At 72.0% G+C, this 110,897-nt stretch carries 111 protein-coding genes and 2 pseudogenes (2 of these 113 cut by a window edge); 63 read left to right on the plus strand and 50 right to left on the minus strand.

What is annotated here, in order from left to right:
- A protein-coding gene (locus ACLBYB_RS15280) for an isovaleryl-CoA dehydrogenase (protein ID WP_447699275.1) crosses the window boundary here: on the minus strand, positions 1-230 show its beginning. 940 nt of this gene lie to the left of the window's left edge; the window shows 230 of its 1,170 coding nt (coding positions 1-230); the start codon lies at positions 228-230; its stop codon lies beyond the left edge, outside the window.
- A gap of 172 nt (positions 231-402) precedes the next feature.
- On the opposite strand from ACLBYB_RS15280, the gene ACLBYB_RS15285 reads away from it, so the two are divergent.
- A complete protein-coding gene (locus ACLBYB_RS15285; RefSeq protein WP_020094829.1) occupies positions 403-1,005 on the plus strand; it encodes a TetR/AcrR family transcriptional regulator in 603 nt (200 codons plus the stop codon).
- A 30-nt stretch (positions 1,006-1,035) separates the two neighbouring features.
- Here the strand turns inward: ACLBYB_RS15285 and ACLBYB_RS15290 are convergent, their stop codons facing one another.
- Positions 1,036-1,233 (minus strand): hypothetical protein, encoded by a 198-nt coding sequence (locus tag ACLBYB_RS15290; protein ID WP_056530425.1) that lies wholly within the window; start codon positions 1,231-1,233, stop codon positions 1,036-1,038.
- Positions 1,234-1,503: 270 nt separating this feature from the next.
- Between ACLBYB_RS15290 and ACLBYB_RS15295 the strand changes: the two genes are divergently transcribed.
- A complete protein-coding gene (locus tag ACLBYB_RS15295; protein ID WP_427510237.1) occupies positions 1,504-1,722 on the plus strand; it encodes a DUF6894 family protein in 219 nt (72 codons plus the stop codon).
- A 636-nt stretch (positions 1,723-2,358) separates the two neighbouring features.
- Positions 2,359-2,727, plus strand: a complete 369-nt coding sequence (locus tag ACLBYB_RS15300; RefSeq protein WP_447699276.1) for a response regulator — start codon at positions 2,359-2,361, stop codon at positions 2,725-2,727.
- 118 nt (positions 2,728-2,845) lie between these two features.
- Here the strand turns inward: ACLBYB_RS15300 and ACLBYB_RS15305 are convergent, their stop codons facing one another.
- Together ACLBYB_RS15305 and ACLBYB_RS15310 are read right to left on the minus strand one after the other, a co-directional pair.
- Positions 2,846-3,052: a hypothetical protein gene (locus ACLBYB_RS15305; protein ID WP_020094825.1), complete on the minus strand. Its 207-nt coding sequence runs from the start codon at positions 3,050-3,052 to the stop codon at positions 2,846-2,848.
- Between the two features lie 158 nt (positions 3,053-3,210).
- A complete protein-coding gene (locus tag ACLBYB_RS15310; protein ID WP_331298161.1) occupies positions 3,211-3,762 on the minus strand; it encodes a PAS domain-containing protein in 552 nt (183 codons plus the stop codon).
- Between the two features lie 477 nt (positions 3,763-4,239).
- On the opposite strand from ACLBYB_RS15310, the gene ACLBYB_RS15315 reads away from it, so the two are divergent.
- Together ACLBYB_RS15315 and ACLBYB_RS15320 are read left to right on the plus strand one after the other, a co-directional pair.
- Positions 4,240-6,114, plus strand: a complete 1,875-nt coding sequence (locus ACLBYB_RS15315) for a hypothetical protein (protein WP_447699277.1) — start codon at positions 4,240-4,242, stop codon at positions 6,112-6,114.
- An 18-nt stretch (positions 6,115-6,132) separates the two neighbouring features.
- Complete coding sequence (locus tag ACLBYB_RS15320) at positions 6,133-7,092, plus strand: UDP-glucuronic acid decarboxylase family protein (RefSeq protein WP_020094822.1); 960 nt, start codon at positions 6,133-6,135, stop codon at positions 7,090-7,092.
- Between the two features lie 99 nt (positions 7,093-7,191).
- On the opposite strand, the gene ACLBYB_RS15325 is transcribed toward ACLBYB_RS15320, so the two are convergent.
- Positions 7,192-7,548: an ArsR/SmtB family transcription factor gene (locus tag ACLBYB_RS15325; protein ID WP_020094821.1), complete on the minus strand. Its 357-nt coding sequence runs from the start codon at positions 7,546-7,548 to the stop codon at positions 7,192-7,194.
- A gap of 106 nt (positions 7,549-7,654) precedes the next feature.
- On the opposite strand from ACLBYB_RS15325, the gene ACLBYB_RS15330 reads away from it, so the two are divergent.
- Together ACLBYB_RS15330 and ACLBYB_RS15335 are read left to right on the plus strand one after the other, a co-directional pair.
- Positions 7,655-8,401 (plus strand): glucose 1-dehydrogenase, encoded by a 747-nt coding sequence (locus ACLBYB_RS15330; RefSeq protein WP_020094820.1) that lies wholly within the window; start codon positions 7,655-7,657, stop codon positions 8,399-8,401.
- 173 nt (positions 8,402-8,574) lie between these two features.
- Entirely contained in the window at positions 8,575-9,084 is a 510-nt protein-coding gene (locus ACLBYB_RS15335) for a lipocalin-like domain-containing protein (protein ID WP_042675022.1), read from the plus strand.
- 158 nt (positions 9,085-9,242) lie between these two features.
- On the opposite strand, the gene ACLBYB_RS15340 is transcribed toward ACLBYB_RS15335, so the two are convergent.
- On the minus strand, positions 9,243-9,983 hold the full coding sequence (locus tag ACLBYB_RS15340) for a glucose 1-dehydrogenase (RefSeq protein WP_020094818.1): 741 nt from the start codon (positions 9,981-9,983) through the stop codon (positions 9,243-9,245).
- A gap of 81 nt (positions 9,984-10,064) precedes the next feature.
- On the opposite strand from ACLBYB_RS15340, the gene ACLBYB_RS15345 reads away from it, so the two are divergent.
- Positions 10,065-10,766, plus strand: coding sequence for a TetR/AcrR family transcriptional regulator (locus ACLBYB_RS15345; protein WP_447699278.1), 702 nt, complete (start codon positions 10,065-10,067; stop codon positions 10,764-10,766).
- Positions 10,767-10,978: 212 nt separating this feature from the next.
- Here the strand turns inward: ACLBYB_RS15345 and ACLBYB_RS15350 are convergent, their stop codons facing one another.
- Positions 10,979-11,392 carry a hypothetical protein gene (locus ACLBYB_RS15350; RefSeq protein WP_447699279.1) on the minus strand — a complete coding sequence of 138 codons (414 nt, stop codon included), beginning with the start codon at positions 11,390-11,392 and terminating at the stop codon, positions 10,979-10,981.
- An 891-nt stretch (positions 11,393-12,283) separates the two neighbouring features.
- Between ACLBYB_RS15350 and ACLBYB_RS15355 the strand changes: the two genes are divergently transcribed.
- Together ACLBYB_RS15355 and ACLBYB_RS15360 are read left to right on the plus strand one after the other, a co-directional pair.
- A complete protein-coding gene (locus ACLBYB_RS15355; RefSeq protein WP_447699280.1) occupies positions 12,284-14,203 on the plus strand; it encodes a hypothetical protein in 1,920 nt (639 codons plus the stop codon).
- Between the two features lie 104 nt (positions 14,204-14,307).
- Positions 14,308-14,547, plus strand: coding sequence for a hypothetical protein (locus ACLBYB_RS15360; protein ID WP_042674370.1), 240 nt, complete (start codon positions 14,308-14,310; stop codon positions 14,545-14,547).
- Between the two features lie 126 nt (positions 14,548-14,673).
- On the opposite strand, the gene ACLBYB_RS15365 is transcribed toward ACLBYB_RS15360, so the two are convergent.
- Together ACLBYB_RS15365 and ACLBYB_RS15370 are read right to left on the minus strand one after the other, a co-directional pair.
- Positions 14,674-14,976, minus strand: coding sequence for a hypothetical protein (locus tag ACLBYB_RS15365; RefSeq protein WP_447699281.1), 303 nt, complete (start codon positions 14,974-14,976; stop codon positions 14,674-14,676).
- 130 nt (positions 14,977-15,106) lie between these two features.
- Complete coding sequence (locus ACLBYB_RS15370; RefSeq protein ID WP_447699282.1) at positions 15,107-16,804, minus strand: methyl-accepting chemotaxis protein; 1,698 nt, start codon at positions 16,802-16,804, stop codon at positions 15,107-15,109.
- 687 nt (positions 16,805-17,491) lie between these two features.
- Here ACLBYB_RS15370 and ACLBYB_RS15375 point away from each other — a divergent pair.
- The 3 genes from ACLBYB_RS15375 (at position 17,492) to ACLBYB_RS15385 (ending at position 20,268) form a co-directional block, all read left to right on the plus strand.
- The gene (locus tag ACLBYB_RS15375) at positions 17,492-18,427 is read left to right on the plus strand and encodes a site-specific integrase (RefSeq protein ID WP_447682300.1); all 936 of its coding nucleotides are present in this window, start codon (positions 17,492-17,494) and stop codon (positions 18,425-18,427) included.
- Positions 18,428-18,716: 289 nt separating this feature from the next.
- Complete coding sequence (locus ACLBYB_RS15380; RefSeq protein ID WP_447699283.1) at positions 18,717-19,682, plus strand: alpha/beta fold hydrolase; 966 nt, start codon at positions 18,717-18,719, stop codon at positions 19,680-19,682.
- A gap of 166 nt (positions 19,683-19,848) precedes the next feature.
- Positions 19,849-20,268, plus strand: a complete 420-nt coding sequence (locus tag ACLBYB_RS15385; RefSeq protein WP_026605155.1) for a RidA family protein — start codon at positions 19,849-19,851, stop codon at positions 20,266-20,268.
- Between the two features lie 41 nt (positions 20,269-20,309).
- Here the strand turns inward: ACLBYB_RS15385 and ACLBYB_RS15390 are convergent, their stop codons facing one another.
- Positions 20,310-21,104 carry an ABC transporter permease gene (locus ACLBYB_RS15390; protein WP_020094533.1) on the minus strand — a complete coding sequence of 265 codons (795 nt, stop codon included), beginning with the start codon at positions 21,102-21,104 and terminating at the stop codon, positions 20,310-20,312.
- Positions 21,105-21,212: 108 nt separating this feature from the next.
- Positions 21,213-21,794, minus strand: a complete 582-nt coding sequence (locus tag ACLBYB_RS15395; protein ID WP_447699284.1) for a DUF308 domain-containing protein — start codon at positions 21,792-21,794, stop codon at positions 21,213-21,215.
- 165 nt (positions 21,795-21,959) lie between these two features.
- On the opposite strand from ACLBYB_RS15395, the gene ACLBYB_RS15400 reads away from it, so the two are divergent.
- Complete coding sequence (locus ACLBYB_RS15400) at positions 21,960-22,859, plus strand: AraC family transcriptional regulator (protein ID WP_447699285.1); 900 nt, start codon at positions 21,960-21,962, stop codon at positions 22,857-22,859.
- 51 nt (positions 22,860-22,910) lie between these two features.
- On the opposite strand, the gene uraH (ACLBYB_RS15405) is transcribed toward ACLBYB_RS15400, so the two are convergent.
- A complete protein-coding gene (gene uraH, locus ACLBYB_RS15405; RefSeq protein ID WP_447699286.1) occupies positions 22,911-23,264 on the minus strand; it encodes a hydroxyisourate hydrolase in 354 nt (117 codons plus the stop codon).
- Positions 23,265-23,540: 276 nt separating this feature from the next.
- On the opposite strand from uraH (ACLBYB_RS15405), the gene ACLBYB_RS15410 reads away from it, so the two are divergent.
- Genes ACLBYB_RS15410 through uraD (ACLBYB_RS15420) form a run of 3 tightly spaced genes read left to right on the plus strand, consistent with a single transcriptional unit; the run spans position 23,541 to position 26,315 of the window.
- Positions 23,541-24,812, plus strand: coding sequence for a urate hydroxylase PuuD (locus ACLBYB_RS15410; protein WP_447699287.1), 1,272 nt, complete (start codon positions 23,541-23,543; stop codon positions 24,810-24,812).
- Between the two features lie 40 nt (positions 24,813-24,852).
- A complete protein-coding gene (gene puuE, locus ACLBYB_RS15415; RefSeq protein ID WP_132368692.1) occupies positions 24,853-25,809 on the plus strand; it encodes an allantoinase PuuE in 957 nt (318 codons plus the stop codon).
- Positions 25,806-26,315, plus strand: coding sequence for a 2-oxo-4-hydroxy-4-carboxy-5-ureidoimidazoline decarboxylase (uraD, locus tag ACLBYB_RS15420; RefSeq protein WP_447699288.1), 510 nt, complete (start codon positions 25,806-25,808; stop codon positions 26,313-26,315). The genes puuE (ACLBYB_RS15415) and uraD (ACLBYB_RS15420) overlap by 4 nt, the downstream gene beginning before the upstream one ends.
- A gap of 10 nt (positions 26,316-26,325) precedes the next feature.
- Here uraD (ACLBYB_RS15420) and ACLBYB_RS15425 read toward each other — a convergent pair whose 3' ends face one another.
- The 6 genes from ACLBYB_RS15425 to ACLBYB_RS15450 form a co-directional block, all read right to left on the minus strand.
- On the minus strand, positions 26,326-27,255 hold the full coding sequence (locus tag ACLBYB_RS15425) for a LysR family transcriptional regulator (protein ID WP_447699289.1): 930 nt from the start codon (positions 27,253-27,255) through the stop codon (positions 26,326-26,328).
- A 238-nt stretch (positions 27,256-27,493) separates the two neighbouring features.
- Positions 27,494-28,510: a hypothetical protein gene (locus ACLBYB_RS15430; protein WP_447699290.1), complete on the minus strand. Its 1,017-nt coding sequence runs from the start codon at positions 28,508-28,510 to the stop codon at positions 27,494-27,496.
- Between the two features lie 25 nt (positions 28,511-28,535).
- A complete protein-coding gene (locus tag ACLBYB_RS15435; RefSeq protein ID WP_447699291.1) occupies positions 28,536-29,864 on the minus strand; it encodes a c-type cytochrome in 1,329 nt (442 codons plus the stop codon).
- Between the two features lie 8 nt (positions 29,865-29,872).
- Positions 29,873-30,418, minus strand: coding sequence for a (2Fe-2S)-binding protein (locus ACLBYB_RS15440; RefSeq protein WP_012329913.1), 546 nt, complete (start codon positions 30,416-30,418; stop codon positions 29,873-29,875).
- Positions 30,415-33,252: a xanthine dehydrogenase family protein molybdopterin-binding subunit gene (locus ACLBYB_RS15445; RefSeq protein WP_447699292.1), complete on the minus strand. Its 2,838-nt coding sequence runs from the start codon at positions 33,250-33,252 to the stop codon at positions 30,415-30,417. The genes ACLBYB_RS15440 and ACLBYB_RS15445 overlap by 4 nt, the downstream gene beginning before the upstream one ends.
- An 11-nt stretch (positions 33,253-33,263) precedes the next feature.
- Positions 33,264-34,655, minus strand: coding sequence for a nucleobase:cation symporter-2 family protein (locus ACLBYB_RS15450; protein ID WP_447699293.1), 1,392 nt, complete (start codon positions 34,653-34,655; stop codon positions 33,264-33,266).
- Between the two features lie 440 nt (positions 34,656-35,095).
- Between ACLBYB_RS15450 and ACLBYB_RS15455 the strand changes: the two genes are divergently transcribed.
- Positions 35,096-36,454, plus strand: coding sequence for an 8-oxoguanine deaminase (locus tag ACLBYB_RS15455; RefSeq protein WP_447699294.1), 1,359 nt, complete (start codon positions 35,096-35,098; stop codon positions 36,452-36,454).
- 353 nt (positions 36,455-36,807) lie between these two features.
- Here the strand turns inward: ACLBYB_RS15455 and bhcD are convergent, their stop codons facing one another.
- From bhcD to bhcA, 4 genes are all read right to left on the minus strand, one after another.
- Entirely contained in the window at positions 36,808-37,773 is a 966-nt protein-coding gene (gene bhcD, locus ACLBYB_RS15460) for an iminosuccinate reductase BhcD (protein WP_447699295.1), read from the minus strand.
- Positions 37,774-37,918: 145 nt separating this feature from the next.
- On the minus strand, positions 37,919-39,076 hold the full coding sequence (bhcC, locus tag ACLBYB_RS15465) for a 3-hydroxy-D-aspartate aldolase BhcC (protein WP_447699296.1): 1,158 nt from the start codon (positions 39,074-39,076) through the stop codon (positions 37,919-37,921).
- 19 nt (positions 39,077-39,095) lie between these two features.
- Positions 39,096-40,055, minus strand: coding sequence for a beta-hydroxyaspartate dehydratase BhcB (bhcB, locus tag ACLBYB_RS15470; RefSeq protein WP_447699297.1), 960 nt, complete (start codon positions 40,053-40,055; stop codon positions 39,096-39,098).
- A gap of 10 nt (positions 40,056-40,065) precedes the next feature.
- Positions 40,066-41,256: an L-aspartate--glyoxylate aminotransferase BhcA gene (gene bhcA / locus ACLBYB_RS15475; protein WP_447699298.1), complete on the minus strand. Its 1,191-nt coding sequence runs from the start codon at positions 41,254-41,256 to the stop codon at positions 40,066-40,068.
- Between the two features lie 188 nt (positions 41,257-41,444).
- Here bhcA and bhcR point away from each other — a divergent pair, with 188 nt between their 5' ends.
- A complete protein-coding gene (gene bhcR, locus ACLBYB_RS15480) occupies positions 41,445-42,305 on the plus strand; it encodes an HTH-type transcriptional regulator BhcR (RefSeq protein WP_447699299.1) in 861 nt (286 codons plus the stop codon).
- Between the two features lie 31 nt (positions 42,306-42,336).
- Here the strand turns inward: bhcR and ACLBYB_RS15485 are convergent, their stop codons facing one another.
- Positions 42,337-42,582, minus strand: coding sequence for a hypothetical protein (locus ACLBYB_RS15485; RefSeq protein ID WP_447682284.1), 246 nt, complete (start codon positions 42,580-42,582; stop codon positions 42,337-42,339).
- Between the two features lie 257 nt (positions 42,583-42,839).
- On the opposite strand from ACLBYB_RS15485, the gene ACLBYB_RS15490 reads away from it, so the two are divergent.
- From ACLBYB_RS15490 to ACLBYB_RS15510, 5 genes are all read left to right on the plus strand, one after another.
- Positions 42,840-43,469: a phospholipase A2 family protein gene (locus ACLBYB_RS15490; RefSeq protein WP_026605148.1), complete on the plus strand. Its 630-nt coding sequence runs from the start codon at positions 42,840-42,842 to the stop codon at positions 43,467-43,469.
- 105 nt (positions 43,470-43,574) lie between these two features.
- Entirely contained in the window at positions 43,575-45,887 is a 2,313-nt protein-coding gene (locus ACLBYB_RS15495) for a CHASE domain-containing protein (protein WP_447699300.1), read from the plus strand.
- Positions 45,888-46,030: 143 nt separating this feature from the next.
- Entirely contained in the window at positions 46,031-48,070 is a 2,040-nt protein-coding gene (locus ACLBYB_RS15500) for a YgiQ family radical SAM protein (protein ID WP_447699301.1), read from the plus strand.
- Positions 48,071-48,174: 104 nt separating this feature from the next.
- On the plus strand, positions 48,175-48,519 hold the full coding sequence (locus ACLBYB_RS15505; protein ID WP_447699302.1) for a hypothetical protein: 345 nt from the start codon (positions 48,175-48,177) through the stop codon (positions 48,517-48,519).
- Positions 48,516-49,811 carry a hydantoinase/carbamoylase family amidase gene (locus tag ACLBYB_RS15510; protein WP_447699303.1) on the plus strand — a complete coding sequence of 432 codons (1,296 nt, stop codon included), beginning with the start codon at positions 48,516-48,518 and terminating at the stop codon, positions 49,809-49,811. Before ACLBYB_RS15505 ends, ACLBYB_RS15510 begins: the two co-directional genes overlap by 4 nt.
- On the opposite strand, the gene ACLBYB_RS15515 is transcribed toward ACLBYB_RS15510, so the two are convergent.
- Complete coding sequence (locus tag ACLBYB_RS15515) at positions 49,786-50,478, minus strand: winged helix-turn-helix transcriptional regulator (protein WP_447699304.1); 693 nt, start codon at positions 50,476-50,478, stop codon at positions 49,786-49,788. The two genes, ACLBYB_RS15510 and ACLBYB_RS15515, sit on opposite strands and share 26 nt — an antisense overlap.
- Before the next feature lie 99 nt (positions 50,479-50,577).
- On the opposite strand from ACLBYB_RS15515, the gene ACLBYB_RS15520 reads away from it, so the two are divergent.
- The 5 genes from ACLBYB_RS15520 to ACLBYB_RS15540 all read left to right on the plus strand — a co-directional run bounded on the left by ACLBYB_RS15520 (position 50,578) and on the right by ACLBYB_RS15540 (position 53,747).
- Positions 50,578-51,369 carry a VOC family protein gene (locus ACLBYB_RS15520; protein ID WP_447699305.1) on the plus strand — a complete coding sequence of 264 codons (792 nt, stop codon included), beginning with the start codon at positions 50,578-50,580 and terminating at the stop codon, positions 51,367-51,369.
- A gap of 13 nt (positions 51,370-51,382) precedes the next feature.
- A complete protein-coding gene (locus ACLBYB_RS15525) occupies positions 51,383-51,883 on the plus strand; it encodes a VOC family protein (protein ID WP_447699306.1) in 501 nt (166 codons plus the stop codon).
- Entirely contained in the window at positions 51,876-52,541 is a 666-nt protein-coding gene (locus tag ACLBYB_RS15530; RefSeq protein WP_100251714.1) for a dihydrofolate reductase family protein, read from the plus strand. The genes ACLBYB_RS15525 and ACLBYB_RS15530 overlap by 8 nt, the downstream gene beginning before the upstream one ends.
- Before the next feature lie 278 nt (positions 52,542-52,819).
- Positions 52,820-53,356, plus strand: coding sequence for a glyoxalase superfamily protein (locus tag ACLBYB_RS15535; RefSeq protein ID WP_447699307.1), 537 nt, complete (start codon positions 52,820-52,822; stop codon positions 53,354-53,356).
- A 52-nt stretch (positions 53,357-53,408) separates the two neighbouring features.
- Positions 53,409-53,747, plus strand: a complete 339-nt coding sequence (locus ACLBYB_RS15540; protein WP_447699308.1) for an MmcQ/YjbR family DNA-binding protein — start codon at positions 53,409-53,411, stop codon at positions 53,745-53,747.
- 49 nt (positions 53,748-53,796) lie between these two features.
- On the opposite strand, the gene ACLBYB_RS15545 is transcribed toward ACLBYB_RS15540, so the two are convergent.
- The 3 genes from ACLBYB_RS15545 to ACLBYB_RS15555 all read right to left on the minus strand — a co-directional run bounded on the left by ACLBYB_RS15545 (position 53,797) and on the right by ACLBYB_RS15555 (position 55,982).
- Positions 53,797-54,276 carry a YidB family protein gene (locus tag ACLBYB_RS15545; protein WP_447699309.1) on the minus strand — a complete coding sequence of 160 codons (480 nt, stop codon included), beginning with the start codon at positions 54,274-54,276 and terminating at the stop codon, positions 53,797-53,799.
- 126 nt (positions 54,277-54,402) lie between these two features.
- Entirely contained in the window at positions 54,403-54,792 is a 390-nt protein-coding gene (locus tag ACLBYB_RS15550; RefSeq protein WP_447699310.1) for a nuclear transport factor 2 family protein, read from the minus strand.
- 173 nt (positions 54,793-54,965) lie between these two features.
- Positions 54,966-55,982 carry an LLM class flavin-dependent oxidoreductase gene (locus tag ACLBYB_RS15555; RefSeq protein WP_447699311.1) on the minus strand — a complete coding sequence of 339 codons (1,017 nt, stop codon included), beginning with the start codon at positions 55,980-55,982 and terminating at the stop codon, positions 54,966-54,968.
- Between the two features lie 222 nt (positions 55,983-56,204).
- Between ACLBYB_RS15555 and ACLBYB_RS15560 the strand changes: the two genes are divergently transcribed.
- Positions 56,205-57,491: a hydantoinase/carbamoylase family amidase gene (locus ACLBYB_RS15560; RefSeq protein WP_447699312.1), complete on the plus strand. Its 1,287-nt coding sequence runs from the start codon at positions 56,205-56,207 to the stop codon at positions 57,489-57,491.
- Positions 57,492-57,683: 192 nt separating this feature from the next.
- On the opposite strand, the gene ACLBYB_RS15565 is transcribed toward ACLBYB_RS15560, so the two are convergent.
- Positions 57,684-58,127 (minus strand): hypothetical protein, encoded by a 444-nt coding sequence (locus ACLBYB_RS15565; RefSeq protein WP_447699313.1) that lies wholly within the window; start codon positions 58,125-58,127, stop codon positions 57,684-57,686.
- Between the two features lie 17 nt (positions 58,128-58,144).
- Positions 58,145-58,708, minus strand: a pseudogene (locus tag ACLBYB_RS15570) (glycosyltransferase).
- 142 nt (positions 58,709-58,850) lie between these two features.
- Here ACLBYB_RS15570 and ACLBYB_RS15575 point away from each other — a divergent pair.
- Positions 58,851-59,288 (plus strand): acyltransferase family protein, encoded by a 438-nt coding sequence (locus ACLBYB_RS15575; RefSeq protein ID WP_447699377.1) that lies wholly within the window; start codon positions 58,851-58,853, stop codon positions 59,286-59,288.
- A 45-nt stretch (positions 59,289-59,333) separates the two neighbouring features.
- Positions 59,334-59,900, plus strand: coding sequence for an acyltransferase family protein (locus ACLBYB_RS15580; RefSeq protein ID WP_447699378.1), 567 nt, complete (start codon positions 59,334-59,336; stop codon positions 59,898-59,900).
- Positions 59,901-60,027: 127 nt separating this feature from the next.
- On the opposite strand, the gene ACLBYB_RS15585 is transcribed toward ACLBYB_RS15580, so the two are convergent.
- The 5 genes from ACLBYB_RS15585 to ACLBYB_RS15605 form a co-directional block, all read right to left on the minus strand.
- Positions 60,028-61,194, minus strand: coding sequence for a M24 family metallopeptidase (locus ACLBYB_RS15585; RefSeq protein ID WP_447699314.1), 1,167 nt, complete (start codon positions 61,192-61,194; stop codon positions 60,028-60,030).
- Between the two features lie 26 nt (positions 61,195-61,220).
- Complete coding sequence (locus tag ACLBYB_RS15590) at positions 61,221-61,901, minus strand: GntR family transcriptional regulator (RefSeq protein ID WP_100251706.1); 681 nt, start codon at positions 61,899-61,901, stop codon at positions 61,221-61,223.
- A gap of 67 nt (positions 61,902-61,968) precedes the next feature.
- Complete coding sequence (locus tag ACLBYB_RS15595) at positions 61,969-62,778, minus strand: transporter substrate-binding domain-containing protein (RefSeq protein WP_447682264.1); 810 nt, start codon at positions 62,776-62,778, stop codon at positions 61,969-61,971.
- 65 nt (positions 62,779-62,843) lie between these two features.
- Entirely contained in the window at positions 62,844-63,527 is a 684-nt protein-coding gene (locus ACLBYB_RS15600; protein ID WP_447682263.1) for an amino acid ABC transporter permease, read from the minus strand.
- A 34-nt stretch (positions 63,528-63,561) separates the two neighbouring features.
- Positions 63,562-64,368 carry an amino acid ABC transporter ATP-binding protein gene (locus ACLBYB_RS15605; protein WP_447682262.1) on the minus strand — a complete coding sequence of 269 codons (807 nt, stop codon included), beginning with the start codon at positions 64,366-64,368 and terminating at the stop codon, positions 63,562-63,564.
- 24 nt (positions 64,369-64,392) lie between these two features.
- On the opposite strand from ACLBYB_RS15605, the gene ACLBYB_RS15610 reads away from it, so the two are divergent.
- Genes ACLBYB_RS15610 through ACLBYB_RS15635 form a run of 6 tightly spaced genes read left to right on the plus strand, consistent with a single transcriptional unit; the run spans position 64,393 to position 68,965 of the window.
- On the plus strand, positions 64,393-64,695 hold the full coding sequence (locus tag ACLBYB_RS15610) for a hypothetical protein (RefSeq protein ID WP_447699315.1): 303 nt from the start codon (positions 64,393-64,395) through the stop codon (positions 64,693-64,695).
- Positions 64,692-65,948, plus strand: a complete 1,257-nt coding sequence (locus ACLBYB_RS15615; protein ID WP_447699316.1) for a Zn-dependent hydrolase — start codon at positions 64,692-64,694, stop codon at positions 65,946-65,948. Before ACLBYB_RS15610 ends, ACLBYB_RS15615 begins: the two co-directional genes overlap by 4 nt.
- Positions 65,949-65,974: 26 nt before the next feature.
- Positions 65,975-66,748: a LamB/YcsF family protein gene (locus ACLBYB_RS15620; RefSeq protein WP_447699317.1), complete on the plus strand. Its 774-nt coding sequence runs from the start codon at positions 65,975-65,977 to the stop codon at positions 66,746-66,748.
- Positions 66,741-67,475, plus strand: coding sequence for a 5-oxoprolinase subunit PxpB (gene pxpB, locus ACLBYB_RS15625; RefSeq protein ID WP_447699318.1), 735 nt, complete (start codon positions 66,741-66,743; stop codon positions 67,473-67,475). The genes ACLBYB_RS15620 and pxpB overlap by 8 nt, the downstream gene beginning before the upstream one ends.
- Positions 67,468-68,502, plus strand: coding sequence for a 5-oxoprolinase subunit C family protein (locus ACLBYB_RS15630; RefSeq protein ID WP_447699319.1), 1,035 nt, complete (start codon positions 67,468-67,470; stop codon positions 68,500-68,502). Before pxpB ends, ACLBYB_RS15630 begins: the two co-directional genes overlap by 8 nt.
- Before the next feature lie 49 nt (positions 68,503-68,551).
- The gene (locus ACLBYB_RS15635; protein ID WP_020094484.1) at positions 68,552-68,965 is read left to right on the plus strand and encodes a VOC family protein; all 414 of its coding nucleotides are present in this window, start codon (positions 68,552-68,554) and stop codon (positions 68,963-68,965) included.
- A 49-nt stretch (positions 68,966-69,014) separates the two neighbouring features.
- Here ACLBYB_RS15635 and ACLBYB_RS15640 read toward each other — a convergent pair whose 3' ends face one another.
- The 10 genes from ACLBYB_RS15640 to ACLBYB_RS15685 form a co-directional block, all read right to left on the minus strand.
- Positions 69,015-70,610: an ABC transporter substrate-binding protein gene (locus ACLBYB_RS15640; protein ID WP_447699320.1), complete on the minus strand. Its 1,596-nt coding sequence runs from the start codon at positions 70,608-70,610 to the stop codon at positions 69,015-69,017.
- Between the two features lie 130 nt (positions 70,611-70,740).
- Positions 70,741-72,264 (minus strand): class I adenylate-forming enzyme family protein, encoded by a 1,524-nt coding sequence (locus ACLBYB_RS15645; RefSeq protein WP_447682258.1) that lies wholly within the window; start codon positions 72,262-72,264, stop codon positions 70,741-70,743.
- Positions 72,261-73,073, minus strand: a complete 813-nt coding sequence (locus ACLBYB_RS15650; RefSeq protein WP_447699321.1) for a VOC family protein — start codon at positions 73,071-73,073, stop codon at positions 72,261-72,263. The genes ACLBYB_RS15645 and ACLBYB_RS15650 overlap by 4 nt, the downstream gene beginning before the upstream one ends.
- A complete protein-coding gene (locus ACLBYB_RS15655; protein WP_447699322.1) occupies positions 73,070-73,489 on the minus strand; it encodes a PaaI family thioesterase in 420 nt (139 codons plus the stop codon). The genes ACLBYB_RS15650 and ACLBYB_RS15655 overlap by 4 nt, the downstream gene beginning before the upstream one ends.
- A gap of 26 nt (positions 73,490-73,515) precedes the next feature.
- Entirely contained in the window at positions 73,516-74,532 is a 1,017-nt protein-coding gene (locus tag ACLBYB_RS15660; protein ID WP_447699323.1) for a zinc-binding dehydrogenase, read from the minus strand.
- A gap of 31 nt (positions 74,533-74,563) precedes the next feature.
- The gene (locus ACLBYB_RS15665; RefSeq protein ID WP_447699324.1) at positions 74,564-75,544 is read right to left on the minus strand and encodes an ABC transporter substrate-binding protein; all 981 of its coding nucleotides are present in this window, start codon (positions 75,542-75,544) and stop codon (positions 74,564-74,566) included.
- Between the two features lie 64 nt (positions 75,545-75,608).
- A complete protein-coding gene (locus tag ACLBYB_RS15670) occupies positions 75,609-76,424 on the minus strand; it encodes an ABC transporter permease (protein WP_020094477.1) in 816 nt (271 codons plus the stop codon).
- The gene (locus ACLBYB_RS15675; RefSeq protein ID WP_447699325.1) at positions 76,415-77,185 is read right to left on the minus strand and encodes an ABC transporter ATP-binding protein; all 771 of its coding nucleotides are present in this window, start codon (positions 77,183-77,185) and stop codon (positions 76,415-76,417) included. The genes ACLBYB_RS15670 and ACLBYB_RS15675 overlap by 10 nt, the downstream gene beginning before the upstream one ends.
- Positions 77,182-77,946, minus strand: a complete 765-nt coding sequence (locus ACLBYB_RS15680) for a GntR family transcriptional regulator (RefSeq protein ID WP_447699326.1) — start codon at positions 77,944-77,946, stop codon at positions 77,182-77,184. The genes ACLBYB_RS15675 and ACLBYB_RS15680 overlap by 4 nt, the downstream gene beginning before the upstream one ends.
- A gap of 365 nt (positions 77,947-78,311) precedes the next feature.
- Positions 78,312-78,875: a MarR family winged helix-turn-helix transcriptional regulator gene (locus tag ACLBYB_RS15685; RefSeq protein WP_447699327.1), complete on the minus strand. Its 564-nt coding sequence runs from the start codon at positions 78,873-78,875 to the stop codon at positions 78,312-78,314.
- A 121-nt stretch (positions 78,876-78,996) separates the two neighbouring features.
- On the opposite strand from ACLBYB_RS15685, the gene ACLBYB_RS15690 reads away from it, so the two are divergent.
- The 13 genes from ACLBYB_RS15690 to ACLBYB_RS15750 all read left to right on the plus strand — a co-directional run bounded on the left by ACLBYB_RS15690 (position 78,997) and on the right by ACLBYB_RS15750 (position 93,769).
- Positions 78,997-80,280 carry an amidohydrolase/deacetylase family metallohydrolase gene (locus ACLBYB_RS15690; RefSeq protein WP_447699328.1) on the plus strand — a complete coding sequence of 428 codons (1,284 nt, stop codon included), beginning with the start codon at positions 78,997-78,999 and terminating at the stop codon, positions 80,278-80,280.
- Positions 80,281-80,290: 10 nt separating this feature from the next.
- Positions 80,291-81,160 (plus strand): alpha/beta hydrolase, encoded by an 870-nt coding sequence (locus ACLBYB_RS15695; RefSeq protein ID WP_447699329.1) that lies wholly within the window; start codon positions 80,291-80,293, stop codon positions 81,158-81,160.
- Entirely contained in the window at positions 81,157-83,511 is a 2,355-nt protein-coding gene (locus tag ACLBYB_RS15700) for a xanthine dehydrogenase family protein molybdopterin-binding subunit (protein ID WP_447699330.1), read from the plus strand. Before ACLBYB_RS15695 ends, ACLBYB_RS15700 begins: the two co-directional genes overlap by 4 nt.
- On the plus strand, positions 83,508-84,380 hold the full coding sequence (locus tag ACLBYB_RS15705; RefSeq protein ID WP_447699331.1) for an FAD binding domain-containing protein: 873 nt from the start codon (positions 83,508-83,510) through the stop codon (positions 84,378-84,380). Before ACLBYB_RS15700 ends, ACLBYB_RS15705 begins: the two co-directional genes overlap by 4 nt.
- A complete protein-coding gene (locus ACLBYB_RS15710) occupies positions 84,377-85,582 on the plus strand; it encodes a xanthine dehydrogenase family Fe-S subunit (RefSeq protein ID WP_447699332.1) in 1,206 nt (401 codons plus the stop codon). The genes ACLBYB_RS15705 and ACLBYB_RS15710 overlap by 4 nt, the downstream gene beginning before the upstream one ends.
- 34 nt (positions 85,583-85,616) lie before the next feature.
- Positions 85,617-86,765: an ABC transporter substrate-binding protein gene (locus ACLBYB_RS15715; protein WP_447699333.1), complete on the plus strand. Its 1,149-nt coding sequence runs from the start codon at positions 85,617-85,619 to the stop codon at positions 86,763-86,765.
- 82 nt (positions 86,766-86,847) lie between these two features.
- On the plus strand, positions 86,848-87,720 hold the full coding sequence (locus ACLBYB_RS15720; protein ID WP_103985106.1) for a branched-chain amino acid ABC transporter permease: 873 nt from the start codon (positions 86,848-86,850) through the stop codon (positions 87,718-87,720).
- On the plus strand, positions 87,717-88,751 hold the full coding sequence (locus ACLBYB_RS15725; RefSeq protein WP_447699334.1) for a branched-chain amino acid ABC transporter permease: 1,035 nt from the start codon (positions 87,717-87,719) through the stop codon (positions 88,749-88,751). Before ACLBYB_RS15720 ends, ACLBYB_RS15725 begins: the two co-directional genes overlap by 4 nt.
- Positions 88,748-89,566: an ABC transporter ATP-binding protein gene (locus ACLBYB_RS15730; protein WP_447699335.1), complete on the plus strand. Its 819-nt coding sequence runs from the start codon at positions 88,748-88,750 to the stop codon at positions 89,564-89,566. Before ACLBYB_RS15725 ends, ACLBYB_RS15730 begins: the two co-directional genes overlap by 4 nt.
- Positions 89,559-90,263, plus strand: a complete 705-nt coding sequence (locus ACLBYB_RS15735; RefSeq protein ID WP_132368740.1) for an ABC transporter ATP-binding protein — start codon at positions 89,559-89,561, stop codon at positions 90,261-90,263. Before ACLBYB_RS15730 ends, ACLBYB_RS15735 begins: the two co-directional genes overlap by 8 nt.
- Positions 90,256-90,654 (plus strand): Rieske (2Fe-2S) protein, encoded by a 399-nt coding sequence (locus ACLBYB_RS15740; protein WP_056527071.1) that lies wholly within the window; start codon positions 90,256-90,258, stop codon positions 90,652-90,654. The genes ACLBYB_RS15735 and ACLBYB_RS15740 overlap by 8 nt, the downstream gene beginning before the upstream one ends.
- Positions 90,655-91,334: 680 nt before the next feature.
- Positions 91,335-91,931 (plus strand): response regulator, encoded by a 597-nt coding sequence (locus ACLBYB_RS15745; RefSeq protein WP_056527077.1) that lies wholly within the window; start codon positions 91,335-91,337, stop codon positions 91,929-91,931.
- Entirely contained in the window at positions 91,928-93,769 is a 1,842-nt protein-coding gene (locus tag ACLBYB_RS15750; RefSeq protein WP_447699336.1) for an ATP-binding response regulator, read from the plus strand. The genes ACLBYB_RS15745 and ACLBYB_RS15750 overlap by 4 nt, the downstream gene beginning before the upstream one ends.
- Before the next feature lie 81 nt (positions 93,770-93,850).
- Here ACLBYB_RS15750 and ACLBYB_RS15755 read toward each other — a convergent pair whose 3' ends face one another.
- On the minus strand, positions 93,851-94,294 hold the full coding sequence (locus ACLBYB_RS15755; protein ID WP_020094459.1) for a PACE efflux transporter: 444 nt from the start codon (positions 94,292-94,294) through the stop codon (positions 93,851-93,853).
- A gap of 89 nt (positions 94,295-94,383) precedes the next feature.
- Here ACLBYB_RS15755 and ACLBYB_RS15760 point away from each other — a divergent pair, with 89 nt between their 5' ends.
- On the plus strand, positions 94,384-95,283 hold the full coding sequence (locus ACLBYB_RS15760; protein ID WP_100251682.1) for a LysR family transcriptional regulator: 900 nt from the start codon (positions 94,384-94,386) through the stop codon (positions 95,281-95,283).
- Positions 95,284-95,450: 167 nt separating this feature from the next.
- Positions 95,451-96,353 (plus strand): LysR family transcriptional regulator, encoded by a 903-nt coding sequence (locus ACLBYB_RS15765; protein WP_447699337.1) that lies wholly within the window; start codon positions 95,451-95,453, stop codon positions 96,351-96,353.
- Positions 96,354-96,513: 160 nt separating this feature from the next.
- Here ACLBYB_RS15765 and ACLBYB_RS15770 read toward each other — a convergent pair whose 3' ends face one another.
- The 3 genes from ACLBYB_RS15770 to ACLBYB_RS15780 all read right to left on the minus strand — a co-directional run bounded on the left by ACLBYB_RS15770 (position 96,514) and on the right by ACLBYB_RS15780 (position 99,721).
- On the minus strand, positions 96,514-97,206 hold the full coding sequence (locus ACLBYB_RS15770; protein WP_447699338.1) for a helix-turn-helix domain-containing protein: 693 nt from the start codon (positions 97,204-97,206) through the stop codon (positions 96,514-96,516).
- 156 nt (positions 97,207-97,362) lie between these two features.
- The gene (locus ACLBYB_RS15775; RefSeq protein WP_447682237.1) at positions 97,363-97,701 is read right to left on the minus strand and encodes an SPW repeat domain-containing protein; all 339 of its coding nucleotides are present in this window, start codon (positions 97,699-97,701) and stop codon (positions 97,363-97,365) included.
- A 346-nt stretch (positions 97,702-98,047) separates the two neighbouring features.
- Complete coding sequence (locus ACLBYB_RS15780) at positions 98,048-99,721, minus strand: methyl-accepting chemotaxis protein (protein ID WP_447699339.1); 1,674 nt, start codon at positions 99,719-99,721, stop codon at positions 98,048-98,050.
- Between the two features lie 409 nt (positions 99,722-100,130).
- On the opposite strand from ACLBYB_RS15780, the gene ACLBYB_RS15785 reads away from it, so the two are divergent.
- The 9 genes and pseudogenes from ACLBYB_RS15785 to ACLBYB_RS15825 all read left to right on the plus strand — a co-directional run bounded on the left by ACLBYB_RS15785 (position 100,131) and on the right by ACLBYB_RS15825 (position 108,826).
- Positions 100,131-100,553, plus strand: a complete 423-nt coding sequence (locus tag ACLBYB_RS15785; RefSeq protein WP_447699340.1) for a response regulator transcription factor — start codon at positions 100,131-100,133, stop codon at positions 100,551-100,553.
- A 249-nt stretch (positions 100,554-100,802) separates the two neighbouring features.
- Positions 100,803-101,885: pseudogene (gene puuE, locus ACLBYB_RS15790) on the plus strand (allantoinase PuuE); the annotation flags it as partial.
- 259 nt (positions 101,886-102,144) lie between these two features.
- On the plus strand, positions 102,145-103,641 hold the full coding sequence (locus ACLBYB_RS15795) for an NCS1 family nucleobase:cation symporter-1 (RefSeq protein WP_020094451.1): 1,497 nt from the start codon (positions 102,145-102,147) through the stop codon (positions 103,639-103,641).
- A 178-nt stretch (positions 103,642-103,819) separates the two neighbouring features.
- Entirely contained in the window at positions 103,820-104,557 is a 738-nt protein-coding gene (locus tag ACLBYB_RS15800) for an aspartate/glutamate racemase family protein (protein WP_447699341.1), read from the plus strand.
- A 100-nt stretch (positions 104,558-104,657) separates the two neighbouring features.
- Complete coding sequence (locus tag ACLBYB_RS15805; RefSeq protein WP_447699342.1) at positions 104,658-106,025, plus strand: MFS transporter; 1,368 nt, start codon at positions 104,658-104,660, stop codon at positions 106,023-106,025.
- Between the two features lie 25 nt (positions 106,026-106,050).
- The gene (gene uraH / locus ACLBYB_RS15810; RefSeq protein WP_447699343.1) at positions 106,051-106,605 is read left to right on the plus strand and encodes a hydroxyisourate hydrolase; all 555 of its coding nucleotides are present in this window, start codon (positions 106,051-106,053) and stop codon (positions 106,603-106,605) included.
- A 35-nt stretch (positions 106,606-106,640) separates the two neighbouring features.
- Positions 106,641-106,994, plus strand: a complete 354-nt coding sequence (gene uraH, locus ACLBYB_RS15815) for a hydroxyisourate hydrolase (RefSeq protein WP_447699344.1) — start codon at positions 106,641-106,643, stop codon at positions 106,992-106,994.
- Positions 106,995-106,999: 5 nt separating this feature from the next.
- Positions 107,000-107,512: a 2-oxo-4-hydroxy-4-carboxy-5-ureidoimidazoline decarboxylase gene (gene uraD, locus ACLBYB_RS15820; protein ID WP_447699345.1), complete on the plus strand. Its 513-nt coding sequence runs from the start codon at positions 107,000-107,002 to the stop codon at positions 107,510-107,512.
- Positions 107,513-107,605: 93 nt separating this feature from the next.
- The gene (locus ACLBYB_RS15825) at positions 107,606-108,826 is read left to right on the plus strand and encodes an FAD binding domain-containing protein (protein WP_447699346.1); all 1,221 of its coding nucleotides are present in this window, start codon (positions 107,606-107,608) and stop codon (positions 108,824-108,826) included.
- On the opposite strand, the gene ACLBYB_RS15830 is transcribed toward ACLBYB_RS15825, so the two are convergent.
- Both ACLBYB_RS15830 and ACLBYB_RS15835 read right to left on the minus strand, forming a co-directional pair.
- Positions 108,823-109,251 (minus strand): hypothetical protein, encoded by a 429-nt coding sequence (locus ACLBYB_RS15830; protein WP_447699347.1) that lies wholly within the window; start codon positions 109,249-109,251, stop codon positions 108,823-108,825. The genes ACLBYB_RS15825 and ACLBYB_RS15830 overlap by 4 nt on opposite strands.
- A 123-nt stretch (positions 109,252-109,374) precedes the next feature.
- A complete protein-coding gene (locus ACLBYB_RS15835) occupies positions 109,375-110,031 on the minus strand; it encodes a TetR/AcrR family transcriptional regulator (RefSeq protein WP_244540058.1) in 657 nt (218 codons plus the stop codon).
- A gap of 134 nt (positions 110,032-110,165) precedes the next feature.
- On the opposite strand from ACLBYB_RS15835, the gene ACLBYB_RS15840 reads away from it, so the two are divergent.
- On the plus strand, positions 110,166-110,897 hold the 5' portion of the coding sequence (locus ACLBYB_RS15840; RefSeq protein WP_447699348.1) for an FAD binding domain-containing protein. Its footprint extends 153 nt past the window's final position; the window shows 732 of its 885 coding nt (coding positions 1-732); its start codon is at positions 110,166-110,168; its stop codon lies beyond the right edge, outside the window.

The following is a 110,897-nucleotide window of genomic DNA, read 5'->3' on the forward strand; positions in this document are numbered from 1 at the left end:
GCGTGCTCGAGGTAGCCCATGCCGGCGCCGCCATAGGTCTCCTCGACGGTGACGCCCAGAACGCCGAGGGCGCCGAGCTTGGGCCAGAGGTCCGCGGGAAACGCGTTGCTGGCATCGATCGCCGCCGCGCGGGGGGCGATCTCGGCGCGCGCGAAGCGCTCCACCTCGGCGCGCAGGGCGTCGGCCGTCTCGCCCAGGCCGAAGTCGAAATCCTGCAGGCCGATGGGCATCGCGCGTCTCCTCGCCTGAGAATCGGGCACTCGCCTCTTTGAAACGAACGTACGTTCGTTAAGCGGTGCTGGCAAGGCGATTTACGAACGGTTGTTCGTTAGCCTATAGCGGGGATCGGCGTGAGCATTCCCCGGTGTCTGTTGCGCTCTGAACTGTCTTCGGAGTGTCTTCGTGGGTCGCACCGCCGGATCGAACGGGCCGCGCACGGCCGCCGCCATCCGCCGGGCCGGGCTTCGGCTCATCTATCGCCACGGCTACGAGGCGATGACCCTGCGCGCCCTGGCCGCCGAGGTCGGGATCCAGGCGGCCTCGCTCTACAACCACATCCGCAGCAAGCAGGATCTGCTGTTCGACATCGTCCGCGACCACATGGAGACGCTGCTGGCGCGGACCGACGCGGCGCTGGCGACGGCGACCGGCACCCCGACGGACCGTCTCCGCGCCTTCGTGGCGCACCACGTCACGTACCATCTCGAGAAGAAGCAGGAGGTCTTCATCGCGAATTTCGAGCTGCGCTCGCTCGACCCGCCGCATTACGCGGCGATCGTCGCCCTGCGCCGGGCCTACGAAGACCGGTTGGTCGCGCTGCTCGAGCGGGGATCGGAGGCGGGGGAGCTGGACGTCCGGGACGCGCGGGTCGCCGGCTACGCGATCCTCGGGATGCTCACCAGCGCCTGCACGTGGTACCGGCCCGACGGCCGGATGACCAAGGCGGAGATCGTCGCCCTGCACACCGACATGGCGTTGCGGGGTTGCGTCAGGCGTCAGCCATAGACCCCGTCGCGCCGGGGAACGGCGGTCGCCTCAGATCAGGCCGCCCGGCGGTGCGGCGGTGAGGGTCCTGCCGGCCCGCGTGACGAGCTTGGCGAAGGCCAGCGCCGCCGCCGAGGCCTGGGCTTCCGAGGGGAAGGTGCGGTCCGATGTCAGGACGGGCATCTGCGTCGCATCGAGGAGGACCCAGGTCCACAGACGGGTGTCGGTCGCGCGGATCTCGAAATGCATGGCGAACTCGTCGGGCAATGGCACATGCCCGCACAATGCGCCGCGAAAAGGCCTGACGCGTTAAGAGCTTGGCCGGCGCAACAACCTGCGTCGGCGCGCACCGGCCTTGCCCCCGACATCCTCGCAGATCACAGGCGGGAACCTGCGCCGCCCAGGGCAGATCTCGCCACGGTCGGCCCCGACTTGGCATGCCAGCTTGGCTTTATCCGGCCATTCGATGCTACCCTCGCGCGGTCGGCATGCCGTGCCGACGGCGTGAGCAGGAGCGACATGGTAGAGCGGTACCATTTCCGCCTGAGGGGGCCGGACGAGGTCATCGAGGACGAGGAGGGCGTGCTGGCAAACTCGATCGAGATCGCCGTGGCCGAGGCGACGCAGCTGATCGCCGAGATGCACGCACGGGGCGAGTTGCCCGATCCCGACGAGCGCTGGTGCGTGGAGATCCACACCGCCGACGGTGTCGTGCTTCGTTCCCTTCAGCTGTACTGAGCGCTGGGCGCGGGGCGCGGGAGCTTGCGCAGGATCAGGCGGATGTGTTCGCGGAGGATGATCGCCTCAGGCGGCGGACCGGCACCCGGAGGCTCGACCGCTATCTCCGGACCACCCAGCACCGAGGCGTACATCGAGCTCTCCACGCTTTTCGCGAGCAGTAACCATCAGCCGTAGCAAACCGTTGCAAGCATCATAAGTCAGGTTTCGCCCTACAGGACGCGGCCGCTTCTACGTCGACAGGGGCGCCCGGACCGATGGGCGACTTCCGGACATGAAGTCTCTCGCAGACGAGGCATCCATTTCGGCGGTCGCGGGGCCGGCTGAGTGAGGTATTCGCCTGGACAGGTCGGCGCGGCACTGGAGGCGCGTGCCGCATCGGTCGAGGACGAGGCTGCGGCGGCGCCCGCTGATCTCGGCGACGGCGCCCGGAAGCCCGGCAAGCGCGGCGATGACTTGCCGTATCGGTGACCGAAGCGTCCGGCCCGGGTCGCGCAGGGTTGGCCTCGTGCGCCGCGTGCGCGGTCGGGAGGTCGACAGCGCCGCCGGCGAGCCGGATCTGTCGAAAGGGTCGCAGGCGTCGGAAAATCCCCGGCCACGCTGAAACAGGCGACCGGGCGATGCAGTTGCCGCTGCATGTCAAGACCTCGCCCCATCGCCGTCCTCGCCGAGGACGAAGAGTTCAGCCGCCTCGTCGCGGCCGACATGCTGACGGCGTTGGGGTTCGAGGTGCTGGAGGCGGAACACGCCCAGGGCGCGCTCCAGCATCTGGAGGCATGTGACGGGGCCGTCCTGCTCTACACCGACATCAACATGCCCGGCACGATGGACGGCCGCGCGCTCGCGCACGCCGTCCGGGCACGCTGGCCGGAGACCCGGATCATCGTCTGCTCGGGCTGCGATCCGCGCGAGGCGACCGCGCTGCCCGAGGAGGCCCATTTCATCGCCAAGCCCTGCGGGGAGAAACTGGTGCGCAAGGCGCTCAAGGCCCTGCACCTGCACTAGGGCCGCTTCCGACCGGGTCGGGCGAGGGGGCATGTCGCGGCTGTCTCGACCGGCGGCACCTGTCCTCCAGCCGTCGCAGCACGGTCTGGACGGCCCGTGCTGCGCTGTCTGGGCGGCCTCAGCTCGCGAGGAAGGCGGCCAGCCCGGCCAATCCCGAGAGGGAAGCGCGGCTTTCCTCCAGGCACCGCGCGTTCAGGTCCGCGGCCAAACCGTCGAGCTTGGCCTGGAGCAGGCCGATGCTGGCCGGGGACAGGTTGCCGGGGAGCAGGACGATCACGTCGCCTTCGTCGAGGTGTATCGTCTCGCGGATCGCAGCATCAGCCATCGGAGCCTCCACCGGGAATACTGATCTCTCGGCCTGTCGGTAAGCTCTCACGGGCCGAGGCCGCCGACCGTGCTCCGGCGCACGCCCTCGAACACTGACTCGCGTCCGTGGCAATCCGGGGAGATCCGCGCCGGCGTCCCGCGGGCAGGACCGTCCGGCTACGCCCGAGCGCGCCGCGCCAGCGCTCGCCCGACCTCGAACAGCGCCAGATCCGACACCTGTTGCAGCCGCTGGTGGCCCATCGCGACGATCGCCGCGCGCGCCTGCAGGAGGTGATCGATCGCGAGGACCATCGGGTCGTCCGCCGGCAGATCGCCCGCCGCGCTCGGAAGGAAGGGGCCGCGGTGGCTGTCCGTGGTGTCGATGATGATGCCGCGACCGCGCATCCGTCCCGCCGGATCGGGCGTGAGGCTGCCACGGTCGAGAACCCATCGAACCTCGCCGCCGTCCGTGAGGACGCGGTACTCGGCCGAGACGGGGCCGCCGGTCCGGCGCACCCGGGCGATGCGCGCGAAGACCCAGTCGCGATCGTCCGGATGGGTGCATCGAAGGGCGATCTCGATGGGCAGCGGGCGCCCGGCCAGGGTCGCATCCCCGGCGAGCAGCGCCGCCGTCCCCTCGTCGAGGAGGGATTGTCCCGCCGACACGTCCGCTGTCCAGGCGCCGACATAGCCGGCCGCGCGCAATGCAAGATCAGCCGTAGTCTGCAACAGCCTGGCCTCCTCCGGCGCAAATCGGTTCGCACAAACCCGATCTCTGGTAGTGATATACCAAAATCGATATTCGGTACCAGTATCATACCGTCCATGCCGGAAATTTAGCAACTTCTAGTATAGGTGTGACCCGCAGATATACAACTCTCTGCAGCAGATCGTGTCGGCCAGGATCGGCGCGACGCGCGGCAAGAACTCCTCGGCGCCGCCGCAACAATGTGTCAGTGCTCCCGGCGACCCGACAACGCCGTCACCGATCGAAGCGCGCCGCGGCACCCCGCTCTGCTATGTCATCGGGACAGGTGATCGCGGGCCGCCTAGCAGCCTTCACCCCGTCGACGGGACGCGGGTCCACTGCGGGCGCGTCGGGCGCATCCGATCGGATCGGCCTGTTCCGGGGCGCGCCCAAGGGCCTCCTTGTGGCAACGCCCGAACTTCGACAAACCCGGACGGAGCTATCGAGGACGGGCGCCCATGATCATCCGCCACACCCGCAGGCTGCATCGATCGGGCGAGGCGGTCGCGAGCCGCGATGGTCGGCTCGTCGCGCCTGCCCCGACGGAGCCCGACTGGGATGTCCTGGGTCTGATCGATCTCGGCGGGCGCGCCACGGTGGTCGCGCTCCTGGGTCCGAACGACGCGCGCGCGTTCCGATTCCTGAACCCGAACGGCACACCGCTGGCGTCCTGCGCTGCGGATTTCCTCGCCGCGCCGTGGGACGGCCCCGGCCCGCTCGAGTGGCAGGCCGAGGCGCTCCACACCGACGACGGCGACGCGTCGAACACGCGGGCCATGATCGAGGATCTCCACCTCCTGATCGAAGCCCTCGCGCGCGCGGCTGCCGCGAGCCCGGAGCACGCTGTCCGGGTCGTCACGGGCGGCGGTTCCGATCCGCGGGCGCAGGCGATGCACGCGGCGCTGGCACGCCTCAACGCCGCACCGGCGGGGGCTCCGCCCCACCTGCCCGAACTGGTGACGAAGGCGATCGTCGCGCGCGGCGGCCAGGAGACGGCCCATCCGGACGGCGGCGATCTGCGCTTCTCGATCTACCTGCCCATGCCGGGCTTCCGCTTTGTCGGCTACGCGGCGGACCGGAACGAGACGCTGTGCACGCTGATCGGCAAGAACTCGCGCCTCGCGTCGGCCCTGCTGGACGTTCGCGCGAACACGGCCTACGCCCGGCCGAACCTGGGAAGCGTCGGGTTCGACGCCGCGACCCTGGTGCAGGTGCGGTTGTGGCGGCAGTACCTCCTGCCGGCGCTGATCGACGGCGCGGCGCGGTCGACGCGCGTCGGGGTGGTCTTCGAGCACGCGCACATCAGTCACGCCATCTGGAACGAGCTGGCCGCGGTCGACGACGTGCTGTCGCTCGGTCGCGCGCCGGCGGTGTTCCTGTTCGCGAGCTGCAACGAGCCGATCTCTCCCGTCGACGCCGTCTTCCCGGAGCTCGCCGGGCAGGTGTATCGCGGGATCGAAGGCCCGCTGCCCCTGTTGCAGGCCGCCGTCGCCGGCGCGGCGACCTTCCTGCCCTTCCGGTCCTACCGCGTGAGCCAGCGATTGGCCGATCGTCTCGCGGCCCTGGCGCGGAGCGCGGAACCCGCGCTCGATGCCCGCCTGACGGAAGCGGCGCGCCGGGCCACGATCGTCCTGATCGGGCTGCGCCTGGAGAACCGCCAGTGGGTCCGGCAGCTCGACGGCTACGTGGCGCTGATCCGACGCCTCGGCCGGCGGCGCGGCGAGAGATTCCTCGTCATCGTCGACGGGCACAACACGCTCGCGGGCACTGCGGGCGGCTACGTCGAGAGCTACTGCGAGAGCCTCGTGCCCGCGGAGGGGACCGTGCCGTCCATCGTCCGGAAGGAGCTCGACCTGATCGGGGCGCTCCGCGCACGGGTCGCCGATGTCTCCAACGTGGAGTTGCTGCCGCTCGTGCCCTGCTCGATGGGGGCGAGCCTCGTGGCCGCGCTCCACACCGACCTGTTCGTGACGCATTTCGGGGCCGGGCTCGCCAAGTATAAGTGGGTCGCCAACGCGCCCGGATGCGTCATATCGAGCCGATCCGTGCTCAGCGGGAAGGACGATCTGCGCATCTACGACACCGAGATCTTTCGCGAGAACGTGTCGGCCTGTCACTACTTCCCCGCCGAGCGGGTGACGGACCTCGATACCTCGACCAACGCCCTGCATGTCCCCGGCAGCCGGGAGCGCGAGGATTTCGATCTCGACCTCGAAGAGTTCGCCAGCTTCGTCGAGCGGAACCTGCCCGAGCGGCGCGCCGCGCGCCCGCACTGGCTGAGACGGCTCACCCTCTTCAGGACCCGCGCCGCCACCGACGCGGCCAGGCTCTGAGCGCCAGGAGCATCACGGATGAGCGATCGGATCCTGATCACCGGCGGCGGCGGCTTCATCGGCTCGCACCTCAGCGAGCGCCTGCTGGAGCAGGGCCACGAGGTGCTCTGCGTCGACAATTTCTTCACGGGCCGGAAGAGCAATATCGCCCACCTGTTCGACAATCCGCGCTTCGAGCTCATACGGCACGACGTCACGCACCCGCTCTTCGTCGAGGTGGATCGGATCTACAATCTCGCCTGCCCGGCATCCCCGATCCACTACCAGTTCGACCCGGTCCAGACGACCAAGACCAGCGTCATGGGGGCGATCAACATGCTGGGGCTGGCGAAGCGGCTCCGCGTGCCGATCCTCCAGGCCTCGACCTCGGAGGTTTACGGGGATCCGCTCGTGCACCCGCAGCCCGAGGGCTACTGGGGGAACGTCAATCCCCTCGGCCCGCGCTCCTGCTACGACGAGGGCAAGCGCTGCGCCGAGACCCTGTTCTTCGACTATCACCGACAGCACCGCGTCCCGATCAAGGTGGTGCGGATCTTCAACACCTACGGCCCGCGCATGCATCCCAGCGACGGCCGGGTCGTCTCCAACTTCGTCGTCCAGGCCCTGCGCGGCGCGCCGATCACGATCTTCGGCGAAGGGCATCAAACCCGCTCGTTCTGCTACGTCGACGACCTGGTCCTGGGGCTGCAGGCGATGATGGCCACCGACGCCGAGATCACCGGCCCCGTCAATCTGGGAAACTCGGACGAGTTCACCATCCGGCAGCTCGCCGAACTCGTCGTCGACTTGTCGGGCTCGCGCTCGAAGCTCGTGCACGCCCCGCTGCCGGTGGACGACCCGCGCCAGAGGCGGCCCGACATCGCCCTGGCCGCGCAACTCCTCGACTGGCGCCCGACCGTGCCGCTGCGGGACGGGCTCATGAGAACCATCGCGTATTTCGAGACGCTGCTGGCCTCGGAGCCGATCGGGCCGCGCTGATCCGGCGCGCGTGTCTCGGCGGGATCGGTCCTGACCGACCGTCGGCCGCTCCGGGCGAGCGGCCGTGCGCGCTCGAGGCGGCCGATCCGGGCCAGGCCCCTATCGCGGTCCGGCAGCCTCTGCGGCGGGGCCGGCCTCCGCCGCGTAGGCGTTGATGATGCCCATCAGCAGGCCGGGAAAGCGCGCCTCCACCTCGGCCCAGCGGGAATGGTTGCGCACCTCGACGCCGTGACGCTCGCTGCGGATCAACCCGGCCTCGCGCAGGACCTTGAAGTGGTTGGACAACGAGGATTTCGGGATGACGCGGTCCCCGAGCGCCGACACGGCCGAGCAGGCCTCGACGCATCCCGCCCGCATGATCCTGGCGAAGATGGCCGCGCGGCTCGGGTCGGCGAGGGCGTGCAGGATGGCCTCGGGTCGCACGTCCTCGATGGCGGGGTGAAACAGCGGTCTCATCTTTCGTCCATATGGGGTCTTGAACGACGCTCCGTTAGTTCCGAAGTTCCGAACTATGGGACTCAGGCCGCCATCCCGCGGCCGGCCCATATCGGAGATAGGACACATGTCGAAGCTTGCGGGCAAGGTCGCCGTCGTGACCGGGGCATCGAAGGGCATCGGTGCGGGGATCGCCAAGGCGCTGGCGCGGGACGGCGCCGCCGTGGTGGTGAACTACGCGTCCAGCAGGGCGGGGGCCGACGCCGTCGTGGCCGCGATCACGTCCGCCGGCGGCCGGGCCGTCGCGGCCCAGGGCGACGTGTCCCGAGCGTCCGAGGCGCAGGATGTGATCGAGGCCGCGATCCGCGCGTTCGGGCGGCTCGACGTGCTGGTCAACAATTCCGGCGTCTACGAGTTCGCGGCGATCGAGGAGGTCACCGAGGAACACTACCGCCGCCAGTTCGACGTCAACGTGCTCGGCGTCCTGCTGGCGACGCGGGCGGCCGCGAAGCATCTCGGCGAGGGCGGGAGCATCGTGAACGTCTCCTCGGCGATCACGCACGTCCACACGCCGGCGGCGGCGGTCTACGCGGGGACCAAGGGGGCGGTGAACGCCATATCGGGGGTGCTCGCCAACGAGCTGGCCCCGCGCAAGATCCGCGTGAACGTCGTCAGCCCGGGCTACGTGGTGACCGAGGGCACGCACGCGGCCGGCATCTCCGGCTCGGAGATGGAGGCCGGGATGGTCGCGCAGACGCCCCTCGGCCGGGCCGGTGAGCCGGACGACATCGCCACCGTCGTGGCCTTCCTCGCCTCTGACGACGCGCGCTGGCTCACCGGCGAGAACATCACGGCCAGCGGCGGCATCCGCTGATCCACGGCGCTGCGCCTGCGCGCGTGTCGGTGCCCGACCGCGTGCCGGGGCAGCGTCGCGGAGACAAGGACGCGACGACGATGGCGCCTTCGTCCACGGGGGCGGCTAGGGTGGAGCGCCGCGCCGTCCATGTCGGTCGCGGTGCCTGCCGCGGGCAGAAGGGGAGGGGAGGGATGATCCGATCGAGATGGGGCCTGGCCGTGCTCGCGGCGGCGCTCGTGACGGCGCTCGCGGCGGCATCGACCGCCAGAGCCGAGCCCGCCAACCAGGTGCTGGGGACGTGGCGCATGGTGTCCGCTCGGCTCGATCCGGAGGGGCGCAACGCGCCGGCCTACGGCGCGCGCCCGAGCGGGCTGCTGGTGTTCACGCGCGACATGCACTTCGTCGAGGTGCTCACGGACGCCGACATTCCCCGGTTCGCCTCGAGCGCGCGCGGTCAGGGGACAGCGGAGGAGAACCGGGCGGCCATGGCCGGCAGCATCGGGTTCTTCGGCACCTACACGGTGGACGCCGACGGCGCGTTCAGCGGCAACCGCGTCGAGGGCTCGACCTTCCCGAACTGGGTCGGCGACGTGCGCACGACCGAGCAGCTTCGCCTGACCGTCGAAGGGGACCGGCTGAGCGAGAGCTTCCGGCGCCCGGACGGCACGCGGATCGCCATCACGTGGGAGCGCGTCCGCTGAGCCGGAGCCGTGCGCGCGACCCGGGGCTTCGGCCCGGGAGCGCCGCGCAGGAGGGCCGCGCAGGAGGGCCGCGCAGGAGGGCCGCCCCGACCCGGGGAGGGGCGGCCATCGGCGGATCGACGCGACGGAGCCCGCGTCCGTCGGTCCGCCGCGGAGGTTCACGCGTTCGCGCCGCCGTCGACCGTGAGGGTGGTGCCGGTGATCTGGCGCGCGGCCGGGCTCGCCAGGAAGGCCACCGCGGCCGCGATATCGTCCGGCGTCCCGTAATGGCCGAGGGCGGTCATCGCCCGCTGCATGTCCGCCTGCGCCCCGTCGGACGGGTTCATGTCGGTGTCGGTCGATCCCGGCTGCACGAGGTTCACCGTGACGGCGCGCGGCCCGAGTTCGCGCGCCAGACCCCGCGTGAACGAGAGCAGGGCGGATTTCGACATGGAGTAGACCGTCACCCCGGGGAACGGGACCCGCTCCCCGAGACAGGAGCCGATGGAGATGATCCGGCCGCCCTCCTTCAGGTGCGGGATGGCCGCCTGCGACGCCAGCACGACGGAGCGGACGTTGACGTCCAGGATGGCGTCGATGTCGGCGAGGCTCATCTCCGCGACGGGGCCGCCGCGGGCGATGCCGGCGTTGTTGACGAGGATGTCGAGCCCGCCGAGGCTCTCGGCCGCCTCGTCGACCGAGCGCTTCACCGCCGCGGCGTCGGCGCTGTCGGCCTGGATGGCGCGCCCGCGGCGGCCCTTCGCCTCGATGGCGCGGACGATCTCGGCCGCCCGCTCGGCGGACCGCTCATACGTGATGGCGACGTCCGCGCCCCGGTCCGCGAGCGCCAGGGCGATGGCCGCACCGATTCCGCGTGATGCGCCCGTCACCAGGGCGCGCTTGCCTGCCAGCTCACTCACGTCCGCCTCTTTCTGTAATGAACGACACAGAAATGGCTAGATGCGTTGCCGGCCCGGGTCAAGCGGTTTATATAACGATCGATGCAAAAATCCGCTTCGATCCAGGCAGGGGACCAGGCAGGGGATCAGGCAGGGGACCGGGCCGCGCCCGCCCGCGGTCGCGGCCGGCCCCGCGCCTTCGACCGGGAGGCGGCGCTCGATCAGGCGATGCAGCTGTTCTGGCGCCGCGGCTTCGCCGCGACATCCATCTCGGATCTCACCGCGGCCATGGGGATCGGGTCGCCGAGCCTCTACGCGGCGTTCGGCTCGAAGGAGGCGCTCTACGCCGAGGCGCTGCGCCACTACGGCGACCGGTACGGCGGGATGGTCTGGGCCAACTTCGACGCTGCCGCCTCGGCGCGCGGGGCCGTCGAGGCGCTCCTGATGGATTCGGCCGCCGCGCTCACCGGCGCCTGCGGCCGCATCGAGCCGCTCGGCTGCATGGTGACGCTCTCGGCTGCCGGCAGCGAGGGGCAGGCGGAGCTCGGCGCGTTGCTGCGCGCGGCCCGCGCCGAGGGGCGCCGACGGGTCGCGGAGCGGCTCGCGCGCGCGGTCGCGGCGGGCGAGATCGGCGCCGCCGTCGACGTCGCCGCACTCACCCGCTTCGTGCTCACGGTGCAGAACGGCATGTCGCTCCAGGCCCGCGACGGCGCGACCCGGGAGGAGCTCGAGGCCGTCGCCCGGCTGACGATGGCGGGGTGGGACGCGCGCGTCGGGGGTGAGGGCGATCGACCCCTCCGGTGACGGTTCGGCACGCGCGGCCCGCCGGCGGCCCGATCGTCTGGGGGAGGGCGCGCGGCGTCCTCAGGCGTCCGGCGGGAAGTCGGCGATGCCGTCTTCGATGAGAAGCTTCGAGCCGCTGAACGATATTCGCATAACAAACATTATGGAATTCAGCGACGAACTCCGCATGATCGGCGCTTATACTACGATCTGACCCCCGGCGTCATCGCGAGTCATCGCGAAGGACGGCTGCAGCCCGCGACCAGGGCATCGAGACCGGTCCGGGCGCCGGCCAGAGGGATCCGCTGGGTGTCGCCAGAGAGCGTCACGCGAAGGGTCTTGCCGGACAGGATCCGCACCCAGTCTTGCGTCAACGTTGTCGTGGTCTGGAGCACGATCTGGTCGTCGAGTTCCAGCTGTTTCGCCCGCATCGGCAGCGAGAGCGTGCCGCCCTCCGAGGCGAACTCGACCTCGGCCCGGGTGCCGTCCCGAGCGCGGTCTCTGTCGTCGTAGTAGTCGACACTCAGCTGTCCGCCCCGCGTGTCGCAGGTGAGCGCGAGGCTCTGCGCGCCGCTGTCCGGAATCTCGTAGGCAAGATGGACGCGACCGTCCCCTTCCCGCTTCTGCCAGCGCATCTCCTGCGCCATTGCAGGGACTCCAAGACAAGACCCTAGAATTGCCACGGTAAGAAAAGTGATCTCACGGCGCATGGCCTTCGATGTCCTCACGCTTCGTCCATGGAGATGCTGCATGATGGGTGGATTCTGTTCCGTGCGTGTATCCGGCCGGTGGCGCGTGCTCGATGATGCTGCGTGCCAGGCCGGAAGGCCGTGGAAGCCCCCGGCGCTGTCGGGCGGCCTGTCGTCGCCCGACATGTGACCGTCTTCGTCGACGCCGGGTCGAGCGCCAGCCCTTGTCCGCATGGTCGAAGGCGTGTGCCTCGGGCGATCCGGGGGCCGCCGTCGATCGCGCGGAGCGCCAGAGCCGTCACGATCGCGTCCGGGAATGCGCCGAACCCGTCCTCATTCCTGTCACACGCGCCCTGCGGCCGTACGGCCGCGCGCCGGCGTTGCCTCACGGTGGCGCTCCCTCTGTCATGCGAACCGCAGCCAGCAGAACAGAGCCACGGTGCCCAAACCTGTCCGATGGCATCGTCGGAGCCGGTAGCCCTGTCCAGAGGACTAGCTCATCGCCGCGCCGTGACGTTCGCTGCAGCGCGGGGTACCATACGATGGCGCTAGACATGGACAAGCCCCGTGCTCTTCCGGCGCAACACCGGCCGGACCCGGACCCGGAGCCGACGGCACGGATGCTGCCGGCGCGCTGCGCGAGATGGATGAAGTCTTTGGGAAAGCGTCCGGGACGCGTCGGCAGGATCTCGACAACGGTGCAGGACCGGCTCGACCGCCCGCCCCTCGATCCGTGCGAGGCACGGGGAGATACGGGTCACGGCGCCCTCCCCTCTCCGCGGCCATCGGGCGTCCCCGGAGGGCGGCGTGCCCGTCGACCGAACCTTCCGGCGCTGACGAGGATCGTGCATGCCCCGTTTGGCGATCACCGGCACTGAGCAGCGATACAACACGGTCGCGGCCGTCGAAGACGGCGGGCGGTGGCGCATGATCCTGCCTTTTCCGCAGGACTCGATCCGGGCCGCCGCCCTGGTCGGCGCTGCGGGACTGGTCTGCCTGTCCGATGACGGGGAAATCTGCCTGATCGACTGGCGGGCGGGCCGGGATCGCGTGCGGCGCCGCCTGCCGGGCGAGGGACCCTTCAATCACAAGCTGTTCGTCACCCGCGATGCCGACCGGATCGCGGTCTATCGGAGCCATGGACCGAAGAACGACGAGCAGTACTTCGACGACATCGTCGTCCTGCGGGCGTCGGATCTCGAGATCCTGCAGCACGGGCGCGGGCTCGTCTGGCATGCCGATGGCCCTGTCGGGTCCCTGTCGCCCGAGGAAGCCTATCCGCCGCGCCCGGACGGGCCGACCATCCTGACCATTCACGGCGACCTGTTCGAGGATCCCGGAGGGCGACTGGCCTTCATCGGCTTCCGGTGCGGGCCGGGCGGGTCGGCCTACGGGCTGTGTCGGCTCGAACGGGCCGGCGCGACGCTGCGCTACGACCCGCTGCCGGACGCGGTGAGGCCCTACTGGTTCAGCCCCAGCGGCCGCTACGCCGTCACGCCGCACTCCGTCCCGCGCGGGGGCCCACCGGAGGCAGCGGCCGATACGGGTGACGCCGGCCCTCCCCGCCTCGGACAGGCCGTCGAACTCTGGACGACCGGGCCCGTCGCCCGCGCGGCGACGCTCGTCGCGCGGCCCGGCTCCGAGCCTCCGCGCGCGATCACCGAGGTGGCCTGGGAGCCCGACGAGCGGGCGTTCTGGATCAAGTCGGGGTATTTCTGGGATCGGACCACGGACTTCCAGCGCATCGGCCTGGACGGCACGCGCTCGCCCGTCTTCTCCTTCGCGCGCTACGACGGCGCGAAGGCCGTCTCCGCCTTCGCCGACGTGGCGGATGCGGAGCGGGTCGAGATCCGCTTCTTCAGCGACTCCGTCTACATCCCGCGCGCTCGGTGCGCCGACGCGGCGCCCGCCCGGACGATCACCCCGGAGGAGGACGGCTATCGGCCCCGGCCGTCGGCAGGCCCGAGCGCGTCGGCGGTCCGGCGCTTCCTGGCGCGCTCGCAGCCGGTGGTCACCGTCGCGGCGTTCTCGGCCGCCGCCATCGCCGAAGCCCTGGACGCGCTCACCGGCCGGATCCGAGCGGATCTGGGAGAGCTCCTGCGGGGCGACGTGCTCGCGTTGACCTTCGAGGTCGGCGGGCGGGCGATGACGGAATCGGCCTTCTTCGCGCGCATCGCCCGCGAGCGCGTTGCCGTGGTTCCGGCGCTGCGCGCACTCCTCACGACTTATCTCGCGGTCCAGCCGGGGGTGGTGGAGGCCAGGAAGCTGTATCGCCAGCTCTGGGGGCCCGAGGACGATCAGGGTGCGCTGGCACCGGCCATGCAGGCGCTGCTCCACCTCGATCCGACGGCCCACGACGTCTTCCGCGACTACCTCGCCCAGCGCGACGGGGAGCACGAGGTCTTCTCCACCGACGTGATGATGAGGACCTACATCGCCGAGGCGGGCTGGCGCGACCGGGCCATGATCCGGTTCGGCGTCTATTTCGCGCTGATCCGGTACAGGGATGGCCTGATCACCCTGAGTGGCGGATTCCTGGAGGAGTACGGCGTCCTCGATGCCGCCGAGGGCCTGCTGGAGCCCGCCGACTTCGCCGCGCTCATCCTCGAGGAACTCGACGGGTTCGCGGCGCGCCCCGATCTCGACTGTCGCCTCGGGAGGGACGACCTCTACCGCGAGCTCCGCGCGAGCCTCGCGACCACCGCTTACGGGCGGACGGTCCTGACGGCGCTCGCGGCCCGATCCGCCGCGTCGTCCCGCCTCGCGTGAACGACCCGCGCGCATCGCGCGGCGGTCCAGCACCCGCGGGGCTGCCGGCCGAACCGACCTGTCCCCACTGACGTCCGGGCCGACAACCGATACGGTGGCGGGCGATGTACAAGCTCCCGCCCGGCAGCCTCTACCGGCTCCGCACCCTCGCGCAGACCGGCGCCCGCTTCTATCAGGTCAGCGGCTACATGCGGCGCATGGAGGTCCTGGGACTGGTTCTCGCGACGGGTCGGACGGATCCGGACACGAAGACCGTCGAGTACCGCATCACTGAAGCCGGCCGAGCCGAACTCGAGGAGCGTCACGGTCCGGCCTGGCCCGGCTCGGCCGAGGACGAGGCCTGACGCGCGGCGACGGAGCGACCCGAGCGCGATGGCCGGTGTCGCAGCCGCCGCGCGGCGCGAGCGGTTCAGGGAGAGGCCGCCGGCAACGGGGCCGTGACCGGGGCCGTGCCGGCGGATCGTCGACGGCTATCGGCTGCTGCCACCGCTGCCGCCCTGCGGCGACGGGCGCTCCGGCTGGTTGGCGTTGCCCGCGGCTGAGGAGCTGTTGGAACGCGTGTCGGCGGCTTGCCCGGTCGGCGACCCCGTCACCGCGACCGGCGCGCCGGTCGCGCCCGATTGAGGCGTGACGACGCCCGAGGAGGTCGGCGGCGCGCCCGGCGCGGTGGCCGGCGCCTGCGCGTAGGCCGTCCCGGCGAGGACGGCCGCGAGCGGCGCAGCGGCCGAGAGAGTACGCAAGAGAGTACGGTGTTTCATCGGGACCTCAATCATGGATTGAAGTCTTCAACGCCGGATGCGGGAAGAAGGTTCAGGGCGGACGAGAGCCGCCTTCGCGGATCTCGGTCCTGAAACGGCCCCGTCCGGCGATGAGCCGGACGGGGGGTCGCGGGTCGCCCCCGAATCAGGCGGCTCGGACGGTGGCCATGAAGCGCCCCACCTCGGCAGCGAGATGCTCGGATTGGCGCGACAGCTCGGAAGCCGCTCCCAGAACCTGGCTCGCCGCGGCGCCCGTCTCCTCGGCCGCGCCGGCCACGCCGGCGATGTTGCTGGTCACTTCGCCGGTGCCCATCGCGGCCTGGCTGACGTTCCGGACGATCTCCTGCGTCGCCGCGCCCTGCTGCTCCACGGCCGCGGCGATCGAGGTGGCCACGTGGCTGATCTCCTGGATCCGCACGGTGATCGACCCGATGGCCGATACGGCCTGACCGGTGGAGGCCTGAACCCGGGCGATCTGCCCGGTGATCTCCTCGGTGGCCTTGGCGGTCTGCTCGGCCAGAGCCTTCACCTCCGTTGCCACGACCGCGAAGCCGCGGCCGGCGGCACCCGCGCGGGCCGCCTCGATGGTGGCATTCAGGGCGAGCAGGTTGGTCTGTCCCGCGATGGTCGAGATCATGCCGACGACGTCGCCGATGCGCGCGACCGACGCGCTCAGTTCCTGCACCAGCGCGCCGGTCTGGTCGGCCTCGTTGACCGCCACCCGCGCCATGTCGGCCGAGCCGTCGACCTGCCGGCCGATCTCCTGAACCGAGGAGCCGAGTTCCTCGGCGGCGGCGGCGACCGTGTTGACGTTGCTGGCGGCCTCCTCGGCCGCGGCCGCCACGGTGGTCGACCGGCCAGCCGTCTCGGTGGCCGTCGCCGTCATCGTCTGCGCCGTGGCCTGGAGCTCGGTGGCCGAGGACGAGACCATGCCGATGATCCCGCCGACCGCGCGCTCGAAACCGTCGGCGAGCTCGACCATCGTCCGCTTGCGTTCGACGGCCGCCGCCTCGTCGGCAATGCGCCGGATCTCGGCCTGCTCGGCGGCCTTCTGGGCCACCATGGCCTTGATGCCCTCGACCGCCTTGCCGACGGCACCGATCTCGTCGCCGCGGGCGGCCTCCTTGATCTCGGCGTCGACCTCGCCCCTGGCCATCCGCTGCAGCACGCCGACGAGGCTGGCCAGCGGCCGGTTGATCCCGAACAGCACGATCCCGCCGAGGATCCCGAATGCGACGAGAAGGCCCGACGCGGCGATGACCGTGAGCGTCAGCTTGATCTGCTCGGCGACGGCGACGGCGTGGTCCCTGGAGGCTCTGAGCTCCCTGGCGTTCGTCTCGGTCCGCATCTGGACGCCTTCCAGCACTTTGGCCCGCGCGGGGCGGCCCTCGTCGACCGAGATCGTCCGGGCCCCTTCGGCATCGTTCTTCATGCCCAGGGCGATGGCACGGTCGGCCGCCGCGAAATACGCGCCCATATCGGCCTTGATGGCTTCGTTCGCCGAATGCCGAGCCGGGGTGTCCGCGAGGGCGATGAGGCGGTCGATCGCCTCGTAGGCGAGCGTCCGCTCGCGCTGGAAGTGCTGACGCTCGGCAGCCATCGTGGCCGCATCGGTCTGTATGATGATGTTCTTCTCGGAGATCGTCGCGTTGCTCATGGCCAGCGCCATCTGCAGCGCTGTGACGGCGCGAACGGCGGCCACGTCGACGATCTGCTGGGTGTTCTTCTCGAGCTCGTCGATCGCCGACCGCGCGAAGAAGACGATGCCGACGGCGGTCGCGAGCAGTAGGGCGGCCGGTATCGCGATCTTGGTGCCCAATCGCAAATTGCGAAACCGACCCATGACGTCCCCTCCAGTGTTCAGGATCGCAGAGAGCTCCGCAGCTTGCTCGCTGCGGAGAGATTTGAGCCAAGATGCGGGTGCAAAACTAAATACAGGTTAATGATCGCGGTCTTCTTGCCGAGGATATCCAATAGTGATTTGAGGTTGCGAGCTCGGTATCGGAGCGCGATCAATAAAAACCGCGCTCGTCCGGGATTAAAGTTCCGCGGCGTGCTTCACAACCACTGGATGAACTTTCGTCGAGCGCGTGACCGCAATCTCGGACACATCCCGCGGCGGTGTTCCAACGTCTCGCCCCGGGCGCAGCGACGCTGCCGAAGGGTGACCATCCGGACGAACCGGAGAAGCATTGCCGGCGGGCCGGGCGGCTGGCTCGGACCGTTGGCGGACCGTCTGCCCGGATGCGGAGGCGAGGGGGCGCCACCCCCGACCCGATCACACGGTTCCGCTGGACGCTCCGACTCGCCGCAGCGGGTGATGCCGGCCCGCAGATCCGCGCCATCGCGCGCCGTTCTCGACCTGCCGCGGAGCGCGGATGTCCTCTCCGCTCGTGGACCGTTCGCGAGGCACGCAGCCCACCCTCCTCCACGAGTGGGGAGGCCCGGGCCGCGCCGCATCGGCCAGCGTCTGATAACCCTTTCTTATCAGACGTAGCGCCACGCTCAGGCGCGACCGAGGGAGAGAGCCATGACGCTGCCCGCCACGCTTGCCGCCCGCGCCCGCGCCTTCGCCGACGAGGCGCTCTCGGAGAATTCCCGTCGGGCCTACCGCGCCGACTGGCAGCACTACGCGCGCTGGTGCAGCGGCCACGATCTCGCGCCCCTCCCCGCGGGTCCCGAGCAGGTGGCGAGCTACCTCACCTCCATGGCCGAGACCCACAAGCGCGCGACGATCGAGCGTCGGCTCGTCACGATCGGTCAGGCGCACAAGCTCCAGGGGTTGCCGTGGATCCCGGCGCATCCGGCCGTCCGGGCGGCGCTGCGCGGGATGTTCCGGCGCTACGGCAGGCCGAAGAAGCAGGCCGCCGCGCTCGGCGTGCCCGAAACGCTCCGGATCGTCGCCGCTTGCGAAGGGACGGTGGCCGCGCTCCGGGACCGCGCCCTGTTCCTGTTGAGCTTCGCCGGCGCGTTCCGGCGCTCCGAGGTCGCGCGGATCCGCCGCGAAGATCTCGCGTTCCGGGACGGCGCCGTCGATGTCTTCCTGCCGCACTCGAAAGGTGATCAGGACGGCGAGGGCACGGTCGTGACCGTTCTGGCAGGCGGGAGCCCCGCGACCTGTCCGGTTGCCGCGCTCCGGCGCTGGCTGCAGGCGGCGCCGGCCGACGGCTACGTCTTCCGGGCGGTCCGGGCGGACGGCACCGTGATGGACGACGGGCTGCATCCGGACTCGGTGGGCCGCATCGTTCAGAAGCGCGCGGCGGAAGCCGGCCTCGTCGCCGGACCCCGCGAGCGCATCTCCGCCCACGGGTTCCGCGCGGGCTTCATCACCGAGGCGTACAGGCGCGGATCGCGCGACGAGGAGATCATGGCGCATTCCCGCCACCGGGATCTCAAGACGATGCGGGGCTACGTCCGCCGGGCCAAGCTCGCCGACGCGCATCCGGGCCGCAACCTCGGCCTCTAGCGCCGGGGCGGCGCGTCAGACCGTCGGGAAGCCCGCGGTCGCCGCCGCGCCGGCCGTCGACCGTTTCACGGCAGGGAATGGTGAATTGCGACGACTCGCTGTTCCGGAGCGCGCCGCGTCCCTGCATCATGGTCGCGCCGTCGGGTTCGCGCGTCCGGGCCGCGGCCCGGCCAGGCGGATCGCCGTCCCGCACGACGGTCGCGCCGTCCGACCCGGCGGTGACGATCCCGACGCATGCCGTCCCGCCAGGATGAGGCGCGCCATGATGCGACACACGCACGGAGACGAGATGACGGGGCGCGGACCGGCCGGCGCGACGCGGCGGCGTGTGCTCGCCGGCGGCGTGCTGGCGACGGGCGCGGCGGCGTCGGGCACCGTGCGGGCGGAGGTCCACCCCGCGCGGGCCGGAGAGGTCCGCCACGGCACGGTCCGGGCCGACGGCGTGGACGTCTTCTACCGGGAGGCCGGTCGTCCCGACGCCCCGGTCATCCTGCTGCTGCACGGCTTCGCCAACTCGTCCTTCTACTTCCGGCACCTCATGCCGAGGCTGGCCGATCGCTTCCGCCTGATCGCGCCGGACCTGCCTTCCTTCGGGTTCACGCACGTCCCGGAGGATCGCGCCTACGTCTACGACTTCGCGTCGCTGTCGCGCACGACGGAGGCGTTCGTCGGCGCGCTCGGCCTCGACCGCTACATCCTCTACACGTTCGATTACGGGGCGCCGGTCGGATGGGATCTGGCGCTCGCCCATCCCGACCGCGTCGCCGGCATCGTGTCCCAGAACGGCAACGCCTATCTCGACGGGCTCGGCGACGCGGCCTGGGCGCCGCTGCGGGCCTACTGGGCCGCGCCGAACGCGGCCGCCGTCGCGGCGATCCGCGCCCGCATGACCCTCGACGGCGTCAGGGCCGCCTACGTCCAGGGTGTGCCCGACCCGTCCCGCATCGAGCCCGAGGCCTACACGCTCGACGCGGCCATCCTGGCGCGGCCGGGCAATGCCGACCGGCAGGTCACGCTCAAGCTCGACTACAAGCGCAATCTCGAGCGTTACCCGCTGATCCAGGCCTTCTTCCGCGCGCGTCGCCCGAAGCTCCTCGCCGTCTGGGGGCGCAACGACGCGTTCTTCATCCCGCCCGGCGCCGAGGCGTTCCGGCGCGACATCCCGGAGGCGCGCGTCACCTTCCTCGACGCCGGGCACTTCGCCCTGGAGACGGACGGCGACGCGATCGCGGAGGAGATTCGGCGCTTCTTCTGACCCTCTCCACCGGGCATGGCGCGGACCGGATCGGACCGCCGCATCCGACACTATCCCCGGCCTGATCGTGACCCTACGGTCGCGGACCTGGATCACGGAGATCGGGCGGGTCGCGCCCGTCGCAAGGGAGATCGCGGTGCCGCAACCCCAGTCCGCCTCGTCGGCCATGCTGTTCCACATGGTCTCCGGAGGGCCGCAGCCGGTCGCCCCCTTCAGCCACGCGGTCGAGGTCGACGGCTTCGTCTTCGTCACGGGTCAGATGCCCGACACGCCGGACAGGCCCGGCGTCCTGCCCGACGGGATCGAGGCGCAGACCCGCAACGTGATGGCCAATCTCGCGACGGTCCTGGCCGGCCTCGGCCTCGGCCTCGAGAACGTCGTCGTCGCGCGCGCGTTCCTGACCGAGTTCAAGCGCGACTACGCCGCCTTCAACGCCACCTACAGATCCTTCTTCCCGCCCGACCGGCTGCCGGCCCGCACCTGCGTGGGCACGACCGGGCTCGCCTACGACGCCCTGGTCGAGATCGACCTGATCGCCCACCGCGGCGGCGCGACGTCGCCGTCGTCGGACGCGCGATCGGGCTGAGCCGCGTCCTCCGCGCCCGGGCCGATCGGACGCGTCCCCGCTCAGCCTCGCAGCTGGCCGCCGCCGCGCACGACCAGGCCCAGGCCGACACACGCCGCGGTCAGGCCGAACACGACGACGTAGAGATGGTCGACCTGCAGTCCGGCAGCCGGGTAGTAGGCCGACCTCATCCATTCCGCGACCTGCAGGGCCGGATTGAACTTGGCCCAGTAGTACAGCCGTTCCGGCAAGTAGCTCGGCAGGAAGAGGACGCCGCTGGACACGTAGAGGATGATGCTGAACAGGGCGTAGCCGATCAGCCATCCGGGGAAGAAGCCGATGATCGCGACGTTGATCGTGCCGATCCCGATCCCGAGCGCGATCGCGGCGAGGTAGCCGCCCACCGCCGTCAGCGGGTCCGCCGGGACCGGGTTCGTGCCGAGCGCGACCAGGACACCGCTCACGACCAGCAGGGCCAGGAAGCCGGTCACGATCTCGACGAGCACGCGGGAGAACACCAGGTCGAACAGCCTGACCTGCGGGTAGTAGGTCAGCGGCCGGTTGACGATCACGGACTTCATGACTTCGCGCGAGATGTACTGGAAGACGAGCACGGGCACGGCGCCCGTGGCGAAGAACAGGGCCCTGTCGTCGCCGAGCGGCGCGGGCAGCTTCTGAACCGTGTAGATCGTGATCAGCACGAAGACGTGCACGCACGGCCAGAGAACGACGACTCCGTAGCCCCACATCGACGCGCCGAAGCGGGTGCGCATGTCGCGCAGCATCAGCGCGTGCAGGACGTGGAGGTAGGCCTCGACCGCGTTCCTCCGCGGCTTCACGCTCGTTCGCGCGCCCATGGAGCATGGCCTCTGCTGTCCGACGGCGGTCGGGAGGGGACGACGGTGCGGATGTCCGGAGGGGCCGGGGCGATGATCGAGGTCGGATCCGCCCGGCCGCACCGGCGCCTAGGCGGCGCGGGCCCGCGACGCGTCCCGCAGGCGCGTCGCCGTCAGCCAGGCCGCGGAGACGAGGAAATAGAAGGCGCCGAACGCCGCGTAGGGCGCGACATCCACGATCCCGGGGACCGCGGCGCCGGCCGCCTGCCGGATGAAGAAGCCGCCGGCGAGCGCCGATTGCGCGCCGCTCAGGACCATGGCCCACTGGGCGCCGGCCCGCCAGCGGCGCGCGCCGGTGAGAAGCTGGAGCAGTCCCGAGAGGATGGCCCAGGCGCCGAACACCGCGAGCACCGCGTTCGGGCCCCGTCCGAGGGCGACCGCGACCGCGATCGCGGTCGCCGCGCTGATCGCCGCGTTGAGGGCCTGGCTGGGACTGCCCGCGAGGCCGCCGTTGTGCCGCGCGTCGGCCAGGTTGGCGAGCGCGTCCCAGGCGGGATAGGCGACCAAGAGCGTCGCGGCGACCGCCGGCATGCCTCGCCCGAGGCCGAGCGCGGCGGCCACCCAGGCGGCGGCGACGCCGGCACGCACGAAGTAGTAGGCGGTGAGCCAGGGCAAGGCAGGACCGCGATCGCGCTGCGGGTCGGTTCTCATCGTCGGCTCCTTCGTGTACTGAGCGCGGCTCGACGGACCGGATCTATTCGTGAACAAGGTAGATGGACACGATAGATGCCGATTTATAGCTTTGTAGATCCGGATGCGCCGAGCGAATACGCGCTTCGATGGGCCCACGTTTAGGATCGGGAGCCGGCGCCAGCCATGTCGGAAACGCTGGAAAACTTGACCGATCTTCCGGAGGGCGGGCCGCGCAGCGCCGCGTCCGGTGACCTGCTGTCCCACGTGCTCGCGCAGATCCGCCTCACCGGGGACCGCGTCGAGTCCCGGCCGGTCGCGCCGGGCGAGCGCCTGGATCTGGATGCCGGCGCAGGCCACGTCCTCGTGGTGATCGCGGGCGCCCTCATCCTCGAAGGCGACGGCGAGTCCCTCGCGGTCGGCGCCGGCGACCTGCTGTTCCTGCCTCGCGGCCTCGGAACCGGGCGGTTGGTCGCCGCGGAGGGCGCGGACGTCGTCGCCTGCCGGTTCTGGTTCGATCCCTACACGCTCCGCAGCATGATCGCGCTCCTGCCGCGGCACATCTGCATCCGGCGCGAGGAGGGCGCCGGATGGCTCGACGGCCTCGTGCACTTCCTGCTGGTCGAGACGACCGACGCCGAACCCGGCGCGGCCCTGATGATCTCGCGCATCATCGACCTCGCGGTCATCCGCACGCTGCGGACCTGGGTTCATCTCGGCCGGACGTCGGGGTGGCTGGCCGGCCTGGCCGATCCCCGCATCGCCCGCGCCCTCAAGATCATGCACGAGAGGCCGCTGCAGCGCTGGAGCGTGGAGGCCCTGTCGGACGTCGCCGGAATGTCGCGGTCGAGCTTCTGCGAGCGGTTCAACGCGCTCGTCGGTCGCTCACCCCTGCGCTACCAGAACGAGTGGCGCCTGAACCTCGCGCGGGACATGCTCGCCGCGGGCGACGCCCGCGTCGGCGAGATCGGCCTGCGCGTCGGATACGAGTCGGAGGCGGCGTTCAGCCGGGCCTACAAGGCGCTGTTCGGCCACTCGCCCCGGGAGGCGACCGGTCGCGCCGCCGGAGCGCGGCCGGAAGGCTGAGGTCCGGCGCTCCGGCAAGCTCCGCCCGGGCCGATGCCGGCCGATCCCGTGTCAGCTCCCGCGATAGGTGGAGTAGCTCCACGGCGTGATGAGCAGCGGGACGTGATACTTGGCGTCCGGGTCCGAGACGCAGAAGCGCACCGGCACGCGGTCGAGGAACGGCCGCTCGGCGCCGGCACCCGTCCCGGCGAAATAGGCGCCGACGGCGAAGACGAGCTCGTAGGTCCCGGGCGTCAGGGCGTCGCCCGCGAGCAGGGGGGCGTCGGTCCGCCCGTCGCCGTTGGTCGTGGCCGACGCGACGGTCTCCCCGGTGCCGTCCCCGGCGAGGCGCCGGAGCTCGACGGTGACCCCGGCCGCCGGCTTGCCGGCGGCCGTGTCGAGGACGTGTGTCGAAAGATGGCCCATCGGCGTCCTCCCGGACGGAAAGGCCCGCGCCCGCGGCCCGAGGCGGGCGAAGGTCTGTCGGGCCGAAGGAGACGGTGGAGACGAGCACGGGGCGGGGGGCTCGGACAACCCGGAAAGCGCCCGGCATTTTCCGAACGATTTTGAAGGTCCTTGGCGCCGGGGCGGGTCGCTGCCGGCCTCGGTTCCGGGCACACCCGGGGCAGCGGCTCGGGCCGAACCACGAGCCGCGATCGAGGCCGAACCCGGCCCCACGACAGATCGCGGAGGATCCGTCCCATGTATCCGATCCTGCACGAATGGGGCGGGTTCCTCATTCGATGGACCCACGTCGTCGCCGCGATCGCCTGGATCGGCGCGTCGTTCTACTTCATGCATCTCGACGCCAGCTTGCGCGCCATTCCGGCAATCCCGACCGGCAAGGGCGGCGAGGCCTGGGAGGTGCACGGCGGCGGCTTCTACCAGGTGCGCAAGTATCTCGTCGCGCCCGACCGGATGCCGGAGCACCTGATCTGGCACAAATGGCAATCCTACGCGACCTGGCTGTCGGGCTTCTCGCTGCTGTGCTGGGTCTATTACGGTCAGGCCGACCTCTACCTGATCGATCCGGCGGTCCGCGTGATCACGCCGATGACCGGGGCGGCCATCGGCCTCGGCGCCCTCGCCCTCGGCTGGCTGATCTATGACGGGCTCAACCGCTCGCCCCTGGCCAACCGGCCGCCGCTGCTCGCGACCGCCGTGTTCCTCACGGTCGTCGCCTTCGCGTACGGCTTCCAGCAGGTCTTCTCCGGCCGGGCCGCGATGCTGCACACGGGCGCGGTGATCGCGACCTGGATGACCGGCAACGTGTTCCTCGTCATCATGCCCAACCAGCGCAAGGCGATCGCCGAGCTGGTCGCGGGCCGGGTCCCGAACCCCGCCTGGGGCAAGCAGGCGAAGAACCGCTCGTCCCACAACAACTACCTGACGCTGCCGGTGCTGTTCTTCATGCTGTCCGGCCACTACCCGATGGCGTGGTCCTCGCCCTACAGCTGGACCATCGTCGGCCTCGTGGTGATCGCGGGCGGCGTCGTCCGCCACTACTTCAACGTGCGCAACGCCGGCGGGGGCGACCGCTGGTGGACCTGGGGCGTCGCGACGGCCTGCGTGGCGGTGGCGGTCGCGATCAGCGTCGCCTCGTCGCCGGGCGCCCGCGAGCGGATCGGCCTGTCGGCCGCCGCCGAGGCGGCCCCGGCCCCGGCCCCGGCCCCGGCCCCGGCGATCAGCCTCGCGGCGGCCGGGACGGGCGCGCTCGCGGGCCCCGCGGTCGACGACGCCGTGATGGCCGTGGTCGGGACGCGCTGCGCCATGTGCCACGCCGCCGAGCCGCTGTGGCCGGGCCTGACGAGCCCGCCCAAGGGCGTGCTCCTCGACAGCCCCGAGCACGTCGCGCGCTTCGCGCCGGCCATCCGCCTGCAGGCCGTCCTGACCCACGCGATGCCGCCGAACAACATCACCGACATGCAGCCCGAGGAGCGCGCGGCGCTCGCCCGCTGGCTCGCCGCGCGATAACCGTCCGACCCCGCTTCCGCGCCAACGCAGGATCCCGCCCGTGACCGCACCGGATACAGACGGCCCCCCGCGCGACTTCGTCGGCTACGGCGAGGCGCCCCCCGACGCCCGCTGGCCCGGCGGCGCCCGGGTCGCCGTCCAGTTCGTGCTGAACTACGAGGAGGGCGGCGAGCGCTCCGTCCTCGACGGCGACCCCCACGCCGAGATCTTCCTCTCCGAGATCGCCGGGGCCACACCCTTCCCCGCGCGGCACATGAGCATGGAGAGCCTCTACGAGTACGGCGCGCGCGCGGGCGTCTGGCGGATCCTGCGCCTGTTCCGCGAGCGCGGCGTGCCCCTCACGGTCTTCGGCGTCGCGCAGGCGCTCGCCCGCAATCCGGCCGCCGTGGAGGCCTTTCTCCGCGACGGCCACGAGATCGCCGGCCACGGCTGGCGCTGGCTGCCCTACCAGGACGTCCCGGAGGCGATCGAGCGGGAGCACCTCGCCCGCGCGGTCGAGACGATCCGGAGCCTGACCGGCGAGACGCCGCTCGGCTGGTACACCGGCCGCGACAGCCCGAACACCCGGCGGCTCGTGGTCGAGCAGGGCGGCTTCCTCTACGATTCGGACAGCTACGCCGACGACCTGCCCTACTGGGTCCGCGTCGCCGGCCGGGACCACCTCGTGGTGCCCTACACCCTCGACACCAACGACATGCGCTTCTCGATCCCCGGCGGCTTCCCGTCGGGCGAGCAGTTCTTCGCGCACCTGCGCGACGCCTTCGACTGCCTCTACGAGGAGGGGGCGGGCGCCCCGAAGATGCTGTCGATCGGGCTGCATTGCCGCCTCGTCGGACGTCCCGCCCGCCTGCCGGCCCTCGCCCGGTTCCTCGACCACGTCCTGGCCCGTCCCGCCGTCTGGGTGACCCGGCGGATCGACATCGCCCGGCACTGGGCGGCCCACCATCCTCCCGGCGCCCCGGCGGCGGGACCGACCCCGGAAAGGACGATTCCGTGATCACCATCGCCGCGCTCAACGCGCTCGCGCGCGACGCCTTCGTGGACCTTCTCGCCGAGGTCTACGAGCACTCCCCCTGGGTCCCCGAGGCGGCCTTCGACCGCGGGCCCTTCGCGGGGCGCGCGGACCTGCACGCGGCGATGGAGGCGACGGTGGCCGGCGCCGACCCGGTCCGCCAGCTCGCCCTGCTGCGGGCGCATCCCGAACTCGCCGGGCGGGCCGCCCAGCGCGGCGAGCTCACCGCGCATTCCAGCCGCGAGCAGGCGGGAAGCGGATTGCTGGGCGGCCCCTCCCCCGCAATGGCGCGGCTGCAGGACCTCAACCGGGCCTATGCCGAGCGCTTCGGCTTCCCGTTCATCATCGCGGTCCGGGGCCTCGACCGCGACGCGATCCTCGCCCGGCTGGAGCAGCGGCTCGGCAACCCGCCGGAGACCGAGCGGGCCGAGGCCCTGCGGCAGGTCGGACGGATCGCCGCCCTGCGCCTGGAGGCCCTCGTCGCGGCCTGAGGCGCCGGCGTCAGACGGCCCGGCCGCCGACCAGGGCGAGCTGCTCGCTCACGTGCTGGCGCAGGGCCTCGTGCGTCATGTCGACGAAGGTCTTGGTCCGGGCCGACAGCATCTTGCGGGACGGGTAGAGCAGGCCGAGCGTCACGCTGGTCGGCGGGGTGTGCTCCAGGACCGGGACGAGCCGGCCCTCGGCGAGGTGCGCCGCGACCTCGAACAGCGGCTTCAGGACGATGCCCTCGCCGGCCAGCGCCCAGGCGGTGAGCGTGTCGCCGTCGTCGGCGTCGATGTGCCCCGAGACCGGCAGGGTCACGGTCTCCTGGCCGTCGACCAGCGTCCAGCGGAACTGCTCGGCGCCGGGATAGCGCAGCAGCAGGCAAGCGTGCTGCAGCAGGTCCGCCGGCTCGGCGGGCGCGGGGTGCCCGGCCAGGTAGGCCGGCGCCGCGCACAGGACCCGCTCGATCTCCGCGACCTTCCGCAGGGTGAAGGTGGAATCGCGCATCTGCGACAGGCGGACCGCGACGTCGACCGCCTCCTGCACGAGGTCGAGGAGGTGCTCCGACAGGCGCAGGCGGACATCGGTCTCGCCGTGGCGGGCGCGGAAGCGCGGCACGAGCGGCGCGACGACCCGGCGGCCGAGACCGAGCGGCGCCGTCACCTTCAGCACCCCGCGCGGCACCGCGCCCGCGGTCTCGACGCTCTTCTCCGCCTGCTCGACCGCCGCGGTGATGTCGAGGCAGCGGTCGTAGAAGATCCGGCCGGCCTCCGTGAGGCTCATGCGCCGCGTCGTCCGGGTGAGCAGGAGGCAGCCGAGATGCTCCTCCAGGGTCTGGATCCGGTAGCTCACCACCGACGGTGACAGCCGCAGCGAGCGGCCGGCGGCCGAGAAGCTCCCCGTCTCCGCCGAGCGCAGGAAGATGCGGATGCTTTCCAGGGAAATCATGGGCGGGGATCGTCAGGAGCGGTTCGGACCTGTCAACGGACTGTCCCGACATTTTGAACTCGGCGTCCGACCCGATCATCCCCCGCGGCGTGACGTTTCGGTCGGTGCAGCCCGCTCCGTCATTGCGAGCGCAGCGAAGCAACCCAGGGCTGCGGGACATCGGGGAACGTGGTGCCGGCTGGATGGCTTCGCTCCGCTCGCAACGACGGCGGAACCGATCTGATCAACCGAAACGGCATCAGAAGACGTGGAACGCGACGCCGGCGAGGAAGCTCTTCTCCTCGGTGCCCTTGAAGGTCGCGGTCTCGACGTTCCCGAACTTGTTGTGCCAGTACTGGAACCCGACGAAGACATCGACCCGGTTGGGCTGATCGTAGACGAGCTTGCCGAGATCGAGCACGAGGTTGGTGCGCGACAGGACTTCGAGCCCGCGGGGCGGGTTGAAGGCGAAGGCGGCCGGATTGCTCACGCCCCGCCCCTTCGGCAGCACGATGTTGTTGAAGCCGACGAGGCTGAGCGGCAGCCCCGTGAAGGTCAGGGGAAAGCTGTAGACCAGCTCGAATTCCGGGACCGTGTCGAAGCTCTGGTCGCGGTCCGGCTGGAGATTGAACCCGTTCCGGTTCCACTCCTTGTAGGCTTGCACGGAGAGGTTGAGAAAGCCCGCCGGCACGTCGAAGGCGAAGTTCAGGCCGCCGACGATGTCGCGCTTCTTCGAGCCGAAGGCGTCGTTCTGGGCGTTGGCGTCGAAGCCGAAGGCCAGCGACACCTCCTTGACGAGGCCGGGAACGGTGAAGGCCTTCGTGCCCGTGAGCGCGTTGAGGCTCAGCGTGCCGCGATACAGCCCGTAGGCTTCGGTGTTGCCGTAATCGGCGAAGAACGGGGCGGCGACGGAGCCCGGCGCGTTGGTGGTGCCGGCCGGGAACTGGGAGCCGGACTTGAGGATGTCGAGGGAGAAGAAGTTCGTCCCGTAGGCCCAGGCATCGGCGTGGGAGATATTCAGGATGTGCTTGGGCGCCGCGCGGGAGACGAAGCTGCCGTCGGGGCGCTGGATCTGGATTCCGGGCGAGACGGTGGGGAACTGGTAGCGGTAGCTGATCTGGGTGTCGGCGAAGAGGAAGAACGGGCCGTCCTCCACCACCGTCGTGGCCTCGGGCGCCACCGGCGCCGAGGAGGCCGTCCCGAGGTCCTGCGCCCCCGCCGCGCACGTCATCCCGAGCGGCAGCAGCGCGGCCGCGATCCGACAAGCCATGGTCATGTCCGCCCCCTCCTCCCGGCCGCCTTCAGTGCGAAGCGTCGGCCCGCAAACCCGCGCGCTGGCGCGCGACCTCGTCCGGCGTGACCGCCTGACCCTGCCCGCCCCACTCGGCCCGCATCCAGGTCGCGAGGTCGGCGAGCGCCGCGTCGTCGATCAGGGCGGCGAAGGGCGGCATGGCCTCCATCCGCTCGTTGCCCGGGAAGCGCTGCGCCGGGAGCCCGACGAGGATCGCCCGCAGGAGACCGCCCGCGCCCGCGACCCGCATCGCGGTGTTCGTCCGCAGCGGCACGGAGACGTGGGGGATCCCCTCCCCCGCCCCGCCGTGGCAGCCGGCGCAGAGGCCGGCGTAGCTGGCCCGACCCCCGGCCGCGACCGCCGCGGGGATCGCCGCGGGGGTGGCGGCGACCGGCGTCTCGGGCTCGGCCGGCAGGGCGTCGCGGTCGAACAGGTAGGCGGAGAGCGCCGTGAGGTCGGCCGCGTCCATGTGCTGCGTCGAGAAATGCACGACGTCGAACATCTGGTGCGTCGCGCCGCCCTGGGCCGAGAGGCCCGTGCGCATGAACCCGACGAGCCCGTGCGGGGTGAAGCCCATCCGCGCGAGGCCCGCGGGCGTGATGTCGGGCGCCTCGACGCCCTCGATCGTGGCGCCGCGATAGACGGCGTCCGGGCGCATGGCCTGGAGCGCGTTGCGCGGCGTGTGGCACTCGCCGCAATGGCCGAGGGCGTCGGCGACGTAGCGGCCCCGGTTCCACAGGGGGGAGCGGCCCGGATCGGGCGCGGCGACCGTGGCCGGCAGGCTCAGGAGGTTCCAGGCCGCCAGGGTCCAGCGCTGGTCGAACGGGAAGGCGAGGGTATTGGCCCTGTTCTCCACCGCGACCGGCGCGCGGGTCATCAGGTAGGCGTAGAGGGCGTCGACATCCTCCGGCGTCAGGCCGCGATACGACGTGTAGGGCATCGCCGGGTAGAGGTGGCGGCCGCCCGGCGCGATCCCGTCGCGCAGGGCCCGGTGGAAGTCGGCGCGGCTCCAGCCGCCGATGCCCTGCGGGCTCGGCGAGATGTTGGTGGCGTGGATCGTGCCGAAGGGCGTCTCCAGGGGCAGTCCCCCCGCCCAGGGGGCGCCGCCCCGGGCCGTGTGGCAGGCGAAGCAGTCGGCCGCGGCGGCGACCTTGGCGCCGCGGGGGGCGAGGCCGCGCACGGCCTCCGCGCTCAGCGGGGTCTCGACGTCGCGCGCGACGACGCTGCGCTCCAGGGCGCCGGAGGCGACGAGGCCGGCCGCCGAGACGGCCACCGCGAGGGCGGCGGCGAGCCCGGCGCCGACGCGCCGCGCGGGGGTGGTGAGGGACGGGATCCGCACGGCGCGCCTCAGGCGGTCACCAGACCGGGGGTCGCCAGCACGAGGTCGCGCACCGCCTGATGGTAGCGGACGTAGCCCGTGCAGCGGCAGATGTGGCGGTCGAGCGCCTCGGTGACGACCCGCTCGACCTCGTCGCGGCGGATCGGCTCGCGGCGCAGGCGCTCGATCAGCACGCTCGCCCCGGTGACGAAGCCCGGCGTGCAGTAGCCGCACTGGAAGGCGAAATTCTCGATGAAGGCCTGCTGGACCGGCGAGAGCACGACGGTGCCGTCCGGCGCGGTGCGGGCATGGCCCTCGACGGTGCGGATGCTCCGCCCCTCGAACCAGTGGGCGCCGGTGATGCAGGCGCGCATCTCCCGCGGGCCGGCCGCCTCCTCCAGCATCACCGTGCAGGCGTGGCAGATGCCCTGCCCGCAGCCCATGCGGCTGCCGGTGAGGCCCAGCCACTCGTGCAGGACGTCGAGCAGGCTCGTGCCGACGGGGACGGGGATCGGACCGACCGCCGCGCCGTTCACGCGGAGCGAGAGGTCCTTGATCTCGATGGCGGCGCTCATGCCAGTGCCTCGCGGATGCGCTCGGGCCGGATGGGGAGTTCGTGGAAGCGGTGGCCGATCGCGTGCGCGACGGCGTTGGCCAGCGCCGGGACGACGGCGATCATCACGACCTCGGCGATGCCCTTGGGCGGGTCGGTCTCGGAGAGCGGCGGCAGGATCTCCACCGTCTGGTTCCACGGGGCCACGTCGCGGGCGCGGGGGAGCTCGTAGCGGTTCCAGTTCCACGTGCCGTCGCCGGGGCCGTCCTCGTAGAGGGGCAGCACCTCCTTGAGGGCGTGGCCGATCCCCATGGCGAGGCCGCCCTGCACCTGGCCGGAGACCAGCTCGGGCACGATCTGGCGGCCGCACTCGAGGATCGAGTGGTGGGACAGGATCGTCACGTCGCCGCTGGCGGTGTCGACCGCGACCTCCGCCAGGGTGGCCATCGGCGCGTAGTAGGTCGTGCCGACATTGTTGCGCTGGGTCGGCGGGTAGAAGACCGCCGCCCGGGGCACGAAGTGCCAGCCCGCATCCGCCATCAGGGCGCGGCGCTCGGGCGGGGCCCCGGCGCCGTAGCGCACCGCCAGGGCGTCGATCGGCAGGCGCGTCCGGCCCGTTCCGGGCAGGTCGAACTCGGCCTCGGCCCATTGCCAGCGGTTGAAGGTGTGGAGGGTCACGCCCACCGGCAGCCCGAGCCGGTGCGCCTCGGCGGCCACCGCCTCCAGGGACAGCGGCGGCAGGCCGCCGCCCAGCACTTGCCCGTCCACCAGCCGCAGCTCGTCGCGGGCGACCACGTGGTAGGAGGCCAGCGCCCCGCCGCCGCCGCCCCGCGCCCAGAGCGCGCGGGCGGCGGGCCAGACGGCGTGGTCGACGAGGAACCGCGCGGCCGTCCGGGTGGCGTGGCCGAGGTAGTAGGCGGAGTTGGTCGCGCTCATCGGCGAGGTGAAGCGCGGGGTCCAGCGGGGGTTCTGCGCCCGGCGGTCCTCCTCTTCCTGGGGCGTCGTGTAGGGCTGGTCGGAGGTCTCCAGCGGCATCTCGGGCCAGCGCACCACGCCGAACGCGGTCTCTGAAGGCACCCGGCCGAGGATCTCGGCCACCATGACCGCCTGCGAGGTGGTGACGCCCGGGCCCATCTCGTGGGCGACGTGGCGCAGGCTCAGGCGGCCCCGCGGGTCGAGCTCCAGCGACGCGACCGCCGCCTCGGCGCCCGTGCCGTAATCCTTGTGCACCTGCGCGAAGCCGACGCCGTAGCGGCGGCCGGGATGGGCGGCCTCGTAGGCAGCCTTGCGCGCCGCCCGGTCCCGCCAGAGCGGGTGCGCGGCGGCCTTCGTCAGGATCTCCGCGTTGCGCAGCGCCCCGGCCGGGACCGCGCCCTGGCTGTTGCGCTGGCCCGAGCGGAGCACGTTGCGCAGGCGCAGGTCGATCGCGTCGATGTCCAGGAGCGCCGCCGCCTCGTCGACCATCATCTCGGTGGCCGACATGGTCTGGAGCGTGCCGAAGCCCCGGGTCGATCCGGCCTCCACGGCCCGCGAGGCCAGGGCGATCGCCTGGAAGTCGCTCTTCGGCAGGTAGTAGATTGACTGCGCCGCGGTGGCGCCGACGAAGGAGACCGCGACGGAGTAGTTGGGGCGCCCGCCGCCGTCGCAGGCGAAGCGCCCGGTCATGGCCCGGAACCGGCCGCTGGCCCGGTCCACCAGCAGGACGTTGTCCATGCGGAAGGCGTGGCGCTTCAGCCCGTTCTGGAACTGCTCGAACCGGTCGTTGGCGAGGCGCACCGGCCGGCCGCCCGCGTAGAGCGCGGCCACGACGCAGAGGAACGGGAAGATGTGGTGGTCCTTCGTCCCGTACCCGACCGTGTAGCCGACCTTGAGATCGACCTCCCTGAGCGGGAACCGGGATTTCGAGACCAGCGCGGCCGCGGCCTCGGCCACGTCGTAGGGCGACTGCGTCGCCATCATCAGGCGCAGCGTGGCGGTGTCCGGATCGTACCAGACGTTGCCGTTGTCGGCCTCCATGGCCGAGGCGTCCGTCGACTGCGACCGGTAGGTCCGCCGCATCACCAGGGCGTCCGCGCCGGCGCCGTCGATCTCGGCGGCGATGGCGGCCGCCGCCGCCATGCCCCGGGCGAAGGGGCCGTCGTCGCCGGCCTTCGGCCAGGCGGGCTCGTCGCCGGAGAAGCCGGCGAAGATCGGGGACTGCGCGAACGGCGAGAACCGGTCGGGCGCGTCCGGCGCGTCGCCCTCGATCCGCACCCAGCGCGAGGCGCCGTAATGGGCCGGCGGCCTGGGACCGGTCTCGGCGCCGTACTGCACGACGTCGTCGGCGAAGCGCAGGGCGCGCTTGGCCGCGGCGAAGCGCGGGAAGTCGGCGTAGATCAGGATCGCCACCGGCTGCCCGAGCAGGCGCGGCGTCTCGCCCTGCGGCACGAGGAACCAGTCGCCGAAGAAGTCGGCGTGCGGGACCGAGACCCCGTCCGCCACCAGGTCCTCGTGCCGGACGATCCGGTCCGGCCGCAGGGCGGCCGGGAGCCGCGACAGGTCGAGGCCGGTGAAGCGGCGGTCGGCGCGGGTCGCCGCGACGAGGAAGGCGTGGGCTTGGCCGTCGGGCCAGCCGGCGAGGTCGCGGGCCCGGTAGTCGCGGGAGAAGGTCTTGGCGCCCGTGACCTTGGCGACGGCGTCGAGGCGGTAGCGGGGCCGGCCCGGCGCGGCCCACGGGGAGCCGGCGGACAGGCCGGTCTCGGCGAGCTGCGCCCGGGCCGGGGGCGCCAGGAAGGAGACCTTCACGGCGACGCCCGCCGCCGCGCCGGCCTTCAGGAAGTGGCGCCGCGAGAGCGCCTTGGTCGCTTCGGCCGACATGGCTTCTCCCCTCAGGCCCGGTCCAGGACGGCCGCGTGCGGGAAGGCGGGCTCCGCGTCGGCGACGCGGTGCTCGGCCCCGGCACCGAGACGGTCCGAGTTCAGCAGCAGGTTGAGGACGATCGCCCCGATGGCGCCGAGGGTGATCCCGCTGTGCAGGATCGGCCCGGCCCAGTCCGGCGCCGTGGCGGCGAAGAGCTTCGGCGCCGCCATCGGGATCAGGCTCAGGCCGATGCTGACCGCGACGACGATCTGGTTCCGGCGATCCCCGAGATCGGCGCCGCCCACGATCTTGAGGCCCGCCGCCGCGACCATGCCGAAGATCACGATGCCGGCGCCGCCGAGCACGGCCGGCGGGATCGACGCCACCGCGAAGGCGACCTTGGGCAGAAGGCTGACGCCCAGGATGATGAAGCCCGCCGCGACCGTGACGTAGCGGCTGCGCACCCGCGTCATGTTCACGAGGCCGACGTTCTGGGAGAACGAGGTGTGCGGGAAGGTGTTGAGGCAGCCCGCGATCAGCGTCGAGAGCGAGTCCGCCATCAGGCCGCGGGTCAGGGTCCGCTTGTCCACCGGGCGCCCGACGATGTCGCCCACCGCCAGGAACATGCCGGTCGACTCGACCAGCGTGACCATCATGACGATGCACATCGCCGCCACGGCCGTCAGGTGGAAGGTCGGCCAGCCGAAGTGGAACGGCGTGACGAGGGCGATGAGCGGGCGCTCGGCCAGCCCGTCGAGGCGGAACAGGCCGAGCGGCCAGGCGAGGCACAGGCCCGCGACGAGGCCGATCAGCACGGCGACGTTGGCGACGAAGCCGGTGGCGAAGCGGCTGACCACCAGGATCACCGCCAGGACGAAGGCGGCGACGCCGAGATGGACCGGGGCGCCGAAATCGGCGGCCCCGAAGCCGCCGCCCGCCCAGTTGATCCCGACCGGCAGCAGCGTGACGCCGATGATCAGGATGACCGTGCCGGTGACCAGCGGCGGGAAGAAGCTCGCGAGCCTGGAGAAGAACGGCCGGAGCAGCAGGCCGAACACACCCGCCCCGATGGTCGCGCCGAAGATGCCCGGCAGGCCGATCGTCGGATCCTGCGCCATCGCCACCATCGGGCCGACCGCCGCGAAGCTGACGCCCATGATGACCGGCAGGCGGATGCCGAACATCCCCAGGCCGAGGGACTGGATCAGAATCGCGATGCCCGTCACCAGCAGGTCGCAGTTGATCAGGTAGGCGACCGTCTCGGTCGGCAGGTTCATCGCCGCGCCGAGGATGAGCGGCGGCGCCACCGCCCCCGCGCTCATCACGAGCACGTGCTGCATGCCGTAGGCGAGGAGCTTGGGAAGGGGCGGGATCGCGTCGACCGCGTCCACCTCGCGGGTCGTCCTGTCGTGAGACGTCATGGGCGTGTCCTCCGCCAGCCGGGACCTGTCGAGGCGTCGTCCCGTGATGGTGTCGTCGGGGACCCGGCAGCGGTGGCCGGACCTCTTCCGGGTCCGGGCCGCCAGGAGCGGGTGTGGGGCCAGTCGCAGGGCGGGCCTTGGCGGCACGCCCGGAGGCGGGGGGGCGGGCTCTCGGCGGCCGCTCCGGGGTCATGCGCTGCCGACTTGGCTGGCTCTCAAACCTTGCATGGCTGGCCGCGAATGCCATGCCGGGATTTCGGAAGCAGTTTGCGAAAAATCGCCAAGGTGGCCGGTGGCGGCTGCCGTATGCTGCGGCCCGCTGACGGCCCCGAGACGGTGCGCCCGGCACGGCGTTCCTGCTGCCAGAGGGCGGCATCTGGCCGTGGGGAGGCGTCGCGGCCCGTCCGGCGCGGCCTCCAGGGCGTACCCGGAGAGACGCGATGACCTCCCTGCTGCTGACGAACGCCGACATCCTGGTGACGATGGACGCGCAGCGCCGGGAGATCCCCGGCGGCGCGGTCTACGTGGAGGACAACCGCATCGTCGCCGTCGGCCCCGCCGCCGAGGTGCCGCAGCGGGCCGATACCGTCCTCGACATGCGCGGCCACGCGGTGATGCCGGGCCTCGTGAACACCCACCACCACATGTACCAGACGCTCACCCGCGCGGTGCCGGCCGCGCAGGACGCCGAGCTGTTCGGCTGGCTGAAGGCGCTCTACCCGATCTGGGCCCGCCTCACGCCCGAGATGGTCCGCGTCTCGACGCAGACCGCGATGGCGGAGCTGATCCTTTCGGGCTGCACCACGTCGAGCGACCACCTCTACATCTACCCGAACGGTTGCCGGCTCGACGATTCCATCGAGGGTGCCGAGGAGATCGGCATGCGCTTCCACGCCGCCCGCGGCGCGATGAGCGTCGGGGAGAGCGCGGGCGGACTCCCGCCGGACTCGGTCGTCGAGGACGAGGCGGCGATCCTCGAAGACACGCGCCGTCTGATCGAGCGCTGGCACGATCCGGAGCGCTTCGCCATGCGCCGGATCGTGGTGGCGCCCTGCTCACCGTTCTCGGTGAGCCGCGGCCTGATGCGCGATGCCGCCGAGCTGGCCCGGCACTACGGCGTCTCGCTCCACACCCACCTCGCGGAGAACGACGACGACGTCCGCTACAGCCTGGAAAAATTCGGGATGACGCCGGCGGAGTACGCCGCCGACCTGGGCTGGACGGGCCCCGACGTGTGGCACGCCCACTGCGTCAAGCTCGACCGCGCCGGAATCGCGCTGTTCGGCCGGACCGGGACCGGGGTGGCCCACTGTCCCTGCTCCAACATGCGCCTCGCCTCGGGCATCGCGCCCGTCCGGCAGATGCGGTGCGAGGGCGTGCCGGTCGGGCTCGGCGTCGACGGCTCGGCCTCCAACGACGGGTCGCACATGCTGGGCGAGGCGCGGCAGGCCATGCTGCTCGCCCGCGTCGGCTTCGGGCCGGCGGCCATGACCGCGCGGGAGGCGCTGGAGATCGCGACGCTGGGCGGCGCGAAGGTGCTGAACCGGGACGATATCGGCGCGCTGGCCCCCGGCATGGCGGCCGACATCGTCGCCTTCGACCTGCGGGGCCTCGGCATGGCGGGGGCGCTGCACGATCCTGTCGCCGCCCTCACCTTCTGCGCGCCGCAGACGGTGGCCTGGAGCGTCATCAACGGGAAGATCGTGGTCCGCGAGGGCCGCCTGACGACCCTCGACACCGGGGCGCTGACCGCCCGCCACAACGCCCTCGCGGCGGCCCTGGTGCGGGACGAGGCGTAGGCCGGCCTACTCATCCTCCGCAGAGGGGCTCGCGGATCCAGACATCGGGTTCGGCGACGCGGCTCCAGGATCGGGCGCGCGTCCCCGTCAGCGTCGATGTTCTCTGGAGATTTGAGAAGATCCTGGCACGCAGAGATGGAGCCAGGTTAATGCCCTCTTATAATTTCTTCGATTGATAATTCATGTGCGACCGTCTTTGCGAGCGGAGCGAAGCAACCCAGAGCAGCGCAGCGCCTGTAAAGGTCGCGCGACCCTGGGTCACTTCGCTTTGCTCGTGATGACGGCGAGGAATGCGTCGACCCAAGCATTCGGCCGGAAACTGTATTGCCCTCGGGCCGCGCCCGTCGTGCCCGTCAGACATCCACCTCGGCCGCCAGCTCCTTGGCCACCGCGCGGTCGACCGCCACCGCGGCGACCGCGAGGTCCTGCAGCCCGACCCCGGTGCCGTCGAACAGGGTGATCTCGGACTCCGAGACGCGGCCGGGGTGATCGCCGTTGATCACCGCCCCGATCTCCACGATGGAATCCGCGGCGAGGAGCCCCCGCGCGACGGCGTGCTGCGCCTCGCCGATGCTGACCGACTGCGCGACCTCGTCGGTGAACACCGTGGCGGCGGCGAGCAGTTCGGCCTCCACCTCCTGCTTGCCGCGCGTGTCCGTCCCCATGCAGGCGAGGTGCGTGCCCGGCCGGACCTGCGCGGCCTTCAGGATCGGCGCGAAGGAGGACGTGATCGTCACGACGACGTCGGCCTCGGCGCCGAGGCGGTCGAGGTCGACCGCCTCGAACGGCACGCCGCGCTCCCGCGCCACCGCCTCCATCCGGCCGAACATGCCGGGATGCAGGTTCCACGCGAGGACCCGCTCGAACGGCCGCTGCGCCAGCGCGGCGCGCAGCTGGAACGCCGACTGGTGGCCCGCGCCGATCATGCCCAGCACCCGCGCATCTTTGCGGGCAAGGTGCCGGACGGAGATGGCGCAGGCCGCGGCCGTGCGCAGCGCGGTGAGGAGGTTCCCTCCGACGACGGCCCGGCAGCGGCCGGTATCGGCGTCGAACAGGAACACCGTCGACTGGTGGTTGGTCAGGCCCTTCGCGGCGTTGCCGGGCCAGAAGCCGCCGGCCTTGAGGCCGAGCGCGAGACTGTCCCGGTCGAAGCCCGACTTGAAGCCGTAGAGCGCGTCGGCGTGGCCGATGGCTTCCCGGACGACCGGGAAGTTGCCGGCCCGCCGCCGCGCCATGGAGGCGAAGACCTGCTCGACGGCGGTAAAGCACTCCGCCTCGGTCAACAGCCCGTCGATCGCGTGCTCGGGAACGATGATCATCGCGGATGTGTCCTCAATTCGTGAGCCGGCATGTCGCCCCCGTCATCGCGGGCGTCGCGAAGCGACCCAGGGCAGCGGGCCCCATCCAGGCGCGTCCCCGGATCGCTGCGCCGCGCTCGCGATGACGGACGGTGTGCAGGGTGCGTCAGTAGGCCTTGCCGCGGGCCGAGACCGGCCAGAGCGTCTCGACCCGGCCGTTGCGGACGCCGACGTACCAGTCGTGGACGTTGCAGGTCGGATCGCAGTGGCCGGGGACGAGGCGCAGACGGTCGTTGACCTTCAGCCGGCCCTCGGGATCCTCGATCACCCCGTGCTCGTCCGAGCACTTGATGTATTTCACGTCGTCGCGGCCGAAGACGAAGGGCAGGCCGGAATCGACCGACTGCACCTTCAGGCCCGCGTCGCAGATCGCCTTGTCGGCCTTGGCGTGGCTCATCACGCTGGTGAGGATGAACAGGGCGTTCTGCCACTCGCCCGCGTCGATGCGCTTTCCGTCCCGGTCGCGGATACGCCCGTAATCGGCGTCCATGAACGCGTAGCTGCCGCATTGCAGCTCGTTGTAGACGCCGGATCCCGCCTCGAAATAGTAGCTGCCGGTGCCGCCGCCGCTGACGAGCTCCGGCTCGAGGCCCTCCCGGTTCAGCGCCGCGACGGCGTCGCGCACCTGGGCGATGGCCGCGTCGAGCTTGGCCCGCCGCTCCTCGTAGCCGTCGATGTGCTGCATGGCGCCCTGGTAGGCCTGGAGGCCCGCGAAGCACAGGTTCGGCGCGGCCGCGACGGCCTGGGCGATCGCCACCACCTCGGGGGTCGTCCGCACGCCGCAGCGGCCGGCGCCGCAATCGATCTCGACGAAGCAGTCGAGCTGCGTGCCGTGCCGCTGCGCCGCCGCCGAGAGGTCGGCGACGTTCGCCACGTCGTCGAGGCAGACGATGATTCGGGCACCGTGCAGCGGCAGCCGCGCCAGCCGGTCGATCTTGCCGGGGTCGCGCACTTGGTTCGAGACCAGGATATCCTTGATGCCCGCGCGGGCGAAGACTTCCGCCTCCGAGACCTTCTGGCAGCATACGCCGCAGGCGCCGCCGAGGCTCTGCTGAAGCTTCAGGATATCGACGGACTTGTGCATCTTGCCGTGGGCGCGGTGGCGCATCCCGTGCGCCTTGGCGTAGTCGCCCATCTTGCGGATGTTGCCTTCCAGCGCGTCGAGATCGACGATCAGGCAGGGCGTCTGGATCTCGTCCTCGCGCATACCGGGCAGCGCGGGGACGTCGAAGCCGACTTCGAGATCGGCGGATCGGGCGTTCATGTGCATCGTGGGCCTCCCGTTATTGCCAGGGCAGCGCGTCGAGATCGACGTTCCCGCCCGTGATGATCACGCCCACCCGCTTGTTCGCGAAGATGGGGCGGTTCTTCAGCACTGCCGCCAGGGCGACGGCGCTGGACGGCTCCATGACGATCTTCAGCCGCTTCCAGATCAGCTGCATCGCCGCGACGATCTCGGCCTCGGAGACTGTGAGGATATCCGCGACGTGGTGGCGGACGAAGTGCCAGGTGAGGTCCTTCAGCGGCACCTTCAGGCCGTCCGCGACCGTCACCGGCGCGTCGTCGGCGATGATCCGTCCGGCCTTCAGGCTGCGATGGGCGTCGTCGGCCTGCTCGGGCTCCGCCGCGTAGACGGCGATGTGCGGGGCGAGCCCGGCCAGCGTCAGGCAGGTGCCCGATACCATGCCGCCGCCGCCGATCGGGGCGATCACCGCGTCGAGATCCGGGACCTGCGCGATCAGCTCGCGGGCGCAGGTCGCCTGCCCGGCGATGACGCGGCGATCGTTGTAGGGATGCACGAACTCCGCGCCGGTCTCGGCGACGACCTCGGCGAACACGGCCTCGCGCGATGAGGTGGACGGCTCGCACTCCACCACCCGGCCGCCGTAGCCGCGCACGGCGTCCTTCTTCGCCTGGGGCGCGGTGCGCGGCATCACCACCGTGCAGGGGATGCCGCGCCGGCCCGCCGCGTAGGACAGGCAGGTGCCGTGGTTGCCCGACGAGTGGGTCGCCACGCCCCGGGCAGCCTGCGCGTCGGTGAGGCTGAAGACGGCGTTCGAGGCGCCCCGCGCCTTGAAGGCGCCGGCCTTCTGCAGGTTCTCGCACTTGAAGAACAGCTGCGCGCCGGCCGCTTCGTCGATGATCCGCGAGGTAAGGACCGGCGTCTCGTGGATGAAGGGCCGGATGCGCTCGTGGGCGGCCAGGACGTCGTCGAGGGTGGGCGTGATCAGGGCGCTTTCCATGGCGCTCCCCTCAGGCGGCGGCGCGCAGGGCGGCGGCCGGGGCGCGGCGGTACACCGCCTGCGCGGCCGCGACCCCCGATCCCAGCGCGATGCGCAGGCCGAGATCGGCCATCGCCATCTCGGCGGCGGCGATCCCCGACAGCGCCATCACATCCGTGAGGCTGCCGAGGTGGCCGATGCGGAAGACCTTCCCGGCGACCTCGCCGAGGCCCACCCCGAAGGCGACGTCGTAGTGGCGCGCCGCGTGTGTGACGATCCGCGTGGCGTCGAAGCCCTCCGGGGTGCGGATCGCGCTCACCGTGTCCGAGTAGAGGTCCGGGCGCGCGGCGCAGAGTTCCAGGCCCCAGGCGGCGACGGCGGCGCGGATCCCGTCCGCGATGCGGCGGTGCCGGGCGAAGACGGTCTCGAGCCCCTCGGCCAGGAGCAGTTCCGTCGACAGCTTCAGGCCGTTCAGGAGGCCGACCGCCGGCGTGTAGGGATAGGCGCCGTTGGGGTAACCCTTCGCCATGTCGCGGATGTCGAAATAGGTCCGCGGCAGCGTCGCCGTCGCCGTGGCGGCCATGGCCTTGGGCGAGAACGCCACGATGGCGAGGCCCGCGGGCAGCATGAAGCCCTTCTGCGAGCCCGTCACGGCGACATCGACGCCCCACTCGTCCATGCGGAAATCCATGGACGCGATCGAGCTGACGCCGTCGACCAGCAGCAGAGCCGGGTGGTTGCTGGCATCCAGCGCGCGGCGCACGGCGGCGACGTCCGAGCGGACGCCGGTCGCCGTCTCGTTGTGCGTGACGAGCACGGCCCGGATGCGGTGCGCCTTGTCGGCCGCGAGGGCCTCGGCGAAGCGATCCGCCGGAAGCCCCTCGCCCCACGGGGCTTCGATGACCCGGACATCGAGGCCGTGGCGGCGGGTCATGTCGATCCAGCGGTGGCTGAACATGCCGTGGCGCGCCGCCAGCACCGTGTCGCCGGCGCTGAGCGTGTTGGAGAGCGCGGTCTCCCAGCCGCCCGTCGCCGTCGACGGGAAGATGAACACCTCGGCGTCCTCGCTCTTCAGGACCTTCTTCACGCCGGCGAGCGCCGGATGAAGGATCTGCGCGAACAGCGGCGACCGGTGATCCAGCGTCGGCATGTCGGCCGCGCGGCGAAGCACTTCCGGCATATTGGTCGGGCCGGGAATGAAGACGGGATTCTGTGCGAACATCGGCGGCGCTCTCCTCCAATACGGGAACGATAGCACCGCCGACACCGTATTGATATTTTCTTGAAAAACTTTTTCATCGATGAGCAAGGCGCGAAAAGACACGCCGTGGCAACGTCTTACCTTTTTCCGTTGTGAGAAAAATTTTTCCATCCTAGGAATTGCGCGGGATCGGCGAAGGCGAGAACGCCATGGATTCGGGAAACCGGCGGCGCGGGCGGCCGAAGGGGTTCGGCGGCGCCAAGCCCACGGCGACCATTCAGGCGCTCGACCGCGCCCTCGATGTCCTCGACGTCCTGGCGGGCGGCGACGGGCTGACGCTCTCGGAACTGGCCGGCAGGCTCGAGCAATCCGTGGCGACCATGCACCGGGTCCTCGCGACGCTCGAGCGCCGCGGCCTCGTCGAGATCAGCGCCGACAAGCAGGAGTGGCACGTCGGTGCGGAGGCCTACCGGCTCGGATCGGCGTTCCTGCGCCGCCACAACGTCGTCGAGCGGAGCCGGTCGATGATGTGGACGCTGATGCAGGAGACCGGCGAGACCTCCAATCTCGGCGTCGAGAAGGACGGCAACGTCCTGTTCGTCAGCCAGGTGGAGACCCACGAGACGATCCGCGCCTTCTTCCCGCCGGGCTCCCTGTCGCCGCTGCACGCGTCGGGCATCGGTAAGGCTCTGCTGAGCACCTACGCGCCGGCCCGGATCGAGCGCCTGTTCCGGGGAAAGACCTTCGCGCGGTTCACCGACAAGACCATCGGCTCACTTGACCAACTGCGCGACGACGTCGAGGCGACCCGCCGCCGGGGCTACGCGATCGACGATGAGGAGCGGAGCATCGGGATGCGCTGCGTCGCCGCCCCGATCCTCAACGTCCACGGCGAGGCCATCGCGGGGATCTCGGTGTCGGGGCCGACGCACCGGCTGTCCGACGAGAAGCTGCGCGCGATCGGCGAGCGGGTGCGGAGAGGCGCCGCCGCGGTCTCGCGCGCCCTCGGAGCGCCCGCCGCGACGATGACCGCGACGCCCGACGCGCCGGGCGCGCCCGACCGGGACTGACCAGCGGTGCTCCAGTGCGGCGAGGCGCGCCCTAGCGCCCGGGATGCCGGCGGCGCGGATCGACGGTGCCGACCGCCGACGGGGGCCTGCCGTCGCCGTCGAGGATACCGGCGCGCCCGTCCGGCGCCGTCCGCGGATCCGCGAGCGTCGCGCGGCCCTGGAGGCCGCCGGGGGCGGTGACGGCCGGGATGCCGGCGGGGGCGGTGAAGCTCTGCGCCAGGGCGGGCCCGGACAGGCCGATCCCGATCACGGCGCCGATCAGAAGACGAGAGGTCATGGCGGAGGTCCAGCTCAGGTCTGTCGCCGGGATCATCCCGGCCGCGTTACGCCTCGATGTGGGATCCGCGACCCCGGGGTCCAACACGCAGGACGAGCCCCCGTGTGCCCGCGCACGGCGCCGCGTGCCGCGCCGCCCGGACGGTGCTGCCCCGCGGCCCGCGTCCGCCCCGCAGGGCTCCGTGACCGTGGCGGGCGAAAGTCCGGAACGGAGAAGCCGAGCTTCGAGTTGAGGGGCGGCTGAATCAGGGGCCATCCGTGAGACCGTCTCTCCTCGCCACGCTCGGGCTGCTGCTCGTCGCCTACCCGCACGCGTCCGGGGCGCAGGGCGTTCCGGACTCGCGAGGCGTCCAGAGCGTCCAAGACGTGCAGGATGTCCGAGACCTGCCGGCCGCGACCGTCGAGCCGGGCGAGCCCCGCCCGGGGCCGCCCCCGCCGCTCCCGGACATCTCGGACCCGAACGGCCGGGCCGGCGAGGCCCTGAACGAGCCCGGCGAGCGCTCCGGCATCCCGAAGGCCCTGCGCTCGTCCGGATCGAAGGCGGGCGGGCCGGCCAACGACCTCAACCCGAGCGGGCAGGCAGAGGCGCCGGCACCGCCGAAGGGCGACCTGGGCCGAGTCATCGCCGGCAAGGAGCTGTTCCACGGCAATTACTGCGGCACGGGTCAGCGCGGCGAGGGGCTGCCGCCGACCGACGCCCTCGATGCCGCGTGCATGCGCCACGACGCCTGCTACGACGCGGCGGGCTACCGTTCGTGCGCCTGCGACGCGACGCTGAGGCGCGAGGCTTCCACCGTGTCGGACAGCCCGGACGCGGCGCTGGAGGTGCGGCGCCGGGCGCTGAGCGTGATCGAGGCTACCGCCGCGATGGCGTGCCGCGCGCCCTGAGCGCCCGCCGCAGTGCGGGAATTTCGCCCCGGTGACGCCACCATGGACTTGCATCCCGGCGCGTGCCTGCTTTGACGGGCCGCAGTCGAAGTCCGGTCTCGCCCCTTGTCCCACCGCACCGCATCGCAGGCTCTTGTCGCGCCCGCCGCCCGCCGCGGGGCGGGCGCGGCGCGCTGGATCCCGCCCGCGATCCTGGCCGCCGGCCTCCTCGCGACCGGGCTGAGCACGGCCCTCACCTGGCAGGCGGCGGCGCTGCGCGACCGCCTGACCTTCGAGCATGCCATCGAGATCGAGCTGCGCACGGTCGAGGACCAGTTTCGCACCTACACGGCGCTCCTGCGCGGCGCCGCCGGCCTGTTCGCAGCCGACGGCGACACCGTCACGCTGGCCCAGTTCCGGGCCTACGTGCAGCGGATCGAGTTCCAGCGCCTCTACCCCGGCTTCCTCGGCATCGGCTTCACGCCGACCCTGCCCGCCTCCGCGCGCGAGACGTTCGCCGCGCGCGCCGCGGCCCTGGGCGTCGAGAATGCCCGGGTCCGGCCGCCGACCGACAACCCGATGATCAGCCCGGTCCTGTTCGCCGAGCCGCCGAACCCGCGCAACCTCGCCGCCATCGGCTACGACGTGATGTCGGACCCGGTGCGGCGCGACATGGTTGAGCGGGCCCGCGACACTGGCCAGCCGGCCGCCTCGGCGCGGATCCAGCTCGTGCAGGAGATCGACGCGAACAAGCAGGCGGGCTTCCTCGTCGCCATGCCGGTCTATGCCGGCGGCGCCGTGCCGCCGGACCTCGAGGACCGGCGGCGGCGCTTCCTGGGCTTCGTGTTCGGCGCCTTCCGGGCCGACGACCTGTTCAACAGCATCGTGGCGGCGGAGGCCGAGGAGGACGCGGCCTTCGCCATCTACGACGGCGCGCCGAGCGAGGCGAACCTGCTGCACCGGTCCGCGCGGGCCTCCGCCGCCGTGGCGGGACGCCTCACCCGCGAGGCGCATCTGGAACTCGGCGGCCGCACCTGGACCGTCGCGTTCGCGCAGCGCGTCTCGCCCCGGCGCGGCTCGGCGCTGCCGGAGATCTGGCTCGTCTGCGGCGGCGGCCTGTTCGCCACCGCCCTGCTGGCCTTCGCGGCCTACCGGCAGCGCCGCACGCAGGACGAGATCCGCCAGCTCAACGCGTCGCTGGAGGCCCGCGTCGAGGAGCGGACGCGCGATCTCCGGGCGGCGGCCGACCGTCTGCGGCAGGCCGGGGAGGAGCGGGCGCGCATGGAGGAGGCGCTGCGCCAGTCGCAGAAGATGGAGGCGGTGGGCCAGCTCACCGGCGGGCTGGCGCACGACTTCAACAACCTTCTGGCGGGCATCTCGGGCTCGCTGGAACTCATCGAGGCCCGCATCGCCCAGGGGCGGTCGAAGGATGTCGGCAAGTACATCGCCGCCGCCCAGGGCGCCGCCCGGCGGGCCGCGGCCCTCACCCACCGCTTGCTCGCGTTCTCGCGCCGCCAGACGCTGGCGCCCAGGGCGATCGACGCCGACCGGCTGGTCCGCGGGATGCTCGACCTGATCCAGCGCACGGTCGGGCCGAGCGTCGAGGTGCGGCACGTCGGGGCGGACGCGCTCTGGGCCGCGCTCGCGGACCCGTCCCAGCTGGAGAACGCGCTCCTGAACCTCTGCATCAACGCGCGGGACGCGATGCCCGGGGGCGGCCGGATCACCATCGAGACCGACAACCGCTGGATCGACCGGCAGCAGGCCGACGCCCAGGACATGCCGGAGGGGCCGTACCTGTCGCTGTGCGTGTCCGATACCGGCACCGGCATGCCCCCAGAGGTCGTTGCCCGGGCCTTCGACCCGTTCTTCACCACCAAGCCGATGGGCGAGGGCACCGGCCTCGGCCTGTCGATGATCTACGGCTTCGCCAAGCAATCCGGCGGGCAGGTCCGGATCACCTCGACGGTCGGCCAGGGCACGAACGTGTGCATCTACCTGCCGCGGCACTTCGGCGAGGCGGACGCGGACCGGCCCGACCCGGGCCGGGGCCTGATGGCGCAGGCCGAGGCGGGCGAGACCGTGCTGATCGTGGACGACGAGCCGACGGTGCGCATGCTGGTGACGGACGTGCTGAGCGACCTCGGCTACACGGCGATCGAGGCCGCGGACGGCGCGGGCGGCCTCAGCGTGCTGCAATCGGGTGCGCGGATCGACCTGCTCGTCACGGATGTCGGCCTGCCCGGCGGCATGAACGGGCGCCAGATGGCCGACGCCGCCCGGGTCGGCCGACCGGAGCTGAAGGTGCTGTTCATCACCGGCTTCTCCGAGACCGCGCTGCCGGGCGACGGGCGTTTCGAGCCCGGCATGGCGGTGCTGACTAAGCCCTTCGCCGTGGAGGCCCTGGCCGCCCGCATCCGCGAGCTGATCGCGCGCTGAGCCGGGCCGGCCGCGACGGCGGCGCATCGCCTGTCTCGAGGTGCGCCGGATCGGCGCAGGGCGCCCTCGGGCGGCACGGCCGCGGCCACCGCCGCCCTGCCATTCGTTGAGATCGCGGCCCCGGAGGCCTATGCAGGGACACCATGGAACTCCAAGCGTCCACCGTCCGTCCCCTGGCGCCCCCCGTCCGCACGCCGTCGCCGCGCGGGCCCGCTGCGCCGTTCCTGCCCATGAGCCGCGCCGAGATGGCGGCCCTGGGATGGGAGTCCTGCGACATCGTGCTGGTGACCGGTGACGCCTACGTGGACCACCCGAGCTTCGGCATGGCCATCATCGGCCGGCTGCTCGAATCGCAGGGCTTCCGGGTCGGCATCATCGCCCAGCCCGACTGGCACTCGGCGGAGCCGTTCAAGGCGCTCGGCAAGCCGAACCTGTTCTTCGGCGTCACCGGCGGCAACCTCGATTCGATGGTGAACCGCTACACGGCGGACCGGCGGTTGCGCCACGACGACGCCTATACGGCCGGCGGCGAGGGCGGCCGGCGCCCGGACCGCTGCACCATCGTCTACACGCAGCGCTGCCGCGAGGCCTTCAAGGACGTCCCGGTCGTGCTCGGCGGCATCGAGGCGTCGCTGCGCCGGATCGCGCACTACGATTACTGGTCCGACAAAGTGCGCCGCTCGATCCTGGCCGACGCCAAGGCGGACCTGCTGATCTACGGCAACGCCGAGCGCGCCGTGGTCGAGGTGGCGAACCGCCTCGCGGCCGGCGAGGCGCCGCACCAGCTCGACGCGATCCGGGGCGTCGCCCTGTTCCGCCGCGTGCCTGACCACTACACCGAGCTGCCCGCCGACGACCTCGACTCGACGGACGAGGCCGCCACCCGCCGGCCCGGCGAGACCGTGATCCGGCTGCCCGCCTACGACGAGGTCAAGGACGACAAGGAGGCCTACGCCCGCGCCTCGCGCGTGTTGCACCGGGAGGCCAATCCCGGCAACGCGCGCCCCCTCGTCCAGCGCCACGGCGACCGCGACCTGTGGCTCAACCCGCCGCCGATCCCGCTGACCAGCGACGAGATGGACGCGGTCTACGACCTGCCCTACGCCCGCGCCCCGCACCCGTCCTACGGCGACGCGAAGATCCCCGCCTGGGACATGATCAAGTTCTCGGTGACGATCATGCGCGGCTGCTTCGGCGGCTGCACCTTCTGCTCGATCACCGAGCACGAGGGCCGCGTCATCCAGAACCGCTCGGAGGGCTCGATCCTGCGCGAGATCGAGCGGATCCGCGACAAGACCCCGGGCTTCACGGGCGTGATCTCGGATGTCGACGGGCCGACGGCGAACATGTACCGGATGGCCTGCAAGGACCCGAAGATCGAGGCGGCGTGCCGGCTGCCCTCCTGCGTCTTCCCGGACGTCTGCCCGAACCTGAACACCTCGCACGACGACCTGATCCGGCTCTACCGCAAGGTCCGCGAGGTGAAGGGCGTCAAGAAGGTGATGGTCGCCTCGGGCGTGCGCTACGACCTCGCGGTGAAGAGCCCCGAATACATCAAGGAGCTCGTCACCCACCACGTCGGCGGGCGCCTGAAGATCGCGCCCGAGCACACCGAGCGCGGCCCCCTCGACAAGATGATGAAGCCAGGGATCGGCACCTACGACCGGTTCAAGGAGATGTTCGACGCCGCCGCCAAGGAGGCGGGTAAGAAGTACTACCTGATCCCGTACTTCATCGCGGCGCATCCGGGCACGACCGACGAGGACATGATGCACCTCGCGCTCTGGCTCAAGAAGAACAACTACCGCGCCGACCAAGTCCAGACGTTCCTGCCCTCGCCGATGGCGACCGCAACCGCGATGTACCACACCGAGATCAACACGCTGCGGGGCGTGAAACGCGGCGGCAGCGAGTCGGTCGAGGCGATCAAGGGCCTGCGCCAGCGCCGGCTGCACAAGGCGTTCCTGCGCTACCACGACCCCGAGAACTGGCCCCTGCTGCGCGAGGCGCTGCGGGAGATGGGCCGCGCCGACCTCATCGGGCCGCGGCCGGACCAGCTGGTGCCGTTCTCGCAGCCGCCGGGGACCGGCGCCGGTGCGGGCCGGACGGGCGGCCAGCCGCGACCCCGCTACACGGGCGGCGGCCAGCGCTTCACCACGAAGGGCGTGCCGCTGCGCAAGTGACGGTTCGTGACGGGTTCGGCGCGCCGTAACGAATTGATACGCGCCGGCCATATTGCCGCGCGGCCGGCCGGTCAGCCTCACCGGCGATCGACACGGAGGTCGCGATGGCTGTCGCCTGCCCTGTTCTGACGCCCGAAGAGCGCGAGGCGTCCGAGATCCTGGACGCCGCGCAGCGCGCGATGATGGAGACGGTGCAGGCGGCGGTGGCGGAGGCCGCCGCGCGGGTGCGCCAGCAGAACCTCGATGCCGGCCTCGACCTCGCCCCGCCGCCCCGGGCCTATTTCGAGTCCGTGGTGCACCAGCGGATGTACCTGACGCTCTGCGGGGCGGCGGTCGGCACGTTCGCGGGCGGCGACGCCAGGACGGCGATCGGCCTCATCCGGAATCAGCAGCTGATCGCCAACCGCTACTGGGGGGCCGGGATCGCGGTGACGCCGAGGGCGCCGTGACGGCGGCGCCCGAGAGCGCCGCCGGGATCGTCCTCGCGCGCGTCGACCGGCTCGCCGGGATCAGCGCCTACCCGTGGACCCTGACGCGGCGCGTCTTCAGCCCGCAGCAGGCCGAGGCCGAGGCGCTCGTCCTCGGCTGGATGGCGGAGGCCGGCCTGTCGGCCCGGCGCGATCCCGCCGGCAACCTCGTCGGCCGGATTGAGGGCGCGGTTCCGGGCGGCCCGGCCGTCGTCGTCGGGGGCCACGTCGACACGCGCGAGGATGCCGGCCGCTACGACGGGACGCTCGGCGTGCTGATCGGCATCGCCGCCGTCGAGCGCCTGATCCGGCACGGACCGCCGCCGCGCCACGCGGTCGAGGTCGTCGCCTTCGTCGCGGACGCGGCCAGCCGGTTCGGTCCCCGGCAGCTCGGCAGCCGGGCCGTGGTCGGGCGGCTCGCCCCGGACGCGCTGGACTGGGACGACGCCTACGGCGTCACCCTGCGTCGCGCCCTGGAGGCGCACGGGCTCGACCCGGCGCACCTCGCGAGCGCGCGCCGGGCCTCGGACGCGATCCTGGCCTATCTCGAGGTCGCCGCCGAGGCCGGCCCCGTGCTGGAGCGATCGGGAGCGCCGGTCGGGATCGTGCCGGCCCTGTCGGAATCGACGATGCTCCGGGTCACGCTGACAGGCGCCGCCGTCGATGCGGCGGCGAACCCGATGCCGGGCCGGCGGGACGCCCTCGCCGGGGCGGCCGAATGCGTCCTCGTCGCCGAGCGCGTCGGCCTGGCGCGGGAGGGGGTCACCGTGACGGTCATGCGCCTCGACGTCGCGCCGGTGCCGACCTTCGTGATCGCGGGGTCGGCGACACTGGGCGTCCGCGTCGATTCCGCCGACGACGGCGCGCGGCGCGCGGCCGTGGCGGAACTCGCCGCGGCCCTCGAGGCGGTCGCGGCGCGGCGCTGGCTGGGGATCACCGTCGAGCGCAGCGTCGATCCCGATGCCACCCGGTGCGATCCCGGTCTGGTCCGCCTGTTCGAGGAGGCCGTCGAGGCCGCGGGACACCGCGCCGTGCGGCTGGCGCAGGGCGTGACCACCGACGCGTCCCACATGGCCCTGCTCGGACCGATCGGCCTCGCGCTGATCCGCTGTCGGGGCGGCGTCGGCTGGGGGGCGGCGGGGACCGTCGACCCGGCCGACGTCGCGGTCGGCCTCGACGTGCTCGCCGGCGTTGTCGGCGCGCTCGCGGGCGGCGCGCCCTCCCCGCGCGAGCCGCGGGACGGGCACCTCAGCCCGCCTTGGCCGGCAGGGTGAAGAGGTCGATGAAGGACCGCGCCAGGTCGGCGGGGCCCGCGACGGCGAGCGTCCCGCCGGCGCCGTCCCGGTCCAGTGGCGCCTTGCCGTAGACCGTGCGGCGCATCGCCATCGTGTCGCCGGTGAAGGCGAGGTCGGGCGCCTCGGCGACGCCCCGCCGCACGCGGATCTCGCCGCCGGCCACCGTCGCGACGAAGTCCTCGCCAGGGAAGTGGAAAGCGACCGTCGCCGACAGCGCCGACGCCCGCCCGCGGTCGACCAGGGCCTCGAGCGACATCATGGCCGACGCCCCCGACATGAACAGGCTCGGATCGTGCCGCGGCGAGCGGGCGGCCCAGCGGCCTAGGTCGCGCATCAGCGGCGCGGCCTCGCGGCCCCAGTCGGTGAGATCGTAGACCTGCACGTTGGCCGGCGACGGCAGCCGGTACCGCAGGGCGATGCCCGCCGCTGCCAGGCTCTCCAGCCGCTGCGTCAGCACGTTCGCGCTGATCCCCGGGAGGTTCGCCCGGATCTCGCCGAAGCGCCGGGGGCCGTAGACCAGCTCGCGCATGATCAGCAGCGACCAGCGCTCGCCGATGAACTCCAGCGCGAGGGCCGTGCCGCAGGCGTCGTCGTACAGGCGCTCGCGGGGCCGGGATGCCCGAGCGGTTATTTTTTCTGACTCCATGGTTGCTTTGTGTAACCGAGGATGCGAGCCTGGGCAAAGCGGGGCCGGAGGGGGCGCCGCGCAGCGGCCGCAGCGCCGATTGTCACGGAGGAGCGCCCGATGCCACCCGCCGAGGGGACACCCATCTGGTTCGAGCTGAACGCGTCCGACCCGGACGCCGCGCAGGCCTTCTACGAGGCGGTCGCGGGCTGGCGCGTCGCGCCGTCGCCGATGCCCGAGCACGGCGGCTACCGGATCGCGGAGGCCGACGGGGCGCCCGTGGCCGGGATCCGGCGGCCGATGCCCGAGGCCCCCGGCCTCCCCGGCTGGGTGGTCTACCTCGCGACCTCGGACGTCGACGCCCTGGCTTCCCGCGCGGTCGATCTCGGCGGCGCGGTCCGGTTCGGGCCCGTCGACATCCCCCATGTCGGCCGCTTCGCCATGGTGAGCGACCCGCAGGGCGTGATCTTCGCCGCGATGGATCCGGCCCGTCCCGGCGCGAGCCGGGCCTTCGGGCCGGTGCCGCTCGTGACGGAGCGGACGCGCGGCCACGGCGTCTGGATCGAACTCGCCACCCCCGATCCCGCGGCGGCCCTCGCCTTCTACGGGGCGCTGTTCGGCTGGGAGAAGCTCGGTGCCATGCCGATGGGCGACTTGGGCGAGTACGCCTTCATCGGGCGGGGCGACCTGCGCCCCGGCGCGGTGATGTCGAGCGCGGCCACCGGCGCGCCGGCCCGCTGGAACTGGTACATCCACGTCGCCGACATCGACGCCGCGCTCGCGACCGTCCGGGCGGCGGGCGGCACGGTCCTCCAGGGGCCCGACCCGATCCCCGGCGGCAGCTACGCGGCCAACATCGCCGATCCGGCGGGCCACCAGCTCGGCCTCGCCGGCCCGCGGCAAGCCACCTGAGGAGCGTCCGGCCATGACGAGCGACAAGCTGACGACCTGCCTGTGGTTCGACCGCGGCGAGGCCCGCAAGGCCGCGGACTTCTACGCCGCGACCTTCCCCGGCAGCCATGTCGGCGCGCCCATGAACGCCCCCTCGGATTTCCCCGGCGGGTCCGCGGGCGACGAACTCACGGTCGCGTTCACCGTCCTCGGCCGGCCATTCGTCGGCCTGAACGGCGGCCCGGCCTTCCGGGCCAACCAAGCGGTCAGCTTCATGGTGCTGACCGACGATCAGGCGGAGACCGACCGCTACTGGGACGCCGTCGTGGGCCACGGCGGCGCGGAGAGCGCATGCGGCTGGTGCACGGACCGCTGGGGCTTCTCCTGGCAGATCACGCCGCGCGCGCTCCTGCACGCCAACAGCCACCCCGACCGGGCCGCGGCCCGGCGCGCGTTCGAGGCCATGATGACCATGCGCAAGATCGACATCGCCCGGATCGAGGCTGCCCTCCGCGGGGACTCCGCCCATGCGTAAGATCACCGGCTCCCTCTTCCAGTCCCTCGATGGCGTGATCCAGGCACCGGGCGGTCCGGAGGAGGATCAGACCGGCTTCGCGCACGGCGGCTGGACTTTCCCGTACTTCGACGCGTCGCTCGCCGGGCCGATGGGCAAGCTGCTCGGCGGCGATTACGAGCTGCTGCTCGGCCGGCGCACCTACGAGATCTTCGCCGCCTACTGGCCGCACAACGCCGAGCAGCCGATCGGCGCGACCTTCAATGCGATCCGCAAGCATGTCGTCACCGGAAGCGACGCCGCGCTCGACTGGAACAACAGCCGGCGCCTCGCCGGCGACCCCGTCGCGGCGGTCACCCGCCTCAAGGAGAGCGAGGGCCCCGACCTCCTCATCCAGGGCAGCAGCAGGCTCTATCCGGCGCTGCTTCCGGCGGGCCTCATCGACCGGCTCGTCCTGATCACATTCCCGGTCATGCTCGGCCGCGGCAAGCGCTGGTACGCGGACGACCCGGCGGCGGCCCGCACCTGGACGCTGGTCGAGCAGAGCCACTCGCCGAAGGGCGTCCACGTCGCGGTGTTGGCGCGGGACGGGGCGGTCCAGACCGGCAGTTTCGCCAGCAAACCACCCAGCGCGGACGAGATCGCGCTCCGCGAGCGCCAGGCGGCGGGTCGCTGGTAGACCGCCGCCTGCGCCAGCGATCGGCTGGCCGCGCGCGGCACGGGGTCGTGACCCGTCGGAAGCCGGCAGGTCCCGTGTCAGCCCTCCCCTCCCTTCACCCCTCTTGGCGGCCGCGCCGCGGCCGGGGTAGCCTGCCGCCAGGCCGATGCGGCCTGCCGCTCGCCCCGGAACCGGGATGGTGAACGCATCGCGGACGACCCACCCCCACCGTGTCCCTGACCGGCGCCGGGTCGGCAACGCGGGCACCGACGGACCGACGCCGGCCTGGGGAGAGGACCATGACGACCGTCGATCAGGCCAAGACCATGGCCAAGCGGCTGCGCGCCGCGCTGGCAGCCCGCGACCTCGCCGTCCCGCACGCGGCCGCCCTCGAACTCGTCGCCGCCGGGCTGGGCTACGACGACTGGAACACCGCCTGCGCCGGCCTGGACCGGGTCGCGGATGACGGCCCCCGCTTCCTGGAGGCGGTGCCGGTTCTGCGCATCTTCGACGAGGCCAAGGCGCGCGCGTTCTACTGCGGCTTTCTCGGCTTCACGCCGGGGTTCGAGCACCGGTTCGAGCCGGGTCTGCCGCTCTACATGGAGGTCGCCCGCGCCGGATTGCGGCTGCACCTGACCGAGCACCACGGCGACGCCACCCCCGGCTCGACCGTGTTCGTGCCGATGCGCGGCATCCGGGCCTATCACCGGGCGCTCACCGACCAGCGCTACGGCTATGCCCGGCCCGGCATCGAGCAGGCGCCCTGGGGCGAGGTGCTGGAGGTGGCGGACCCGTTCGGGAACCGGTTGCGATTCTGCGAGCGCCGGACCGGGTGACCGGTCGGGCGGGCGGTCCGATCCGCCGCCGACCTAGGAGAGGAGGGCCGCGATGGGCGTCGATATCGCGCGCGTGAAGGCGCTCATCGCGACGTTGGAGGCGGTGACCTCCGCCCCCCACTTCCACAGGACGGCCTTCCGGACGCCGCGCAAGACCTTCGCGACGCTGGACGAGGTGGGCCACGACATCAACCTGATGTTCGACCCGGACCTGCGCGACTTCTTCTGCGAGCAGGTGCCGGCGGCTTTCAGCCCCGTTCCGGGTGGCTGGGGGCGGATGGGCGCGACGCGGTGCGACCTCGCGATCGTCGACGAGACGACCCTGATGTCGGCCCTGACGGCGGCCCATCGGCTCGCCGCGCCGAAGCCGCGCACGCCCCGACGACCGTGACGGTCCCGACCCCCCAAGGTCGGGCCGGGATCCGTCCGCCGGCCTGACCTCAGGCCGGGATCCGTCCGTCGGGCGTGTAGCGGTCGACGGCCCGGGGGAGCTCGCGGGACAGCCGGGAGAGCAGCTCATCGCGGGACAGTCCCGTCCGCTGGGTGAGAGCCGCGAGGACGTCGGGTCCGATCGCCTGTTCCAGGTGGTGCGGCGCGATTTCCTGGTTCGGTCCCGGGTTGACCCAGGACTGTGCGGCCGTCCCGTGACCGGCCTGCTGGAAACGGTCCAGCATCTCGCCGAGTCCGCTGTGCAGGAACCCGCCGGGAGCCTCGCCGCGCCGGTCGCCCAGGAGGCCGCCGAGGAGACCGCCCAGGCCGGCACCGGAGGCGCCGTTGGAGACGCCGGCCGGACCGCCGGGGCCCGCGGGCGCGGTCTGACCGGCGCCGCCCAGCAGCTCCGCGAGCCTGTCGCGGTTCTGGTAGCCTGCCAGGGCGAGGAGGCCCAGGAGCGCCGTCATCGAAGGGTAGCCATCACTCATGGTTCGTCTCCCGCTGCGGGCAGCGGGCCCGCGCCCGTTCGCCACGCGACGCCAACCAACGCGCACGGACCCGGTTGCGATGCGGGCGGCCCCGCCGAGGCCGGCGCGGCCGCATCGCGAACGGCTCTAGCCCGCCGCGGCACCGACGGGGTTGTCGACGCCGATCGGGTAGGTGCCGTGCCCCGCCCGCACGCGGCCATCCTCGAAGACGAGCACCTCGCTGACGCTCACACCCTTCTGGTTGCGATACTGGATCACCAGCGTGTCGATGCCCGCGAAGACCTGCTCCACCGCGAAGTGGAGGTCCGGGATCTGCCGCAGGGCCTCCGTCCAGTAGGCGCGCAGCGCATCCTTGCCCCGCACCGTTCCGCCCGAAGCGGGGACGATCCGCGCGGCGCCCGGCGAGGTGAACACGGCGTCGTCGTGGAAATGGGCCAGCACCCGCTCGACATCGTGCGCGTTCCAGGCGGCGCACCACGCGTCGGCGAACGCGTTCCAGTCCAACGGGTGCGACATCCCGGTGATCCCCTTACAAGTGCCGGACTCGGGCGCGCCGGCACCGCGTGCCGGGCCGACGGGAGGCTACCGCACGCTCGCGGCGATGGGTAGGCCGGCGGGCCGGGCCCCGGGACAGGGCCGGCCGAGGGGCTGCATGCCCTCGGCGCCGGCGAACCCGGCCGGAGGTCGGATCAGCGCCACCCGAGCGCGGGGGCCACGTGCGAGAGCAGGCTCTCGATGAGGTGGGCGTTGTAGGCGACGCCCAGCTGGTTCGGGACCGTCAGCAGCAGGGTGTCGGCCTCCGCAATCGCAGCGTCGGCGCGCAGCTCGTCGACCAGCCGGTCCGGCTCCGCGGCGTAGGAGCGGCCGAACACCGCGCGCATGTTGTCGATGATGCCGACCTGGTCGCTGCTCGTGCCGCGCCCGAAATAGGCGCGGTCGAGGTCGTTCACGAGCGCGAAGATCGAGCGCGAGACCGAGACCCGCGGCGTGCGGGCGTGTCCCGCATCCTGCCACGCCTGCCGGTAGCGGCGGATCTGCCTGGCCTGCTGGACGTGGAACGGCTCGCCGGTCTCGTCCGCCTTCAGGGTCGAGCTCTGCAGGTTCATGCCCTGCTGCGCCGCCCAGATCGCGGTCGCGTCGGAGGCTGATCCCCACCAGATGCGGTCCCGCAACCCCTCGGAATGCGGCTCCAGGCGCAGGAGTCCCGGCGGGTTGGCGAACATCGGCCGCGGGTTGGGCTCGGCGAACCCCGTTCCCTTCAGGAGGTCGAGGAAGACCTCGGTGTGCCGGCGCCCCATATCGGCGTCCGTCTCGCCCTCGGCCGGGGCGAAGCGGAAGTGCCGCCAGCCGTCGATGACCTGCTCGGGCGAGCCGCGGCTGAGCCCGAGCTGCAGGCGTCCGCCCGCGATGAGGTCCGCCGCGCCGGCATTCTCGACCATGGAGAACGGGTTCTCGTAGCGCATGTCGATGACGCCGGTGCCGATCTCGATGCGCTTCGTCCGGGCGCCGACTGCCGCCAGCAGCGGAAAGGGCGAGGCGAGCTGGCGCGCGAAATGGTGGACCCGGAAATAGGCGCCGTCCGCCCCGAGCTCCTCCGCGGCGACCGCGAGGTCGATCGACTGGAGGAGTGTGTCGGCCGCACTGCGCGTCGCCGACCCGCCGGTCGGCGACCAGTGCCCGAAGGACAGGAACCCGATCGTCTTCATTTGCAGAACCTCCGCCCGCCTGCCGGGACCGGCGATAGCCGTCGGAATCCGGCCGGGCAACGATCCCGCGCCGCGGGGCTGACCCGCGCGGCTGGCCGCGCGCCCGGCGATCCGGCAGACTCGGTCCCGGTGACCGGGCTCGGTGATCCGGCGGGCCGGCACGAAAGTGGCAGGGGCACCGGCGGGCCCGTCCCGGGGACCGGCGTTCGGGGAGGCGTAGCGATGGACCGCGTGTCCGCCATCACGGCCGCCGTGCGCGCGCAGCGCGGCCGGGTCGAGGCCCTGTTTGCGGAGCTGGCCCGGTGCGGCCGGACGGAGCCCGGGTTCACCCGGCCCTCCTACAGCCCGGAGGAAACCGCGGCGCACGCGGCGGTGGCGCGCTGCGCCTCCGATCTCGGCCTCGCGATCGCCCGGGACGCCGCCGCCAACACCGCCATGACGCTGCCGGGGCGGGACCGAACCCTGCCGCCGATCCTGATCGGCTCCCACCTCGACACCGTGGCCCAGGGCGGCAACTTCGACGGCGCCGCCGGCGTGGTGGCCGGGCTCGCCGCCGTCGCGGCCATCCGCCAACTCGGCCTGGAGCCGGAGCGGGACATCTCCGTCCTGGGCATCCGCGCCGAGGAGAGCGTCTGGTTCCAAGTCTCGTATATCGGGAGCCGCGCGGCGCTCGGAGCCCTGCCGGACGGGGCGCTCGACGCGGCCCGGATCGACAGCGGCCTCAGCCTCGCCGCCCACATCGCCCGGGAGGGCGGCGATCCGGACGCGCTCGTCCGCGGCCCGGCGGCCCTCGACGCCGCCGCGATCCACGCCTTCCTGGAGGTGCATATCGAGCAGGCGCCGAGCCTCGAGGAGGCCGGGATCCCGGTCGGCCTGTGCACCGGGATCCCCGGCAACGTCCGCTATCCCGACGTCCGCATCGCCGGCCGCTACGACCATGTCGGGACGCCGCGCCGCTTCCGGCGCGACGCGGCCATGGCCGGGGCCGAGATCGCCCTGGCGCTGGACCGGGTCTGGGCGGAGCGCGAGGCGGCCGGGTGCGCGATGGCCGTCACCTTCGGCCGGTTCCACACCGACGCCGCGGCGCACGGCCTGACCACGGTCCCGGGCGAGTTCCGGTTCAGCCTCGACATGCGGGCCTACGCGGCCGCGGTGCTGGCGGAACTGGAGGCGGCGTTCCTGGCAGTGGTGGCGGAGGTGTCCGACCGCTGCGGCGTGACGGTGACGCTGGGTCCGCGCGCCGAGGCGGGCGTCGGCGCCGTCGCGCCGCGGATCCGTGACGGGTTCGCGGCGGCCGCGGACGCCCTCGGCATCGCGACGCGGCCCCTCGGCAGCCCGGCCTCCCACGACGCCGCCGCCTTCGCGAAGGCCGGCGTGCCGATGGCGATGCTGTTCGTGCGCAACGCCAACGGCAGCCACAATCCCCGCGAGGCCATGGTGATCGACGACCTGCTCGACGCCGTGGCGATCCTCACCGCGTGGCTCGTGGCGGAGACCTGCGGCGCCTGACCGGATGCGCGTCGACCGGCGAAGTGCTTGTCGGGTCCGCCACCGCACCGACAGGTCCGAGGCTCCGCAGGACGTTCGCGGAGCGCCGGGAGGCGCCGCGCTGTACGCGGCGGGCCGTCCGATGCGGGCCCAGTCGTCTGGCCGGGCCGGCGATGAGGCCCGCTAGACCTGCCACACGGTCGGCGCGGGCCGTCAGCGTCGGACCAGCGTGAACGTGAGATCCTTGGCGATCGACCGCCAACGGATGTTGCCGTCGTGGACGGCCCGGTAGGTCCCGGAGGTCGCCAGAGCGCAGAGGCGCTTGAGCGCCTCGAGGCGCCAAGCCGACCTGTAGACGGCTTCCCGCTCGTCGAGCTGGTGCTGCGCGCGCTGCAGGAACCCGATTGCGCGGTCCCGATCGAAGAGCGGGAAGGCTCCCGGGGTCGCGTCCGGCAGACGTGTGACGATCCGGATCATCGCGGCGGTCGCGTCCCGGTAGGGATCCGATCCGCCGGCCGCGCTCCTGGGCCTGGGATGCCGCACGCGCGTCCCGTCGCCGAACAGGTTGTTGCCGTGCTGGCGGTAGCGGACGAGCGGGACATCGATCTCCACGACTTGCCCGACGACTTGCCCGACGACTTGCGCGAGGAACGTCACCCACCGATCGTGCGCGATCATCGCGCTCGGCACGATGAAATCGGTGAAGCGGTCTTCGATATCCCATAGGTCAGGAGATCGCGGCGGAAGACGATCGAGAAGCCGAAGAACATCAGCCAGGGATCGTAGCTCAGCGGCGGCTTCACGCCATCGCGCTGGATCCCCTCCGAGAGTAACCGGAGCGCGCGGTTGCCCGCGTCGACGCTCAGGGCCGTATGGGCGATCATGGACACGGCGCGATCATCGATGTGGCGCGAGCAAAGCTCGATCTTCCTCGGGTCCCAGATGTCGTCTTGATCGCAGAAGGCCACCAGATGCCCGCGTGCGTGCAGCGCTTCGCACAAGAAACTGTCCCGAAAGCCCACTGCGGGCGAGTTCCAGAATATTCGAATTAAAATTTTGCTTGAGGGCACAAATTACTGAACAATTTCAAGGGTATTCTCGGTCAATTTGTGGTCTGAGAGGATGATTTCCAGCGGGCGCACGGTTTGCACGACGAGGCTGTGCAGCTGCTCGCGGAGGAACGCGGAACCATTATGTGTTGCGATGACGACCGATATACCGTGTTCGTATCGCATCATGCCCTTTCGGATCGGAGAGCAAAGCAGTGTCGCCAAGTGATGAGGATAACATTGCCGCCACTGTGGCTGCGCGACGGCAGAGAATGCGCTCCCGGGCTCGACCGCGCCATCCCCCGCTGACAAAGTTGAACATTGCGCGGCGCTGGACGGCACACGCGGTCTGTCCGCTCTCTGCGTGCTCCTCTTTCATACCGGGCACTGGCTTGATGTGCCGTGGCTCGCCGTCAACGGAGGACTTTCCGTCGATACGTTCTTCACGTTGAGCGGCTTCGTCCTTGCCCGCGCTTACAGGGATCGAAGGGACCGGCTGTCCAACATGGACTTCCTTTTGCAGCGTCTCGTCCGGTTGATGCCCGTCATCGCGCTCTCGCTCCTCATCAGCGCGCCGTATGTCGCGCTGCGAGATTCCATGACGTCCGGCGCCGCCTACGCCAGCCAGATCGTCGTCGCCGTCCTTCTCGGGCTCCTCAACATCCCCTACTTCCATGCCCCGCCGCAGATCGGCGGTCCTCAGGTCTTTCCATTAAACGGCCCACAGGTATCGTTGTTCTTCGAGATCATGGCCAGCGCGTTCTGGTGATCGATCCGACGTCTCAACCCGGTTTACGCGTCGGCACCTCTCTACATCGTGTCCGCTTGCTTCGGCCTAACTGTCGGAATTGGAGGCGATCAGACGGATAACTTCATGCTCGGATTCGGCCACGTCGGGTCGTCCTTCTTCGTCGGTGTCTTCTGCTACCAGATCAAGGATCTGCTCGCTCGGCGGGCCAACCTGACGCCGGTCTTCTACGTCCTGCTCGTCGTGATGGTGATCATCTTCACCCTGCCGTACGAACTGAACCACACGCAGCGGATGCTATGGAAGCTGCTGCTGGCCCCCCTGCTCGTCGTCGGCGGATCGTCCATCACCCTGTCGGACCCGCTGAAGGACCTCTCGATCCTCGTCGGAGACCTATCGTATCCGATCTACGCCCTGCATTTTCCGATCTCCTCGTGGATCGACGGCCTGTACCAGAAGCTGAGCGGCGGGAAGTCGGCCGCGATCGAGGCCGCAACGCTCTTCGCAGCGACGTTGATCTTGAGCTACCTGGCGCTGCGCCTATACGACCGGCCGATACGCGCCTATCTCACGCGCCTTCTCAAGGCGTCCCGGAAGCCGATCATCCCCCGGATCGATCGCCGGTGTCGATAACGGCCTGATGGCCTCTGAAGAGGATCATCGTGGCTGGGGCGCAGGGCGCGGCGTGGCGGAAGCGCCGGTCACCTCCGGCGTGATCCAACGCGCCGCGTCCCTGCTGGCCGCGGTTATCCGCGACGCCTCACCGCACCGACAGGGTGCGCGGCAGGTCGGACAGGGGCTCGACCCCGTCTGCGGTGACGATGACGGTCTCCGAGGCGCCGACCGTCCAGGCGCCGTAGCGGCGCAGGGTGGCCGGCAGGTGGAAGACCATGCCGGGCTCGATCGGCCGGTCCTGTCCGGTGAACAGCGAGAGCAGGGCACCCTCCCCCCAGTCCGGCGCGAAGGCGACGCCCATCGAGTAGCCGATCCGCTTGCGGAAGGCCGGGCCGTAGCCCGCCGCGTCGATGACGGCCTGCGCCGCCGCGTGCGGGGCGGCGCAGGGATGGCCGGGCCGGATCGCGCCGAGCGCCGCGTCGAGGGCGCGCAGGGCGCAGTCCATCATCCGCTGCGCCTCGGCCGGCGGCGGGCCGATCCAGACGCTGCGCATCAGCGCCGCGTGGTAGCGGGCGTGGCTGCCGGCGAGCTCGAGGAAGACCGCGTCGCCCGGCTCCAGCCGGCGGCGGCGCCACGTCATGTGCGGCAGCCCGCTGCGCGGGCCCGACGCGACCAGCGGCTCCATCGCCACGGCCTCGGACCCGGCGGCCGTCGCGGCTGCCAGCATGGCGGCGGCGACGGCGTTCTCGTCGGTGCCCGCCGCGCAGGCGTCGAGCCCCGCGGCGAGCCCGGCCTGCGCGTACCGGGCGGCGGCCCGGATCGCCGCGAGCTCGGCCGCCGACTTCACCGCCCGCAGGGGGGCGAGGAGGCCGGATCCGTCGGGCAGCGGGCCGCTTCCGAGGGCGGCGTCGATCCGCGCCGCGAGCGCCGGCGCGACGAACCAGCCGTCCCGCTCCAGGGCCGGCCGGGCGACCCCGCGCCCGCGCACGAGGGCCGCCAGGGCCGCGGCCGGGTCGGCGCCGTCCGGATAGGCCTGGATGTCGTCGAGCCACGTGTTGGCGGCCGCGCCCGGCAATTCGAGCTGCCGGACCAGGAGGGCCGGGGCGCCCTCCGCCGGCACGAGCAGGGCCTGGAAGGCGAAGTAACCCGCCGTTTGGCGGCCGGTCAGCCAGTAGATCGTCTCCGGGCCAGTCACCACGAGGGCGTCGTGGCCGGCACCCGCGATGGCGGCCCGGGCCGCCGCCTGCCGGGCGGCGAACTCCGCCTCCGGGAAGGCCGCCTCGCGGCCGCGCAGCTCCGTGAACTCGTGCATCGCGCCGCCCTCGTCCCAGACTTCGCTCAGACTTCGCTCAGGCGCCGGATGATGCCCTGCTTGAAATTCTCGAGATGGGCCGCGATCGCGTCCGCCGCCGCCGCCGCGTCCTTGGCCCTCAGGGCGGCGACCACCGCGAGGTGCTCGCGATGGACCGCCTCGAACCGCTCGGGCATCCGGCTCAGGTTGAACATCTGCGTCTTGAGCCGCAGGTCCTTGATCGTCTTGGCGAGGGTCGCGTTCTGGCTGTGCTCCGCGATCAGATCGTGGAAGCGCCGGTCGACCTCCCAGTTGCCCGGCGCGTCCGGGTCGCCCGCCGCCAAGAGTGCCTCCATCTGACGCTGCAGGTCCGCCAGCACCGCGTCGGCGATGCGGCCGGTGGCCAGCGAGACGCTCTCCCGCTCCAGCAGGCGGCGGACATGCAGGATCTCGATCAGCTCGCGCAGGGAGAATTCTTTGACCACGAGCATCCCGCCGGGTTGCCGCTCGATCAACCCCTCGGTCTCCAGCCGCGACATCGCCTCGCGGGTCGGGGTCCTGGAGATGTCGAGCATCTCGGCGAGGCGGCGCTCGTGCAGCACGGTGCCGGCCGGAAGGTCGCGGCGGACGAGCATGTCGAGCAGACGGTCGTAGGCCATCTGGCCGAGGCTCTGCTCGCGCCGTGCACTGAGCGCCGTCGTGTACGACGCGGCGTCGAGGGTCTTCATGGTGTCCTCCCGGAGCGGCCGGCTCAGCCGCTCCCCATTCTTGTTCTCGCGCGTCCGTCCTGCCCGCTCACATGGCGGGCGTGCGGATCGGCTCCTTCGGGGCCGGATCATAGCCGATCAGCGGGGTGACGAGCTTGGCGTAGGTACCGTCCGCGACCATCTCGCCGAGCGCCTTGTTGACGGCGGCGTGCAGGTTCGGCTTGCCCTTCTTGATAGCGAAGCCCTTCTGGACCGTGCTCAGCGGGGTCTCGATCATCACCAGGGGCAGCTTGCGCGCCTTGATAGCGTAGTTGCCGGCCACCGCGTCGTTGATCACCGCGTCGATGTTGCCGCCGACGAGGTCCTGCATGGCGTCCGCGGCCGTCTTGTAGCTCTTCAGGGTGGCGCCGTTCTCCTCGGCGAGCTTGCCGAAGGTCGAGGCTGAGAGGGCGCCGACGTTGCGGCCCTTGAGATCTGCCGGCCCCTTGATGCCGGTATCCTTGCGGGTGACGATCCGCGCGCCGGATTCGAGCCATCCGTCCGCGAAGGCGACCTGCTTCTGCCGGGCGGGGGTGATGTCCATCGACTCGCTGGTGATGTCGTACTGATCGGCCATCAGGCCCACCAGCAGGGCGTCGAACTTGATGTTGACCGGGCTGTACTCTAGCCCGAGCCGGCGGCAGACCTCGCGCATGACCCGGACCTCCAGCCCGTCGAGCTCGCCGCTCGGCGTGCGCATGCTGAAGGGCGCGAAGGTGCTGTCCGTCGCCACGATCAGCTTGCCGGGCTCGATCAGCTCCAGCTTGCCCTCGGCCGCGCGGGTCGCGGGGGCGGCGAGGAGGCCTGCGCCGAGGCTGGCGCAGAGGGCGGCGAGGGCGAGGACGTGGCGGCGGTTCATGGCGGTCTCCGGTCTCGGGACGGGGCGGGAAGGATCGGCCGCGGCCCGTCCCGCGGCGGGGGGGCTCAGGACAGGCGGGCGTAGCGCCGCTCGAAATAGGCCGAGAGCTGCGACAGGATCGACGTGAGGCCGAGGTAGATCAGCGCCGCCGCGATGTAGAAATCGAACGGCCGGAAGGTCGTGGCGATCATGAGCTGCGCGTAGAGCGTCAGCTCCACCACCGTGATCGTCGACAGCAGCGAGGTATTCTTCACCGCCGAGATCGCCTCGTTGGTCAACGACGGCAGGATCATGCGGAAGACCTGCGGCAGGACGATGCGCACCATCATGATACGCGGGTTCATGCCGAGCGCCAGCGCCGACTCGATCTGGCCCCTCGGGATCGCCGCGAGGCCGGCCCGGATGGTCTCGGCCACGTAGGCGCCGCTGCTGACGCCCAGCGCGATGATGCCGGCGGTCACGGGCGAGAGCTTCACCCCGATCTGCGGCATGCCGAAATACACGATGAAGACCTGCACGAGGGTCGGCGTGCCGCGGATGAACCAGACGTAGAAGCTCGCCAGCGCCCGGAAGGGCGCGAAGGACGAGCGCTTGCCCAGCGCCCCGAGCAGGCCGCAGGCCCAGCTCACCAGGATGCTCGCCACCGTGACGCCGAGCACCACTAGGGTCGCCGAGAGGAAGCCGGGGCCGTAGGTGACGACCTCGTCCGAGAGGGTGAGCCACCACTCCTGCAACGCCGCGACGCTCATCGCTGTCCCTTCTCCCCGGTGATGGGCCGGCGGCTCACGCCATCTGTCCCGGCGCGGCGGGCTGGTGCAGGACGCGCCGGAGGAACTGGCGCAGCCGCTCGCTCCGGGGGGCGCCGATGATGGCGTCGGGCGGCCCGTCCTCGGCGATCACGCCGCCGTCGAAGAACAGGGTGCGGGTGCCGACATCCCGGGCGAAGGCCATCTCGTGGGTGACGAGCAGCATCGTCATCCCGTCCGCCGCGAGGGAGCCCATCAGCGCCAGCACCTCGCCAACCAGCTCCGGATCGAGGGCCGAGGTCACCTCGTCGAACAGCATCACCTTGGGCGCCATCGCCAGGGCGCGCACGATCGCCACGCGCTGCTGCTGCCCGCCCGAGAGCTTCGACGGGTAGGCGTGCCGCTTCTCGTAGAGGCCGATGCGCTGGAGCAGCGCCTCCGCCTCCGCGACGGCCTGCCGGCGCGGCATCCGCCGCACCCGGATCGGCGCCTCGATGACGTTCTCCAGCACGGTCATGTGCGGCCAGAGATTGTAGCTCTGGAAGACCATGCCGATCCGCGCCCGCAACTCGCAGAGCTGCTGCGGCGTCGGCTGGCGGCGGGCGCCCTGCTCGTAGTCGAAGGCGAAGCGCTCGAAATCCATGAAGCCGGAGGTCGGCGTCTCCATGAGGTTCAGGCAGCGCAGGAACGTGCTCTTGCCCGAGCCGCTCGCACCGATGATCGACACGACCTCGCCCTCGTGGATGTCGAGGGAGATGCCCTTCAGGACCTCGTTGGTACCGTAGCTCTTGTGCAGCTTCCTGATCTTCAGGAGCGGGGGCGCGGCCGTCTCGATCTGAGCCATCGTAGAACCTGATGTCGTGCGATCGTGGCGCAGATCAATGCTTCGATCAGCGTGCAGAACGCGTTAGGTGACTGTGTTATTGTGCATCAAATCTCTCAATGTGGAGATTTAATTTTTCATCCGGCGACGTTTTACATTGCCAAGCTGGATGGGATGCCTTATCAGAGCCGGTATACCGCCGGCATTCAAGCGGTATTTTTGAGCATGGCTGCCTCCGACATGGTCATCGAGCTTCCGGGCCCCGGTATTCCCTTCGCGACCGCGCCGGGCGCGTGCCTCATTGTTCAGCCGATGGACCGGGTCGGACCCGCGCGGCAGCCGGCATGACCCGGCTCGCGATTGATCCGGATCTCTGCGCGGGCCTGTTCGCCGAGCTCCTGAGCTTCAGCCAGGACGCGCCGGGCGTGACGCGGGCGGCCTACGGCGTCGGCGAGGAGCGCGCCCACGCCCTGATGCGGGCCACCGGGCTGGCGCTCGGGCTCGCCGCCGAGACCGACGCGGCCGGCAACCTGTTCCTGACGATGGCGGGCCGCGACCCGGCACTGGCGCCCTGGATGGTCGGCTCGCACGTCGACACGGTGCCCCACGGCGGCAACTTCGACGGGGCGGCGGGCGTGATCGGCGGTCTCGCGGCCGTCGAGGCCCTGCGCCGGGCGGGGATCGTGCCGGCGCGTCCCGTGACGGTGGCGGTGTTCCGGGCCGAGGAGAGCGTGTGGTTCCCGGCCTCCTATGTCGGGAGCCGGGCCGCGTTCGGCCTGCTGCCGCCCGAGGTGCTCGACCTGCCCCGCGCCGATACCGGCCGGAGCCTGCGCGACCACATGGCCGAACTCGGCCTGCGGCCGGGGGCGGTGGCGCGGGGTGAGCGGCTCCTCGATCCGGCGCGGATCCACGGCTTCGTCGAGATGCACATCGAGCAGGGCCCGGCGCTGGAGGCGGCCGGGCTCCCCATGGGCTTCGTCACGGCGATTAGCGGCAGCTTCCGCTACCGCAAGGCGGCCTGCTTCGGCCGCTACGGCCATTCCGGCGCCGTGGCGCGGGGCGAGCGCAGCGACGCCGTCTTCGCCCTCGCCGACCTGATCACCGGCCTGGACGCGCTCTGGGGCAGGCTGGAGGCGGAGGGCTGCCCGGCCACGATCACGCTGGGCGAGGTCGCCACCGATCCGGTTCAGCACGCCTTCGCCAAGATCCCCGGCGAGGTCCGCTTCTGCCTCGACGTGCGCAGCACCGAGCCGGACGTTCTCGACCGGGTCGAGGCGGCGCTCGCCGAGCATATCGCCGCCATCGAGGCCGCCCGCTCGGTACGCTTCGTGCTGGGCGAGCGGACCGGCAGCACGCCGGCGCGGATGAGCGCCGCGCTGGTCGAGTCCCTGTCGGGCCACGCGCGCCGGCTCGGGACGCCGTTCCGCACGATGGCGAGCGGGGCGGGGCACGACACCGCGACGCTGGCCAGCCAGGGCGTGCCGAGCACGATGATCTTCATCCGCAACCAGAACGGCAGCCACAACCCGGACGAGGCGATGCGGATCGAGGATCTGTGCGCCGCCGCCACCCTGGTGGCTCACCTCGTCGCCGAAGCCTGACCCCGCGCGCGAGAAAGGATGCACCGATGATCGTCGATCTGAACTGCGACATGGGCGAGGGCTTCGGCGTCTACCGCCTGGGCGACGACGCCGAGATGCTGACCGTGGCAACCTCGGCCAACATCGCCTGCGGCTTCCACGCCGGCGACCCGCTGGTGATGCACGAGACCCTGAGCCGCGCCGCCGCGAACGGCGTGCAAGCGGGCGCCCACCCGAGCTTCCTCGACCTCTGGGGCTTCGGCCGGCGGCCGATCCACGGCGAGCGCCCCGCCGACATCGAGAAGGCGGTGCTCTACCAGGTCGGCGCCCTGCTGGCGCTGGCGCAGGATGCCGGCTGCCCGGTGCGCCACGTGAAGACCCACGGGGCCATGGGCAACATGGCCAACGAGGATGCCGACCTCGCTCTGGCGGTGGCCCGGGCGATCCGCACCCTCGACCGCGACCTGATCTTCGTGGTGATGCCCGGCCTGGAGACCGAGCGGGCCGGCGAGAAGCTCGGGCTGCCGATCGCGCGCGAGATCTACGCCGACCGCGCCTACGCGGATGACGGCACCCTGGTCTCGCGCAAGCTCCCCGGCGCCGTGCTGCACGATCCCGACGCCGTCTCGGAGCGCGTGGCGCGGATGCTGGAGGACGGGGCGATCACCTGCCTGTCCGGGCGGCGCATCCCGACGCGGATCGACACGGTCTGCGTCCACGGCGACACGCCCGGCGCGGTCGCCATGGCGCGCCGCCTGCGGGCAGAGTGCGCCGCCAAGGGCATCGCCCTGCGCCCGATGGCCGAGGTGCTCGGTGTCTGAGCCCGGCTACCGCCTCCTCGATAGCGGCGACCGGGCGCTCACGGTGGAGCTCGGCCGCGCGGTCGATCCCGCGATCAACACGCGGGTCATCGCCCTCGACGCGGCGCTCCGCGGCGCCGGGCGCCCGGGCCTCCTGGAGACCGTGCCGACCTACCGCTCGCTCCTCGTCCTCTACGATCCGGACCTGCTGCCCCGGGCCGACCTCGCCGCGCTGATCGCCGCGCACTGGCCGCCGCCGGACGGGGCGGCGGGCTCGCTGCGCCGCTGGCGGGTGCCGGTCCATTACGGCGGCGCGCACGGCGCCGACCTCGACGACCTCGCCGCCGGGGCCGGGCTCAGCCCGGAGGCGGTGATCGCCCTTCATTCCGGCCGCGACTACCGCGTCTACATGATCGGGTTCGCCCCCGGCTTCGCCTATCTGGGCGGCCTCGATCCCCGGCTCCACGCGAGCCGGCGCACCGATCCGCGGCCCGAGACGCCCGCCGGCAGCGTCTCGATCGGCGGGAACCAGACCGGCGTCTCGCCGCCCCTGGAGCTGCCGAGCGGCTGGCAGCTCATCGGCCGCACGCCCGCGCGCTCCTACGATCCGGGCCGGGCCGAGCCGTTCCTGTTCGCGGCCGGCGACCTGATCCGGTTCGAGCCGATCGACCGCGCCGCCTTCGACGCCCTCAGCGAGGCCGCCCGCGCCGGCGAGACCGTCGCGACCCTGGAGCGGATCGATGCCTGAGGGCCTTCGCGTCATCGCCCCCGGCGTGGCCTCGACCCTGCAGGATGCCGGGCGGCCGGGCTACCTGCGCTACGGCATCTCGGGGTCCGGCGCGATGGATCCCGACCTGCTGGCCCTGGCCAACGGCCTCGTCGGCAACCCGCTCGACGCCGCGGTGATCGAGATGGCGATGGTCGGTCCGACCCTCGCCTGCGAGACGGATATCTGCCGCGTCGCCCTCGCCGGCGCGCCCTTCGCGATAAGCCTGAACGGCCGCGCCCTCGACCCGTTCACCGCCCACGACCTGCGGCGGGGCGACCGGCTCGTCCTGGGCGGACCGCGGCAGGGCCTGCGCGCCTGCCTCGCGGTCGCCGGGGGCTTCGCCGTCGCGCCGATGCTGGGCAGCGTGGCGACGCACACCCGCACCCGCCTCGGCGGCCTCGACGGCCAACCCCTGGCCGCGGGCGACCTGCTGCCCCTCGCGGCGCCCGCGCCCCGCGACCGCCCGCTGACCCTGCCGCCGGCCCACCGGCCGACCTTCGGCGGGCCGATCCGGGTGGTGCTCGGGCCGCAGGCCGACGGCTTCACCGCGGACGGCCTGCGGACCTTCCTCTCCGAAGCCTACACCCTCACGGCGCGGGCGGACCGGATGGGCTGCCACCTCGACGGGCCGCCGATCGCCCACGCGGACGGCTTCAATATCGTCTCGGACGGGATCGTGAACGGCTCGATCCAGGTGCCCGGACACGGGCGCCCGCTGATCCTGCTGGCCGACCGCCACACCACCGGCGGCTACCCAAAGATCGCCACCGTGATCTCGGCGGATCTCGGCCGCCTCGCGCAGGTGCGGCCGGGGGAGACGATCCGGTTCGCGGCCGTCGCCGTCGCAGAGGCCCAGGCCATCGCCCGCGCCGCGCGAAGCGCTCTGGCCGCGCGGCTGACGGCGCTGGTGCCGGCCGGCGGCGGCGATCTCGACAGCGCGTTCCTGCTGTCCTGCAACCTCGTCGGCGGCGTCGTCTCGGCGCGTGCCCTCGATCCGGCGCCCTGACGGCGCCGCAACCCCCTCTCAACCGAGCCCAGCAAGCAAGAGACCGTCGATGCTCACGCCGTTCCACCTCGCCTACCACGTCACCGACCTCGACGCGGCGCGCCGCTTCTACGGGGGCGTCCTCGGCTGCCAGGAGGGCCGCAGCACCGAGACCTGGGTCGATTTCGACTTCTTCGGCCATCAGCTGTCGCTGCACCTGGGCGAGCCCTTCGCCACCACCCGGAGCGGGAAGGTCGGCGACCACACGGTGATGATGCCGCATCTGGGCGTGGTGCTGCCGCTCGACGCCTGGGAGGCGCTCGCCGGCCGCGTCGAGGCGGCCGGCATCGCCTTCGACATCCCGCCGGTCGTCCGCTTCGCCGGCGAGCCCGGCGAGCAGCGCACGATGTTCTTCTTCGACCCGAGCGGCAATCCGATCGAGGTCAAGGGTTTCCGGGATCTGGCCGGCGTCTTCGCGCACTGAGTCGTGCGCCCGTCGCCGACGGCGACGGGCGGCCCGGACGCGCCGCCCGTCAGGCGCGGCGGGCGTTCCAGAAGACGAACTGGCCGTCGACCACGTCCCGGAGGTCGCGCCGGAAGGCCGTCCGGTAGAAGTACTGGCCGGTCGGCAGGTACGGCACGTCGCGCATCGCCAGGGTCTGCATCCGGGCCGCGATCGCCTGGCGCGCGGCCTGGTCCGGCGCCTCGATCCAGGCCTCGCGCAGGCTCTCCAGCTCCGGCAGGTCCGGCCAGCCGAAGAAGCCCTTCGGGCCGCCGCAGCGCAGGACCTGCTCCACGACCGGGTTCGCCATGTCGAGGCCGGTCCAGGTCGTGGTGAAGATGTTCCAGCCGCCCTGGTCGGGGGGCGCCTTGCTGGCGCGGCGGGTGACCAGCGTGCCCCAGTCGGACACGACGTACTGCACGTTCATCCCGAGGCGCTGGAGCAGGTCGTGCATGATCTCGCCGAGGGCGCCGAGCACGGGGTTCTCGCTCGTCGACATGAGCACGACGCGCTCGCCCTTGTAGCCGGCCGCCACGAGGTCGCGCTTGGCCTTGGCGAGATCGCGCGGCCGGGTGAGCACGTCGAGCCCGGCATCAGTGGCCATCGCGGTCCCCGGCGTGAACAGGCCGACATCCTTGCGCCACAGCTTGGGATCGTCGCCGGCGGCCGCCGCCATGAAGTCTGCTTGGGACAGGGCCTCGAGGACCACGCGCCGGACCGCGGGCTTGTCGAAGGGCGGGTGGAGATGATTCATCACGCCGGTGCCGAGATTGCCGAGCGGCGAGGCGAGCTGCGTGGCGATCTGCGGGTGCGCTTGAAGCGTCGGCACGAGATCGCTGATCGGGTTCTCCCACCAGTCGACCTCGCCGTTCTGGAGGGCGGCCGCCGCGGTGCCGGGATCCGGCATGACCTGCCACTCGACCCGCTCGAAATGGACCCGCTTCGGCCCCGCCACCCAGGAGACCGGGCCGTTCTCCCGGGGCCGGTAGTCCGGGTTGCGGTCGTAGACCACGCGGGCGCCGACGAGCCGCTCCTTGGTGTTGAACCGGAACGGCCCGGAGCCGATCAGCTCGGGGATCTGCTGGGCCGGGTCGGTGGCGGCGAGGCGCTCGGGCATGATGACGAGGACCGGCGGACCGAGCTTCGCCAGCGTCTCGAGCATCAGCCCGTAGGGCCGCTTCAGGCGAATGACGAAGGTGCGGTCGTCCGGCGCCTCCAGGGCGTCCGTGCGCGCCATCAGGGCCTGCCCGAGGCTGTCGCGCTGCGCCCAGCGCCGGATCGACGCGACGCAGTCGCGGCCCCGCACCGGCTCGCCGTCGTGGAATCTCAGGCCCTCGCGCAGCCGGAAGGTCCAGCGCCGCCCGTCCTCCTCGACCGTGTGGCCCTCGACCATCTGCGGCTGCGGCGTGAACTGCGCGTCGAGGCCGTAGAGCTGGTCGAACACCATCAACGCGTGGTTGCGCGTGACGTAGGCCGTGGTCGTCACCGGATCGACGATGGTGAGGTCGGATTGCGGCACGAAGCGCAGGACGCTCGCCCGGCCGCCCTGGGCGAGGGCCGGGCGGGCCGGCAGGAAGGGCGCGGCGGCCGCGGCGGCGGCACCGCCCAGGAAGGTTCGTCGCAGCATGGGGTCACTCCTGGCGTTCCGGGTCAGGCGGACGGGGACGGGAGCGCCGGTCGGCCTTCCGTGCGAGGCCAATTTCTGCGGGCGCAGTCCGCGGGAGCACAACCTGCAAGGGCCGTTCCGCCCCGGCCGGTCACGGGGTGCGGACGGCCTCTTCGGCCCGCCGGCGCAGGGCCGCGCGGTCGATCTTGCCGGTCGAGGCGAGCGGCAGCGCCTCGACGAACCAGACCCGACGCGGGTGCTGGTAGGCCGGCGCGTGTTCGAGCGCGTAATCCTTGAGAGCGGCCTCGTCGACGGTGGCGGCGGGCCGGCGGACCACGAAGGCGACCGGCTTGGTGCCCTTGATGGCGTCGTCCACCGGCACCACGCAGGCCTGGAGCACCGCGGGGTGGCGCTCCAGCACCAGCTCGACCTCGCCCGGAAAGATGTTCTCGCCGCCGGAGACGAACATGTCGTCGGTCCGCCCGAGGAAGTAGAAGAACCCGTCCGCGTCGCGGCGGAAGACGTCGCCGGTGTCGTAGAACCCGTCCGCGGTGATCGGGACGGGCACGTCTGGCCGGTTGTGGTAGCCGAGCATGATCGCGGGGCTGCGCATCTGCAGGATCCCGGTCTCCGGGGCGTCCGGTCCGACGAGGCGCACCGCCACCTGGGGATGCGGCGCGCCGACCGACGCGACCGGCGTCGGCAGGCCGTCCGGATGGTCGCCGAACACGACCGGGCCGCCCTCGGTGGTCCCGTAGGCGTTGAGGATGCGGGCGTTCGGCAGGAGGGCGCGGATCTGCCGGGCGAGGGTGTCGTTGACCGGCGCCGAGCCCATCCGGACCGTCCGCACGTCGGTGAGGTCGGCTTCCGCGAGGAGATCCGGCTCCCGCAGCATCATGGCGATCATCGGCGGCACGGCGGTGAGCCACGTGCAGCGGTACCGGTCGATCGCCGCGATGTAGGCCCGCGCCTCGAATTGCGGCAGCAGCACCATCGTGGCGCCGGCCGCGCAGACGAGGAGCGCCAGGGCGAGCGCGTTCATGTGGTAGAGCGGCGCCGCCACGAGCAGCCGGTCGTCGCGCAGGTCCGTCTCCGCGGCGCGGGTCCGCGCCACCCAGAGGTGGCTGGCATGGCTCAGCCGCACGCCCTTCGGCCGGCCCGTCGAGCCGGACGTGTAGAGGAACAGGGCCGCCTCGTCGGGCTCGGGCACGACCGGCACGAACGGACCGGGGTCGAGCCAGGCCGCGAAGCCCTCCGGCCCGTCATCGTCGAACCCGGCGATCCGGATATCGGGGCCGAGATCGGCCAGCAGCGCCCGGCGCGGGCCGTCGCAGAGCACGAGCCGCGCCCCGCAATCGGCGAGCACGGCGGCGATCGTGGCCGGCGGGAACTTGTGATTGACCGGGACCGGGACCACGCCGGCGCGCATCGCCCCGAGCAGCGCCGCGATCGTGTCGGGCCGGTTGGCCGCGAGGATCGCGACCCGCGCGCCGCGGGCGATCCCGCCGCGCAGCAGGCCGCGGGCGAAGGCGTCGGCCCGGGCGTCGAGGCCGGCGCGGGTCATCACCGCGGGCTCGCCATCCGGGCCGACGCCGATGATCCGCGGCCTGTCCGGCGGGCCGGACCGGTCGACGAGGTCGCCGAGATTGGTCGGAGCCGTGGCCGCGCGCGTCATGGGGCCGCCCTGCACACGAGACGGAGGTCGAAGGCCGGCAGCGTCAGCGTGGCCGCGTCCGGCCCGTGCCGAACCCAGGCCGCCTCCGGGAGCGCGCCCGCGCGGGCTTCGAGGGCGTCGAGGTCGCGGAAGCGCAACGCCAGGGCGGAGAAGCGGGCGGCCGGCCCCGGCACGATCGCCACCCGCGTCTCGCCGAGCCGGAGGGTCCGGACGCCGCCCGCGGCCTCGGCCGGGGCGCCGCTCGCGCTCGCGTAGAGGGCGGCGTCGGCCTCCGGCGCCGGGCTCTCGATCGTCAGCGCGTCGAGCCCCGAGAACCCGTTCGGATGGTCGAGCCATTCGGGGCGCCAGACGAGATCCGGGGTCAGGTGCTCGCAATGGTAGAGGCGCCCCGCCGGGAACCTTTCGACCGGCACCCGCACCGTGCGGAACCGGGCCGTTTCCTCGCGGCCGTCGACGGTCACGGGGCGCGTGAAGGCGACGGGCGGCCCGGCCGCGAGCCCCGCCGCGGCGAGGCGGGCATGCGTCGCGTCGGCGTCCCGGCTCGCCACGACGAGCCCGTTCAGGCCGAACGGGCTGTCCAGAACGTCCTGCCGCTGCGGACCCGTCTCGGGCAGGCCGACGAGTTCGAGGTAGGGTCCGGCCGTCATCATCAGGTGGTTGACGGAGCCCAGCGAGTGGTGGCCGCGCGGCGTCAACCGGAAGCCGAGGGCGGCGAACAGGTCCGCCGCCTCGTCCATCCGCCGCAGCACGTTGATCACGACGTGGTCGAGGGCCCCGTCCGCCGGGGCGCCGGGGGCCGGCCCCGTCATTTCGGCGGCGCCGTCATGTAGACGCCGCGGCCGCTCGCGAGCAGGCGCCCCTCCTGGTCGAGGATCTGCGCCTCGGCCACCGAGAGCTGGTTGCCGAACTTCACCACCGTGCCGCGGCAGGTGAGATCGCCCTGCATCGCGGCCCGGTGGTAGTCGACCCGCAGGTCCACGGTGGGGACGCCCCGGCCGGTCTTGGAGACCAGCGCCCAGTCGGCGGTGAGGTCGACCAGCGTCGCCAGGATGCCGCCGTGCACGTAGCCGCGCTCGGCGTTGACGACCCATTCCGGCCGCCACGTCGCCTTCAGCTCGATCGTCCCATCGCCGACGGCGACGATGGAGAGGCCGAGCCACTGGTGGAACGGGCCGCGCAGCAGCAGCGCCTCGACCTGCTCCTTGGTGAGGGGGGTGTCGGACATGGCTTGGGGGATCTCCTCGGGCGGTGTCAGGGGGTGACGACGATCTTGCCCATGACCTCGCGGTCGCGGATCATCCGCAGGCCCTCGGCGGCCTCCTCGAGGGGCAGGAGCTTGTCGATGGTCGGCTTCAGCGTGCCGGCCTGGATCATGTCCATCAGGGCCGACAGGTTGTCGTCGTAGAAGCTGTTCGAGCCGATCACCTTGAGCTCGAAGCTCCAGATGTAGCGGAGATCCTCCTTGGGATCGTGCCCCGCGGTGGCCCCGCAGACCAGCAGCGTGCCGCCGCGCTTCAGGCACTTGAGCGAGGGCACCCAGGTGTCGCCGCCGGTGAAGTTGATCACCACGTCGACCCCGCCCTCGTAGGTCCGGCGCTGCGGCTTGCCGTACTGCTGGATCGCCCACTTGGAGAAGTCGGTCTCGCGGTAGTTGACGACGTGGTCGGCCCCGAGGGCCGTCAGCGCCGCCATCTTCTCCGCGCTGCCCGCGCAGGCGATCACCTCGGCGCCGAGCTGCTTGGCCAGCATCACGCAGCCGGTGCCGACGCCGCCGCTGGCGCCGAGGATCAGGACCTTGTCGCCGGCCTTCACGGTGTTGTGGGTGATCAGCATGCGGTGGGCCGTGCCGTAGGCCACCGGCAGGGACGCCGCGTCCGCGTAGCTCACGTCCGGCGGCATCGCGATGAGCTGGCTCGTCGAGACCCGGCAGTACTCGGCCATGCCGCCGTCGAGCATCTCGCCCATCAGGCCCTTGGCCTTGTTGAGCGGGTTGACCAGCACCCGGTCGCCGACGCGCCACTCCGCGACGCCCGCGCCGAGCTCGACGACCTGCCCGGCCATGTCGAGGCCGATCACCACCGGCATCGGCACCTTGATGCCGGGCATGCCCTTCACGGTGAACACGTCGTGGTAGTTGAACGAGGACGCGCCGACGCGGATCAGGACCTCGCCCGGGCCGGGGGACGGCTTCGGGTAGTCGTTCACCACCTTCAGCGTGTCGATGTCGCCGTGCGCCTCCAGCACGAGCGCCTTCATGGTCTGAGCCATCGTGAAATCCCTCTTCTGCAGGTCGGAAAGGCTACGGGATCGTCTTCGACCGCTCGTAGGGGCCGGGAACCAGGGCCGTGTCCGGCAGGCTGCCCTGAACGGCGCCGACCGCCTTGAAGACGTCGAATTCCCGCTTCAGCGAGGCGATGTCGGCGGGCTCCAGGCTGACCGTGTAGATGCCGTCCCAGAGGCCCGCGTAGGCCGCGGCGTCGGCGTCGCTCAGGTTCGCGGCCGCCTTCAGGATCTTGGCCACGCCGGGCTTGTCGGCCTTTCCGAAGGCGTAGGCCTTGCGCATCGCGGCCACGACCTTGGCGGGCGCGTCCGGATTCTGCGTCATCCAGGCATTGCGCATCAGGCCGACGCCGAGGACCGGCGGCGCGTCCTGCTTGGTGAGGCGCCTCCACTCCTCCCGGAAGGTGCCGAGCCGGCGCAGCTTCACGTCCGGCAGGAGCGCGAGGGTCACGGTGCGCAGCGCCGCGGCGTCGATGTCCTTCTGGACGAGGAATTGCGCCAGCCGGGAATCGTTGCCGGGGACGGCCTGGTAATCCGAGGGCTTGAGGCCGTGATTGGTCTCCAAGATCGCCGCCGCGATGGCGGCGGTGCCGCTGCCCGCGGGCGAGGTGCCGATCTTCCTGCCCCTGAGGTCGGCCATCGCCTTGATCGGCGAGTCCTCCGGAACGACGAAGTCGAGGTCGGCCACCTGGGTCGCGAGGACGATGCTCATCGGCAGGCCGTCGGCGGTCACGCTCAGCGCCGTCCCGGCGCTCGCCGCGATCGCGAAATCGATCGCCCCGGCGGCCATGGCCTTGGTCGGCGCGTTCACGTCCGGGAACTTGACGTACTCGGCCGTCAGGCCCTCCTTCTCCATGAACTTGCCGGCCTCCAGCACGGCGCCGAAGCCGAGGCTGATGCCCGAGCTCCAGTAGCCGATGCGCACCGTCTCGGCGCGCGCGAGGCCGGGCAGGCCGACCGCGCAGAGCGCGGCGACGGCGAGGGCGCGGATTCGTTTCAAGGCGTTCTCCAGGAGCTGCGATGGGGGGACGTGCGGCGGGCGTGTCCCCGGCTGGCGCCGGCCGTCACGGCTGCGCCACCTTCTTCCAGGCGAACAGGCGCTGCTCGGCCGGCTTCAGGACGAGCGTCTCGAGCCCGATCATCAGGGCGACGAGGGTGAGGGTCCAGGCGAAGACCTGGTCGGTCTGGACGAGGTCGGCCGCCTGCCGCAGGCGGTAGCCGATGCCGCTGCTCGCCCCGAGCGATTCCGCCACGAGGACGACCCGCGCCCCGAAGCCGATGGCGAGGCGCGCGCCCGCGAAGAAGGCGGGCAGGATCGTCGGCAGGTAGATCTTGGTCAGCACCTTGCGGCGCGGCATCCGGAAGGTGCGGGCGAGCTCGAGATGCTCGGCGCTGACCGTGCGCGTGCCCTGCCAGACGTTGGTCAGGATCAGCGGCATCGCGGTCATGAACACCACGAAGATCGTGGTCCAGTTCGAGAGGCCGAACCAGATCAGCGCGAAGATCGCCCAGATCGCGGAGGAGACGGTGTTGGTCACCGTCAGCACCGGCTCGAAGAAGCGCCCGAGGCGCGGGCTCGCGCCGAGCAGCAGGCCGAGCGGCAGCCCCACGAGGGCCGCGAAGGCGAGGCCGGCGCCGATCCGGCCCAGCGTGATGCCGAGATCGGCGGCGAAGCTCGGCGTGGCGACGAGGCCGAGCCACGTGTGCCAGACCCGCGCGGGGCTCGGCAGGACGAAGCTCGGCGCGTGCAGCGATCCGAGCTGCCACGCGGCCAGCGCCAGGGCGAGCAGGGCGAGCCGCTGGAGCAGCACGCCCGCCCGGCGGCCGGCACCGGACGTCCGCGTCCGCCGGATCAGGCGCGGCGGGGTCTTCACGAGCATCGCGCGCTCGCGGCGGAGAGGCTGATGCGCAGGCGCCGAACCTCCTCGGCGACCTCCGTCGAGAGCGGGTCGCGGGGGTACGGCAGATCGATCGCCCGGAGGGTGCCGATCCGGCCCGGCCGCGGGTGCAGGACAACCACCTGGCTCGCCAGCACCACCGCCTCCTCGACGTCGTGCGTGACGAAGACCAGGGTCATCGCCCGCAGGCCGGCGATGCGCAGCAGCTCCGCGTGCATCTGCGCGCGGATCTCGGGATCGAGCTTCGAGAACGGCTCGTCGAGGAGCAGGATCTTGGGCTCGGTCACGAGGCTGCGCGCGAGCGCCACCCGGCTGCGCATGCCCCCCGACAATTCGTGCGGGTAGGCGTCGCGGAAGGCCTCCAGCCCGACGAGCCGCAGGGTCTCGTCGACCCGCCGGGCCCGCTCCGCCCGGCCCATGCGTCCGGCCTCGAGGCCGAAGGCGACGTTCTGGGCGGCCGTGCGCCAGGGCAGCAGCCGGTCCTCCTGGAACATGTAGGTCATGGCCCGCCAGTCGCGGAAGGCGTGCGACGGGATGCCGTTCAGGAGGACGGCGCCCTGATCGGGCTCGACCAGCCCGGCGATCATGTTGAGGAGGGTGCTCTTTCCGCAGCCCGACGCGCCCAGGATCGCGACGATCGCGTGCTGCGGGATCGCGATGTCGACGGTGTCGAGGACGTGGAGCGGCCCGCCCTCGCGCCGGTCGAACCACTTGCTGACGTGGTCGAGCTCGACGGCGTTCACGGCTCGCCCCCGTCGACCCGGGCCGGCCGCACCGGCGCCACCACCGCGGTGTCGCGCAGGCTGGCGATGACCTTCTCCAGGGTCATGTCGCGGAACGTCTCGACGTGGCGGCGGGCCACCAGGGCGGCGCTGTCGGCGTCACCCGCCACGAGGTGCTCGATCATCGCGGTGTGGTCGTTCTCGATGTTCGGCCGCACCCCCTGCACGCCGAAGCCGAGGGCGACGAGGCGGGTCATCTCGTCGAGGAGGCCCGACAGCGTCCGGTACAGGCGCCCGTTCCCCGAAGCCGCGGCGATCGCGAGGTGGAAGCCCCGGTTGGCCTCCAGGAAGAAGTCGATCTGGTTGCCCATCTCCACCGTGATCTTGCGGCGGCAGACCTGCTCCAGGCGCTCCAGATGCGCCCGGTTCACGCGGCCGGCGGCGCCCCGCGCCGCGAGGGGCTCAAGCTCCATCCGGAGGGCGAAGACCTCGTCGACATCCTTCACGGTCACCGGGCTGACCCGGTAGCCGTGCCGCGGCATCGAGCTGACGAAGCCTTCCTGGGCCAGGCGCTGGAGCGCGATCCGGCAGCTCGCCTTGCCGATCTCGAACCGCTCCATCACCTCGGCCTCGGTGAAGCGCGTGCCGGGCAGGAGGCGGCAGGCGACGATCTCGCGGCGCATCAGGTCGTAGGCCTGGTTGCCCTTGCGCGTGGCGTCGGGGACGGCGAGCACCGTCGTGGTCGGGCGAGCGGGCCGGGACCTGTCATCGCGGGTCGTCATCGCACCTCGCTGTTCGGGCATTGAGGCTCCCACAGCATGCTGTGAGCTGCCCACCACACGCAGGACATGTGCCAACCCCGCGCCGGCCCGCCTGCGCGCGGCGCGCATCGGCAGGCGGAACGATGGTCGGGTGCCGGCATTCGTCGCGCGGTGGGAAGCTCAGATGCGACGCGTGATCAGCTCAGCGCGCGCTGTAGGCATTCCATGCCGTATTTATGCGCAACGTCTCCGCGTTCTGTAAATGGAATGCGCGTCCAATTTTCGCGAAGATGTTGGAAGAAAGAGCTTTTCGCGGCGCTCAGACGCAGAACGATCTGTGTTTTCTTTGAGCAGTGAGGCGTGCTGCCGGCCGCGTCGGCGACGCCCTACAGGATGTCGGGCTGGCCGCGCCGGTGCTCGTGCCCCGCGATGACGCGGCGCAGGAGCCGGGTCAGGGTGTCCTGCTCCGCCGGAGTGAGGGCCTCGACGGTCGCGGCGTGCGCCGCCCGCGCCGCCGGCTCCATCGCGCCGTGGAGCGCGGCGCCCTCGTCCGTCAGCCGGCAGACCTGCGCGCGGCGGTCGAGGGGCGAGGTCGTGCGGCTCACCAGACCGCGGGCCGCGAGGCGCTTCAGGGCGCCGGTCGTCGTCGTCCGATCGAGGGCGACCGCGCTCGCGAGCGTCGTCTGATCGGCCTCCCCCAGATCGCGCAGCAGCGAGAGCAGGCTGTACTGGAGCGGGGTGACGCGGAACGCGGCACAGCGTTCTGCGAAGAGGCTGACGTGGATCTGGTGCATGCGGCGGGCGAGGAAGCCTGGGCGCTCGGCCAGGGGCCAGTGCCGCGCCTCCGCCGCCGCGTCCGTTGCCGCGTCCGTTGCCGCGCTCGCCGCCCCCGCGGCGACCCCCGCCTCTGCCGACCCCGCCGCGAACCCGGCGTCCGGGACCTCATCCATCGTCCGCCTCCGCAGAACGGTTCCAGCCTTGGCACGCGGTGTGCAACGCCGGAATACGAAGCATGCTTCGCTTTTGGCAAGGGCGAGGCCGGCGCGCGCCGGCCGGGACCACGAGGTCGACATGGACAATCGCCGCTATGATCTGGTTCTGCGGGGTGGGCGGGTCATCTGCCCGGCCTCCGGCATCGACGGCATCCGCGACGTGGCGGTGCGGGACGGGCGCATCGCCGCCGTGGCGGAGACGATTTTGCCCTCGGCCGCCGCCGAGGTGGTCGACGTCTCGGGCAAGCTCGTCCTGCCCGGCATGATCGACACCCACGCCCACGTCTACCAGTACGTCACCGGCCGGTTCGGCCTGAACCCCGACATGGTCGGCGTGCGCTCGGGCGTGACCACGGTGGTGGACCAGGGCGGGCCGTCCTGCATGACCCTGCCGGGCTTCCGCCACTTCATCGCCGAGCGCTCGGAGACGCAGGTGCTCGCCTTCCTGTCGGCCTATCTCGTCGGCGGCCTGGAGGGGCATTTCTACCCGAACCTCTACAGCCCGGACGGCGTCGACATCGACGCCACCGTGAAGTCGGCCACCGAGAACCGCGACCTCGTGCGCGGCATCAAGGGCCACGCCGAGATCGGCGGCTTCGCCCGCTGGGGCATCAAGGTGATGGAGATGGCCGCCGAGATCAGCCGGCGCGCCGACCTGCCGCTCTACGTGCATTTCGGCCAGCTCTGGGGCCTGCCGGAATCGGGCGCCAACGGCGAGGATGCCGACACCATCGTCGAGCGGGTGATCCCGCTGCTGCGGCCCGGCGACGTGCTGGCCCATCCCTTCACCCGCCACCCGGGCGGCTTCATCAACGAGCAGGGCGAGGTCCACCACATCATCCGCCGGGCCATGGAGGCCGGGCTGAAGGTCGATGTCGGCCACGGCAGCCACTTCTCCTACCGCGTGGCCCGCGCGTCCCTGCCGGCCGGCGTGATCCCCTACACGCTCGGCGCCGACATGCACGGCTACAACACCGAGGTGCCCGAGGTGACGAAGCCCGCCGGCACCCCGGACGAGCACCACGACGACGAGAACCATCCCTTCCTCGGCCAAGCCCGGTTCAGCCTGACCCAGGCGATGAGCTCGATGATGGCGCTCGGCATCCCGCTGGAGGACGTGGTGCCGATGGTGACGTCGCACCCGGCCGAGATGCTGCGCATGGGCGACCGGATCGGCGCCCTCAAGGTCGGCTACGCGGCCGACGTCTCGGTGCTGCACGACGATCGCGGCCGCTTCCTGCTGCGCGACAACGAGGACACGCGGGTGATCGCCGACCGCCTGCTGCGCCCGGCCTTCTGCCTGCGCGCGGGGAAGCGCTTCGAGGCCGACTCGCCGATCCTGCCCCAGGCGATCGCGGCCTGAGGTGGCGCCGGTGAACGCCTTCGTCCTCGACGACCCGACACCGCCGGACCCGCGCCGCCGCTGGGACAGCCTGGACTTCGCGGCCCGGGGCGCCTGCTACGACAACAACGCGGGCGTGCCCGACAGCGCCGCGCAGGTCGCGGCCCGCAACGCGGCCTCCGCGGCCTACCGCGCGGCGCACCCGGCCGGGCTCGACATCCCCTACGCCGCCGGCGCGCGCACCGGCTTCGACCTCTACCCGGCGGCGGAGACGGGGGCGCCCTGCCTCGTCTTCGTCCACGGCGGCTACTGGCAGCGCAACGCCCGAGCCGACTTCGCCTGCTTCGCGGAAGGGCTGAACGCCGCCGGCTGGTCGGTGGCGATGCCGGGCTACACCCTGGCACCCGAGGCGAGCCTCACCGGGATCGTCGCCGAGATCGGGGCCGCCCTCGACTGGCTCGCCGCGCACGGGACGGCGCGCGGGATCGGCGGCCCGATCGTCCTCGCCGGCTGGTCCGCGGGGGCGCAGCTCGCCGCGCTCCATCTCGGGCATCCCGCCGTGTCCGCGGTCCTGGCGATCTCCGGCGTCTACGACCTCGCGCCGATCCGCGAGACCTACCTGAACGAGAAGCTCGGGCTGACCGAGGACGAGATCGGGACGCTGTCGCCCCTGCGCCTGCCCGTCGTGCCCAAGCCCATGACGGTCGCCTACGGCAGCCGGGAGCTGCCCGCCCTCGTCCGCGACGCGCGCAACCTCCACGCCCTGCGCGGCGCCGCCCACGCGCCGGGCGCCCTGCTGCCGGTCCCGGGCGCCGACCACTTCTCGATCCTCGACGAATTCCGCCGGCCCGACGGCCTTCTGGTCCGCGCCGCCCAGGATGTTTTCGGAGGCGCCCGATGAGCCGCGAGGGCGTCGGGGCCCCCCTGCCCCGCAAGGAGGACGACCGCCTGATGCGCGGGCGCGGCCAGTATGTCGGCGACCTCCGGCTGCCGGGGATGCAGGACGTCGCCTTCGTGCGCAGCCCGCTCGCCCATGCCCGGATCCGCGCCATCCACGTGCCGAAGGCCCATCGCGACCGCGTCTTCACCGCCGCCGACCTCGACGGCGTGCTGCCGATCCGGGCGGTCTCGGGGCTGCCCGGCTTCAAGGTGTCCGAGCAGCCGGTGCTCGCCACCGGCAAGGTCCGGCAGGTCGGCGAATTGGTGGCGCTGTGCGTCGCCCCGACCCGCGCGGAGGCCGAGGACATCGCCGCCGCCGTCGTCCTCGACCTGGAGGAGCTGCCCGCCATCCACGACATGCTGGCCGCGCGCGCGCCGGGCTCCGCCCTGGTCCACGAGCACTGGGGCGACAACGTCTTCCTGGAGACCCTGGTCGATGTCGGCATCGAGGGCGCCCTCGACGCGCCGATCAAGGTGAGCCGCACCATCTCGACGGGCCGCCAGTGCATGGCGCCGATCGAGGGCCGCGGCACCGTGGTGAGCCTCGATCACCGCCTCGACCAGCTCGTCGTCCACACCGCGAGCCAGATGCCGCACATCGTGCGCAACGGCCTCTCCGAATGCCTCGGGATCGAGCAGGGCCGCATCCGCATCGTCTCGCCGGATGTCGGCGGCGGCTTCGGCTACAAGGCGATCCTGCTCGCCGAGGACGTGGCGCTCGCCTGGCTCGCGCTCCGCTGCGGCCATCCGGTCCGCTGGCTGGAGGACCGCCGCGAGCACCTGACCGCCAACGCCAATTGCCGCGAGCACCATTACCGCATCACCGCCTACGCGGAGCTGGACGGGACCCTGCGCGGCATCGACTGCGAGGCCACCGTCGATTCCGGCGCCTACTCGGCCTACCCGTTCTCGGCCTGCCTGGAGGCCGCGCAGGTCGCCAGCATCCTGCCGGGGCCCTACGATTTCCCGGCCTATCGCTGCCGGACATGGTCGGTGGCGACCAACAAGTGCCCGATCCTGCCCTACCGGGGCGTCGCGCGCACCGGCGTCTGCTTCGCCCTGGAACTGGTGCTCGACGCCGTCGCCCGCGCGGCGGGGGTCGCGCCCGAGACCGTGCGCGAGAAGAACCTCGTGCGGCCCGGGCAGATGCCGTTCGAGAACATCACGAAGAAGCACTTCGACAGCGGCGACTACCCGGAGGCGCTCGCCCGGGCGCTGAAGGCCGTCGACGTGGACGCGATCCGCGCCCGCCAGCGTGAGGGCGAGCCGGACGGGCGCCGGATCGGCCTCGGCCTCGCGATCTACTGCGAGCAGGCCGCGCACGGCACCTCGGTCTATTCCGGCTGGGGCATCCCGATGGTGCCCGGCCACGAGCAGGCCAGCGCCCGCCTGACCCCGGACGGCGGCCTGGAATTGCGGATCGGCGCCCATTCCCACGGCCAGGGCCTGGAGACGACGCTGGCCCAGGTCGCCCACGAGATCCTGGGCGTCCCGGTGGCGCGCACCCGCCTCATCCACGGCGACACCGCCATGACCCCCTACTCGACGGGCTCCTGGGGCTCCCGCGTCATGGTGATGGCGGGCGGCGCGGTGGCGGCGGCCTGCGAGGCGTTGCGCGACCGCGCCGTGCGGATCGGCGCCCACCTGCTCCAGGCGCGGCCCGAGGAATGCCGGTTCGAAGGTGGCCACGTCGTCGGCCCCACGGGCGATGTCCCGCTCGAGGTGATCGCCCGCACCTGGTACCGCCGCCCGCAGGACCTCGCGCCCGACACCGATCCCGGCGGGCTCGAGGTCACCGCCGGCTACAAGCCGGTGCGCGATTCCGGCACCTTCTCGTACGCGGCGCACGCGGCCGTGGTGGCGGTCGATCCCGATCTCGGGGCGGTGGAGATCCTCGACTACGTCATCGTCGAGGACGGCGGCACGCTGGTGAACCCCCTCGTGGTCGACGGCCAGATCTACGGCGGCCTCGCGCAGGGGATCGGCACGGCCCTGTTCGAGGAGATGCGCTTCGACGGCCGCGGCCAGCCGCTGGCCTCAACCCTCGCCGACTACCTCCTGCCCGGCGCCGCCGACGTGCCGATGGCGCGCATCGACCACATGGAGACGCCCTCGCCCTACACGCGCTTCGGCCAGAAGGGCATCGGCGAGGGCGGCGCCATCGCGCCCCCGGCGGCGCTCGCCAATGCCATCAACGATGCGCTGGCGCCGCTCGGCGTCGAGATGCTGCATTCCCCCGTCACACCCCGGCGGATCGTGGAGGCGGTGCTCGCCACCCGCGCCCCCGCCGAGACCGCGCGGGAGGCCGCATGAAGCCCGCCGCCTTCGCCTGGGAGCGCCCCGACAGCCTGCCCGCGCTGCTGGCGCGCCTTGCCGAGGCCCACGCGGGCGTGAAGCTGATCGCGGGGGGCCAGTCCCTCGGACCGATGCTGAACCTGCGCCTCGTCGAGCCCACCCTCATCCTCGACATCACCGGCGTGCCCGAGCTCCGGACCGCGCGGGTCGAGGGCGACACGCTCGTGCTCGGGGCCTGCGTGACCCATGCGGACATCGAGGACGGGCGCGTCCCGGATCTCACCGGCGGCGCGCTGCGGCGGGTCGCGGCCGCGATCGCCTACCGGCCGGTGCGCAACCGCGGCACGGTCGGCGGCAGCCTCGTCCACGCAGACCCGGCCGCCGACTGGGTCACCGCCCTGACGGCCCTCGGCGCCGAGGTCGAGATCGCGGGCCGGAACGGCCGCCGCACCCTTCCAGTGGAGCGCTTCGTCACCGGCGCCCTCGAAGTGGCCCTCGGCGCGGGCGAGATCCTGGTCGCGGTGCGCGTCCCGGCGCTGCCGGCGGGCGCGGCCTGGGGCTACGTCAAGCACTGCGCGAAGATCGGCGAGTTCGCCCACGCCATCGGGGCCGTGCGCCTCGAGCCCGGCGCGGGCCGGGGCCGGGCCGTGATCGGCGCGGTCGAGGGGCCGCCCGTGCTCCTGGCCGATGCCCGCCCGCTCTTCGGCGGCCGCATCGGCGCCGACTTCGCCGCGCGCTTCGACCCCCGGGCCGCCGACCAGGCCCTGCGGGAGGCCGGCATGGCCGACGCGGTCGAGCGGCACATCCACGTCACCGTCCTGAGCCGCGCGGTGGCCGCAGCGGCCGCGCCCGATCCCCGCTCCAACACCCTTCCGGAGGCCGCATGAGCGCCGCGCTGGCCGAACCCGGGACGTCCCGCATGGCCCTGGCGCTGACGGTGAACGGCCGCGCCGTGCGGGTCGCGGCCGAGCCGCGCAGCCACCTCGGCGACGTGCTGCGCGACGGGCTCGACCTCACCGGCACGCATCTGGGCTGCGAGCACGGCGTCTGCGGCGCCTGCACGGTCCTGCTCGACGGCGAGCCGGCCCGTGCCTGCCTCACCTACGCGGGGGCCTGCGCGGGCGCCGCGGTCACGACGATCGAGGGCCTCGACGCGGACGCGATCGCGGGCGAGTTGCGGGCCGCCTTCAACCGCGAGCACGCGCTCCAGTGCGGCTACTGCACGCCCGGGATGCTGGTGGCCGCCCGCGACCTGGTCCTGCGGCTGCCCGAGGCCGACGAGCGGCGGATCCGCGTCGGCCTGTCGGGCAATCTCTGCCGCTGCACCGGCTATGCCGGCATCGTCCGGGCGGTGATGGCGGTGATCGCGGACCGGCGCGGGCGCGGCATCCCCCCCGAGACCGGCGCGGCGCGGCCGCTCGGCCCGGTCGGCGCCCGGATCGGCGCTGGGGTCGGCGCGTCAGGGCTCGCGCCCCCGCCGGCGGATCGGCCCGCCCCGGCTTCGCCCGCCGCGGTGGCGGATCTGTCCGACGCGTTTGCGCCGGCCCACGGCTTCACGCAGGTCCTCGACGTCGCCCACCCGCCGGAGGCCGTCTTCGCCCTGCTGGGCGACCTCGCGGCGGTCGCCGCCTGCCTGCCGGGCGCGGTGCTGACGGCGCGGCCCACCCCCGACACGGTCGAGGGCGGTCTGCAGGTGCGGATCGGGCCGATCGCCGCGACGTTCCGCGGCCGCGCCCGCCTCGCGCGGGACGAGGCCGCCCGGACCGGCGCGGTCCACGGGGCCGGCACCGACGCGGGCGGCCGCTCGGCGACCGAGGGCCGGATCCGCTACCGGGTCGAGGCCGGGCCGACGCCCGGCACCGCCCGGGTCGACCTCGACGTCGGCTACACCCTGACCGGGCCGCTCGCGCAGTTCGGCCGGCCCGGCCTCGTGCGCGACCTCGCCGGCCGCATCGCCGCGGAGTTCACCCGCAACCTCGATGCCCGGCTCTCGGGCGTCGCGGCGCCGGCGCCCGCCGGCCTCAACCCGCTCCGCCTGCTCCTCGGCCTCGCCCGCGCGCGCCTCGCGGCGTGGTTCGGCCGCGCCTGATCCCCTCCCGCCTCAATCCACCGGAGACACGCGAATGCCCAGCAGGTTCACCCTCACGACCGCGATCCTGCTGGCGCTGACGGCCACCGGCGCACGGGCGGAGGCGATCCGCATCGGCGTCAACGAGCCGCTGACCGGGCCGTTCGCGGCCTCGGGCACCTACGTGGTCAACGGCGCCAAGATCGCCGCCGACGAGATCAACGCCAAGGGCGGCGTCCTCGGGAAGAAGCTCGAACTCGTGATCGAGGACAACAAGAGCAACCCGACCGAGGCCGCCGCGGTCGCCGAGAAGCTGATCACCAGCGACAAGACCCCGGTGATGATGGGCGCCTGGGGCTCCAGCCTGACGCTCGCCGTGATGCCCAAGCTCACGGATTACGAGACGCCGATGCTGGTCGAGACCTCCTCGTCCGGCAAGATCACGACCTCCGGCAACCCTTACGTGTTCCGGATCTCGCCGCCCTCGTCGCTGGAGGCCGAGACCTTCGCGCCGATGGTGTCTCGCCTCGGGCTGAAGAAGGTCGACTTCCTTGTCCTCAACAACGATTTCGGCCGCGGCGCCGCGACCGATTTCGGCAAGATGCTCAAGGACAAGGGCGTCACGGTCGGCCTCGTCGAGACGATGGACCAGGGCGCGCAGGACATGAGCGCCCAGCTCGCCAAGCTGAAGGCGTCGGATTCCGACACGATCATGATCACGAGCTCGGTCGATCAGCTCGTGCTGCTGTTCAAGCAGATGGCGGCGCTCGGCCTGAAGAAGCGGGTCATCACCACCGGCGGATCCCAGAACCCGGACCAGATCATCGCCCAGGCCGGCGCGGCCGCCGACGGCACGATGCACCTGACGACCTTCCTGCCCTGGTCGCCCGACAAGACGCCGGACCCGAAGGCCACCGAGGCCTTCATCGCCGCGTGGAAGAAGCGCGGCTTCGAGTTCGCCGGCGTCACCGAGAGTTTTCGCGGGTACGACGGCATCCGCGCGATCGCCCACGCCATCGAGAAGGCGGGCTCGGCCGATCCGGCCGCGATCACCAAGGCGTTCTGGTCGGTCGACTTCGTCGGGCTCAACGGGCCGATCCGCTTCGCCAAGGCCGGCCCCGCCGGGAAGGAGAGCGGGCAGAGCAAGCCCGACGTCTACCTCATCGAGATCAAAGACGGGAAAGTGATCGTGCCGGCGCTGTGAGCGCCTCCGGACCGGCGGCCCGACGCCGGTCCTCTCGCCCATCCACCGGCCCCGGGCCGGGGCGCACCCTCGGAGGCCGCCCGTGAACGAACTGATCCAGCACCTCGTCAACGCCCTCATCCTCGGCGGCACCTACGCGCTGCTGGGGATCGGCCTGACGCTGATCTTCGGGATCATGAACGTCGTGAACTTCACCCACGGCGCGCTCTACACGGTCGGCGCCTACGTCATGTACCTCGCGGTCGCCGCGCTGGGACTGAACTTCTTCCTGGCGCTGCCGGTGGCGATCCTCGGCGGGCTCCTGCTCGGGGCCGCGATCGAGTTGCTGCTGCTGCGCCCGTTCCGGGGCTCGGACATCGACACCACCATGCTGGTGATGATCGGCGCCGGCATCGTCCTGCAATCGGGCACGCTCTGGACCTTCGGCGGCGTCGCCAAGGCGATCCCCGCGCCCTTTCCCGAGGCGCCGCTCCAGGTCGGCCCGGTCTCGGTGTCGTGGCTGCGGCTGTTCGTGCTCGGGGCGGCGCTGACGCTGATCGCCCTCACCTACGCGCTGATCAACCGGACCAAGCTCGGTCTCGCCATGCGCGCCGCGTTCCAGGATTCCGACACGGCGGCGCTGATGGGCGTCGACGTCCGCCGGATCTACACCGCGACCTTCGCGCTCGGCTCGTCGCTCGCCGCGGCCGCCGGCGCGCTCCTCGGTCCGGTCTACGTGGTGTTCCCGCAGATGGGCGGCCTTGCCGAGCTCAAGGCCTTCGCCATCGTCATCCTGGGCGGGCTCGGCAACGTCACCGGCGCGGCGATCGGCGGCTTCATCCTGGCGCTCGCCGAGGAGCTGGGCGCCGGCTACGTCTCCTCCGGCTACCGGGACGCGATGGGCTTCCTGATCATCATCGCGGTCCTGCTCTGCAGGCCGACCGGGTTGTTCGCCAAGGCGGAGCGCATCGGATGAACCGGCTCCTCCCCCTCGCCCTGCTCGCCGGCCTCGTCGCCCTGCCCCTGGGGCTCGGCGCCAACCCCTACCTCCTCAACGCGCTGATCGTGACCGGCATCCTGACGATCGGCGCCATGAGCCTGAACCTGCTCCTCGGCTTCACCGGGCAGCTCAGCCTCGGCCACATCGCGTTCTTCGGGATCGGCGCCTACGTCAGCGCGCTGACCAGCCTCGGCTTCGACGTGGATCTCGGGTTCGGCATCCGCGCGGTCCACGAGCCCTGGCCGGCGGCGGTCGGGTTCCTGCTGGCGACGGTCGCGGCGGGCGGCTGCGGCTACCTGATCGGGCGGCTCTCCTTCCGGGTGCGGGGCGCCTACTTCGTGATCGTGACGATCTCCTTCGCCGAGGTCGTGCGGCTCGTGGCGCTCAACTGGGTGGAGCTGACGCAGGGGCCGCTCGCGCTGACCAATATCCCGGCCATCACCCTCGGCCTGCCGGGCCTGGGGATGTGGACGCTCAAGACCAAGCTCCAGAACTACTACCTCGTGCTGGCCGTGGGCACGCTCTGCTACGCCGTGATCGCCCGCCTGGTCGGCGGGCGCTTCGGCCGGGCGATGCGGGGTCTCAAGGAGAACGAGCCGCTGGCGCTCTCGGTCGGCATCAACGCCACCCGCACGCTGACGGTGGCGGCAGTGATCTCGGCCGCCTTGGCCGGCGCGGCCGGCAGCCTCTACGCCCACTACCTGCGGATCATCGATCCCGACGTGTTCCTGTTCGCCACCACGGTCACCATGGTCATCATGGTGGTGGCGGGCGGCAAGGGCACCCTGCTGGGCCCGGTCGTCGGCGGCCTGATCTTCGGCCTGCTGCCGGTGGCGCTCCGCCCGGTCATGGCGCCGGAGGCGCAGTGGATCGTCTACGGCCTCGTGCTGATCGTGATCCTGTTCGTGATGCCGCGGGGGATCGTGCCGGGACTGGCGGCGCTGCTGGGACGCCGCCCGGCCCCGGCCGCGCCCGTCCTCGAGGCCAATCCGGCGGTGCAGCGATGAGCGCGATCCTCTCCGTCGAGCATGTCGGCGTCCGCTTCGGGGGCCTCGTCGCCATCGCGGACCTGCATTTCGACGTCCACGCGGGCGAGATCGTCAGCCTGATCGGCCCGAACGGGGCCGGCAAGACGACGGCCTTCAACGTGATGACGGGCTTCCTCAAGCCCAGCCAGGGCGCGGTCCGCTTCCGCGGCACGTCCCTGAAGGGCCTGCCGCCGCACGCGATCACGCGGCTCGGCCTCGCCCGCACCTTCCAGCGCACCAGCGTCTTCCCGGACGACACGGTGTTCGACAACGTGATGATCGGCCTGCACCAGATGGGCGCCGCGGCTGGCCGCGCGCCCGTTCTGGACGCGCTCCTCGGCCGCGCGGGGGCCGGCGAGAGGCAGCTGCGCGCCCGGGCCGCGGCGCTCCTCGACTGGGTCGGGCTCGCCGGACGGGCGCAGGAGAAGGCCGGCGCCCTCGCCTACGGGGAGCAGCGCCTCGTCGGCGTGGCGCTGGCGCTCGCCACCGAGCCCGCCATGCTGCTCCTCGACGAGCCGGTCTCAGGGATGAACGCTTCCGAGACGCGGGTCTTCGTGCGCCTGATCAGGCAGATCCGGGAGCGCGGCGTCACCATCCTGCTCGTCGAGCACGACATGCCGATGGTGATGGAGGTCTCCGACCGCATCGTCGTCCTCAACTACGGGCGCCTGATCGCCGAGGGGCCGCCAGACCGGATCCGCAGCGACCCGGCGGTGATCGAGGCCTATCTCGGCCAGGGCAGCGCCGCCCGGCAGGCCGCCGCGGCTGCCGTGCAGGAGGCGGTCCATGCTTGAGATCCGCGACCTCGTCTGCGGCTACGGCCACGTCACGGCGCTGAAGGGGCTCACGATCGACGTGCGCGAGGGTCAACTCGTGGCCCTCGTCGGCGCCAACGGCGCCGGCAAGTCCACGACGCTCCGGGCGATCTCCGGCCTCGTCCCGCCGCGCTCCGGCGCGATCCGGTTCGCCGGCCGGGACATCGCGGGGGCGGAGCCCCGCCGGATCCTGGCGGCGGGTATCGCCCATTGCCCGGAGGGCCGGCGCGTCTTCCCGCAGATGACGGTCGCCGAGAACCTCGCCATGGGCGCCTACCTGCGCCGCGACCGGGCGGCGGTCGCGGCGGACTTGGCGCGCATCTACGGGGAGTTCCCGCGCCTCGCGGAGCGGCGCGACCAGGCGGCCGGCACGCTGTCGGGCGGCGAGCAGCAGATGCTGGCGATCGGCCGCGCGCTGATGGGGCGCCCGAAGCTCGTGCTGTTCGACGAGCCCTCCCTGGGGCTCGCCCCCAACATCGTCGAGCGGATGTTCGCGGTGATCGGCGCGATCCGCGACGCCGGCACGACCGTGCTCCTCGTCGAGCAGAACGCCTTCGCGGCTCTCGAACTCTGCGACTACGCCTACCTCCTCGAAGCCGGCCGCATCGTCCTCGAGGGGCGCGGGCAGGACCTCATCGCCGATCCCCACGTTCGGGACGCCTATCTCGGTGGCTGAGCGGGATCTGCCGGGGCGGATCCGCCTCGGCCCGGTCGACCTTCTCGGCGACCGGGACCTGCTCCCCGTCACCGCGGGCGGCCGCCGCCTGCTCCTCGTCCGGGACGGGGCCCGGATCGTGGCCGCCGAGCGCGCCTGCCCGCACGAGGGGGCCGACCTCGCCCTCGGACGCTGCGTCGCGGGCCGGCTGCACTGCCCCCGGCACCAGGCCTCGTTCGACCTCCGGGACGGTGCCGTCTCGCCGGGCTGGTCGTTCCGGGCCCTGCGCCTGTCCGCGGTCGAGGCGGCGCCGGACGGGCTCTGGCTCAGGACCGGATCCGGCCTTCTCGCGCCGGACACCGCGCCGCCGGGCGGCCGCGGATTCCCGGCCGGCCCGGAGATCCGACGGTAGAGCGACCGAGATCGGCCGATCCGTCTCGCTCTACGGCAGCGAGGTCGGGATCGCGGCGCTCACCGCCTGTCTCGTGCGGACGAACGGCCCGCACGCGCGCCTGCTCGCGCGGGGACGCATCGCGAGGACGGTCGCGGGTCCCTCCGGCCGCTGAGGATCGGCGCTGATCGCCCGTCCGAAGGTGTCGGCCCAGGACAGCCTCGTCACGTTGTCCGTCGTCACGTTGTCCGGGGTCGGAGCGGGCGGAGCTTCCCGGTCGGCCGCCCGGCCGCGCTTGCGGGCCGCGGCACCGATCCACCGCACGATCAGGGGACCCTTCGCGTCGAACGTCGGATCGGACGCGGTCCGGCCGATGCCTCGTCTCTGACGGCGATGAACCATGGAATTCCCTCGAGTCGACTTGGGAGGGCCGCGCGCGCGGTCCGACGGACGTCACCGCCCGCGATCACCGGACCGTCGCCGCGACGGCAGCGGTGTGAAGCGCGGGCCGCGCGGGATGGCGGGCGGCCTCGCCCAGCATCCGATCCCGTCCGCGTGGTCTCCAGCTGCATGTCCGGGCGCGCGCGATCGAATTCCTCGACCCGTGGCTTAGCCGATCGGGATGGCTTCGTGGACCAGTCCACATGGACTGGTCCATGACCCGTGACGGCGCCTGTGCGGTTGCTCTAGACAGGATCCGCATGGCGCAGGAAGCAATCCTCATCATCGATGACCACGCGCTGTTCCGGTCCGGCATCGTCTCGATGCTGTCGACGGCGTTCGATGAGATCCCGGTTCTCGACAGCCCATCGCTGCACGAGGCGCTCGCCATCGTGGCCGTCGTCCCGACGATCGTCCTCCTCGACATCCAGTTGCCGGGCATCGGCGGGCTCGAGGGGATGGGCCTGCTCCAGCAACGCTGGCCGGCCGCCCGGATCGTCGTCGTGTCCGGCCTGGATCTGCCCGATACCGTCAGCACGGCGCTGGCGCAGGGCGCCTGCGCGTTCCTGTCCAAGACCGACCGCCCCGAGCGGATGATGACGGTCCTGCGCGAGATGCTCGCCCGGTCGTCCGCGGTCCCGCGGGTCGGGGGCGCCCTTTGCCCGACGCTCACGCCGCGGCAGGCCGAGGTGCTGACCCTCGTCGGGCGCGGATTGTCCAACAAGATGATCGGACGCAATCTCGGTCTGTCGGAACACACGGTCCGCGGCCACGTGCAGGGTCTGCTGTCGGTCCTGGGGGTGACCCGGCGCGCCGAGGCGGTGTTCAAGGCGCAGCAGTTCGGCCTGATCCGATGAGCCCGTCGCAGGAGGAGCGGATCGCGGCCGAGCAGTTGCGCCTCGTCCTGGACGGCGTCACGCAGTCGGTCGCCGTCGGTTTCCTCGTCTCGACGCTCATGCTGGCCGTGCTGTGGAGCCTGGTGCCCCACGCCGTCCTGCTGAGCTGGTACGGCGCGTTCCTCGTCGAGCGGTTCGGGGCGGCCGCCTACGCGCGTCGTGTCCGCGCCGCGATCGGCGAGCCCGACCGCGCCCGCCGGGTCGAGCGGGTCATCTTCCTGAGCAAGATCGTCGAGGGCGCGATCCTGGGATCGCTGATCTGGATCGCGCTGCCGCTCCAGGTCCCGGCGGTGAGCATCCTGACCATGTCGCTGCTGGGCGCGACGTGCAGCAACGGCGTCTCGCTCCTGGCGCCGCGGCGGCACCTCTACCTCGCCCTCGTCGTCCCCGTCGCCGTCCTGGCCGCGGGAACCCTCTGGTCGCTCGGCGGCGCGCCCTACCGCGCCCTGGCAATCTGCTCGATCCTCTTCGTGGTCGGGCAGTACGGTCAGGTCGTGCTCGCCAGCCGCCGCGTGCGGGAATCGATCGAGCTCCGCTTCGAGAACGCGGCCCTCGTGGAGCAGCTGCGCGCGGAGACCGCCGCGGCGCACCGGGCCCGCCGCGACGCCGAGCACGCCAACACCGCGAAGTCGCAGTTCCTCGCGGCGGCCAGCCACGACCTGCGCCAGCCGGTCCACGCCCAGGGCCTCTTCCTCCAGGCGCTGAGCCAGACGGATCTCGCCGCGCCGCAGCGGCGGATCCTGCAGAACGCCCAGACCGCGAACGTCGCGTCGACCGACATGCTCAACACGCTTCTGGACTTCTCGCGCCTGGAGGCCGGAGTCATCACGCCGCGGCCCCGCGCCTTCGAACTCCAGCCGCTCCTCGACAAGATCGAGAACGAGCTGGCGCCGCTGGCCGACGCCAAGCGCCTGATCTATCGGACGCCCCAGACGGACCTAGCGATCGTCTCGGACCCGGCCCTGCTGGAGCTGGTCCTGCGCAATCTCGTCCTCAACGCCATCCGGTACACCGAGCGCGGCGGCGTCCTCATCGGCTGCCGGCGCCGGCGCGCGGGCGTGTCGATCGAAGTCTACGACACCGGGATCGGCATCCCGGTCGACAAGCGCGAGGACATCTTCCGGGAGTTCTACCAGCTCGGGAACCCGGAGCGCGATCGTCACAAAGGTCTGGGGCTGGGGCTCGCGATCGCGCGCGGGATCGCCGCCTCGCTCGATCACCCGCTCTCCCTCTCGTCGAAGGTGGGGAGCGGCAGCGTCTTCCGCATCCTCGTCCCCCGGACGCTCGATGCCGGGCGGGACGCGAGGCTCGACGACGCGCCCGCGGCCGCCAGCGCGGAGAGCGGTGGCTTGGTCGGCGCCCGCATCCTGATCGTCGACGACGATGCCATCGTCCGCGACGCGATGGTGGCGCTCCTCTCCGGCTGGGGTTGCCTGTGCTGGGCCTTCGAGGATCCGACCGACGTCACCGAACGGCCGCCGCAGGGGCCGCCGCCGGACGCACTGATCTGCGACTACCGCCTGCGCAGGGGCCAGACCGGCGCCGAAGCCATCGCGACGCTGCGGCAGCATTGGGGACGGCCGATCCCGGCGATCCTCATCACCGGCGACACCGCGCCCGTCCGCATGCGGGAGGCCTTGGACAGCGGGGTCCCTCTGATTCACAAGCCGGTCCGGCCCGACCTTCTCCAGAAGGCGCTCGCCGCGCTGATCCCGCCGGGCCGGCCACCCGTCGGTCCCGTGGGCGCGGAGGTTCGGCGCGGACCGGAGACGACGGATCTCGTCCGCGCGGAGGGATAGCGGGCGCCTCACGCGGCGCCGCGGACCCTCGAACGCCCGCCGCGCCGCCGTCGCGGTCTCGCCGCGCGGCCGGCGCGAGCGTCAGCGGGACGGCTCGGCGGCAGCCTCGGTCCAGCTCGGAAGCGGGAAGGTTCGATCGTAGGCGAGATTGAACACGAAGGCGTAGGCCACGTAGAAGGCCGCGATCGCCAGATCCATGAAGAAGGCCTCCACGAGGCCGATGCCGAGATACCACGCGATCGGCGGCAGCAGGATCAGGAGCAGCCCCGCCTCGAACAGCACCGCGTGGGCGACCCGCAGGACGAGGCTCTTGCGCGTGTGCCCGGCGAGCCGCTGCATCGTCCGGTCGAAGCCGAGATTGTAGACGTAGTTCCAGCTCGTCGCGACGAGGGCGCTGCCGATTCCGATCACGCCCATGTCGGCGGCGTGCAGGCCGAAGGCCGCGGTCCCGAGCGGGACGATGAGGAGCAGCCCGATCACCTCGAACAGGATGGCGTGGCGAATGCGGTCGCGGGTGGTGCGCATGGTCTCGCTCTCGAGAGGCGGATTGGTCGGCCGCTCTCTATCTGCGATAAGGCGATCCACAAGTTAGGAAGTATCGGATAAACAGATAGATGGCGGTCTCGCTCGACCAGCTCCAGGCTTTCGTAGCGGCGGCCGAGGCCGGGTCGTTCTCGGGCGCGGCACGGGTGCTGCGGAAGGCACAGTCGGCCGTCAGCACGCAGGTGGCCAACCTCGAGACGGATCTGGGGCTGGCGCTGTTCAGCCGCGCGGGCCGGAACCCCGTGCTGACCCCGGCGGGCGAGCGGCTGCTGCTGGAGGCGCGCGTGGTGCTCGACCGGCGGGAGCACCTGATCGGTGTGGCGAGCAGCCTGGAGCAGGGCGTCGAGAACCGGCTGGTGGTCGCCATCGACGAGCTCTACCCCGAGCACGCCCTCGGCGCCCTCTTCGCCAGCTTCGCCCAGCGCTTCCCCTTCGTGGAGCTCGAGCTGCTCTTCCCGCTGATGGAGGATGTCAGCCGCATGGTCCAGTCGGGCGCCGCCGACCTGGGCGTGATGTGGCGCCAGGAGGGGCTCCCGACGGAGCTCGGGTTCCGGACCATCGGCTGGGTGCCGCTCAAGCTGGTCTGCGGCCGCGATCACCCGCTCGCGAAGGAGCGGGTGGCGTGGGAGGAGCTGAAGCGCCACCGCCAGATTCTCGTGGCCGCCCGCGGCGACGGGGCGGAGAAGCGCCGTCTGCGGGTTGCCGCCGAGGTGTGGTGGGTGGAGAGCCACTGGGTCATCCTGGAGATGGTGAAGCACGGGATCGGCTGGGCCTTCGTCACCGACCACGTCATCGCCGCGTCCCTCACGGCGCCGTACCTCGTGACGCCCGACCTCCAGTTCGATGAGGGCGACTGGCCGATCGCCCTGGAACTGGTCTGGCACAAGCAGCGGCCCTGCGGCCCCGCCGCGGCCTGGCTCCGCGAGCGTTTCGCCGCGGAGCGCGTCGGGATCCACCCGGGCGGGACCTGAGCGCGGTGCGGGACGGACGCCTGCCGGGCCCCGACTCGGCGACACGCCGCTGTCGACGGTCCTGACGGGCCGGCGAGATCCCGGTCGTCGAGGACGTCCACCCCGCGAGTCTAGACGCAAAAGACCTTCCGTGCTTCTATCCATTCGAAATTCCTATGGGTCGGCCCATGGAACTCCGGCATCTTCGCTACTTCGCCGCGGTGGCGGAGCATCTCAGCTTCACCGCCGCCGCCCAGAGCCTGGGCGTATCGCAGCCGCCGCTGAGCCAGCAGATCCGCGATCTCGAGGTGGAGATCGGCGTCAACCTGTTCGAGCGCTCGAGCCGGCGCGTCGTCCTGACCGCGGCGGGCGAGGATTTCCTCGGGAACGCGCGGGCGGTCCTCGCGCAGGTCGCCGATGCCGTCGACCGGGCGCGGACGATCGGCACCGGAACGGCCGGCATCCTCAACATCGGCATGACGAGTTCCGTCCTCGCGGGGCCGGCCGGTTGCCTGATCCGGGCCTTCGAGCAGCGCTTCCGGGCGGTGGACGTGCGCATCCACGAGATGGCGCCGGCCGACCAGATCGCGGCCCTCAAGGCGAACCGGACGGATCTCAGCTTCCTCCGCAGCCCCCCCGAGGATCCGGATCTCGTCGCCCACCTGGCGTGGCCGGAGCGGCTCTGCGTGGCCGTGCCGCGCGAGCACGCCCTCGCCGCCGGTCGCAGCGTCGCGATCGACGTCTTCCGCAGCGAGCCGCTGATCTCGCTCGGCCTCGAGAGCTCGCGCTTCGCGGCGGATATCTACCAGGCCTGCATCGCGCGCGGGTTCACGCCGAGCATCTCGCAGCAGGTCCGCGAGGCCTCGTCGCTGATCAACCTGGTCGCGGCGGGCTTCGGTCTCGCCATCATCCCGGAATTCGTCGGCCGGCCGAGACATCCGGACGTCGTCGTCTTGCCGATCAAGCCGCCCTTCCTGTCGGCGGACGTCTACGCGCTGCATCATCAGCGCCGGAACCCGGTGATCGACAACTTTCTCGGGCTGATCCGCGAGGAGGCCCCGGGCTTGATCGCGCGCTTCCAGAGGCGGTGACGCCCTTCGTCTCCGCACCCGCTCGCCGGCGCCGTCCGCGACCGTCTCCGAGGCAGCGTCCTGCGCGCAGGCGCCACCCCGAAGCCACCCCGAAAGCCAACGCGAAACCGCGCGGCAGCCCGCAGCGGCCTTGCCGGTGGCGTCCCCGGCGGCGCCTGTCTCAATCCTCGACGAGACGGCGCAGCCGGGTCCGATGCAGGCACACCTGTCGGCCGCCGTCGCGTCGCAACGCCCCGTCCTCCTCCAGCTGCGAGAGGGTGCGCGATACGGTCTCGATGGTCAGGCCGAGGTAGTCGGCGATGTCGCGGCGGGTCATCGGCAGCGCGAAGGTGCCGGCGGCGCCGAGGCGGTCATCGACCTCCAGCAGGAAGGCGGCGACCCGCTCCTGGGCCGAGCGCCGTCCGAGCAGGAGCGCCAGGTCCTGGGCGTGCCGCAGGTCGCTCGTGGCCACGCTCCAGAGTCGGCAGGCGACCTCGGCCCGCCCGGTCGCGGCGCGCTCGACCTGTCGCCGCTTGAAGATCAGCACCTTGGTGCTGGTGAGGGCCTCGGCGGTCTGGCGATTGGTCTCGCCCTGCCCGAGCCCGAACAGGTCGCCGGGCAGGTGGAAGCCCGTGATCTGGCGGCGCCCGTCGCTCAGGACCCTGTGGGTGCGCACCGCGCCGCTGAGGACCTTGTAGACGAACTCGGCCTCCTCGCCCTCTCCGTAGATCTCCTCCTCGCGGGCGTAGGAGAACGGTGTCCCGACGACGTCGGGGCATCCCGCGAACAGGGTGCTCCCCTCGATCTCCGGGACGGGAGCGGGACGGGCTGCGGGCACCTCCGGTGCTGTCCGTGCCGTGAACTCGGTGCTCATCGCTGCGCTCCTCGCCTGCGTCGGTCGGGACGAGATTGGCAGCGGGCGGGAGGCGGAGAAATTCCGGTCGGAGCCTTAAGGCGCGCCCCTTAAGGGCAATCCCGTAGTCGCGGGTGCCGGCCGGATGCCCGCGGCCGCGGCGGCGACGGGCGCGCCTCAGACGGAGCGCGCCTGGGGCGACACGAAGAGCCGCCACAGCGCGTACGCGGCCAGGGCGGCCACGGCGAGCCCGGTCAGGCCGTGCACCCACACGGGTGCCGTCGCGTCGGCGAAGCCGAGAACCCACGGCGCCACGGCCGCCCAGAGCCCGAGGGCGACGTTGAGGTATTCCTCCCAGGCGCAGGTCACGCCGAGGGCCAGGAGTGCGACCACGGTGATGGCGCCCCCGGTCACGAAGGCGTTGCGCGCGGCGGCCGTCTCGTAGCCCAGATCCAAGTACCAAGGTGCGAGGAGGAGCACGACGCCGAGGAGCATGTTGAGCGCGTTCGGGACCATGTCCGCCGTTCGGTTCTCGATCGTTCTCACCGGATCCCCGTGCGGGCTGACGGCATCGGCGGCCCGATGTCCGGGCGCCCGAGCCCTGAGCGACAGACGACCTGCCATCTCTCACGGGCCGAGCATCCGGTATCCGTGCGGCCGGTCATTGATCTGGCTCAAGTCGATCGCGGCCTTGCCCGCGTGTCGGGATCCGGCAAGCTTGGCGTGATCGCGGATTCGCTGCGCGCTGTGGGTGGCAGACTCGAGTCTCTTGATTGTCGTCGCTGACGAAACGCGCACGCGTCGGCGAGATCCGCGTCCCCCCGTCGGACCGGGCGGACGCGGATCTCGGGCGTGGCCACCCTCAGGCGGCGCGGACGGTGGCGAGGAAGCGGGCGACCTCGGCGCCGAGATGCTCGGATTGCCGCGACAGCTCCGAGGCCGCCGACAGGACCTGCGAGGCCGCAGCCCCCGTCTCCTCCGAGGCCTGCGCCACGCCGGCGATGTTGCCCGTCACCGCGTGCGTCCCCGCCGAGGCCTGCGCCACGTTGCGCACGATCTCCTGGGTCGCCGCACCCTGCTCCTCGACGGCCGCCGCGATCGACGTCGCCACGCTGTCGATCTCCCGGATCCGGCCCGTGATCCCGCCGATCGCCGTCACCGCCTGCGCGGTCACCCCCTGGACCTCGCCGATCTGGCGCGCGATCTCCTCGGTCGCCTTGGCGGTCTGCTCGGCCAGCGCCTTCACCTCGGAGGCCACCACCGCGAAGCCCCGCCCGGCCGCGCCGGCGCGGGCCGCCTCGATCGTGGCGTTGAGCGCCAGCAGGTTGGTCTGGCCGGCGATGCCGGAGATCATCCCGACCATGTCGCCGATCCGCGCGGCGTTCTGGCTGAGCGCCTGGACGAGGTGGGCGGTCTGGTCGGCCTCGCCGACCGCGGCCTGGGCGAGGTGGGCCGAGCCGGTCACCTGCCGGCCGATCTCCTGGACGGAGGAGCCGAGCTCCTCGGCGGCGGCAGCCACCGTGTTGACGTTGGTCGACGCCTCCTCGGCGGCCGCGGCCACGGTGGTCGACTGGGATGCGGTCTCCTGGGCGGTGGCGGTCATCTGCTGGGCGGTGGCCTGGAGCTCGGTGGCCGAGGACGAGACCAGGCCGACGATGCCGCCGACGGCGCGCTCGAAGCCGTCGGCGAGCTCGACCATGGTGCGCTTGCGCTCGGCGGCGGCGGCCGCGTCGGCGCGGCGCCGGACCTCCGCCTCCTCGGCGGCCTTGCGGGCGACCATGGCCTTGATGCCCTCGACGGCCTGGCCGACGGCCCCGATCTCGTCGCCGCGGGCGGCCTCGCGGATCTCGGCGTCGACCGCGCCCTTGGCCATCCGCTGCAGGACGCCCACGAGGCTGCCCAGCGGGCGCGTGATCTGTACGACGATCACGTACACGCCGTAGGCGATGCTGAGCGCGGCGAGCGCGAGCGCGGCCAGGAGCGCGAGGCGCGACCAGCCGGCAATCGTCTCCGAGCGCCGGAACTCCGCCTCGGCTTCCCGGACCTGCAACGCGGTCAGCTTGCTCAGCGTGGCGTTGGTGGCCTGCATGCTCTTCAGCAGGTCCGTGTGGGTGGCCTCGAAATCCGAGGCCGCGCCGGCGGCGACGCGCTTGAGGATCTCGGCCGCGATCACGTCGTTCCGATCGACGCGCACCTGCAGCTCCTTGGCGAGGGCCTCCTCCTCCGGGGTCAGGTAGGTCGCCAGATAGGCCGACCACTCCTTGTGGAGCTTCGACAGATCGCGCTCGATCTTGTCCTTGGCCTCTGCCGGCTCGATCTGCTTGCCGCGCAGCTGGCGCGAGGCGTCGAGCAGGTCGTCATAGGCGTCGCGAATGATGCTGAACTGCCGGAGACAGACGACGCGATCATCGAAGACGGTCTTCAGGCTCTGATGGCTCCAGTGGAGCGAGAGATTTCCGAGCGCCGCCGTGGCGAGCAGCACCAAGCCGAGTCCGCCGAGCAGCGAGACGAGTCGCAGTTTGATGGTCATTTTCATGAGGCGGATGTCCAGGCGACGGAACCCAGGGCTGCGAACGCGTCAGCCAGGCTGAGCAGTCATGATCGGGTTGCGTAAAATATACGCAAACTGATTAAGATTTATTCCAAAGAGGTTTCTGTCGCGGGGTCTGTCATTCGGCCTCCGGATCGCGATATCGTGCGCGCAGAGACGGTTGTTCAACTTCAAGATGAGGAATCGGAGCTGAATCAATCGAAAAGGGCCTCCGGTGCGGACCGGAGCGTCACCGCCCGACGTGTCGGATCGCCGCACAGCGAGCGGCACGCGCAGGGCGGGATCGACCGGGGCAGGAACGTCGCCGGTCTCGGGATGGCGGCAGCACGGACGCGGTCCCGGTCTTGAGGCAGGTCAAGGTCGGCCGCCGCGAACCGCCCCTAAGCTCGGCACCATGACCTCACTGGACGCCACGCTCCCGGCGAACGCCACGCTGCCCGCCGCGTCGAGCCTCATCTACGTCGTGGACGATGACCCGGCCATCCTGCACTCGACCCGCTTCCTCTTGGAGAGCGAGGGCCACCGGGTGGAGACCTTCGCCGACGGACGCGCGCTGCTGGCCGCCTTCCCCGGCCCGCACCCGACCTTCGTCCTGCTGGACCACGTCATGCCGGGGATGGACGGGCTCGCGGTGTGGGGCCGGCTGCGGGACCTCGCTGCCGGCGTGCCCGTGATCCTGATCACCGGCCACCCCGATCCGGGCATCCGGAGCCGCGCCCGCGCCGCCGGCATACCCCTGGTCGAGAAGCCGCTGGCGTTCGACGCCCTGATGGGCATGCTCGCCGCCGGCCCGATCCCCGCCAGCCGCGCCCGTTAGGGTCCGCGGTGCCCGCTCGGGACGACCGACCGTCGGCCCGCCGACGCGGCGGCGGGTGTGGTCGTCGACCCGGCACGGGCAGGCTCCGCCGGATCGACGACAGGCCGGTGGCGGTCCGCCCGACGGCGCTCCGACACTCAGATCAATGATCGCACCATCTAAACGTGCAACCTATCAATCAAGCCGAACAAGATATTGGACCAACGGTCGGCCGTGCGTCTATCTCGCGTCGGAACGAGGGATCACGCCATGTTCGACCTCGACCAGGACTATCCCCGCGACATGGTCGGATACGGCCGGCATCGACCGGACCCGGCCTGGCCCGGGGGCAAGCGCGTCGCCGTCCAGTGCGTCATCAACTACGAGGAGGGCGGCGAGAACTGCATCCTCCACGGTGACGCGGCGTCCGAGGCCTTCCTCTCCGAGATCGTCGGGGCCCTGCCCTGGCCGGGGAAGCGCCACGCCAACATGGAGTCGATCTACGAGTACGGCGCCCGCGCCGGCTTCTGGCGCCTCTGGCGCGCGTTCACGCGCCGCAACCTCCCGGTCACGGTCTTCGGCGTAGCCTCGGCGATGCAGCGCAACCCCGAGGCCGTCGCCGCGATGGTCGAGTCCGGCTGGGAGATCGCCAGCCACGGCCTGCGCTGGATCGACTACCGCGACCACAGCCCGGAGGCCGAGCGCGCCGACATCGACGCCGCCGTCGCGCTGCAGGCATCGCTGACGGGCAGCAGGCCCCTCGGCCTGTACCAGGGGCGCACCTCCGCGAACACGCTCGCCATCGGCGCCGCCGAGGGCGGATTCCTGTACCTCGCCGATTCCTACGCCGACGATCTGCCCTACTGGCTGCGGATCGGGGGGCGTCAGCAGCTCGTCGTCCCCTACACCCTCGACGCCAACGACATGCGGTTCGCCACCGCCCAGGGCTTCAACAACGGCGACCAGTTCTTCGGCTACCTCAAGGACACGTTCGACGTCCTGTACCGCGAGGGCGAGGCGGGACGGGGCGGCATCATGTCGGTGGGGCTGCACTGTCGCCTGGTCGGGCGTCCGGGGCGGATGGCCGCGCTGGAGCGGTTCCTCGACTACGTGGGCGATCACCCCGACGCCTGGGTGACCACGCGGCTGGACATCGCCCGTCACTGGATCGCGGCCCACCCGCCGCGCGGCGGCTACCGGCCGACCCGCATGGGCCGCGCCCTGTTCGGCGCGGTCTTCGGCCCGGTCTGCGCCGGGCTGGCCGACGCGTCGTCCGCGGCGGGCGTGGCGATGGCGGAGCGGGTCCACGCGGCCGGACTCCCCGCGGAGGCGGACGACCCGTCCGGCCTGGCCCGGCTCCTCGCGGAGGCCGCGGGCGCCCCGGCCGACGCGGGCAGCCTCCGGACCCGCCTCGCGGCGGTCGTCGCGGGATAGAAAAGTCGACGTCGCGACCGGGACTTGGAGGTCCGAACTCGGTCGTGATCTGTATTCAGGTCGTGTTTTCAGAACTCAGGAGACGGAGAGTTCCAGGTTTTGCATGGCGGTCCCAGCGGGTCGTCAGCGTCACGGAAAAAGCCCGGCAACAGGGCTGCGCCAGTCAGGGAGAAACGCCATGTACGCACAGGTTGAGGCCGCCGGCATCAGCACGGCCGTGTCGGACGAACGGGAAGCCGTCGTCATCAAGCCGAGCTACGATCCGGATCTCGTGAACAAGGATCTGGCCCCGCTGCGCAAGCAGACCTGGGGCACCTACAACATCTTCGCCTTCTGGATGTCTGACGTCCACAGCGTCGGCGGATACGTGACCGCCGGCTCCCTGTTCTCGCTGGGCCTCGTGAGCTGGCAGGTGCTGATCGCCCTGCTCGTCGGCATCGTGATCGTCCAGATCTTCTGCAACCTCGTCGCCAAGCCGAGCCAGCAGACCGGCACGCCCTATCCGGTGATCTGCCGCGCTTCCTTCGGGGTCAAGGGCGCCAACATCCCGGCGATCATCCGCGGGTTGATCGCGGTCGCGTGGTACGGCATCCAGACCTACCTCGCCTCGGCGGCGCTGACGGTGGTGGCGCTCCGCTTCTACCCCGAACTCGCCGTCTACGCCGACGTCAAGCAGTACGGCTTCGCCGGCCTGTCGGGTCTGGGCTGGGCCGCCTTCATGACGCTCTGGGTCCTGCAGGCGCTGGTCTTCTGGCGCGGCATGGAGGCGATCCGCGTGTTCATCGACTGGGCGGGGCCGGCGGTCTACGTGGTGATGATCGCGCTCGCCGCGTACCTCGTCGCCAAGGCCGGGATCGGCGAGATCGGGCTGACCCTGGGCACCGTGAAGTATACCGGCTGGGACGCCCTGCCGGTGATGATCAACGCCGTCGCCCTCGTGGTCTCCTACTTCTCCGGGCCGATGCTGAACTTCGGCGACTTCTCGCGCTACGGCGCGAGCTTCGAGGCGGTGAGGAAGGGTAACTTCTGGGGTCTCCCGGTGAACTTCCTCGGGTTCTCGCTCCTGACGGTCGTCACCGCCTCGGCGACGGTTCCGGTCTTCGGCCACCTGATCACCGACCCGGTGGAGACGGTGAGCCGCATCGACAGCACCTTCGCGGTCGTGCTCGGCGCCTTCACCTTCATGACCGCGACCATCGGGATCAACATCGTCGCGAACTTCGTCTCGCCCGCGTTCGACTTCTCGAACGTGTCGCCGCGGCGGATCTCGTGGCGCATGGGCGGGATGATCGCGGCCGTCGGCTCGATCTTCATCACGCCCTGGAACCTCTACAACAATCCCGCTGTGATCCACTACACGCTCGACGTCCTCGGCGCGTTCATCGGCCCGCTGTTCGGGATCCTGATCGCCGACTTCTACTTCGTGAAGAAGCAGAAGGTGGTCCTCGACGACCTCTACACGATGAGCCCCGCCGGGACGTACTGGTACAGTGGCGGATACAACCGCGCCGCGGTGACCGCCATGATCCCCTCGGCCCTCATCCCCGTGCTCTGCGTGATCCTGCCGGGCCTGGAGGGCGTGGCGAACTTCACGTGGTTCATCGGGTGCGCCCTGGGCTTCGCGATCTACACCGCCCTCATGCGCCGCCCCGCGGGCGCGGCCCGTCCTGCCTGAGGCCGTCCTGCCTGAGGCCGTCCGGATCTGGACCCGCCCCGGTCCGGATCGGAGACACGAACGGCCCGGCGGCGCGGCCTGACCCGCGCCGCCGGGCCCCCCGACCTCTCCATCCCCGGCCGGCTGCGTGCGGGCCTCTGCCCGGCCATCCGGCCGGCTCCCGCCACCCGAGGGCGCCATGCGGATCCTGCTGCTCAATCCGAACACCAGCACGTCTGTGACCGACCTCCTGGCCGGGCAGGTAGGGACGATGGCGGGCGCGACTGCGACCTTCGTCCCGGCCACGGCGCGGTTCGGCGCCGCCTACATCGCCAGCCGGGCGGCCCTGGCCATCGCCGGCCACGCCGCCCTCGACGCCTTCGCGGAGCACGGCCGGGACTGCGACGCGGTCTTCCTCGCCTGCTTCGGCGATCCCGGGCTGCTGGCCCTGTGCGAGGTCTCACCGGTCCCGGTGGTGGGGATGCTCGAAGCGTCGTGCCGCGAGGCCCAGCGGGTCGCCGGGCGCTACGCCATCGTGACCGGCGGGGCCCTGTGGAAGCCCATGCTCCGCGAGTGCGTCGCGAGCCTCGGCGTCGGTGACGGCCTCGCGGGCATCCGGACGATCGCGCGCACCGGCGGCGAGATCGCCAAGGACCCGGAGGCGGCGCTGTCCGACCTCGCGGCCGCCTGCCGGGCCTGCGCCGAGGAGGATCGCGCCGAGGCGGTGATCCTCGGCGGCGCCGCCCTGGTCGGCCTCGCGGCCCGCCTGCAGCCGCACGTGCCGGTCCCGGTCCTGTGCTCGGTCACGTCGGGGGTGAAGGCGGTCGTCGCCGCCGCGGCCGCGCCCTACCGGCGCCCGCCCGCCGTCGCCGCGGACAATGTCGGCCTCGGCCACGCCCTCGCGACGCTGCTCGCGCCGCGCGAAGCCATCGTCTGAGACGGGGCGGGCGGCCCGCCGGCGCGAGACTGGCAGCCGTCCTGCATCGCTCGGAATTCCAACGCCCTATTCCGGATGGGGCAACCCTGTGGGGCCAGCCATGACGATCCAGGCGCACCACGCGACCGACATGCCGGCCCTCGCGGCGCCCGCGCGCCTGGACGACGCCTACCGCCGGATCACGTGGCGGCTGCTGCCGTTCCTGATGGTCCTGTGGATCCTGTCCTGGATCGACCGGGTCAACATCGGCTTCGCCAAGCTGCAGATGCTGGCCGAGCTCCGGTTCAGCGAGACCGTCTACGGCATCGGCGCGGGGATCTTCTTCATCGGCTACTTCCTGTGCGAGGTGCCGAGCAACCTGCTGCTGGAGCATATCGGCGCCCGCAAGACGATCGCGCGGATCACCCTGCTGTGGGGGCTCTGCTGCGTGGCGATGATGTTCGTCACCACGCCGGCGTTCTTCTACGTCCTGCGCTTCCTGCTCGGCGTCTTCGAGGCCGGATTCTATCCCGGCGTCATCCTGTACCTGACCTACTGGTATCCGAGCGAGCGCCGGGCGAAGGTGTTCGGGCTGTTCATGTCCGCCTCGGCGCTGGCCGGCGTCATCGGGGGGCCGCTCGCGGGCGCGATCATGTCGGGGATGCACGGCGTCAACGGCTGGTCCGGCTGGCAGTGGGTGTTCCTGCTCGAGGGCATCCCGTCGATCCTGGCCGGGATCGTCACGCTGTTCTACCTCACGGACCGGCCCGCCAAGGCCGGCTGGCTGACGGCGGAGCAGAAGGCGCTGGTCGAGGCCGACCTCGCGCGCGACGCCGCGGCCCTCGGCCACCGCGAGCACCGCATCCTCGCCTCGCTGAAGGACGCGCGCGTCTGGCAGTGCATCGCGATCTTCTTCTGCATCGTCACGGCGAACTCGGCCCTGACCTTCTTCGGCCCGAGCGTGGTGCGCGACGCCGGCTTCACCGACCCGCTGACGGTCGGCTGGATCATGTCGGCCGCCTATCTCTGCGGCGGCGCCGGGATGATCCTCAACGGCCGCCACTCGGACCGGACCGGCGAGGCGCGGCTGCATTGCGGGGTCCCGGCCTTCGTCGGGGCACTGGCCATCGCGCTCACCGGCGTCTTCATCGCGGGCGCGCCGGTCCTCGCGCTGCTCATGCTCGGGGTGGCGATCGTCGGCACGATGAGCGCGATCCCGGTCTTCTGGCAGATCCCCGGCCGCTTCCTCGCCGGGTCGGCGGCCGCGGCCGGCATCGCGCTCATCAACTCGGTGGCCAATCTCGCGGGCTTCGGAGCGCCGGCGGCGATGGGTTACCTGCGCGAGCAGACCGGCTCGATCGCGACCGGCCTCTGGCTGGTCGCCGCCGTCGAGGCCGCGGCGCTCGTCCTGATCCTGGCCTTCGTCCCGCCGGCGACGCCGGAGATGGGTCGGCGCGCCCGGGCCCGCGCGGCGCACGAGCCGGCGTGAACCGCAGCACGAGAGGGAGGCTTTCTTGGAACACGGACCCGAACGACACGCTCTGACGCGGCGCGGCCTCGTCGCGACGGGGCTGGGCGCCGCGGCCGCGGTCTCCGCGGGCCCGGCGCTGGCGCAGGGCGCGCCCGCTCCGGCGGCGGCTCCGGCCGATGCTCCGGCCGGTGCCCCGACCAAGCCCGGCACGCTGAACACCGCGCCCGTGTCGCAGGCCGGCCTCTCGCCGCGGCTGACCCTGCACGCCATCGACAATTTCCACGGCACGCCCGGCGCCGGGATGGTCTGCGACCTCGCGATGCACGACGGCACCGGCTACCGGCCGATCCGGACGGTCACCACCGCGCCGAACGGCCGGACCGCCGAGCCGCTCCTGGTCGACGAGGCCTTCAAGGCGGGCCGCTACGAGCTGGTGCTGCACCTCGAGGCGTATTTCGCGAACCTGGGCGTGAAGCTCCCGACCCCGAACTTCCTCGGCCTCGTGCCGATCCGGTTCCGGATCCGCGACGCGAGCCAGCGCCACCACCTGCCGGTGCTGTTCACGCCCTGGGGCTATTCCTACTACCGCGGCAGCTGACCCGTCCGATCCCCGACGCGACAAGGAGACCCGGCATGGCGGGCATCACCACACACGTCCTCGACACCGATCGCGGCCGCCCCGTCGCGGGGGTCCGGATCGACTTCTCCGTCCTCGAGAACGGCCAGTGGCGGCTCGTGAAGAGCGTCGTCACCAACGCCGACGGCCGGACCGACGCGCCGATCCTCCCGGCCGACAAGGCCGAGACCGGCCAGTATCAGCTGGAATTCTTCGTCGACCCTTATTTCCTGGGCCGGGCCGGCACGGCGGAGGCCGACATCTTCATCGACAACCCGGTCGTGCGGTTCGCCGTCTTCGACGCCAAGCAGCATTACCACGTGCCGATGCTGTGCGCCCCGTCGAGCTTCACCACCTATCGCGGAAGCTGAGCGGCATGATCGACCTCGACCGCCTCAACGCCCTCGAGCGCGACGCCTTCGTCGCGTATCTCGGCGGCGTCTTCGAGCACGCGCCCTGGGTCGCCCGGGCCGCCCACGGCGCGGCGCCCTTCGCCGACCTCGCCGCTCTCCACGGGGCGATGATGGCGGCCGTGCGCGCGGCGCCGCCGGACGTGCGCCTGGCCTTCCTCAACGGCCATCCCGAACTCGCCGGTCCGGAAGCCCGGGCCCGGGCGATGACCGCCGATTCCGCGCAGGAGCAGGGCAGCGCCGGCCTCGACCGGCTGACGGAGGCGGACGCGGCGGCCTTCGACCGGCTGAACGCCGCCTACCGGCACCGGTTCGGCTTCCCGTTCATCGTCGCCGTGCGCGGCCGGGACCTGCGCGAGATCCGCGCGCTGTTCGAGGAGCGCCTCGCGCGCGCGGTCGCGGACGAGGAGGCGACGGCCCTGGAGGAGATCGGCGCGATCACCCGGATGCGGCTCGACCGGCTGGTGCGGCCGGTCTAGCGCGGCGCCCCGCGGCGATTTCGATCTTGGCCGGCCGGTCGGGCGCGTCCATGCTGGGCGCGGTCGGGACCGCTGTCCCGGTTCGAGGGCTGCATGAAGCGACTGGACGTGGCCGTCATCGGCGGCTCGATCGCCGGGCTGACCACGGCGTGCCTGCTCGCGCGGAGCGGCCACGCCGTCACGGTGTTCGAGCGGTCGGCGGCCGCGCTCACGGGCCGCGGGGCGGGGATCGTCACGCATCCCGGCCTCCGGGCGGTGCTGGCGCGCTGCGGTGCTCCGGCCGGGGCAGGCGAGCTCGGCGTCACCGTCGAGGGCCGCCGGGTCCTCGACCGGGACGGGACCGTGATCGCGGAGCGGAGCCTGCCGCAGGTGCTGGCGAGCTGGGGACGGCTCTACGGGCTGCTCCTGGACGCCGCGCCCCCGGACAGCGTCCGCTACGGCGCGGCGCTCGCCGCGGTCGAATCCGACGGCGCGCGCGTCGTCGCCTTCTTCGAGGACGGTCGCCGGATCTCCGCGGATCTCCTCGTCGGCGCCGACGGGCAGTTCTCGACGGTGCGGTCACGGTTCCTGAGCGGTGTCGCGCCGCGCTACGCCGGCTACGTGGCGTGGCGCGCCGTCGTCGACGCGGCGGCCCTCGCGCCGGCGACCCGGGAGGCGATCGGCGGCCATTTCGCGTTCTGCCTGCCTCCGGGCGAGCAGATCCTCGGCTATCCCGTGCCCGGGCGCGCGGACGAGGCCGCCGGGCTGTGCTTCAACGCGGTCTGGTACAGGCCGACCGAGGAGGCCGCGCTCGCCGCGATGCTGACCGATACCGGCGGCGTCCGCCACGCCCTCTCCATCCCGCCGGGCCGCATCAAGGCCGCGGTGCTGGAGTCGATGCGCGCCGACGCGGCGCGGATCCTCGCGCCGCCCTTCGCCGAGGTCATGCTGCGCGCCGAGCAGCCGTTCCTGCAGGCGATCCTGGACATCGAGACGCCGACCATGATCCCGGCGCGCGGCGTCGCGCTGATCGGCGACGCCGCCTTCGTGGCCCGGCCCCATGTCGGGATGGGCGTGACCAAGGCCATGGAGGACGCCGCCGCCCTCGCGGACGCCCTGGACGCGGCCGGCGGCGACGTGGACGCCGCGCTCACGGCCTTCGAGGCGCGCCGACGCGCCTACGGCGCGGCCGTCGTGGCGCGGGGACGCGATCTCGGCGCGTACCTGCAGGCGCAGCAGCGCGGCGCGGCCGAGCGGGCGGCGGCGGAGCGGTTCCGCAGCCCCGAGGCGGTGATGGCCGGGACGGCGGTGCCGCCCGATGTCCCCCGCGCTTAGGCCGCGCGGCGGGTCGCCTCCGCGCGCACGGCGGCCGGGAGCACGAGGGGCGGGTTCGCGCTGTCCAGGAACTCGACGGTGGTGAAGATCAGCTCCGTGTCGCCGATATTGGCGAGGTCGTGGGTCATCGACTCGCCCGGCCCGAACGACAGGTGCTGGATGTCGCCCGCGCGGTAATCGACCTCCGCGACCCGCCCGTCGCCGTAATGCGAGCGGGCCCGCCCCGCCGTCACCGCGGTCCAGAAATAGTCGAGCACGTGCGTGTGGAAGCCGATCCGCGCGCCGGGCGCCAGGACGATGGTCCAGACCCGGGAGCGGTCATCCTCCGAGAGCAGCCGGGTGCCGACGCAGCCGTTGTCCCGCGCCGCCGCGTATTCCTGTGCCAAGTGGGGCGGCAGCGCCGCCGGTTCCGTTCCCTGGGTCATGGCGTTCCTCCGGCCCGCGAGGCTAACGCAGTTCCCGCGAAAGTCATCGCCGCGGCGGCCCGCTTCGGTGACGCGGGCGGGCCGGACCGGCGCCTCCCGTGATCCGGGGATCCCGGGACGGCCCTACAGCGCGTCGGACGACCGCGCCGCCGTCACCACCCGGCGGTGGGTGGCGAGCAGCCCCGGAAGCGCGGCGTCGAGCATGGCGGCCCGGACCGCGTCGCGGTCCGCCGTGCCGTCCATGCCGTAGACCCGCGAGCGCAGGCCGACGTAGACCAGCGCGCCGTGGATGCCGAACAGGAGCTCGAACTCGTCCGCGGCGAGCGGCTGCACCTCAGGGTCCGGCAGGTTCGACTCGGCGCGCATCCCGGCGAGCAGCGGCGCGAAGATGCGCGCGCGGACCATGCCGAGGTAGCGGCTCGGCAGATCGAACCCCTTGAGGCCGGCCGACACGAAGATCCGCAGCCACGCGTAGTCGTCGATCCGGCGCTGGTAGTCGATCTCGAAGCGCCGGAAGCGCTCGAGGACGGGGAGCGCGGTGTCGCGCACCGTCGCCTCCCAGCCGGGATCCCAGCGCCTGAGATAGACCTCCTCGTAGATGCGCTCGATCAGCGCCGCCTTGGTCGGGAAGTAGCGGAACAGCAGCGGCTGCGTGATGCCCAGCCGGCGGGCGAGCTCCCGGGTGTGCCCGTCGAGGCCGACCTCGGCGAAGTAGGCGACCGCGCCCTCGACGATCTGGCGCTCGCGGGCCTCCGGCGTCAGCCGCCGGCCGGTCGGCACGCGACCGTCACTGTCCGCCGGCCTGCTTGACGCCATCTCGGTTTCGCCTTCTATTGAGCGAACGATCAATAAGGGCCTCCAGCCTGTCCCATCGGGGCGGTCATGGGCAAGCCCATCGGGAGGAGGACCAGGGCTTGAAGGCGCCCGACTTCGCCTACGCGCGTCCGGCCTCGCTCGACGCGGCGCTGGCCCTGCTCGCCGAGCACGGGGAGGACGCCGTTCCGCTGGCGGGCGGCCAGAGCCTCGTCACGGCCCTCAACATGCGGCTCTCGGCGCCCGGCCTGCTGGTCGACCTCAACGCGATCCCCGAACTCACCGGCGTCTCGGAGGCCGGCGGCGCGGCCGGCGGCATTGTGCGGATCGGCGCCATGACGCGCCACCGCGACGTCGGGACCGCGGCGCTCGTGCGCGAGCGCCTGCCGCTGCTCGCCGCCGCCCTGCCCCACATCGCCCATCCGGCGATCCGCAACCGCGGCACGATCGGCGGCTCGGTAGCGCTGGCCGACCCGGCCACCGAGTGGCCCGCCTGCTGCCTCGCCGCGGGCGCCTCGATCGTGGTGCGCGGGCCGGGGGCCGAGCGGCGCGTCCCGGCGGACGATTTCTTCCAGGGCCTCTACACGACGGCCCTGGAGCCCGGCGAGATCGTCACGGCGATCGAGTTCCCGGTTCCGGGGGCCGACGCGGTCTGGGGCTTCGAGGAACTGTCGCGCCGCCACGGCGACTACGCCCTCGTCGGCCTCGCGGCGACCGGGCGGCGAGGCGAAGGCGGCCTGTCGGACCTGCGCCTCGCCTTCTTCGGGGTGGCCGACCGGCCGGTGCTCGCCCGCGCCGCCGCGGCGGCCCTGGAGGCCGGCGACCTCGCGGGT

The organism is Methylobacterium sp. D54C (assembly GCF_053345595.1).

Coding starts and splice junctions, on each gene's coding strand:
- ACLBYB_RS15545 (WP_447699309.1), bottom strand. CDS start 54,276: ATGAGTGATGGCTACCCTTCGATGACGGCGCTCCTGGGCCTCCTCGCC.
- ACLBYB_RS15600 (WP_447682263.1), bottom strand. CDS start 63,527: ATGAGCGTCGCGGCGTTGCAGGAGTGGTGGCTCACCCTCTCGGACGAG.
- ACLBYB_RS15535 (WP_447699307.1), top strand. CDS start 52,820: ATGACGACCGTCGATCAGGCCAAGACCATGGCCAAGCGGCTGCGCGCC.
- ACLBYB_RS15430 (WP_447699290.1), bottom strand. CDS start 28,510: ATGACCATGGCTTGTCGGATCGCGGCCGCGCTGCTGCCGCTCGGGATG.
- ACLBYB_RS15745 (WP_056527077.1), top strand. CDS start 91,335: ATGGCGCAGGAAGCAATCCTCATCATCGATGACCACGCGCTGTTCCGG.
- ACLBYB_RS15660 (WP_447699323.1), bottom strand. CDS start 74,532: ATGGCTCAGACCATGAAGGCGCTCGTGCTGGAGGCGCACGGCGACATC.
- ACLBYB_RS15515 (WP_447699304.1), bottom strand. CDS start 50,478: ATGGAGTCAGAAAAAATAACCGCTCGGGCATCCCGGCCCCGCGAGCGC.
- ACLBYB_RS15685 (WP_447699327.1), bottom strand. CDS start 78,875: ATGGATGAGGTCCCGGACGCCGGGTTCGCGGCGGGGTCGGCAGAGGCG.
- bhcD (WP_447699295.1), bottom strand. CDS start 37,773: ATGATCATCGTTCCCGAGCACGCGATCGACGGGCTGTTGACCGAGGCG.
- ACLBYB_RS15445 (WP_447699292.1), bottom strand. CDS start 33,252: ATGTCGGCCGAAGCGACCAAGGCGCTCTCGCGGCGCCACTTCCTGAAG.
- bhcC (WP_447699296.1), bottom strand. CDS start 39,076: ATGAACGCCCGATCCGCCGATCTCGAAGTCGGCTTCGACGTCCCCGCG.
- ACLBYB_RS15335 (WP_042675022.1), top strand. CDS start 8,575: ATGATCCGATCGAGATGGGGCCTGGCCGTGCTCGCGGCGGCGCTCGTG.
- ACLBYB_RS15425 (WP_447699289.1), bottom strand. CDS start 27,255: ATGATTTCCCTGGAAAGCATCCGCATCTTCCTGCGCTCGGCGGAGACG.
- ACLBYB_RS15290 (WP_056530425.1), bottom strand. CDS start 1,233: ATGCATTTCGAGATCCGCGCGACCGACACCCGTCTGTGGACCTGGGTC.
- ACLBYB_RS15325 (WP_020094821.1), bottom strand. CDS start 7,548: ATGAGACCGCTGTTTCACCCCGCCATCGAGGACGTGCGACCCGAGGCC.
- ACLBYB_RS15370 (WP_447699282.1), bottom strand. CDS start 16,804: ATGGGTCGGTTTCGCAATTTGCGATTGGGCACCAAGATCGCGATACCG.
- ACLBYB_RS15350 (WP_447699279.1), bottom strand. CDS start 11,392: ATGGCGCAGGAGATGCGCTGGCAGAAGCGGGAAGGGGACGGTCGCGTC.
- ACLBYB_RS15320 (WP_020094822.1), top strand. CDS start 6,133: ATGAGCGATCGGATCCTGATCACCGGCGGCGGCGGCTTCATCGGCTCG.
- ACLBYB_RS15755 (WP_020094459.1), bottom strand. CDS start 94,294: ATGCGCACCACCCGCGACCGCATTCGCCACGCCATCCTGTTCGAGGTG.
- ACLBYB_RS15605 (WP_447682262.1), bottom strand. CDS start 64,368: ATGGCTCAGATCGAGACGGCCGCGCCCCCGCTCCTGAAGATCAGGAAG.
- ACLBYB_RS15805 (WP_447699342.1), top strand. CDS start 104,658: ATGACGATCCAGGCGCACCACGCGACCGACATGCCGGCCCTCGCGGCG.
- ACLBYB_RS15520 (WP_447699305.1), top strand. CDS start 50,578: ATGCCACCCGCCGAGGGGACACCCATCTGGTTCGAGCTGAACGCGTCC.
- ACLBYB_RS15680 (WP_447699326.1), bottom strand. CDS start 77,946: ATGACGACCCGCGATGACAGGTCCCGGCCCGCTCGCCCGACCACGACG.
- bhcR (WP_447699299.1), top strand. CDS start 41,445: ATGGATTCGGGAAACCGGCGGCGCGGGCGGCCGAAGGGGTTCGGCGGC.
- ACLBYB_RS15380 (WP_447699283.1), top strand. CDS start 18,717: ATGACGGGGCGCGGACCGGCCGGCGCGACGCGGCGGCGTGTGCTCGCC.
- ACLBYB_RS15750 (WP_447699336.1), top strand. CDS start 91,928: ATGAGCCCGTCGCAGGAGGAGCGGATCGCGGCCGAGCAGTTGCGCCTC.
- ACLBYB_RS15345 (WP_447699278.1), top strand. CDS start 10,065: ATGCAAAAATCCGCTTCGATCCAGGCAGGGGACCAGGCAGGGGATCAG.
- ACLBYB_RS15395 (WP_447699284.1), bottom strand. CDS start 21,794: ATGAGAACCGACCCGCAGCGCGATCGCGGTCCTGCCTTGCCCTGGCTC.
- ACLBYB_RS15780 (WP_447699339.1), bottom strand. CDS start 99,721: ATGAAAATGACCATCAAACTGCGACTCGTCTCGCTGCTCGGCGGACTC.
- ACLBYB_RS15390 (WP_020094533.1), bottom strand. CDS start 21,104: ATGGGCGCGCGAACGAGCGTGAAGCCGCGGAGGAACGCGGTCGAGGCC.
- ACLBYB_RS15655 (WP_447699322.1), bottom strand. CDS start 73,489: ATGTCCGACACCCCCCTCACCAAGGAGCAGGTCGAGGCGCTGCTGCTG.
- ACLBYB_RS15595 (WP_447682264.1), bottom strand. CDS start 62,778: ATGAACCGCCGCCACGTCCTCGCCCTCGCCGCCCTCTGCGCCAGCCTC.
- ACLBYB_RS15375 (WP_447682300.1), top strand. CDS start 17,492: ATGACGCTGCCCGCCACGCTTGCCGCCCGCGCCCGCGCCTTCGCCGAC.
- ACLBYB_RS15710 (WP_447699332.1), top strand. CDS start 84,377: ATGAGCGCCGCGCTGGCCGAACCCGGGACGTCCCGCATGGCCCTGGCG.
- ACLBYB_RS15670 (WP_020094477.1), bottom strand. CDS start 76,424: ATGCTCGTGAAGACCCCGCCGCGCCTGATCCGGCGGACGCGGACGTCC.
- ACLBYB_RS15690 (WP_447699328.1), top strand. CDS start 78,997: ATGGACAATCGCCGCTATGATCTGGTTCTGCGGGGTGGGCGGGTCATC.
- ACLBYB_RS15800 (WP_447699341.1), top strand. CDS start 103,820: ATGCGGATCCTGCTGCTCAATCCGAACACCAGCACGTCTGTGACCGAC.
- ACLBYB_RS15705 (WP_447699331.1), top strand. CDS start 83,508: ATGAAGCCCGCCGCCTTCGCCTGGGAGCGCCCCGACAGCCTGCCCGCG.
- ACLBYB_RS15630 (WP_447699319.1), top strand. CDS start 67,468: ATGCCTGAGGGCCTTCGCGTCATCGCCCCCGGCGTGGCCTCGACCCTG.
- ACLBYB_RS15540 (WP_447699308.1), top strand. CDS start 53,409: ATGGGCGTCGATATCGCGCGCGTGAAGGCGCTCATCGCGACGTTGGAG.
- ACLBYB_RS15770 (WP_447699338.1), bottom strand. CDS start 97,206: ATGAGCACCGAGTTCACGGCACGGACAGCACCGGAGGTGCCCGCAGCC.
- ACLBYB_RS15760 (WP_100251682.1), top strand. CDS start 94,384: ATGGCGGTCTCGCTCGACCAGCTCCAGGCTTTCGTAGCGGCGGCCGAG.
- ACLBYB_RS15500 (WP_447699301.1), top strand. CDS start 46,031: ATGGAACTCCAAGCGTCCACCGTCCGTCCCCTGGCGCCCCCCGTCCGC.
- ACLBYB_RS15615 (WP_447699316.1), top strand. CDS start 64,692: ATGACCCGGCTCGCGATTGATCCGGATCTCTGCGCGGGCCTGTTCGCC.
- ACLBYB_RS15485 (WP_447682284.1), bottom strand. CDS start 42,582: ATGACCTCTCGTCTTCTGATCGGCGCCGTGATCGGGATCGGCCTGTCC.
- ACLBYB_RS15410 (WP_447699287.1), top strand. CDS start 23,541: ATGTATCCGATCCTGCACGAATGGGGCGGGTTCCTCATTCGATGGACC.
- ACLBYB_RS15730 (WP_447699335.1), top strand. CDS start 88,748: ATGAGCGCGATCCTCTCCGTCGAGCATGTCGGCGTCCGCTTCGGGGGC.
- ACLBYB_RS15640 (WP_447699320.1), bottom strand. CDS start 70,610: ATGCTGCGACGAACCTTCCTGGGCGGTGCCGCCGCCGCGGCCGCCGCG.
- ACLBYB_RS15505 (WP_447699302.1), top strand. CDS start 48,175: ATGGCTGTCGCCTGCCCTGTTCTGACGCCCGAAGAGCGCGAGGCGTCC.
- ACLBYB_RS15365 (WP_447699281.1), bottom strand. CDS start 14,976: ATGATTGAGGTCCCGATGAAACACCGTACTCTCTTGCGTACTCTCTCG.
- ACLBYB_RS15825 (WP_447699346.1), top strand. CDS start 107,606: ATGAAGCGACTGGACGTGGCCGTCATCGGCGGCTCGATCGCCGGGCTG.
- ACLBYB_RS15300 (WP_447699276.1), top strand. CDS start 2,359: ATGTCAAGACCTCGCCCCATCGCCGTCCTCGCCGAGGACGAAGAGTTC.
- bhcB (WP_447699297.1), bottom strand. CDS start 40,055: ATGGAAAGCGCCCTGATCACGCCCACCCTCGACGACGTCCTGGCCGCC.
- ACLBYB_RS15560 (WP_447699312.1), top strand. CDS start 56,205: ATGGACCGCGTGTCCGCCATCACGGCCGCCGTGCGCGCGCAGCGCGGC.
- ACLBYB_RS15400 (WP_447699285.1), top strand. CDS start 21,960: ATGTCGGAAACGCTGGAAAACTTGACCGATCTTCCGGAGGGCGGGCCG.
- ACLBYB_RS15360 (WP_042674370.1), top strand. CDS start 14,308: ATGTACAAGCTCCCGCCCGGCAGCCTCTACCGGCTCCGCACCCTCGCG.
- ACLBYB_RS15700 (WP_447699330.1), top strand. CDS start 81,157: ATGAGCCGCGAGGGCGTCGGGGCCCCCCTGCCCCGCAAGGAGGACGAC.
- ACLBYB_RS15315 (WP_447699277.1), top strand. CDS start 4,240: ATGATCATCCGCCACACCCGCAGGCTGCATCGATCGGGCGAGGCGGTC.
- uraH (WP_447699344.1), top strand. CDS start 106,641: ATGGCGGGCATCACCACACACGTCCTCGACACCGATCGCGGCCGCCCC.
- ACLBYB_RS15830 (WP_447699347.1), bottom strand. CDS start 109,251: ATGACCCAGGGAACGGAACCGGCGGCGCTGCCGCCCCACTTGGCACAG.
- ACLBYB_RS15530 (WP_100251714.1), top strand. CDS start 51,876: ATGCGTAAGATCACCGGCTCCCTCTTCCAGTCCCTCGATGGCGTGATC.
- ACLBYB_RS15455 (WP_447699294.1), top strand. CDS start 35,096: ATGACCTCCCTGCTGCTGACGAACGCCGACATCCTGGTGACGATGGAC.
- ACLBYB_RS15650 (WP_447699321.1), bottom strand. CDS start 73,073: ATGACGGGGCCGGCCCCCGGCGCCCCGGCGGACGGGGCCCTCGACCAC.
- ACLBYB_RS15385 (WP_026605155.1), top strand. CDS start 19,849: ATGCTGTTCCACATGGTCTCCGGAGGGCCGCAGCCGGTCGCCCCCTTC.
- uraH (WP_447699286.1), bottom strand. CDS start 23,264: ATGGGCCATCTTTCGACACACGTCCTCGACACGGCCGCCGGCAAGCCG.
- ACLBYB_RS15775 (WP_447682237.1), bottom strand. CDS start 97,701: ATGGTCCCGAACGCGCTCAACATGCTCCTCGGCGTCGTGCTCCTCCTC.
- ACLBYB_RS15785 (WP_447699340.1), top strand. CDS start 100,131: ATGACCTCACTGGACGCCACGCTCCCGGCGAACGCCACGCTGCCCGCC.
- ACLBYB_RS15620 (WP_447699317.1), top strand. CDS start 65,975: ATGATCGTCGATCTGAACTGCGACATGGGCGAGGGCTTCGGCGTCTAC.
- ACLBYB_RS15645 (WP_447682258.1), bottom strand. CDS start 72,264: ATGACGCGCGCGGCCACGGCTCCGACCAATCTCGGCGACCTCGTCGAC.
- ACLBYB_RS15330 (WP_020094820.1), top strand. CDS start 7,655: ATGTCGAAGCTTGCGGGCAAGGTCGCCGTCGTGACCGGGGCATCGAAG.
- ACLBYB_RS15450 (WP_447699293.1), bottom strand. CDS start 34,655: ATGACGTCTCACGACAGGACGACCCGCGAGGTGGACGCGGTCGACGCG.
- ACLBYB_RS15715 (WP_447699333.1), top strand. CDS start 85,617: ATGCCCAGCAGGTTCACCCTCACGACCGCGATCCTGCTGGCGCTGACG.
- ACLBYB_RS15555 (WP_447699311.1), bottom strand. CDS start 55,982: ATGAAGACGATCGGGTTCCTGTCCTTCGGGCACTGGTCGCCGACCGGC.
- bhcA (WP_447699298.1), bottom strand. CDS start 41,256: ATGTTCGCACAGAATCCCGTCTTCATTCCCGGCCCGACCAATATGCCG.
- ACLBYB_RS15735 (WP_132368740.1), top strand. CDS start 89,559: ATGCTTGAGATCCGCGACCTCGTCTGCGGCTACGGCCACGTCACGGCG.
- ACLBYB_RS15725 (WP_447699334.1), top strand. CDS start 87,717: ATGAACCGGCTCCTCCCCCTCGCCCTGCTCGCCGGCCTCGTCGCCCTG.
- ACLBYB_RS15525 (WP_447699306.1), top strand. CDS start 51,383: ATGACGAGCGACAAGCTGACGACCTGCCTGTGGTTCGACCGCGGCGAG.
- ACLBYB_RS15440 (WP_012329913.1), bottom strand. CDS start 30,418: ATGAGCGCCGCCATCGAGATCAAGGACCTCTCGCTCCGCGTGAACGGC.
- ACLBYB_RS15355 (WP_447699280.1), top strand. CDS start 12,284: ATGCCCCGTTTGGCGATCACCGGCACTGAGCAGCGATACAACACGGTC.
- ACLBYB_RS15635 (WP_020094484.1), top strand. CDS start 68,552: ATGCTCACGCCGTTCCACCTCGCCTACCACGTCACCGACCTCGACGCG.
- ACLBYB_RS15295 (WP_427510237.1), top strand. CDS start 1,504: ATGGTAGAGCGGTACCATTTCCGCCTGAGGGGGCCGGACGAGGTCATC.
- ACLBYB_RS15550 (WP_447699310.1), bottom strand. CDS start 54,792: ATGTCGCACCCGTTGGACTGGAACGCGTTCGCCGACGCGTGGTGCGCC.
- uraD (WP_447699345.1), top strand. CDS start 107,000: ATGATCGACCTCGACCGCCTCAACGCCCTCGAGCGCGACGCCTTCGTC.
- ACLBYB_RS15305 (WP_020094825.1), bottom strand. CDS start 3,052: ATGGCTGATGCTGCGATCCGCGAGACGATACACCTCGACGAAGGCGAC.
- ACLBYB_RS15590 (WP_100251706.1), bottom strand. CDS start 61,901: ATGAAGACCCTCGACGCCGCGTCGTACACGACGGCGCTCAGTGCACGG.
- ACLBYB_RS15795 (WP_020094451.1), top strand. CDS start 102,145: ATGTACGCACAGGTTGAGGCCGCCGGCATCAGCACGGCCGTGTCGGAC.
- ACLBYB_RS15765 (WP_447699337.1), top strand. CDS start 95,451: ATGGAACTCCGGCATCTTCGCTACTTCGCCGCGGTGGCGGAGCATCTC.
- ACLBYB_RS15585 (WP_447699314.1), bottom strand. CDS start 61,194: ATGCACGAGTTCACGGAGCTGCGCGGCCGCGAGGCGGCCTTCCCGGAG.